Raw genomic sequence first — 111,983 nt, 5'->3', positions numbered from 1 at the left:
GTGCGTAGCGTCTGCGTCAACACTTTCTGGCTGATGCCCTCGACCCTCTCCATAAGGCGCGCGAAGCGCAGGGGTGCGCCAGCATCGGAGAGCACATGCAGGATGCGCAGCGGCCATTTCGCTGCCGCCCGCTCGATCAGTTCGCGGGCCCGCGCATCCTGTTCGTCCGCCATGCTGCAGAAATCGAACATGTCGCTGCTCACGTCAGTTACCTCAAGGTGTGTATAGATCGTCTGGGTACCTTCTTTCGATTGGATACAGTAGACCATACATGAGCCGGGAACCAAAGAAGGAGGGTTTCCGATGTCCAGGGTCTGGTTGATAACAGGGAGTTCGCGCGGTCTCGGCCGGGCACTGGCGGAGGCGGTTTTGGCCTCCGGCGACAATCTGGTGGCGACAGCGCGCGATCCCGGCCAGCTTGCCGATCTTTCCGAGCGGTATGGCGATCAGGTGCTGACGCTGGCGCTTGACGTGACCGACGAGGCGGCGGCAGCGGCGGCAGTCGAGGCGGGTGTGAAGCGGTCGGGCGCATCGACGTGCTTGTCAACAATGCCGGCTACGGCAATGTCGGCTCGATCGAGGATACCAGCCTCGCCGATTTTCGAGCCCAGATCGAGCCCAACCTCTTCGGCACGATCATCATGACCAAGGCGGTTATCGCCCTGATGCGCGGGCAGGGAGCTGGGCACATCATCCAGTTCTCATCCGTCGGCGGCCGGATCGGACCTGCCGGGCGCGGCGCCGATTCGGCGGCGAAATTCGGTGTCGAGGGTTTTTCCGAGGTGCTGGCGAAGGAGGTCGCGCCATTCGGGATCAAGGTGACGGTGATCGAGCCCGGCGGCTTCAGGACCGATTTCGCCGGCTCCTCGACGGTGCTTGCCGAAGGGCGGCAGGACTATGCGGAGACGGTCGGCGCCACGGTGCGCTTCCAGCGTGAATACGATGGTCGCCAGCCTGGCGATCCTGCCAAAGCGGCTGCGGTCGTCATCCACATCGCCGGTCTCAAAGAGCCGCCGTTCCGGCTGTTGCTCGGCAGCGATGCGCTACGCAATGTCGAAAAGGCGGATGCGGCGCGTATCGAAGCTGATCGGATGTGGCGCACCGTCAGCGTCTCGACCGATTTCGATGCCGAAGCCGACTCCATGCCCCAGATCAGGACGATTTTAGGCCCGATCGGCCTAAAATCTGAATCCTGATCTAAATCAAAGAAATAGAGCATGATGTCGTCCGAAAACCGCGCACACTTTTTGGCATCATGCTCTAGGAAAAGAAGGCCGGCTGACGCAGGCAAAACAAAAGCGCCGCTGAGAAGCGGCGCTTGGCGTTGAGGATAATCGGGGGATCAGCCGGCGGTGCAGAAGTGGCTGCGGCCGTCATAGCCGATATAGGTGCCGCTGCGCGGATCGAAGGAGCGGTAACGGTAGGAGCAGTAGCGCTGCCATTGCGGCGACCAGGGCTCAACCGATGTGCGAACCGGCGCGTAATATTGCGGCTGATCGACATAGACGCGGCGCGGGGCGCGATAGACCGGAGCGGGCTCGTAGTAATCCGGCTCGTAGGCCGGGTCGATGTAGCGGCGCTCTTCGTAAACCGGACCGTTGTTGGCATTGGCGATGGCAGAGCCGACGATCAGGCCGGTGGCGAGGCCAACGGCGCCGCCGACGAGTGCATCGTTGCGGCCGTGATCACGGCGCCAGTGGCGGTCGCGGGCCGACGCTTCACCGATGGCGGAAAGCGTGAGCGCGGCAGCGGTTGCTGTCAGCAGAAGGGTTTTGGCGAGCCTGTTCATAAGCATAAAATCCTAATCCCGGAACCGAACGCCGGTTCCTTTCTCGATGGTTACAGTGGTACAGATCTGTAGCTGAACGAAGGCTGAACGACAAAACCCGGCATTGCTGCCGGGCTTCAACTGGAATTCGCCAGCCTTGTTAAGGGTTCAGCCCGCAATCTGCAGATTGACGGCCTTCGGGCCCTTGCCGCGGCGATCCGGCTCCGTGTCGAAGCTTACCTTCTGGTTTTCCGTCAGACCGGCCAGGCCGGAGGCCTGAACGGCAGAAATGTGAACGAAGATATCGGCGCCGCCCCGGTCCGGCTTGATGAAGCCGAAGCCTTTGTCGGTATTGAAGAATTTTACAGTGCCAGTCTCTGCCATGCCTCAGGTCCTTTTCTCTCTGCCCGCCATCCACACGGGCAGCATCATAGCATTGCCTCCTTGCAGGAGGTGTTGGCAGGCAATTCTTGAAATTTGAGAAAAAGGTCCCCTCTACCTCGGCCTGTTCCAGGCAGGACTTTCGCCCGCCATTTTTGGAACCGGCTGACCGGAATATTAGCGTTCCCGGCGCGCAAATACTTAAGGACTTCCCATGCTCGCAAAATGCCCGAACGCGCTGAGAGTGCTGCGATTAAAGGATTTTGGCAAGCAAAAGTTTTTTAACGTGTCGTTCTGGGCACACCCCTGCCGATATCCAATTTGCGCAAAAACGCAAAATTTCCTTCGCCGATAGGGAATGATTAACGTTTTATATCGTCTGCAATATAAGTTCCGAGCAGATTTTCCCAAAAATGCAACGTGAACGCGTCTCCCGCATCCGATAAATTTTTTTTCCGATGGGTGACTCACCCATATTTGGACGCGTGTTCACGTGGCTGGCTGGCGTCGGCGGGTCAATCCCGGCACGAGTTCGACCACAAGCATAGCGATAAACATTAGCGCGCAACCTGCATAACCTGTTACCGGCATCGTTTCGCCGAGCAGCAGGGCTGCAAGCGAGGCGCCGAAGAGCGCTTCGGAAGAAAGAAAGATCGCGGCCTGCGAGGGCGTCGTGTAGCGCTGGCCGATCACCTGCAGCACGAAAGCCACGCCCGAGGAGAAGATGCCGACATAAAGGATCTCCGGCGCCGCGGCCTGTATTGCCGAAAGGCTGACTGGTTCGACGGCTGCGGCAACGGCCAGCGCACAGACTGCGGTGACGGCAAATTGCGTGGCGGAGAGTGCGAGCGGTCTTCCGGTCTCGGAAACGGTCGTGCCGGCAAGGGTGATCTGAATCGCCCAGAAGACGGCACAGACGACGGTCAGCAGATCGCCAGGTGTCAGCGCCGAGAGATGGCCGCCGGAGAGGAGATAGATGCCGGTGACCGCCATCAGCGCCCCCGGCCAGATGATCCAATGCGGGGCACGGCGCAGGAAGAACACGGCGATCAGCGGCACGAAAACGACGTAGAGGCCGGTGATGAAGCTGGAATTCGTCACCGTCGTCGTCTGCAGTCCGACCTGCTGCGTGGCTGCGCCGCCGAAAAGGGCCAGGCCGATCAGGATGTAGAGCTTCGCATGGCGCGCGCTGGTCTTCTCCTTTGCCTTGCGCGCTTCAAAAAGGACAAAAGGCAGCACGGCCAGGGTGGCGACGGCAAAACGCAGGCCGATGAACCAGAAGGGGCCGATCGCCTTCATCGCCGTCGACTGCGCGACGAAGCCGCCGCCCCAGATGGCAGCTGCAAGCAATAGGAGGAGGTTCGCCTGAACGCGCGTCATGTCGTCCTCGATGGGAAGGAGCTGTGCCCGAGCGGTTAGCAGTTGCGTTTGCTTTCGGCAAGGGTGAAGACTTCGTGCCGGTTGACGGAGGTGAAGACGTGCGACGCGAGGAACGGAAGCCGGCCGGCGATGCGGCGGTAGCTGGGACAGCAGGCTATTCCGGCACGCCGCTCGTCAGGAAACTCGGCCTCGCACAGGGGCAGGCAGCCGCTCTTCTCGGCATTCCCGAATCGATCGGCGACATCAATGGTTTCGACGGTTTTGCTTCGGTCGTCCACACGCTTCCCGAGACGCCTCAACGTGCATTCGACTATGTGCATCTGTTTACGACGGAACGTGCGGCGCTGGAGGCCATCGCGCCCGCGCTATTTTGTGTCCTGAGACCGGACGGTATGGTTTGGATCTCCTGGCCGAAGAAGAGTTCACGGGTTTCGACCGATATCACCGAGGACGTGCTGCGGGATGTTCTGCTCCCAACCGGTCTGGTCGACGTCAAGGTCTGCGCCGTCGACGAGATCTGGTCCGGGTTGAAATTCGTCATCCGCAAGGAACTGCGCGGCGCGTTGTGACGTCTCAGCCGTTACGGGCTTGGGCTCTCGAGATCCTGAGCAATGCGCCGTTGTCCTCGTCCGTCACCATCAGCAGCGCGCCGTCGGGGGCGACGACGACGTCGCGGATGCGGCCGTATTCGCCTTTGAACAGGCGCTCCTCGGCGACGAAGGCGCCGGTTTCGTCACGCTGCATGCGCGAGAGCAACTGGAACTTCAGCGCCGCGACGAGGAAATTGCCGTCCCATTCCGGGAACATGGCGCCGCGATAGACGATGAGGGCGCCAGGCGCGATCGAAGGATCCCAATAATGCAGCGGCTGTTCCAGCCCTTTCTTGGCCGTCCCTTCGCCGATCTCAGAGCCTGAATAATTGCGGCCATAACTGATGATCGGCCAGCCGTAATTCTTGCCGGCCTCGGGCTGGTTGATCTCGTCGCCGCCGCGTGCGCCGTGTTCGACGGTATAGAGCTTGCCATCCTTGGCGTCGAAGGTGATGCCCTGCGGGTTGCGGTGGCCTTTCGACCAGATTTCCGGCAGCGCCTTGCCGCCGTCCTTGAACGGATTGCCGGCAGGGATGCTGCCATCGGCATTGATGTGGATGATCGAGCCGGCATCGTCCTGCCAGTTCTGCGAGCGGTCGCGGTTGCCGCGATCGCCGACGCTGATGAACAGGGTACCGTCACCTGATATCGCGATGCGCGAGCCGTACTGGATATTGCCTGACGTGAAGCGCCGCATGCTGAAGATAGGCGTCACGGCGTCGAGTGTCTTCTCGTCAGTGGAAAGCGTGGCGCTGAAGGCTTCGGTGCCGGAGCCCTGGCTGTTGGCGATGGCGGCGGTGAAATAGAGCTTGCGAGATGTCGCAAAGTCCGGAGCGAGCGCCACGTCCATCAGGCCGCCCTGGCCGCGGGCGCTGACTTTGGGCACGCCGCCGATCGGCTCGGAGACTTTGCCGTCGCGGACGATGCGTATGCGGCCAGGCCGCTCGGTGATGAGATAGGCGCCATCGGGCAACACCTCGACCGCCCAGGGATGTTCGAGGCCGTCGGCGAGCTTGTCGACACGGACGGCGAGATCCTGCGTGTTGATGGTATCGGCTGCATCCGCCGATACGGTGCCGAGCAGGACCAGCGCTGCGGCGAAATGGAAGGCGGACATTCTCTTCATCTTGCATCCCCGTCGTCTATCCAGGCTGAACGTGGAGCGGGCAGGGGAGAGCTTCAACCTTATTCGGTCTGCAATAACGGCTTTGTGTTCGGCGGCTGAACCGAGCCCGTTGCCTGGTCGTCGACCAATTCTGCCTCAAGGATGTAGCGCAGTGGCCCGCGTTCGGTGGCATTGAAGGGCCAGCAGGTGGTCAGAACCAGGCGGTGGCCCTCGGAGGAGGGATCGATGCCGTTGGCATCCCACGGGGCGATGCGGCCCTCGCCGGCCTTGAAGGTCAATAGTTTGCCGTCGCGGCGAGTGACCTCGATCGTATCGCCGGGCCTTATATATTGCAGCCAGCGGAAATGCGTGTCGCGATGGGCGGCGATGACGGAGGTGCCTTCCTCGCCCGGTTGCGGCGTGTTGGCGAGCCAGGCCGGACCGAAGGCCAGAGCCTCGCCAGAGGCGCCGGAAAGCACGATAGCCTCCTTGCCGAGGCGCGGGGCGCGCACCTTGGCCTCCGTGGTGAAATCCGCCCAGGGCCAGGGTTTTGTCTCTTTCCCCTGCAGCTCCGCGGCGAAGGCGCGTTTCAGCAGGATTTGGGAGAGCTCCGCTTTCGCCTTCAGCAGGAAACCGTCGCCGATCAGCGCCAAGCCATAAAAGGCAAGGCCGGCGATGGCAAAGGCGATTGCCTTTTCGATTGAGGAAAGACGCCAGAGGAAGAAACCCTTCCGCTGGCGCGGCTTCGGCATGTCGTGGGCCGTGGCGGCGGCCATGGCGAGTTCCAGATAGGTCGGAAGCGGCTCGAATTCGGCCGCTTCCTCGTTCGGGCTTGCAGAGAGCCTAGATGTTTAGTCCCGGCATTTGATGGATAGGATCGATGATGAATCGATCTGGCTCGGAAGTCCACCTTTTGCAGATGAACTCGTAGGGGGTGAGGCCCTTTAGTGTCTTGAGCCTGCGCCCAAAATTGTAGGCGTCGATGAAGTCGGCGAGATGCTTTTTCAGTTGTGCGTGATCGTCGTAGTGGAAGCGCTTGACAGTCGCTTCCTTGATCGTCCGGTTCATCCGCTCGACCTGCCCATTGGTCCATGGGTGCTTAACCTTTGTCAGGCGATGCTCGATCTCGTATTCCTCACAGACTCGGTCGAAGATGTGCTGGAAGGCATTTTGGTCACAGGCCCGGTTGGTGAACTGGATGCCATTATCGGTCAGGATAGTATGGATGGTGTAGGGCACCGCCGCGATCAGGTTGCGCAGGAACTGGGCGGCATTCATCTTGCCAGCTTTGGCATAGAGCTCAGCGAAGGCGAACTTGGACGTGCGATCAATCGCCACGAAGAGATAGAGCTTGCCCTCAGCCGTCTGCACCTCGGCAATATCGACGTGGAAGTAGCCGATCGGGTAGCTTTTGAACTTTTTCTTCGGTTCTTTGTCGCCTTTCACTTCCGGCAGGCGTGAAATGCCGTGGCGCTGCAGACACCTGTGCAGGGACGAACGTGTCAGATGCGGGATCGTCGGTTGAAGGGCATAGAGGCAGTCATCAAGAGGCAGCAATGTATGCCTGCGAAAGGCGACGATGACGGCTTCTTCTTCAAGGGAGAGGATTGTCGAATGCGGGTCCTTCGGGCCTGTCGGAAGATCGGCCAATGATGTCCGTCTCTTCCATTTGGCTATTGTCTTCTGATTGACCCCATACCGCTTTGAAAGCGCTCTCAGGCTCTCTTCACTATTTTGTATTGCTCGACGGATTGCCTCTGTCGTTGTGGCGCTCCCGTGTAGAACCTGGCCCATAGTGCCTCCCTCCATTCTAAGGAAAATAATGCACCATCAAATGCCGGGACTAAACACCTAGAGACCATTGCGCTTGGCTCCGACCGCAATAATGCGCTTGAGGCGCCGCCGCCAGACGGCCAGCCCGCTTGCCGCCGTCAGCGCCAGGAACAGCATGGTCAGCCCGCGGATGATCTGCTCGTCAGCACGCGTCGCCGTCTGCGGCAGGTTCACGGTCGAGCTCTTCTGCGCGATCATGGTGGCCGCCTTGGCAGTCGGGGCTGCGGCCATCATGTTTGCGATCTCAGGCGATGCGGCGAGATCCTGTGTTTCGGCTGCAGCCTGCTCCGGTCCGGCGTTTTCTGCCGGCGCAGCCGAGCCATGGCGTTCTGCGCCGCCAAGAGGGGCAGCGTTTTCGCCGAAGACTTTATCGAAATCCCAGCCATCCGGCAGGTTGAGCGGCAGCTTGGCCGAGCCGAGCGGCTGATCGGCCGGGCGCGACGGGGTGACATCGACGGCAACCAAGCTGGTGAGGCGGGAGACGAGATGGTGGGCGAGCGCCACCGTCTCGATATCCTTGTCGAGCGCGGCCGGATCCTGACGCTCATAGGCACGGGCCTCGAAATCGTCGATCTTGCGGCGTGCCCAGAGCTTGGAAATGCCGCTGCCGTCGGCGGCATTGGCGATATCCATCTCGACGCGCCAGGGCTGGTCGCCTGTCTTGCCGATGATCTGCAGCTTGCCGGCGGGCTTCGCCTCAGGCAGCTCCGCGGTCAGCACGACGGGCTCGCCGCTGTAGAGGTCCGGCATCGGGTTCGGCGTGATATTCTCGGCTTCGATGCCTTCGAATGTCGCGGCGATATCGGTCATGGCTGGGTTCTGCAGCTTGGCGAAAAGCTCGCCCATGCGGCTTGCCACCTGGTCGGTCGAGCCGATCGCCGTGAAGGTGCCGCGGCCGATCTCGGCGGCCTTGGTCATGAAATAGGTGTTCGGCGCCGAGCCGATGCCGACGGTAAAGACACGGGCATCGCCGCGGTTTGTGGTGATTTCCTGGAAGAGCTGCCGTTCGTTGCCGATCGCGCCATCCGTCAGGAACACGACCTGGCGCAATGCGCCGCTTGCGACCGGTCCCTGGTTGCGCAGCGCAGCCTGCAAGGCAGGCAGCATTTCCGTGCCGCCGTCAGCGGTCAGTCCTCTGACATAGGCGATCGCCTTTTCGCGATTGTCAGGGGTCGCAGCAACGAGACCCTTGAAATAGTCGGTCATCGTATCGTCGAAACGGATGACGTTGAAGCGGTCGTCGGGGTTCAGCTTGGAGATGGCAAGCGCCAGGCTCTGCCTCGCCTGCTCGATCGACGGGCCGGACATGGAGCCGGAATTGTCGATGACAAAGACCACCTCGCGTTTTGCCGGCGGCGTTACCGCGTCCGGGGCCGTGGGCGGGGTGACGAAGGCGAGCACGTAGGTCTTACCATCAATCACTTCGCGGAAGAGGCCGGCACTCGGCATCTTTCCGGGAGCGGCCTTCCAGGTGAGCTCGAAATCCTTGTCGGCGGGAACGGTGTCCGCCTTCAGGCTGATCGTCCTCGCCTGGTCGCCGTCCTGGCTGATATCGACCGCGTGGAAGGACGATTTGACGTCGCCGAGCGGGAAACCGGCCTTGAGGTCGACAGTCAGCGAAACCGGATTGATCCTGGCGTTCTCACGCGGATCGAGCACGGGGGCTTCGATCTTGTCGCGGTTTTCCACCGGGTCACGCGGCGTGGCGAAACCGGCACCATTGTTGAACTCGACAGTCTGGACGATCGGCGCCGGATTGTAGCGCGGAGCGACGACCATCGGGAAGCGCAGCGAGAACTCGTCGCCCGACTGGTGGATGGTCTGCTGGTATTCGATCTGGACGACGATGGTTTCGCCGGGACCGATATTGGCGACCTGGTTGGTGAAGATGTTCGGCCGCTGCTGCTCGAGCAACGCCGTCTTCTTGCCCTCGGCCTTGGCCTGCTCGTAGATCTCGCGGGCTTCCTGGCGCGGCTTGATCAGGCCTTCGATGAAGCGTTCGCCGATCTGCATTTTCAGCGCGTCGACGGCGGAATTGTCCGGCAGCGGAAAGACGTAGGTGCCTTCGACCCAACCCTGGCTCGGATTCTGGAAGCGCTGCGTCACCTTCACCCTGGCGATCGGGCCGGAGACATCGATGGCGACATCGGTTTTCAGCCGCGGCGCTTCGACATAGAAGCCCGGCTCCTTCGAAGGAAAGAGCAGCGAGCCGCTATTGACGTCGTTCGGCCGGACAAGCGCTGCGAGCTGGGCGGATGCCTGCGGCGTCTCGGCAGCGCGGGCGGCAGAGGCAAGCCCCAGGATCGCGGCGATGCAGGCGGCAAAGGCGGTGACGGCAACAAGGACTGAAACGGATATTCGGCGCGCACGAATGCGCCCTATGGCAAACTCATCTTCCAGAAACATTGGCATACCCTCAATAACCAATTTCGGATGCCGGATGATGCGGCTTCGATCTCGGCGCGCTCGCGACCGAATTGCGGCGTGGCGCAGCATTTGTTGCGGCTTATTCGTGGCAATGGCCGAATTCGACGATGCCACTGATTTCAGGGGATAAATCCGGGTGACTTCAGAGATTGATTCAAGATCTTCGCATGGCGTTTCGACCGCGTGACGCAAGCCTCTCCGAGGGGATGGCGTGCCGGGCGGGTGGCGCGGCGAACCGATCAATAAGAATCATGCCACCATGACGCCTTTCCGCTTGAAATGCCGTCATACATTGGACATAGAGCTAACCGCAGAACTCCGGTCCCGGCTTTCTGCCCGTTTCAACCATTAGGACCGTTATCATGGCTTTCCTTGCCGATGCTCTTTCCCGTGTGAAGCCTTCAGCCACCATCGCCGTCTCCCAGAAAGCGCGCGAGCTGAAAGCAAAAGGACGTGACGTCATCGGCCTCGGCGCGGGTGAACCGGATTTCGATACGCCTGATAATATCAAGACGGCCGCCATCGACGCGATCAACCGCGGCGAGACGAAATACACGCCGGTTTCCGGTATCCCGGAACTGCGCAAGGCGATCGCTGCCAAGTTCAAGCGCGAGAACGGCCTCGACTATTCCTGGGAGCAGACGATCGTCGGCACCGGCGGCAAGCAGATCCTTTTCAACGCCTTCATGGCGACGCTGAACCCCGGCGACGAAGTCGTCATCCCGGCGCCTTACTGGGTTTCCTATCCTGAGATGGTGGCGCTGTGCGGCGGCACGCCGGTTTTCGTTTCTGCCACCCAGGAGCATAACTTCAAGCTCCAGGCCGCCGATCTCGAAAAGGCGATCACGCCGAAGACCAAGTGGTTCATCTTCAACTCGCCGTCCAACCCGACGGGGGCGGCCTATACGCAGGACGAACTGAAGGCGCTGACGGATGTGCTGATGAAGCATCCGCAGGTCTGGGTGCTGACCGACGACATGTACGAGCACCTGACCTATGGCGACTTCAAGTTCGTCACGCCTGTCGAGGTCGAGCCGAAGCTCTACGACCGCACGCTGACGATGAACGGCGTCTCCAAGGCCTATGCGATGACCGGCTGGCGTATCGGCTATGCGGCCGGTCCGATCCAGCTCATCAAGGCCATGGACATGATCCAGGGTCAGCAGACCTCGGGTGCGACGTCGATCGCCCAGTGGGCGGCTGTCGAAGCGCTGAACGGCACGCAGGACTTCATCCCTGCAAACAAGAAGATTTTCGAAGGCCGTCGCGATCTCGTTGTTTCCATGCTGAACCAGGCCAAGGGCATTTTCTGCCCGGTGCCGGAAGGCGCCTTCTATGTCTATCCGTCCTGCGCCGGCCTAATCGGCAAGACGGCTCCGTCGGGCAAGGTGATCGAGACGGACGAGGATTTCGTTTCCGAGCTCCTGGAAACGGAAGGCGTTGCCGTCGTTCACGGTTCGGCCTTCGGTCTCGGCCCGAACTTCCGCATCTCCTACGCGACATCGGAAGAGCTGCTCGAGGAAGCCTGCCGCCGTATCCAGCGCTTCTGCGGCGCCTGCAAGTAAGCGGGTTTTCAAAAACACCGATCGAAGGCCTGCTGGCAACGGCGGGCCTTTTTTGTTGGCGGCGTTGACGATGTGGCTGCATGTGGCTACATTTAGCTGCATGAAGACCGTTTCGATCCGCGATGCGAAGAACCGCCTGACCGAGCTTGCCCGCGAGGTCGAGGAAGGCGAGACCATTGTCGTGACGCGCAACGGCCGGCCGGTGTTCGATCTCGTGCCTCATCAAAAACGCGGCGGTTTGAACCTGGAGGCCGGCGAAGCCTATCTTCGTTCCAAGGGTATCACGCGCACGGAGATGTATATCGCCGACGACTTCGACGATCCTTTGCCGGAAGATTTTCTTCTCAAGCCGCTGCCGTGATCATGCGTCTGCTGCTTGACACGCACATGGTGATTGCAATTGCCCAGAAGAAACTGGCGGAGCGTTTTCCGCGTGTCGAGCAGGTGCTTTCGGACGGTGCCGCCATCGGATTCGTCAGCGTCGCCAGCCTCTGGGAAATTGCCATCAAGACAAGGCTTGGAAAATTGCAGCCCGGATTGCCCCTCGAGACCATTCCCGTTTATCTCGGGGAGACCGGGCTGACGATCCTGCCCATCGATATCGCGCACGTCATCACCGCCGCCGACCCCGAGCCGGAGACGCGCGATCCCTTCGATCGCTTGCTGCTTGCGCAATGCAAGGTCGAGGGGCTGCAGCTTGCGACAGTCGACCGGCTGCTCGTTGATCATCCATTGGCGCTGCGGCTCTAAGTTCACGTTCCGATTCAATGTGCTCCTCATCTGAATCCGCTTTACCTCGCGTCGTTGAATTCCGATTCAAAACGTGACGCAGAGAGACTGTCAGGCGGGTGATCTGCGGTTGCGGGTTGGCATCAAACCAACTAGATATCCGGCATCAGTTTAAGTCGCCGCTTCGGGAGGCCGGGATTTTGCAGCAGAGTGCCGTGATCGTCTGTTCGGATGTCAACATGCTGCCGGCGGCCTGCTGCACCCTGCTTTCCGTCAAGCGCAAGCTCTCAGATTCCACCGTGGAGTTCCTGCTTCTCGGCATCGACCTCGAGCCGAACGAGATCGCCGAGGTCGGAAATTTCGCGCGGCTGCACGGCATGGCAATCAAGGTGCTACCCTACAATACGCCGGATACGCTGCAGGCGCGCGGCCGCTGGTCGGGCGCGACGCTGGCGCGGCTCTACATGGATCTGCACATTCCCGATCATGTCGAGCGGCTGCTTTATCTCGATGCCGATGTGCTTGCGGTTGCGCCGGTCGACGACCTCTTCGACATGGATTTGCAGGGCAAGGTGCTTGCCGCCATAGACGATTATGTTATGGCCTTTCCCGAGAAGGCCGGCGCACGGCAGCGAAAGATCGGCATGCGCGAGGGCGGCCACTATTTCAATGCCGGCGTTCTGCTGTTCGACTGGTCGGCCTGCCGGGCGAGGGGGCTTTTTGCCAGGACACGGGAGATATTCGAGGAGCGATCGCATCTTTTCGAGAATAACGACCAGGATGCGCTGAACGTCACTTTCGATGGCGACTGGCTGGTGCTCGATCCTCGCTGGAACACGCAGACCGGCCTCCTGCCTTTCGTCGGCCAGCCGGCGATCATCCATTTCACCGGCCGGAAAAAGCCGTGGCAGGCGACTGTGCCGTGGGTGCATCGCCGGATGGCGAAGCGTTATGCAGAGGATCTCGCCAATACGCCGTGGGCTTCCTTCTGCAGGCAGCCATCGATGACGGGCCGGATCGCGGGGTTCGTTTCGCATTTGGGAAAGCGGATCGGCGGGCTGGCGCGGCTGGCACGGACACGCGCTTATTTCAGCAACAGCTAGTGGGACGGCAGAGCGCATCGTCCTTGGAAAGTGCATGTGAGCCGATATGGAAGCAATCCCCAGCGACACGCAGACCATGCCCGCCCCGGATAGCGGCTTCAATTTTCTGACGCCGGATGCGTGGAAAGCGCTGTTGTCGCACTATTCCCACGTCGTGCTGGTGGCAAACAGCGAGGCCGTCGATTTCAAACGGCTGCGAAGCGAATTGCCGGAGACGGCGCTCTACGTCTTCTTCAACAATGTCTATAAGGTGCTCGACGAGCCCTTCGCCGGCCATGCGGTGCTATTTGCCCGCAGCGGCGTAATGGGAGCCAATATCGTCCACCGGCGCGAGGCGGCGGATGTCCTGCGCTTCTTTGCCGGCGACGATTTTTTGGGCGTCGTCAACATTCGCGTCTCCCCGGAGGAAAACTTCAGCGAGGAGGGCAGCTTCGAAGGCGCTGAAACCCGCCATCTTGATCTGACGAAAATGCTCGTCGACGTCTATCCGGTGGGCAAGATCGCGACGAGTGGTTTTGCGGTGGCGCTGTGGCTCGCCGAGCTGCAACTGCCGGGCAAGATCCTGCTTGCCGGTTTTTCGGCGAAGAGGAGCGAGAAGTGGAAGGTCTTTGACGTGCACGACTGGACGTTCGAGCAGATTTTCCTGCGTCTCTTTGCACGGATGGGTACGATCTCGATGATGGGCGGCGTGGATGCCAGCCCCTATGCTGCACTTGCCAGACGGTTTCCACAGGTGCCGCCGATCGAAATCGCGATGACGGCGGCCGAAGTCCTGTCGGAGCGGCTCCACAACGCAAACAGCCAGATCGACAGGCTCATGTCCGTCACCAAATCCATCCGCGCCATCGAGGGTTTCTTCCGGCGCTTCAAGCCGAAAACCCGCAAGCAGCGTTTTCTCGAAAAGTCGAAGGAATGACTGTCGAAAGCTCTCCTCAAAAGGCGGGCTGTCAGGCTGCTCTATGATTTGACGTTACGCGTGCGGATCACTGCTGTTCGTTCCCCTGTTAGAAAGACGAAGCCATCAAAGGCCCAGCGCCGTCAGCATGACGAAGGTGGCGAAGAGGATGAAATGCGTCATGCCCTCGATCGCGTTGGTCTCGCCGTCGTTGAGGTTGATCGCGGCGGCAATCAGCGTGATCGCCACCATCACCGTCTGTACGGGGGTCATCGCCATGATGAAGGGCTGGCCGGTATAGAGCGCGATCGCCTCCATGACGGGCACCGTCAGGATGACCGTCGACAGCGAGGCGCCCATGGCGATGTTGACCGTCGCCTGCATGCGGTTCCTCAGCGCCGCCCTCAACGCGGTCAGGATCTCGGGGGCGGCCGAAATCGCCGCGACGACGACGGCGGTCACGGCGATCGGCGCGCCGCTGTCGCGCAGGCCTTCCGCCATGAAGGTCGCCATGAATTCCGCGAGCAGGCCGATAATGACGACGCCGGCGAGAATGGTGGCGATCGAGATCGCGGCCGGTGCGTCGTGGTCATCCTCATGCGGACTTTCTTTCTTCCGTTCGGAGCGCGGATAGCTGTAGCTGAAGAAATAGCTGTGCTGGCCAACCTGCATTCGCAGGAAGAGGCCATAAAGCGCGATCATCGCGACGATGGTGAAGGCGGAATAATAGTGCCATTTGTCGCTCGGCACGAATTCCGGCACGATCATTGAAATGCCCATGGCGGTCAGGATCATCACGCCGTAGGTCTTGCCGGAATTGTCGTTGTAGGGCTGTTCGCCGTGCTTAAGGCCGCCGAGCAGGGCGGCTAAGCCGAGAATGCCATTGATATCGAGCATCAGGGCAGAATAGATCGTGTCGCGCACCAGCGTCGGCGAGCTTTCGCCGCTCATCATGATGGCGAGGATGATGACTTCGACGGCGACGGCCGAGAGCGTCAGGATCATCGTGCCATAGGGATCGCCGACCTTGACGGCGAGCAGCTCGGCATGATGGGCAACGCGGATGGAAGCGAGTACGATGGTGCCGACGAGGGCAGCTGCGGCAATCAGCGCGACGCCGCGCCCCATCTCGATCACTGCATGTTCGAAGAAATAGGCGATCGCTGCAACGACAAGTGCGGCGACCAGAAACTTTTCCTCTTTAAAGCGTGACGCAATCCCCAAGCCTCAGCTCCTGTCTCGATTTATGCGCTCTATCTAAGTCGCTGATTTCGCATATCAAGCAAGTCCTGGTCGAGTGCGATTTGCAGTCTTCGGCGTTTAATGGAATACTGAGCGTCATCGGGGCCGGAAAGCAGATCGCGGCGTCCTCGAATTCTCGTCAAGCGGCCGCGATGATCCGGATCTTTTCCGGAAGCGTGCGAATGCGCAACAAGAAGATGAGGAGACGGATGCATGATCAAGGTGGTCTACGAAGTCGTGCCGCATGACGGCGGCTGGGCCTACAGGCTGGGGGGTGTCTATTCCGAGGCATTCCCGACCCATGCCGAGGCGCTCGAAGCTGCGCGCATCGTCGCGGCCGAACAGCAGGTCGGCGGCGATTCCGCCGAGATCAGTTGGCAGGACGAGAACGGCAAGTGGCATGAGGAATATGCTGAGGGCGGCGACCGGCCGGAAACCGAGGTGGTGGATGGCCTGTGGAAGGATCGCAGCGCCGGGGCCTCGCAAGGCATCTGAAATTAGCGATCGTCCATCAATGCCCGCGCGACAATCGCGTCGACGAATTCGCGTTTATGTGCGGTATAACCGTCGCCGTCCATCCGGAATTCGGCCGCCAGCCTGCGTTTGAGTGCGGCATAATCGGCCGCCGCATGTGGATGCGCGATGAGATAATCCCGGAAAGCCAGCCTGTTTCGATGCGTGCCATTGCCTGCCGGGCAAAGGTAGACCCGTTCCGCCGGCACTGAAGCTCTCGATAAAAACGCTCAGACTTCGTCGTCATAGCGGTTGCCGCGCGGCTCATAGCCTTCGGCCAGAAGCACGCGTGTGGCGTCCTCGATATGCCCGAGGCCGGGAAGAACGATGTCGATATCGATAAGCGGTTTGGCGATCATGCCTGGTAGGGACGTGCTGCCGATGTGATCGATGGAGAGCGCCTGCGGCAGCAAGGCCAGAAGCCTGCCGCGGATGCGCTGGAAGGCTTCTGGCCATTGCGGATCATAGGGCACGAGCTCAACCGGATTGTGCGTTGCCATCTCGTTCCCGCCAGGTCGAATATCGATGATAGTCCTGCAGCCCCTTGACCAGCGCGTCGAAGGTGGCACGGCAGCGCGGCGAAGTCTTCAGGCTCTCATGCATCGCCACCCAGGTGCCGAGCGGTATAGCGAAGGCATCAGGCAGGACGTGCACCAGATCAGGGTCCTCGCGGGCAAGTCCGATCTGGCAGAGACCGATGCCGACGCCAGCGCGGATCGCCGAAAGCTGGGCAAGATTGCTGTCGGTTCTGTAGGAGAATCTGATGTCGGGCACCGCATAACGTTTCATCGCGATGCGGACATAGGCCGTCTGTCGGTCGAAGCCAATGAGCCGGTGGTTTGCGAGGTCAGACAGGGTTTGTGGTATGCCGTGTCGTTCGAGATAGCGGCGATGGGCATGAAAGCCGAGCGGGATATCGCCGATGCGGCGCACGACGAGCGCGGCTTGCTGCGGCTCTGCCATGCGCACGGCAATATCGGCCTCGCGGTTCACCAGGTCCTCGATCATATCGGATGCCGAGAGCTCGATCTGCAGTTCGGGATAGGTCTCCTGCAGCGGTCCGAGAATCCCCGGCAGCACTTCGACGGCGATGACCTCGCTGGCGCTAACCCTGACCGTTCCCGCCACGCGCTCGCGCTGGCCGGATGCGGTGCGCAAAAGGGCGGCGGTAGTTGCCGCCAGCGTCTCGGCATAGGGCTTCAAGGCCAGTGCGGCATCGGTCGGCAGCAGGCCGTTCGGCGAGCGGGTGAAAAGTTCGGCGCCGATCGCCAGTTCCAGAGCGTCGACGTGGCGGCCTATGGTTGGCTGGGTTAGCCCCAGTTCGCGGGCGGCCGCCGAAAGCGACCCCTGCTGAAGCACGGTAAGAAAACTGCGGTAGAAATCCCAACTCGGCTCCATGTTCATACATTTTTGTATAACAGATGTATTTCTTTCGTCAATTTCGTTTATGCCATGCTGATGGCATGATCCTCTCATCCGATGGAAGGAGATGATTGTCATGAGCAGCGAAATGAAGATGACGGCCCTTATTCTCGGCGCGACAGGCGGTATCGGCGGCGCGGTTGCCCGCAAGCTGGTTGCGCGCGGCTGGCGTGTCCGGGCGCTGAACCGTGACGCCGCCAAGGCGTCGAGGAGCGAGCCGGCTTTCGAATGGGTGCAGGGCGATGCGATGAATGCGGGCGACGTCCTGAGGGCGGCCGAAGGTGTCGGCCTGATCGTCCATGCCGTCAATCCGCCCGGCTATCGCGACTGGGAAACGCTGGTGCTGCCCATGCTCGACAATACCATCGCCGCTGCTCGCGCTGTCGGCGTGCGCATCGTGCTGCCGGGCAACGTCTATAATTTCGGTCCCGACGCCCTACCGGCGCCGACGGAAGAAAGCCCGCAGCATCCGGTGACTAAGAAGGGGACGATCCGGGTCGAAATGGAGAGGCGGCTGAAGGCCGCGTCGCAGTCCGGCGCCGGCGTCATCATCGTCAGGGCGGGGGATTTCTTCGGCCCAGGCACGACGGCCAATAGCTGGTTTTCGTCTGGTCTCGTAACCCCAGGCAAGCCGGTCGGCACGATCAGGAACCCGGGTCGGCGCGGTGTCGGTCATCAATGGACCTACCTGCCAGACATGGCGGAAACCATCGCCCAGCTCATCGAGCGGGCCGATCGGCTGCCGGCCTTCACCGTCTATCATATGGAGGGCTTCTGGGATGCTGATGGCATGCAGATGGCCGAAGCGATCAAGCGCGTTGCCGGCGGTAAGGCAAAGATCGGCAACTTCCCCTGGTGGATCGTGCCGCTTGCTGCACTCTTCGTGCCCGTGATGCGGGAAATCAAGGAGATGCGCTATCTCTGGAAGGTGCCGGTGCGGATGAGGAACGACAAGCTTACGGCCGAACTTGGCAAAGAGCCGCAGACACCGATCGACGAGGCGGTAAGGGCTTCGCTCGTGGCACTCGGCTGCCTGCCCGAACCGCATCGTGACACGGCGGACGCCCTGATCGGGCACTTGTCGCAGAACGCGGGTTAGCTCTCGAGTTCGGCCAGCGCGATCCGGGCGACCGTCAGGGCCGTTTCTGCCTGCTGAATATTCGGATCGCCGAGGAACCAGGCGGCGGAAAGACCGGAATAGGCTACGATCCACTGCAGCAGCCGCTTCGGCTCCAGCTTCGCCTCCGCGGAGACGATGGCCAACTGGCGGCGGAAACGGGCGGGATCGGTGATGACAGGCAGTTCTTCGTTGGCGAAGATATTGGCGAAATCGAAGCCGCGCTCGCCGTACAGCCGCTTCGGATCGATGGCCAGCCAGCCGCGCGCCTCGAAATCGAGGATATTGTCGTGGTGGATGTCGCCATGGAGGATGGTGACATCACGCTGATCGGCAACGAGAACGTTTGCGATCGCCGAGCAATCGGCAAGCGTGCCGCCATGCTTGCCTGCCGCCGGCTCCAGATCACGGAACCAGCGGGTAAGGGAGATGGGATCGGGAAGCGGTTTATCGCGCGGCGCATGCAGCCGGGCCGCGGTGCGGCAGAGGATGCGGCTTGCCTCATCGTCCTCGCCGTTCATGGCCATGGCAAGCAGCGAGCGTTTTCCCGTCGCCCTTTCGAGCAGCACGGCATCGCCCTCATGAGCATACACATAGGCTGCCCCGTCCCCCTCCCACCACTGCATCAGAAGCGCGCCGTATCGTTCGTCGATATCGGCCGCCACTTTCAGCATGGCAGGCCTGTCCTGCCAGAGGACCGGCAGCAGGCGGCTGGAGTGGGTGATGATGGGCTCGCCGTCTGCTATGAGCGACCAGCGATCAAGATAGGGAGCAAACATGGCGGCACCCTACAAAAACCCGCCGAAGATGGAAATCCCGCCTTTCGGCGGGATTCGCATTCGCGTGTGAAGGGTCAGGCGACCTTTTCGAGAATGGGATAGTCGATATAGCCCTTGCCGGTGCCACCATAGAAGGTCGACTGGTCGGGCGTGTTGAGTGGCAGGTTGTGTTCCAGGCGCTCGACGAGATCGGGATTGGCGATGAAGGGCTTGCCGAAGGCGACGAGATCGGCGCGGCCGCTTTCGACAGCGTCGATCGCCAGACCGCGATCGTAACCATTGTTGACCATCCAGTCGGCCTTGCCGCCGGCCTTTTCATAAGTCTGGCACAGCGCCTTGTAATCGAAGGAGGGGTTGTTGCCCTGCTTGTAGTCGCGGTCGCCGCCGGTCTGGCCTTCGATGATATGGATATAGGCGAGCTCGTATTTGGCCAGTCCTTCGACGACATGGGTGAAGGTCGCCTGCGGATTGGAATCGTAGCTTTCGCCTGATGGCGTCACTGGCGAGATGCGGATCGCCGTGCGGCCGGCGCCAATTTCCTTCACCACGGCATCGACGACTTCGAAGGTCAGACGGGTGCGGTTTTCGATCGAGCCGCCATATGCATCAGTACGGTCATTGACGCCGTCGCGGATGAACTGGTCGAGCAGGTAACCGTTGGCGCCGTGGATCTCGACACCGTCGAAGCCGGCGTCGATCGCCGCCCGGGCAGCCTTGCGGTAATCCTCGATGATGCCGGGGATTTCGGCGGTTTCGAGCGCGCGTGGTTCGGAGGTGTCGGCAAAGCTGCCGGTGCCGTCGGCATTGACCAGATAGGTCTTGGCCTTGGCGATGCGGTTGGTCGAGGAAACCGGCTTGCCGTCGTTCGGCTGCAGCGTCGTGTGCGAGATGCGGCCGACATGCCACATCTGGACAACGATCTTGCCGCCGGCTGCGTGAACGGCGTCGGTGACGCGCTTCCAGCCGCCGAGAGCCTCTTTGCTGTAGAGACCAGGCACATTGGCATAACCCTGGCCTTGATGGGTGATCGCGGTTGCTTCGGTGATGATCAGGCCAGCGGTAGCGCGCTGGCGGTAGTATTCGACGTTGAGGTCGTTGGGGATTGCGCCCGGCGAGCGGTTACGGGTGAGCGGCGCCATGACGATTCGGTTCTTGACTGATATGTCGCCGACTTTGGTGGGTTCGAAAAGCTTGGCCATGATGGTCCTTTCTTTGCGGGAGGATCACTCGGCAGGGGCGAGGGCGGCCCGGCCCCTGGCGGAGAGATAGGTGAGCGCCGTCGCGCCGAGGCCGATCAGGGCCATCAAGGCCGCGGCGAGCGGAACGCGGGTGAGATCGAAGCCGGCGTCGATGACCAGGCCGCCCACCCAGGCACCGAGCGCATTGCCGGTGTTGAAGGCGCCGATGTTGATCGTCGAGACGAGGTTCGGTGCGTTCTTGCCGAAGCCGACGACGCCGACCTGAAGCGCCGGCACGGCGGCAAAGCTTGCCATTGCCCAAAGGAAGAGGGTGATTTCAGCCGGGATGAAGAAGCGGCTCGTATAGCTGAAGGCGATCGAAGTGATGGCGATCGCGGCGAAGACGCCGGCAAGCGTCGCGCCGAGCCGCCAATCGGCAAGCGTGCCGCCGACGAGGTTGCCGATGGTCAGCCCGAGGCCGATCAGGAACAGCGTCCAGGTGACACCTTCCGGCGACACGCCGGTGACGTCGCGCAGTAGCGGCGCGATATAGGTGAAGAGGGCGAACATCGAGGCGGCGAAGAAGACGGTGGTGGAGAGCGCCAGCCACAGGCCGCCATTCCTGAGGGCTGCGATCTCGCGCAGGATGCTGCCGCTTTCTTGCTGCTTGTCCCTGGGCAGGATGGCGATCAGGCCGAGAATGGTGACGATACCGATGACGGTGACGACGCCGAAGGTGGCGCGCCAGCCATAGGCCTGGCCGATCGCCGTGCCGAGCGGCACGCCGAGAACATTGGCGAGCGTCAGGCCGGTGAACATCAGCGCGACGGCGCGGGCCTTGCGGTCTTCGGCAACGAGGCCGGCGGCGACCACCGAGCCGATGCCGAAGAAGGCGCCGTGGCAGAGTGCTGTCACGACACGGGCGATCATCAGCACCCAGTAGTCGCTCGCCAGAGCGCAAAGCAGGTTGCCGGCGATGAAGAAGGCCATCAGCGCAATCAGGGCGGTGCGGCGCTTCAGCTTCGCAGTCGAAATCGCCATCAAAGGCGCGCCGACCGCGACCGCCAGGGCATAACCGGTCACCAGCCACCCGGCCTGCGGGATGCTGACCGAGAGATCGGCTGCGACCTCCGGCAACAGACCCATGATGACGAATTCGGCGGTGCCTATCGCAAGCGAGCTCAAGGCAAGAACGAGGAGAGCGAGGGGCATTCTAAAGGTCCTGCGTCAGTTGCTTGAGGAAGGCAGCGATGGTTTCTTCGTTGCGCTTGTAAAAGATCCACTGGCCGACGCGTTTGGTGGTGACAAGACCGGCACGATGTAGCGTGCCGAGATGGGCCGAGACCGTCGACTGCGACAGGCCGCAGCGCTCGAACTGGCTGGCGCAGACGCCCATTTCGAAAGGATGCTCCTGTGAGGGGAAATGCTCCTCGGGGTTTTTCAGCCAGTTCAGAATGTCCATCCGGGTGGGATGGGCGAGCGCCTTGATAATTTCGTCTTTGTCCATCGTCGTTCGCCGAATTATAAATCGTGCCTGACCGATATATCGATCGTCGAACTTCGATATGCAAATCACGGAGCCGCGAGGCGATGGGTCTTGTTGAATGAGTAAATTTTAGGCAAAAAAAGAGGGCCACCGGAAAACCAGGGCCCTTATAATTGTGAAGGTCAAAAAACCTCCAGAGGGGAACAGCTAATGCGGTGGTACTGGGAGAGAAACCACAAGATGCATCAGCTGAGAAGGATATGGTGCTTCCTTGAGCAGGTTTCAATGCTTTTTTGTGCATGTCTGCTATGCGTCGCACAATTTTTTTGCGGTGCGGCATTTCGCTGAGGAAGAAAGGCAAAAAAAGAGGGCCACTGGAAAACCAGGGCCCTTATAAGTGTGAAGGTCAAAAACCTCCAGAGGGGAACAGCTAATGCGGTGGAACTGGGAGGAAAAGCCACCATGTGCATCAGCTATGAGCGATATGGTGGTTTAATGTGCAAACGGCAACCCTCATTTGTGCATGCCAGTCATGCGTGTACTGCATAGTAACCGATTTATCAATAAAACCAGGCTCAAAAGTTCCAGTTTCTGGCTTTGCTGACGATGAAATCGCGGAAGGCTTTCAGCTTGGCGGCGTTCTTGATCTCGTCGGGATAGCAGAAATAGGTGTCGAAGGAAGGGACGTCGGCATTGATTGCCAGCTGAATCAGGCCTGGGTCGCGGCCGACGATGTAATCCGGCAGGCAGGCGACGCCGATGCCGAGCAGGGCGGCGCGCTTGATCGAGGTCTGGCTGTTGATCTGCAGATGCGGAATACGCTTGTTGTCGGACGAGCGGCCGGCGACCTCAAGCCAGTTGACATCGAGCAGGTAACTCGGTGCCGGCTCGCCGAAGGTGATGATGCGGTGATTGTCGAGATCCTCGACCTTCTGCGGCTCGCCGTGGCGATTGATGTAGGACGGGGCCGCATAGACGTGCATGTGCACGGTGAAGAGTTTGCGCTGGATGAGGTCGGATTGCTGCGGCTGGCGCAGGCGGATCGCGCAGTCGGCATGACGCATGTTCACATCCACTTCCTCATTGTCGAGGATCAGCTGGATCTGCACATCGGGATAGAGCTGCAGGAATTCCTGGATCTTGTCGGTCAGCCAGCCCTGGCCGAGGCCGACTGTCGTCGTGACGCGCAGCTTGCCGGATGGCGTCTCGGTCGTTTCGGTGAGCTGCATCTTCACGGTTTCGAGCTTCAGCAGCACGTCATGGGCGGTGCGGTAAAGCAGCTCGCCCTGTTCCGTCAGAATCAGGCCACGCGCATGGCGGTGAAACAGCTTGGTGCCGACATCCTGCTCCAGCGCGCTGACCTGGCGGCTGATGGCGGATTGGGACAGATGCAGTTTATCCGCCGCATGCGTGAACGAACCCGCCTCGGCAGCTGCGTGAAAAATACGCAGCTTGTCCCAATCCAATGGCATTCCCCCACCCCTCATGCCGATCTTACTCCGCGGCCACGGCGACGGGCATGTGGCCCGTCAGATATCGCTCGGCTTCAAGTGCAGCCATGCACCCCAGGCCGGCGGCAGTGATCGCCTGGCGGAACGTATCATCCGTCACGTCGCCCGCGGCATAGACGCCGTCCAGGCTGGTCGCAGTCGAATCCGGCGCGGTCCAGAGATAACCATTGTCCTTCAGCTTCAGCTTGTCCTTGAAGAGCTCGGTTGCCGGCGCATGGCCGATAGCGACGAAGACGCCATCGATCACCATCTCCGTGATCGTGCCGGTTCTGACGTCGCGCAGGCGCGCTCCGGATACGGATTGCGGCATCGGCGGCTTGGCCGGCGTGCCGGTAATCTCAGCCACTTCGGTATTCCACAGAACCTTGATATTGTCCTTGGAGAACAGGCGTTCCTGCAGGATTTTCTCGGCGCGGAAGAAGTCGCGGCGATGCACTAATGTGACCGACTTGGCGATGTTGGAGAGATAGAGCGCCTCCTCGACGGCGCTGTTGCCGCCGCCAACCACGATCACATCCTTGTTGCGATAGAAGAAACCGTCGCAAGTGGCGCATGCCGAAACGCCGAAGCCCTGGAAATGCTGCTCGCTCTCGATGCCGAGCCACTTGGCCTTGGCGCCGGTGGCAATGATCAGCGTATCGGCGGTCCAGACCTGGCCGCTGTCGGTGCGGGCGACGAAAGGACGCTGATTCATGTCGACTTCGGTGACGAGGTCGTTGACGATCTCAGCGCCGACATGTTTTGCCTGCTGCAGCATCTGTTCCATCAACCAGGGACCCTGGATCGGATCGGCAAAGCCCGGATAGTTCTCGACATCGGTGGTGATCATCAACTGGCCGCCCTGTTCGAGACCGGCGATCAAAACCGGTTTCAGCATGGCGCGCGCGGCATAGACCGCGGCGGTATAGCCTGCGGGTCCGGAACCGATGATGAGCACCTTGGTATGGCGGGCGGGCATGTCATTTCCTTTCGACTGGCAGGAGGGCGGCGGCTAGATAGCGATTGCGGCCGTTTCGCGTCCCTGCGCCATTTATGAACGTCCAATGCTTTTATTCAAGGGCAGCCTTGCGTTACCAACAAGGCAAATCGGCCGGATGTGCAAGAATCCGTCATCGGCGTGAAACTTTCTTGCGTATTCCGCGGCTTTATATAGAAGCTCCCCGCGGAGAATTAAAGAAAGGCAATGATGTGGGTCGTGCGGAACTCGACGTCATCGATATAAAGATACTCCGGGAGCTGCAGGCCGACGGCCGCATGACCAATGTGGAGCTCGCCGATCGGGTCGGCATCTCGGCGCCGCCTTGCCTGCGCCGGGTGCGCAAGCTCGAGGAAGCCGGCATCATCGAGGGCTATCACGCGATGCTGAACAGCCCGAAGCTCGGATTCGACCTCGTCGCTTTCTGCATGGTCGGCCTCAAGCATCAGTCGGAAGGCAATCTCAAAGCCTTCGCCGCCGCCACGGCCGAATGGCCGCTGGTGCGCCAGGCTTGGATGGTTTCCGGCGACAGCGATTTCCTGCTGCACTGCGTGGCGGAGAACCTCACACGTTTCCAGGATTTCGTCATCGAGGTGCTGACGGCGAACGAACATGTCGATACCGTGCGCACCATGCTGACGATCCGGCAGGTGAAGAAGCTGGGACTGGTGGAGGTCTAACGCCACCTCGGCAGAGCAAACATCATCGCCAACTACTTGCGCGAGATGTAGCCGCCCCGATTGATTCCGTGGCGCTGGAGTTTGTCGTAAAACGTCTTTCTCGGAATGCCGAGCGCCTCGATGGTGCGGCGGACGTCGCCGTCATTGGCCGACAGCGCATCGCGGATGATCTCCGCCTCGTAGCGCTCCAGCCGTTCGGGAAGCGTCGCATCCGTCGGCTGCGGAGCGACTGCTGCCGTTCCTCCGCCTTCCACGCCAAGCACCACGCGTTCGGCATAATGCGAGAGTTCGCGGACATTGCCCGGCCATGGGTGCGAGGCGAGATACTGTCGCACATCCGGTGAAAGCGGCGGGACATCGCGACGGAAGCGCTCGGCGGCGCGAGCGGCGAAGTGGGAAAACAGCAGCGGAATATCGTCGCGGCGTTCTCTCAGCGGCGGAATGGAGATCGTCACGACATTCAGCCTGTAATAGAGATCCTCACGAAAATCGCCGCGCACCGAGGGATCCCCAAGGTCGATCTTGGCCGCCGCGACGACGCGAAGATCAACCGGGCGCACCTCATTGGTGCCAAGCGGCGTGATCTCGCGCATCTCCAGCACCCTCAGCATCTTGACCTGGGTGGCGGCCGGCATGCTTTCGATCTCGTCGAGGAAAAGCGTACCGCCGCTTGCATGTTCGATGCGGCCCGTGCGGCGCTTCTGGGCGCCGGTAAAGGCGCCGGCCTCGTGGCCGAACAGCTCGCTTTCGATGACAGTTTCGGGCAGGGCGCCACAGTTCAGCGCGACGAAATTGCCTCTCCGGCGGTGGCTCCACTGATGCAGGAGCTGGGCAACCACTTCCTTGCCGCTGCCCGTTTCGCCGGCGACGAGCACGTCCACATCGGTATCGGCGATGTGGCGAAGAATGTTTCTGAGGTTTTCCATGACAGGCGTCTGACCGATCAGCGGCAAATTCTCCTGCGCATCTTCGGCTGCCTTTCGCAGCATGCGGTTCTCCAGAACAAGCCGCCGCTTCTCGCTTGCGCGACGCACGCTCTGGACGAGCCGATCGGCTGCAAAGGGCTTGGCGATGAAATCATAGGCGCCATCCTGGATCGCCTGAACGGCCATGGGAATATCGCCGTGGCCGGTCATCAATATCACCGGCAGGTCGACATCCATCCCTTGCAGCGTGGCGAAGAGCTGCAGTCCGTCGATCTCCGGCATGCGGATATCGGTGACGACGGGGCCGGCAAAGTCCGCCGGCAGTTCCGCCAGCGCGGCTTTCGCGCCGTCATAGGCGGAAACGGAAAATCCGGCGAGTTCGAGCGTCTGGGCGGTGGCGCGGCGCAGGTCCTTGTCGTCGTCGATCAGTGCAACAGGCATCAGTGTGTCCATGACCTTAAGCCTTCCTCAGCTGAACGATGAACCTGGTTCCGCCACTGTCGCTTGCAACCTCCATCCGGCCGCCGTAGTCGCCGACGATTTCCTTGGAGATCACCAGGCCGAGGCCGAGGCCGCTTTCCTTCGAAGTATTGAACGGCGTGAACAAGCCTTTGCGGATCTCCGGCGGGATGCCGGGACCGTTGTCGGCGACCGTCACCGTTACCATCCCTGCATCGGTGGATGTTCTGACCTCGACGCGACCCTCTCCGGCCTTCGGCGCCACCGCCTCAAGGGCGTTTTGAAGCAGGTTGATGAGCACCTGCTCGAGACGAATCCGGTTTCCCATCACCTGCAGTTCGGCGGGCGGCAGGTCGATGTCGAGCGTATCCATGCGGCCGGCAAACCGGCTGCGCAACAGCATCACCGCGCCCTCGATGACGTCCTTCAATCCGGTTGGTTCGGCGCTGCCTCGGCCTTTGCGGGCAAAGGTCTTCAGTTCCTCGGTGATCGAACCTATGCGTTCCGTCAGCGCCGCGATGCTTTCGAGGTTTTCGCCGGCAGGCGCCGTCTGGCCGCGATCGAGGAAGGTGCGGGCGTTATCCGCATAGGCTCGAATGGTTGCCACCGGCTGGTTGATTTCATGGGCGACGCCGGCTGCCACCTGACCCAGGATGGCCAGCCGGTTGGCCTGCACCAGGTCCTGCTGCACCGCCTGCAATTTCTGCTCCGTGCTCTTGTGGCCGATGATTTCAGCCTGCAGCCGGTCCCGCGCTTGGCTGAGATCCAGCGTCCGCTCGGCGACGCGCCGTTCCAGTTCCTCCCGCGCCCGCTGTTCGCTGGAGATTCGCAGGGTGATCACATGGCGACGGCGCAACAGGAAGGCTGTTCCAGCCAGCAGCGGCAGGAGTATCAGCAATGCCAGCATGCGGGCTTCGCGAATCCCCGCATCGACGGATGGTCCGAGTGCGACGAGATGCTGCAAATGCCAACCGGTCGCCGGCACCGACGTTGCGACATCGAGAAACCTGGTTTTCCCGGCATCGCCGGGCATGACGATCCCGACGACATCGAGCCCGTCACCGAGGTTTCGAACCATGTCGAGCGGCAGGGGTTGAAGCGGCGCATCGCCGAATTGAAGGCTTTCGCGGATCGCCGTCAGCCGGTCCTCGGCGATCCGGCCGATCGTCATGAACCGCCACGACGGAATACTGGTGATGAGGACAATGCCGCGCTCGTCAACGACGTAGGACGGGGTGTTCGAGGCATTCCAATCCGCCTCGACGTCGTCGAATTCGACCTTGACCACGACGACGCCCAGCAGGCCATTGCCGCCCGAAATCCGCTGGGAGATATAGAGGCCCGGCTTCTTGCTGACCGTGCCGAGCGCGAAGTGCTCGGCCTGTCCTCGTTCGACCGCCCCCTGAAAATACTCGCGGAAACGATAGTCATTGCCGACGAAACTCGTCGGTTCGCGCCAGTTGCTGGCCGAAACCGCCATGCCGTCCTTGTCGATGACATAGATGACGGCAGCCTTCGTGCCCGCCGCCAAATTTTCCAGCTTCTGACTGAGGCGCTCGAACGCGCCGGCATCGTTTCCCGCCAGTGCGGCGGCGAGTGCCGCGTCCTGCGACAGCACGAAGGGAAGCGCCCGGTATTTTTCGAGAACCGTGCGCAGCAAAGCCGCATTCAGCCTCGAATCCATGCGGGCCTGTTCCTCGAGGGCAACCTCCGCACGGTGCCGACCGATCTCGCCGCTGGCCCATAGGCTTGCCACGACAGCGAGGAGGGCGAGCACGGCGTAGACCCACCACATCCGGCGGATGCGGTGTTGCAGGGGCAGCGAAGGCCACAATTTCTGCGACACGGACATGGCAGATTTGTGCATCTTTCTGCACGAAACGCAAATGGATTTGTGCGGATTTCCGCATTGTTTAATGAGCCATTAGAAGCCCCGTAAATTTTTCCTTAATAAATTCAATCTGTTGGATGGTCGGCGCAAAACTGGCACGGCGATTGCGAAGAACCTGGGCAACAACGGCTGAGCTGTTGGACTTGAAGCGAACGGCTCGGGAGGCCGGAGTTCGTTCCGGACGAGCCATTAGGAGGACATCATGATCGCAGCACCACTCGATGCAGTCGCAGACAGCAAGGGCAAGAAGCCCTTTTATACCCATCTTTACGTTCAGGTTCTCGCCGCCATCGCCGCGGGTATCCTTCTCGGCCATTTCTATCCCGAATTCGGCACCCAGCTGAAGCCGCTCGGCGATGCCTTCATCAAGCTCGTCAAGATGATCATTGCCCCCGTCATCTTCCTGACGGTTGCGACCGGCATTGCCGGCATGAGCGACCTGCAGAAGGTCGGCCGCGTCGCCGGCAAGGCGATGCTCTACTTCCTGACATTCTCGACATTGGCGCTCATCATTGGCCTGATCGTCGCCAATGTCGTCCAGCCCGGCGCCGGCATGAACATCGATCCTGCCTCGCTGGATCCGGCCGCCGTCGCCGGCTACGCCGCAAAGGCGCATGAGCAGAGCATCGTCGGTTTCCTGACCAACATCATCCCGACGACGATCGTCGGCGCTTTTGCCGATGGCGACATTCTGCAGGTGCTGTTCTTCTCGGTGCTCTTCGGCATCGCGCTCGCCATGGTCGGCGAAAAGAGCGAACCGGTCGTCAACTTCCTCAATGCCCTGACGGCGCCCGTGTTCAAGCTCGTCGCCATCCTCATGAAGGCTGCTCCGATCGGCGCCTTCGGCGCCATGGCGTTCACCATCGGCAAGTACGGCGTCGGATCGATCGCCAACCTCGCCATGCTGATCGGCACCTTCTACATCACCTCTCTGCTCTTCGTCCTCGTCGTTCTCGGCGCTGTCGCCCGCTACAATGGCTTCTCGATCGTGGCGCTGCTGCGCTACATCAAGGAAGAACTGCTGCTGGTCCTCGGCACCTCGTCTTCGGAGGCCGCCCTTCCGGGGCTGATGAACAAGATGGAAAAGGCCGGCTGCAAGCGCTCGGTCGTCGGCCTCGTCATCCCCACAGGCTATTCCTTCAATCTTGACGGCACCAACATCTACATGACGCTGGCTGCCTTGTTCATTGCTCAGGCAACCGGCATCCAGCTCTCCTGGGGTGATCAGATCCTGCTGCTGCTGGTGGCGATGCTGAGCTCGAAGGGTGCCGCAGGCATCACCGGCGCCGGTTTCATCACGCTTGCTGCAACGCTCTCCGTCGTGCCCTCCGTGCCGGTTGCCGGCATGGCGCTCATCCTCGGCATCGACCGCTTCATGTCGGAATGCCGGGCGCTGACCAACCTCGTCGGCAATGCGGTCGCGACGATCGTCGTCGCACGTTGGGAAAACGAACTGGATACGGCGCAGCTCGCCGCGGCACTGGGCGGCCAGACCGGAGAGGATATTTCGGCTGCCGGGCTCCAGCCGGCCGAATAGTCAGCCGCTATTCCTTATCCTTAGAATCCCTGCAGCGGCCCGTTATCCAACGGGCCGTTTCTCTTTTCTGCTTCAGCCGCGATTGTCGCCGAGAAGGCTGTTATAAACGGCGCCGATCGCGCTCGCTTCCTTCTCCAGCGCAAAATTCGTCCTGACATGCCGTAGCGCATTCTCGCCATGGGCAATCGCCAGAGCGGGATCTGCAATATAGGGCGCAATTGCCCGCGTCAGCGCCTCGCCATCGCCGGCGACGACGACCGAGCCCGTCTCGCCCGTGACGATGAGCTCGGCATAGGCGCCGGCGTCCGATGCCACCACCGCGGTGCGCGAGGCCATGGCTTCGAGCGGCGTCAGGCCGAAACCCTCGTTGCGGGAAGGGGCGACGTAAAGCGTCAGGCGGCGATACCAGACCTTGATGTCAGGCACTTCGCCGAGGAAGAGGATACGGTCGCTGAGCCCGGCGGCGGCAACATCCGCCTTGAGTTTGTCGCCAAATGCCGCGTGTTCGGCCGTCACCCGGCCGGAGACGACCGCCGTCCACTCGGGGTGCTGCGGCAGCAGTTCGATCATCGCCTGGACGAAAAGATCAGTGCCCTTCTGATGGCGCACACGGCCGAAGCAGCCGATGAGATAGCGGCCCGGCAGGCCGGTGGCGGCGATGCCGTCCTCCGCCGTTTCCGGCGGATGGAACAGAGCAAGGTCGACGCCGTGCTGTATCACCGTATGCGGCACCTCGAGGAACGAGCCGGATCGATCGCTGGTCGCGACGACGGCGTCCATGCGACGGATCAGCCATTTCGTATAGGCGGTGTGCCGGCGTTGCGCGGCCGAGGTGAAGAGAAGCTTCAGTGGCATGCGCAACAGATGGCGCAGCAGGATGCCGACCGCCATCTCGTTGTTGCGGCGCGCGTGCCAGACGCGCTGGCGCCGGTGCGCCGGCGGGCGCCAGAGGCCGAGGAGCTGCCGCCCCTTAAGTTTCGGCAGGTCCTCCGGCAGGCCGGGGCCGAGTGTCGCGATCTTGATGCCGAGCCGGATCTGGCACGGGATGAGCTGGACGATAGTCGACGTGACGCCGGAGAGCCGGCGCTTGAAATTGGGCGCAATGATCTCGACGTCACGAATATCAGGCAAGGGGATGGGTCTCGCGGCTGGCGGGCGATCAGCCCCAGGAAACCTGGAGGATTTCGTAGGCCTTGGAGCCGCCCGGCGCATTGACCTCGATGGAATCGCCGACTTCCTTGCCGATCAGCGCGCGGGCGATCGGCGAGGAGATGGAGATGCGGCCGGCCTTGACGTCGGCTTCCTGGTCGCCAACGATCTGGTAGGTCTTTTCTTCCTCGGTGTCCTCGTCGATGAGCTTCACCTTGGCGCCGAACTTGATCTTGTCGCCCGACATCTTGGTGAGGTCGATGACCTCGGCGCGCGCCGTCAGGTCTTCCAGCTCGCTGATGCGGCCTTCATTATGGCTCTGAGCTTCCTTGGCGGCGTGGTATTCGGCGTTTTCGGAAAGGTCGCCATGGGCACGGGCTTCGGCGATCGCCTCGATGATTCGGGGGCGCTCCTCCTGCTGACGCCAGCGCAGTTCTTCCTGCAGCTTGACGAAACCGCCTGGTGTCATCGGTACCTTTTCAACCATTTTTCTGTCCTTCAATCCTCGTATCCGCACAATCAGCGGCGAACACAAAAGAAAACAGGTCCCGAAGGGGAGCTTCGGAACCGTGCCACAATCTTAGTCGGACGCTTATAGCAGATCGCCAAGGCCGATTTCCAGAAAATTCGCATAAAAGAAACGCGGCTTGCCCCGATATTGGGTGGTGCGACTTGAAAATGGGCAGAAATCGGACCGTCCTGATTGACTCTGCACATAAGAACATATAGTGAACATACTAATGAAGAAGTCGCTCACAGAACGCTTGGCCATTCTTTCCGATGCCGCGAAATATGACGCTTCCTGCGCTTCCAGCGGCACGGTGAAACGTGATTCCCGGGCAAGTGGCGGGCTCGGTTCGACCGAGGGATTCGGCATCTGTCATGCCTATGCCCCGGACGGACGGTGCATTTCGCTTTTGAAAATACTGCTGACCAATTTCTGCATTTACGACTGCGCCTATTGCGTCAATCGCTCGTCGAGCAATGTCGAACGGGCGCGCTTTACGCCCGAGGAGGTCATCTGGCTGACGCTGGAATTTTACCGACGCAACTATATCGAAGGCCTGTTCCTTTCCTCCGGCATCATTCGTTCGTCCGATTACACGATGGAAGAGATGGTCCGCATCGTCCGCGAACTGCGCGTGACGCATAATTTCCGCGGCTATATTCACCTGAAGTCGATCCCTGAGGCGTCGCCGCGTCTGATCGAAGAGGCGGGGCTTCATGCCGACAGGCTGTCGCTCAATATCGAGTTGCCGACGGATAACGGCATTACCCGCTTTGCGCCGGAAAAGAAGCCTGCCAATATTCGGCGATCGATGGGGATCTGAGGCTGAAGATCGAGGCCGCCGGCGAACCGACGCTCAGGACGAAGAAGCGTCAGCGTTTCGTGCCGGCCGGCCAGAGCACGCAGATGATCGTCGGCGCCGACGGCGCGAACGATGCGACGATCCTTGCGACCAGCGGCCGGCTTTACAGCAGCTACGGGCTGAAGCGCGTCTATTATTCCGCCTTCAGCCCGATCCCGGACTCGTCGAAAAACCTGCCGCTGATCAAGCCGCCGTTGATGCGCGAGCATCGGCTCTATCAGGCCGACTGGCTCTATCGATTCTACGGTTTCGGCATCGACGAGATCACCGCGAACCAGGCGGGCGGCATGCTCGATCTCACCCTCGACCCCAAGCTTGCCTGGGCGCTCGCCAACCGGGCCGAATTTCCCGTCGATATCAACAGGGCCGAGCGCGAGCGGTTGCTGCGTGTGCCCGGTCTCGGCACCAAGACAGTCAAAGCGATCGTTTCGGCCCGCCGTTTTCGCCGGTTGCGGCTCGATGATCTCCAGCGGCTCGGCATTTCGATCAAGAAGGTCCAGTCCTTCATCTCGGCGGAAGGCTGGTCGCCGCGCCGATTGATCGAGCGCCCCGACCTTCGCGCCATGTTCGAACCACAACCCGAACAATTGTCGTTGCTGTGATGCGCCGGGTCGTGCTGGCAGGACGCGGGGAGCTTGCCGAATGGCGTGACGCCGCGCGCGCTTTCGCGGTCGCCGGCATCCTGCCGGAGGAGATCGAGTGGCGCGAAAAACGCGCTGAGCCGGGTTTAGCGTTTCAACACGACGCCATGCCGCCTACGTCTGCCGCAGCACGCAAGCCGATGACAGTGCCGCCCGCCTTCATCGAGTTGGCGGAGACAGTGCTCTGCCATTCCGACCCGGCTCGTTTTTCCCTGCTTTACCATCTGCTCTGGCGGCTGCAGTTGGACCGGCAGCTGCTTGAAGTGGCCTCCGACGAGGACGTCGCCCGTGCAAGGCTGATGGCGAAAAACGTTCGGCGCGACGCGCATAAGATGACGGCCTTCGTCCGCTTCAAGGAGGTTGGTGCGGTGTCGGCGGACCGTCGAAAATTCCTCGCTTGGTTCGAGCCGGATCATCATATCGTCAGGCGCACAGCGCCCTTCTTCCAACGGCGCTTCACCGACATGGACTGGCTGATCGCCACACCCAGGGGATCGGCCGCCTGGGACGGCGAGCGGCTGACGATGAGCGACGAACCGTGTGAAAAACCCAATCTTACCGATGCTACCGATGACCTCTGGCGCACCTACTATGCCAGCATTTTCAATCCGGCGCGGTTGAAGCTGAAGGCGATGCAGGCTGAGATGCCGAAAAAATACTGGAAGAACCTGCCGGAAGCCGATCTCATCCCTGGGCTGATCGCATCGGCGGAGAGCAAGGTGCGGGCCATGGCTGCAAGGGAGGCGACCCAGTCGTTGCCCTTTCACGATCGCCTGCAGGAAGCCGCGCGCAGCATTCCTGCTGAACCCGAAGCGCCGGCGGGCACGCTGGAAGCACTGCGCGCGGAAGCTGCCGCTTGCACCCGTTGTCCGCTTCATGCGAAGGCGACGCAAACCGTATTCGGGGACGGGCCGCGCGATGCAGAGGTGATGTTCGTCGGCGAGCAGCCAGGCGACCAGGAGGATATATCAGGGCGCCCCTTCGTCGGGCCCGCCGGTAGGCTGCTGGACCAGGTGATCATTGAAGCCGGCATCGACCGCTCAATGCTTTACGTCACCAATGCCGTCAAGCATTTCAAATATGAGCCGCGCGGCAAGCGTCGAATCCATCAGAAGCCCAATATGGGCGAGGTGAAGCATTGCCGCTGGTGGCTCAATCTGGAGATGGCGCTGATCAAGCCAAAGCTGGTCGTTGCCATGGGGGCGACGGCGCTTGCGGCGCTGACCGATGCAAAACAGCGGCTGCAGGATGTCAGGGGAAAAGCGATCGCGATCGACGAGAAGCAAACGCTCTTCGTGACGGTGCATCCGTCCTATCTGCTACGTATTCCCGACGAGCGGCTGAAGGCGGAAGAGCTGGCGCGATTTCGCGAAGATATGCTGAAAATCCAGCGGCTTATGACGGCGACCAGATAAATTGATTCCGATGAGTGAACGGCGGGTAGCGTCACCGCTCATCGAGCAATGACGCTACATTATTTCAGGCGAAGTAACTCTGCAGCGGCCGCACTTCCAGATTGCCGGCCTTCAGCGCCTTGATCGCCTGGGCGGCTGCCTCGGCGCCTGCCATCGTCGTGTAATAGGGCACCTTCTGCATCAGCGTCGCACGGCGCAGCGACTTGGAGTCCGAGATCGCCTTGTTGCCATCGGTGGTGTTGATGACGAGCTGGACCTGGCGGTTGCGGATCGCGTCCTCGATGTGCGGGCGGCCTTCCAGCACCTTGTTGATCTTGGTGGCGGTGATACCGTTTTCGGCGAGGAAGCGGGCGGTGCCGCCGGTCGCCAGCACTTTGAAGCCCTGCTCGACGAGGATGCGGATCGCCGGCAGCACGCGTGGCTTGTCCGCGTCGCGGACGGAAACGAAGACCGTCCCATCCCGCGGCAGCTCGACGCCGGCGCCGAGCTGCGACTTGGCAAAGGCCAGCGCGAAATCGGTATCGAGGCCGATGACTTCACCCGTCGAGCGCATTTCCGGGCCGAGCAGCGTGTCGACGCCGGGGAAACGGGCGAAGGGGAAGACGGCTTCCTTGACGGCGATGTGCTTCAGCTTGCGCGGATCGGGCTTTTGCCCGTAGGCGGCGAAGGTCGCGTCGAGTTTTTCGCCGGCCATGACGCGGGCGGCGATCTTGGCAATCGGCGCGCCAATGGTCTTTGCGACGAAGGGCACGGTGCGCGAGGCGCGCGGATTGACTTCGAGAACGTAGACGACATCGTCCTTGATGGCGAACTGGACGTTCATCAGGCCGCCGACATTGAGGGCCTTGGCCATCGCCTTGGCCTGGCGTTCCAACTCGTCGAGCATTTCGTTGGAGAGCGTGCGCGGCGGCAGCGAGCAGGCGCTGTCACCGGAATGGATGCCGGCTTCCTCGATATGCTCCATGATGCCGGCGACATAGACGTCGGTGCCGTCGGAGAGGCAGTCGACATCGACTTCGATGGCGTGGCTGAGATAGCTGTCGAAGAGCAGCGGATTCTTGCCGAGCAGGGTGTTGATCTGGCCGGTCTTGTCGTTGGGATAGCGCTGCTTGATATCCTCAGGCACCAGTTCCGGCACGGTATCGAGCAGGTAGCTCTGCAACTGGCCTTCCGAATGCAGGATCTGCATGGCGCGGCCGCCAAGCACGTAAGAGGGACGCACGACCAGCGGGAAGCCGATTTCGGTGGCGACCATGCGGGCCTGCTCGACCGAATAGGCGATACCGTTGTTCGGCTGGTTGAGGTCGAGCTTCATCAACAGCTTCTGGAAGCGGTCGCGGTCTTCGGCAAGGTCGATCATGTCAGGCGCGGTGCCGAGAATCGGGATGCCGTTCTTTTCCAGCGCCTCGGCAAGCTTCAGCGGCGTCTGGCCGCCGAACTGGACGATGACGCCGACGACTTCGCCCTTTTCCTGTTCTGCCCGCAGGATCTCGATCACGTCCTCGGCCGTCAGCGGCTCGAAATAGAGGCGGTCCGAGGTATCGTAGTCGGTCGAGACAGTTTCCGGGTTGCAGTTGATCATGATCGCTTCATAACCCGCATCCTTCAACGCGAAGGCAGCGTGGCAGCAGCAATAGTCGAACTCGATGCCCTGACCGATGCGGTTCGGACCGCCGCCGAGGATGACGACCTTCTTGCGGTCGGAGACTTCAGCCTCGGAGCGGGCGGCGCCGACGAAGGGCGTCTCATAGGTCGAATACATGTAGGCGGTCGGCGAGGCGAATTCGGCCGCGCAGGTGTCGATGCGCTTGAAGACGGGGCGGACGTTCAGGCTGTTGCGGAATTCGGCGACTTCCTTCGGGCGCTTGCCGGTCAGCGTCGCCAGGCGCGCGTCGGAAAAGCCCATCGCCTTCAACATGCGCAAGTTAGCGGCATCATCAGGCAGGCCGTGCTCGCGGATCCGGGCCTCCATCTCGACGATCGCCTTCAGCTCGGCGATGAACCAGGGATCGATCTTGCAGCCTTCGTGGACTTCGGCTTCGCTCATGCCCTGGCGCAGCGCCTGGGCGACCATGCGCAGGCGATCGGGCGTCGGCGTGCCGATTGCGGCGCGGATGGCGTTCTGGCTGGATTCACCCTCTTCAAAACCGGGAATCTCGATCTCGTCGAGGCCGGTCAGGCCGGTTTCGAGGCCGCGCAGTGCCTTCTGCAGCGATTCGGCGAAGGTGCGGCCGATCGCCATGACTTCGCCGACCGATTTCATGGCGGTCGTCAGCACCGGTGAGGCGCCGGGGAATTTCTCGAAGGCGAAACGTGGGATCTTGGTGACGACGTAGTCGATCGACGGTTCGAAGGAGGCAGGCGTTGCGCCGCCGGTGATGTCGTTATCCAGTTCGTCGAGCGTATAGCCGATCGCGAGCTTGGCGGCGATCTTGGCGATCGGGAAGCCGGTGGCCTTGGAGGCGAGCGCCGACGAGCGCGAGACGCGCGGGTTCATTTCGATGACGACGAGGCGGCCGTCTTTCGGATTAACAGCGAACTGGACGTTCGAGCCGCCGGTCTCGACCCCGATCTCGCGCAGCACCGCGATCGAGGCGTTGCGCATGATCTGGTATTCCTTGTCCGTCAGCGTCAGCGCCGGCGCGACGGTGATCGAATCGCCGGTGTGGACGCCCATCGGGTCGATGTTCTCGATCGAGCAGATGATGATGCAGTTGTCCGCCTTGTCGCGGACGACCTCCATTTCATATTCCTTCCAGCCGAGCACCGATTCTTCGACCAGCACTTCGGTGGTCGGCGAGGCGTCGAGGCCGCCGCCGACGATCTCGAAAAATTCCGAGCGGTTGTAGGCGATGCCGCCGCCGGTGCCGCCGAGCGTGAAGGAAGGACGGATGATGGCGGGAAGGCCGACATGGTCGATCGCCTGGGCGGCAATCGCCATGGCATGGCTCATGTAACGCTGCTTGCGGTCGCTCTCGCCGAGGTTCCACTGGTTTTCCAGCTCGTCCAGCGCCTTGTCGAGGTCGGATCCCGAGAGGCTTTCACGCAGCTTGACGCGCTCGGCCTCGTGCGTCTTGCGGTCGAGGTCCTTGATGTCGGTGGCATTCGCCAGCATCGAGCGCGGAGTTTCCAGCCCGATACGGGCCATTGCTTCGCGGAACAGCGCGCGATCCTCGGCCATGTCGATGGCGGCGGGCTTGGCGCCGATCATCTCCACATTGTAGCGGTCGAGCACGCCCATGCGCTTCAGCGAAAGCGCGGTGTTTAGCGCCGTCTGGCCGCCCATGGTCGGCAGCAGCGCATCTGGGCGTTCCTTGGCGATGATCTTAGCGACGACCTCGGGGGTGATCGGCTCGACATAGGTGGCGTCGGCAAGGCCCGGATCGGTCATGATCGTCGCCGGGTTGGAGTTGACGAGGATGACGCGGTAGCCTTCCTCCTTCAGCGCCTTGCAGGCCTGGGTACCGGAATAATCGAACTCGCAAGCCTGGCCGATGACGATCGGTCCCGCGCCGATGATAAGGATCGATTTGATGTCTTGGCGCTTCGGCATGAGTGCTTCCGTTTTCTGGCTGCGCAGAAAACCGGCCAGGGTGGGTGATCACCGGGTCGGGTCGCGCATGCTGGGTCTTTTCAGGCTAGAAGCGGCTTATAGGCAAATGTATTTGCAAACGGAACCCCATAAATCGCGGAATCGACAGGAATCCAACACGGCGCGGAAGACTATTTCCCAACAGACACGACCGCCACCCGGATTTCGCCGCCGCCCTGCTTCCGGAAGAGCGAAAGCAGGAGTCCCGTCAAGCGTTTGGCGCGTCTTCTTTACGTGAAGCGGCGGCGCACTTCCTCGGCATAGCTGCGGCTGACTGGAATTTCCGTGCCGTCGCGGGTGAGGATCAGCAGCCTGCCATTGTCGCGTTTCAGGCTTTCGACATGGGCGTCGGCCACCCAGTGCGAGCGATGGACGCGAAGGCCCGGCGTTGCGGTGGTTTCCCTCAGCGCATCGGCGAAACGCAAGAGCACCAGTTCGCGCCCGCGGTTGGTCACCACCTCGGTATAGTGGTCCTGGACGGAAAGGCGCAGCAGCGAGCCACGATTCTCAGGCTTCAGCCGGTCGAGGATCGAGGCTGCGGAGCCGGTTTCCAGAGGTGCTGCGGCTTCGGCGATTTTCTGGCTCATCGCCATGTAGGTCAAAAGGCAGAAGAGGGCGCAGAGCGGCACCGCAAAAAGCGCGCGCTGCAGGCCGCTTTCGAGTGTGGTCGCTTCGCCGGTGAAGACATGGTCGACGAGGCCGATGGCAAAACCGATTGGCAGGGCGGCTATGAGCGAGCCCGCCATCATGCGGGCGAACATCGAAACGATCACTCCCTGCAGTAGTCTTTCGGCCGTGACTGCGCAGAAAATGGCGATCGTCCAGGCAAGGGCATGCAGCGTCAGCCAGTAGGCGAGGCGTTCGCCGAAGGCCATGCTCTCCATCGTGCCGTAGGGACCGGTAACGGCAAAGAGCAGGACGATCGCGGCAAAGGTTACCCAGAAGCGCCAGGAGTGGAGAAAGACCTGCAATTCGCGAAGCGTGGATTGCAAGAAGAGGTGAATCACGAAGTTTTCCTGCCGTTCGCGCGGTTCGGATTGAGGCGGATGAAGTCTTGGCGGAAACAGGGATCGAATTCAACCGGATGTCGCTCATGATCCTCGAACCGCTCCTCGGCGCCCCGCTCGCCGTTCAGATCCATGTCACTGCTGTTACGCCGGCGGCACTTCTCGGCGCCTATATCCTGTTGCGCCCCAAGGGCACGCCGCTGCACCGTCTGCTCGGCAGGATCTGGATGGCGCTGATGATTGTCACGGCGATTTCGAGCTTCTTCATTCATGAGCTCGATCTCTTCTACGGGTTCAGCCCGATCCATCTTCTGTCGATCGCAACATTGTTCGGCAGCTGGAATGCGATCGCGGCGGCTCGCCGCGGCGATATCCGTCTGCACAAGCGCATCGTCGCCGGCCTTTATTTCGGCGGCATCGTGCTTGCCGGCCTGTTCACTTTCCTGCCCGGCCGGATCATGCATGCGGTTGTCTTCACCGGCGCGGAACGGCCGGCTGCCCTTGCCGCGGCGGTGATCGGCTCGATCCTGGTCGCGATCGTGCTGCGCCGCCGACGCGCGCGCCTGATTGCCCGATGAAGTCGCTGGAATTCCGGCCGCCGACGGATATATAGATGCTTGAGTGCAAGCACAGGCATTGCCCGGGGAGAGCGAAAATGGAATGGAGAGGCCGGCGTCAGTCAGACAATGTCGAGGATCGCCGCGGCGGTCCGTCCGGCGGCGGTTTCGGCCGCGGCGGTGGCTTTAATTTTCCCTCCGGCGGCGGCGTTCGCCGAGCCGGCGGCGGACTCAGCATCGGTACGATCATCTTCCTCGTCGTCATCTATTTCATCTTCAAGATGATGGGCATCGATCTGCTGCAGGTGCTCGATACCGGGGGCACGACGAGCGGCCCCGGCTACGAGCAGAGCCAGTCCGGCGGAACACGCACACCCGCCAATGACGAGATGACCGCCTTCATGCGCACCGTTCTTGCCGAGACCGAGGATACCTGGCAGGGCATCTTCCAGGCACAGGGCCAAAATTACGAGGAGCCACGCCTCGTGCTGTTCTCGGGCTCGACGGCATCGGCCTGCGGCTCCGCATCATCGGCAACAGGTCCGTTCTACTGCCCGAGCGACCACAAGGTCTATCTCGATACCGAATTCTTCCAGCAGCTTTCCGACCGGTTTGGTGCGTCGGGCGATTTCGCCGAGGCCTATGTCGTTGCCCATGAGGTCGGCCATCACGTGCAGAACCTGCTCGGCATCCTGCCGAAGTTCAACCAGGCCCGCCAGCGCATGAGCGAGGCTGACGCCAACAAGATGTCGGTGCGCGTCGAGCTGCAGGCCGATTGCTTTGCCGGCATCTGGGGCAAATATACCCAGCAGAAGGGCCTGCTTGAGTCAGGCGACTTGGAGGAGGCGCTGAACGCCGCCCAGCAGATCGGCGATGATTCGCTGCAGAAGCGGTCACAGGGTTACGTCGTCCCGGAAAGCTTCAATCACGGTACCTCGGAGCAGCGGGTCAGATGGTTCAAGCGCGGCTTCGACAGCGGCCAGCTGTCGGCCTGCGATACGTTCTCGGGACCGGTTTGAGGGCTGGAGATGAAGGGGCGCATGGCACAAAGAACATCGCAGCCCCTTCGATCCCTTGCTTACTTCTCGCTGTCCATATGCTGCAGCATATGCTCGGGATAACGCCCGCCCGCGGCCGCGTCTTTCGGCACCGCGCGTTCGATGACGGCGAAATCGTCCGGCGACAGGTTGACCGCGCGTGAGCCGAGCGCCTCGGTCAACCGGTCGCGGCGGCGAGCGCCGATGATCGGGACGATATCCGTGCCCTTGGCGGCGACCCAGGCGATGGCGATCTGGGCGACAGAGACGCTCTTTGCCTCGGCGATCTCGCGCAATTTCTCCACCAGAGCGAGGTTCTGCTCGATATTGCCTTCCTGGAAGCGCGGGCTGTAGGCGCGGAAATCGCCGGCCGTCGCACCCCGGCCCTTCTGCCAATGGCCGCTGATCAGGCCGCGCGAGAGCACGCCGTAGGCAGTGATCGAGATGCCGAGTTCGCGGGTTGTCGGCAGGATCTTTTCCTCGATGCCGCGCGAGATCAGCGAATATTCGATCTGCAGGTCGACGATCGGGGCCACACTGGCCGCGCGGCGGATCGTGTCGGCGCCTACTTCCGACAGGCCGATATGCCTGACATAACCCGCCTTGACCATGTCGGCGATGGCACCGACCGTGTCCTCGATCGGTACGTTCGGATCGAGGCGGGCGGGACGATAGATGTCGATATAGTCGACGCCGAGGCGCTGCAGCGTATAGCTGAGGAAGTTCTTCACCGCGACCGGGCGGCCGTCGAAGCCGTTCCAGCCGCCGACGGGATCGCGCAGGCCGCCGAACTTGACGCTGACGACGGCGCTCTCGCGCCTGCGGCCCTTCAACGCCTCGCCGATCAGCATTTCGTTATGGCCCATGCCGTAGAAATCGCCGGTGTCGAGCAGGTTGATGCCGGCATCGAGCGCGGCATGGATCGTCGCGATGCTTTCTGCGCGATCTGAGGGGCCGTACATGCCCGACATGCCCATGCAGCCGAGGCCGATGGCCGAGACCTCGGGTCCGGTCTTTCCCAAACGATAAGTCTGCATAGTTTTCTCCTATTTCTGCTCCGCGCGGTGCGATCGAGCATCCGCGCCGGGCGGCGTTGCCGGACGCCGTTTTACCGCTTTCGCATTCGGGCGATAATCGGACGACATCGAACAGGCTGTGCGGGGAAATGCACAAGGACCGGTCTTCTGTTGGACCGGTCTTCTCTGGTGATCTGGATGCCGGCGCGGCGATTGCAAGGGAACGCATCGTCGGCGATCCGCTGGGCGGCTCTCGATCTTCTGGAGCCGGAATGGCGGCAAGCGCCCACCGGTTGAGGCCTCTTATAAATTTCCCGTTGAACATTATCAAAAACTTTGAAATGTTCACGGATTGTTTCGGTTTCTTTTCTGAGCTATGTCACTTTCTCGGCGACGAGATCGTCTTTTCAGAACCAACCGCTGTAGAGATGCCTCATGCTTGACCCGAAATTCGTTCGCCGCGGCCTTTTCCTGGTCTTCATTATCCTTTTCCTCGACATTATCGGCATCGCCATCATCATGCCGGTGCTGCCCGCCTATCTGGAGCAGCTGACCGGCGGCAGCGTCAGCGACGCGGCGATCGACGGCGGCTGGCTGATGCTGGTCTATGCCGGCATGCAATTCCTGTTCGCGCCGCTGCTCGGAAACCTGTCCGACCGTTTCGGCCGCCGGCCGATCCTTTTGCTTTCGGTGCTGACCTTCGCGATCGACAATTTCATCTGCGGCATCGCCACCAGCTTCAGGATGCTGTTCGTCGGCCGCGTGCTTGCTGGTATCAGTGGCGGCAGTTTCGCCACCTGCTCGGCCTATATCGCCGATATCAGCACGGAGGAGAACCGGGCGAAAAATTTCGGGCTGATCGGCATCGCCTTCGGCGTCGGCTTCACCATCGGCCCCGTCGTCGGCGGTGTCCTCGGCGAATTCGGCCCGCGTGTGCCGTTCCTCGGCGCGGCTGCGCTGTCGCTTCTGAATTTCATCGCCGCCTGTTTCCTTTTGCCCGAGACGCTGGAGGCGAAGAACCGCCGCCGGTTCGAGTGGAAACGCGCCAATCCACTCGGCGCGTTGCGCCAGATGCGCCATTATCCCGGCATCGGCTGGGTCAGCCTCGTCATGTTCCTGTTTTTCCTGGCGCATGCCGTCTATCCCTCGGTCTGGTCGTTCGTCTCGACCTATCGCTACGGCTGGAGCGAGGGACAGATCGGCCTGTCGCTCGGCATTTACGGCATCGGCGCCGTGATCGTCATGGGCCTGGTTCTGCCGCGGATCGTGCCGGTGCTCGGCGAGTGGAAGACCGCTCTTCTCGGCCTGTGCTTCTCGGCCGTCGGTCTCACCGGCTATGCCTTCGCCTGGGAGGGCTGGGTCGTCTATGTCATCATCGTTGCGACTGTCATGGAAAACGTCGCCGATCCGCCGCTGCGCAGCATCGCCGCCGGCATGGTGCCGCCTTCGGCGCAGGGTGAGCTGCAGGGCGCGCTTACCAGCCTCAGCAGCGTCACCACCATCGCCGGACCGTTGATCTTCACGCAGATGTTCGGTTACTTCACGCGGCCCGAGGCGCCGGTCACTTTTGCCGGCGCGCCGTATCTCACGGCCGCCGTGCTCATCCTTCTGGCCGCCGGGGTATTCCTCACAAGGGTTCGAGTGAGGGAGCCGGCCGAGGCGCTGGAAGCCACGGGCTGATCGATCAGAAATGGTGATGCGATGATGAATTTTTCATCATCTGCCTCATTTGGGGTAGTTCTTTGCAGGGCTTTGATCTAAGCCCGGATGATATTTCGCCGCAAGCTGCGGCGACGCATATTTCAATCACAGGACTAGTGTCATGGACACGCCGATCGACGCGCGCAGGCTTGCGCCGACAACCGATAATCGTTGGGGTGCACATTTCCGTGCCACGCTGGCGCTCGGCATTCCGCTGATCGGCGCCCAGCTCGCTCAGCTCGGCATCCACACCACCGATGTGATGATCGTCGGACGTCTCGGCGCCGAGCAGCTGGCGGCGATGGTGCTGTCGGCCCAGTTCCTCTTCACGATCCTCATCTTCGGTTCGGGCTTTGCCATCGCCGTCATTCCGCTGGTAGCGCAGGCCTATGGCCGCGGCGACCTCGTCTCGGTGCGCCGGTCGCTGCGCATGGGCCTGTGGGTGGTGATCGCATACTGGGTCATCATGCAGCCGGCCTTCTTCAATGCGGAACAGATCCTGCTTTTTGCGCAGCAGAAGCCCGAGGTGGCCAAGCTCGCCCACGGCTATATCATGATCGGTCAGTTCGGCGTACTGCCGGCGCTGCTCTTCAACGTCATGCGCTCGCTTGTCAGTGCCATCGGCAAGGCAGGCGTCATCCTCAACGTCACCATCGTCACGCTGGTGATGAATGCGATCTTCGCCTATGCCCTGGTGCTAGGTCATTTCGGCTTTCCAGCAATGGGGCTCGAAGGGGCGGCGATCGTTTCGGTCGTCGTGCAGACAGCCGGCTTCCTCTTCATCCTGGCTTTCGTGCAGCGGCGGGAAGAGACGCGGCGCTACGAGATCTTCGTGCGATTCTGGAAACCCGACTGGCACGCGCTGCTGGAGGTCATCCGGCTCGGTTTCCCGATCAGCGTCACCATCCTCGCCGAGGTCAGTCTGTTCACGGTGGCCTCGCTGCTGATGGGCTATATCGGCACCATCGAGCTCGCCGCCCACGGCATAGCCCTGCAATGGGCCTCGATCGCCTTCATGATCCCACTCGGCCTCAGCCAGGCGGCAACGGTGCGCGTCGGTGTCGCGCATGGGCAGGGCGATTATCAGGGGCTGGTGCGCGCTTCGATCACCGTGCTCGTCCTCGCCTGCGCCATTTCGGCGGTGGGCAGCGTGCTTTTTGCCTCCATGCCGCAATTCCTCGGCAGCTGGTTCCTCGACGTCAACTCGCCCGAGGCGCCGGAGGTGCTTGCCTATGCCGGACCGCTGATCGTCGTTGCCGGGCTTTTCCAGCTCGTCGACGGGCTGCAGGTGATTGCCAATGGATTGCTGCGCGGCCTCAAGGACGCACGCGTGCCGATGATCATGGCGTTGATCGCCTACTGGCCGATCGGCTTCTTCCTCGCCTGGGCCTTTGCCTTGCCGCTCGGTTTCGGCGGCATCGGCATCTGGTTCGGCTTCCTCGTCGGGCTGGCGACGGCCGCCGTCATGCTCTGCGCACGCTTCTACCTTCTCCTTCGCCGCGAAGGAGTGACGGCCGGCGCCTAGAACGGGATGATTTTAGGCCGAGTCGCTTAAAATCATCCCGTTCTAAACCAAATAGTTAGAGCATGATGTCGTCCGAAAACCGCTGACACTTTTCGGCATCATGCTCTAGCCGGCCGTCTTTATCCTCAAGCCGCGACAGGTTTGTAGCTGGCAATATCGGCACGAATGCCGAGACGCGAAAACATTTCCTGCGGATCGAAATTTGCGGCCTTATGAGCGGCCGCCACGGCTGCCCGCGCGCGCTCGACGACTTCGGTATTTTCCCATTCGGCAATCGTGACGAAATTGAATTCGCCCGGACCAGCGACCTGCTCCAGCACCCTGTGATCGATGAAACCGTCCTGCGCTTCCAACACTTTGTGAGTCATCATCACTTTGACGAGAAATTCCTCGCGTGCCGCCGCCGGCACGATGAACTTGTCTACTCGAAAGAAAGCTCCGCTCATCCAGTTTTCTCCTGCATCTGATGTCTGCAGGCAGATCTGTAATTCCTCAAGTTAAGCTGAGGTCAATAGGCGGATAAAGAAAAAGGCCCGCCTGGGCGAACCTTTGGACTACTAACAAAGCGGGCCAACTCCTCTTTCGTCATGCTCGGGCTTGTCCCGAGCATCTGCCTTCGGTCGATATGTAGCAGATCCTCGGCACAGGGCCGAGGATGACGAAGAGTGAGGTTTGTCAACAAGTTCAAGGCCGACCTAGGCGGTCGGAAATCGCTAAGGCTTGAAATCAGCGTTCGGCGAGCGCCGGTTCGCCCTTCTTCTCGCGCACCATGTTGATGAAGCGGCGGAAGAGATAGTGGCTGTCCTGCGGGCCGGGAGAGGCTTCCGGATGATGCTGGACCGAGAAGACCTGCTTGCCGAGGACGCGCAGGCCGCAATTGGTGCCGTCGAAAAGCGAAATATGAGTCTCTTCAACACCATCCGGCAGCGACTTCGAGTCGACCGCGAAGCCGTGGTTCATCGAGACGATCTCGACCTTGCCTGTGGTATGGTCTTTGACGGGGTGGTTGGCACCATGATGGCCTTGATGCATCTTCTCGGTCTTCGCGCCGAGTGCCAGGCCCAGCATCTGGTGGCCGAGGCAGATGCCGAAGACCGGGATATCGGTCTTGATCAGCGTCTTGATCACAGGCACGGCATAGTCGCCGGTTGCCGCCGGATCGCCCGGACCGTTCGACAGGAAGATGCCGTCCGGCTGCATGGCGAGCACGTCTTCGGCGCTCGTTGCGGCCGGCACGACAGTCACCTTGCAGTCGAGGCCGGCAAACAGGCGCAGGATGTTGCGCTTGACGCCGTAATCCAGGCAGACGACGTGGTATTTCGCGTCCGCCGCCTTGAGCTCACCGTAACCTTCGTTCCAGACCCACGGCGTCTGAGACCATTGGGAGGACTGGCCCGACGAGGCGATCTTGGCGAGGTCGAGACCTTCGAGGCCGCTCCAGGCTTTGGCTTCGGCCTTCAGCGTCTCGATGTCGAAGACGCCGTTCGGATCGTGGGCGATCACCGCGTTTGGAGCGCCGTTCTCACGGATCCAGGCGGTCAGCGCGCGCGTGTCGATACCGCAGAGACCGATGACGCCGCGGGCCTTCAGCCATTGGTCGAGGTGCTTGGCGGCGCGGTAGTTCGAGGGCTCAGTGATGTCGGCCTTGAAGATGACGCCGACAGCGCCATGGCGGGCGGCAGGCGTCAGATCCTCGATGTCTTCATCATTGGTGCCGATATTGCCGACATGCGGGAAGGTGAAGGTGACGATCTGGCCGAGATAGGAGGGGTCCGTCAGGATCTCCTCATAGCCAGTGAGCGCTGTGTTGAAGACCACTTCGGCCGGCACCTTGCCGGTGGCGCCGATGCCCTTGCCTTCGATGACCGTGCCGTCGGCAAGAACGAGCAGGGCGGTCGGCTTTTCGATTGTCCAGGGTGCTGTCGCGGTCATCTTCATCCCGTTTCCGGCGATCGGTGCGCGCGTTGCCGCGGCTGGCCGCCTTTTGATCTCGCAGGCGTATGGACGCGGCAATGCCGCGAGCTCCAGGCCTGATCAAGAATTTTGGTGCAGGTGGCGGTAAATAGCCACGCAATCGCTTGCGGTCAATCTTTGTAGCCGAGATCGCGGCCGTTTTCCTGCGCTTTATCGCACTGACCGCGCAATTTATTTGATCCCCCGCATCAGCGTGGTTTATGAAGCGGCATCAAAACAGGAGTGAAGACCATGCTGCGCGATCAACTCGCCACCCAGCTGAAAGAGGCGATGAAGGCCAAGAATGCGGAGCGGCTTTCCACCGTCCGGCTGATTCAGGCCGCGGTCAAGGACCGCGATATCGCCAATCGCGGCATTGGCAAGGAGCAGGCGAGCGACGACGAGATCCTGCAGATTCTCGCCAAGATGGTGAAGCAGCGCGACGAATCGGCCAAGATCTACGAGGAGAATTCCCGACCGGAGCTTGCCGCCAAGGAGCGTGCCGAAATCACCGTCATCCAGGATTTCATGCCGAAGCAGCTGTCGGACAGTGAAGTGCGCGCCAACGTCTCGGCGATCATCACTGAAACGGGTGCCGCGGGCGCCAAGGACATGGGCAAGGTGATGGCGGCGCTCAAGGAGCGTTATGCCGGCCAGATGGATTTCGCCAAGGCGTCGGCGACCGTCAAGGAACTGTTGAACGGATAAGCCTCAGATGACGCGTCTTGCCTGCGGTTCGTCACGGACCGCAGGCCCGAGCACCGCTTCGGTGGCGGCATCGATGATGGCGAATTTCGCCGCTTGATAATTCCAGTATTCGCGGATGAATTGGCCCGACAGCCAGAAGTCGCCCTTGCGGGAGGGTTCGGTCCAGCCAATGCTCTCCATGGTCGCTGCCTGCATCAGAAGCCGCTTCAGGTGGGTATTGGAGATCATGAACTGTTCGCGGATTTCCCGGAGCGACAGAGGGCCGAGAACGACGCGGTCGGCTGTCCTTGGAAATTCCGGAAGGCGCGAGATCAGGTAGTCCATCACCAGCCCGCCGGAATTTGCCCAGTTGAAGAGGTTGAAGGTGGCGCCCGGATTGCGCACTGCTTCGCTTCCGATGATCGCCTTTGCGATCAGCGGCTGGATCGCCGCCATCATCGCCGGAGGATCGGCGGTGATCCTTTCGGCGCGCCCACCGCCGTCGAGGCTGTCGAGGATCATCATATGGGTGACGAGCCATCGGGTGAAATGCTGCTCGGCGATTTCGGTGGGTTCCAGGTAACGTGTGCGCTTATCGGGGCCGGGGACCGGCCGCAGGAAGCGATAGGCCAGCATTTCCTGCATGAAGGCCGCGGCTGTGTTGCGGCTGGCGATGTTGTTCCTGACCGCAAAATCGATGAAGCGGCCGGAATAGAGGCCGCCGCTCTTCCCGTCGTCGGAATAACCGTAGTGAAGCGCGAAGCCGGCATGGGCCATCAGCCAGCGCTGCTGCGCGGCGAAGATCGAGGCGATGCGCGGGCTCTCGCGATAGATGGCGAGCATCTGATCGGCGCAATGCAGGATCGCAGCGAGAAAGCGATCGTCTGCTGCAAGATTGTCCGCGGTAAAAGCCATTTGGAGAGGTCCAGGGAGTTCGGCGCATACATCTTTCATGCAGGCGCCGCCTGTCAACGGCTTTGTCAATAAGCGGTTAATTTCAAAGGGAGAGTTGTCGCAAAGAGAGCCAAAATTTAAGAAGGCAGGAGCTGGGGGCGCTCCTGCCTTCTTGCTCTTTGCTTCCACCGGCACGCAGGGTCGAAGCCCAAGCCGGAGGGTATTTGCAAAGGCACCCTTGCGAAGCGGCGCCGGGGGTAGGGATGGTGCTTCGCTCGGGGATCGCTTTGTTGAGATCGAACGTATTGCGGTGCGGCGGCTTATTCAAATTACAAAAAAATAATAATTGCCGGAATCGGCGGTTTGGAAGGCGTCGAAGCCGATTCTTGGGAGGCGGTGTGGAGGATGATGAAGCGCAATCACGAGAGGTAGTAATCCTTTGTTTACAAAAGAATTTCCTCAGTTCTATCAAGGGCCGCCGCTCTTGTTGAAGCGTTTATGACGGTGGAATTCCGGCCCCTGTGAGGACAATAATGTCGCACCCTGTCGCAGGGGGCGATAACGCGTTGTTGATTGGATAACCGGAGCCGCCGATGACGGCCGCATAGCCTGTGAATAGCGGGTTTTCATGACAAGTTTCGTGGCATGGAGCGGCAAAGCAGCTTATATGGAGATTGGCCAAGAGGTATAAATGCGCTTTTCCAACACCTTTCTCGATGATATTCGCGACCGCGTTCCGATTTCGAACGTGATTGCGCGCCGCGTGAGCTGGGACAAGCGCAAGACCAATGTGTCGCGCGGCGACTACTGGGCCTGCTGCCCGTTCCACGGCGAGAAATCGCCGAGCTTCCATTGCGAGGACCGAAAGGGACGCTACCACTGCTTCGGCTGTGGGGTGACAGGAGACCATTTCCGCTTCCTGACAGAACTTGAAGGTCTGAGTTTTCCCGAGGCGGTACAGCAGATCGCCGATATGGCCGGCGTGCCGATGCCGCTTGCCGATCCTGTGATAGAGAAGCGCGAGAAGGAGCGCGGCTCGCTGATCGACGTCATGGAAATGGCGACCCAATTTTTCCAGGATCAGCTGCAGACGGCGAATGGGGCGAGGGCGCGCGCTTATCTGCGCGACCGCGGATTGACAGGGCGCACTATCGAGACCTTCCGTCTCGGCTATGCGCCCGACAGCCGCAATGCGCTCAAGGAATTCCTCGCCGGCAAGGGTGTCTCCAAGGAGCAGATTGAGGCCTGCGGTCTGGTCGTCCATGAAAATGTGCCGGTTTCCTACGATCGTTTCCGCGACCGCATCATGTTCCCGATCCTGTCGTCGCGGGAAAAGGTGATCGCCTTCGGCGGCCGCGCCATGTCGGCCGATGCGCCGGCGAAATATCTGAACTCCAACGAGACGGAACTCTTTCACAAGGGCAATGTCCTTTACAATTTCGCCCGCGCGCGCCGCGCGATCCAGGGGCCGGGCCGCGGCGATCCTCAGGACGACAATGCGACCGGCACCATCATCGCCGTCGAAGGCTATATGGACGTGATCGCGCTGCATCAGGCGGGCATCGAGAATGCCGTTGCGCCGCTCGGCACGGCGCTCACCGAAAACCAGCTCGAGCTGCTCTGGAAGATGGTGCCGCAGCCGGTGCTCTGCTTCGACGGCGACGGCGCCGGCATCCGCGCCGCCAATCGCGCCGCCGAACTGGCGCTGCCGCATCTGAAGCCCGGCCGTTCCGTTCGCTTCGCGCTTCTGCCCGACGGCAAGGATCCCGACGATCTCGTGCGCGATGACGGGCGGGCGCCTTTCGACAAGGTGATGAGCCAGGCAAAGCCGCTCTCCGAGATGCTGTGGAGCCGGGAGGTCAACACCGGCAAGTTCGACACGCCCGAGGCGCGCGCCGAACTCGAGGCGCGGCTGAAGCAGCTGGTCGCCGTCATCGCCGACGAGAATGTCCGCCGTCACTACCAGCAGGATATTCGCGATCGGCTGAACGCCTTCTTCCAGCCGCAGTTCCAGAACCGCAACAATGGCGATCGCCGCGGCGGCTTCAACGGCAACGGCAATTACCGGACGGGCCGCGACAATGCCGGCAAGGCCGGGCCGAAAAGCCCCAGCGTCATTTCAGAAAGGCTCGCCCGCTCGGGTCCCGTGCGCGGCCACCAGAACAATACGGCGCTGCGCGAATGCGTGCTGGCGCTGACCGTCGTCAATCACCCCTCGCTGATGATCGACGATTATGACGAGATCGCCGCGATCGAATATGACAGCCGCGAGCTGCAGCGGCTCTGGTCGGCGATGCTGGGAGCAGCGGCTTCCGTCGCCGGCCCGCATCTGACGCGCGAATACCTGACTGAAAGGCTGGAATTCGAAGGCTTCGGTCCGCTCATCAAGAGCCTCGACCAGCAGGTGCGCAATGCCCGGCTGTGGATCGCGACCGAGCAGGCGGCGATGGAGGATGCGCGTGAGGGATACCGCCAGGCACTGGCCTCCCACAAGCGGGCGAAGGCGCTGCGCCGGCAGAAGATCGAACTCGAGCGTGAGATCGCGCTGGCGACCGAAGCCGGCGACGGCGAGGCGATCGTTCAGCTGATGCGAGCGCAGCAAGAAGTGCATTTCGAAGGGGTGCGCCTTGAGAACCAGGAGGCGATCATCGATGGCTTCGGCGTGCTTTCCGGCCGCGTCAAAGGGGCGGCGAACCACTGATGTCGCTGACCGAACGAAACGAACCGGGCTTTTCCGCTTCCGGCGCGCTGTTTTCTTCCGGCCGCTCGCCGCTCGATATCCTCAAGCAGGTCTACGGCTATTCCTCCTTCCGCGGCAAGCAGCAGCAAGTGATCGAGCATGTGGTTTCCGGCGGCGATGCGGTCGTGCTCTTTCCCACAGGCGCCGGTAAGTCGCTGTGCTTCCAGATCCCGGCGCTCTGCCGCGATGGCGTCGGCATCGTCGTTTCGCCGCTGATCGCGCTGATGCGCGATCAGGTGGAGGCGATGAAGCAGCTCGGCATCCGCGCCGCAGCACTCAACTCGTCGCTGTCGCGCGAGGAGTTCGTCGAGGTTCGCCGCGCGCTTTCGGCGGGCCAGCTCGACCTTCTCTACGTGACGCCCGAGCGCATTTTGACCGATGGGTTCCGCGAGCTGATCGCCAACGAGAAGATCGCGCTATTTGCGATTGACGAGGCCCATTGCGTCTCGCAATGGGGCCATGATTTCCGGCCGGAATATCGCGAACTCGGCCGGCTCGGCGAGCAATATCCCGGTGTGCCCAGGGTGGCGCTGACGGCGACGGCCGATCCGCATACGCGCGACGACATGATCGAGCGGCTGGGTTTGGACACAGCCCGGATCTTCACCACCAGTTTCGACCGCCCGAACATTGCCTACGAGATCGTCGAGCGCGACCAGCCGCGCCAGCAGCTGCTGCGGTTCCTGTCCGGCCACAAGGGCGACAGCGGCATCGTCTATTGCCTTTCGCGCGCCAAGGTCGAGGATACGGCCGAATGGCTGAACGGGCAGGGCATTCGCGCCCGTGCCTATCATGCCGGCATGGACAGGGCGGTTCGCGACGCCAATCAGGATGCCTTCCTGAAGGAAGAAAACCTCTGCCTGGTCGCGACCGTCGCCTTCGGCATGGGCATCGACAAACCGAACGTGCGTTATGTCGCCCATCTCGATCTGCCGGGTTCGGTGGAAGCCTATTATCAGGAGACAGGGCGCGCCGGGCGCGACGGACTGCCGTCCGATGTCTGGATGGCCTATGGTATGGCCGACGTCATCCAGCGCGGCCGGATGATCGACGAGGGCAATGCCGCCGCGGAGATCAAACGGGTCGAACGCGCCAAGCTCAACGCATTGCTGGCGATCTGCGAGACCGCCTCCTGCCGCCGCCAGGCAATCCTTGCCCATTTCGGCGAGGCGCATGCCGGCCAATGCGGCAATTGCGACACCTGCCTGAAGCCGGTCGAGACCTGGGAGGGCACGGAGGCGGCGATCAAGGCGCTGGCGGCGGTCTACCGCACCGGCGAGCGTTTCGGCGCTGGCCATGTCGTCGATGTCCTCCTCGGCAACATCAACGAAAAGACCGAACGTTTCGGCCACGCCGAAATGCCGGTCTTCGGCGCCGGCACGGATATTCCGGCGCGCGTCTGGCAGTCGGTCTTCCGCCAGTTGCTCGCCATGGGATTGATCCGCGTCGACCACGAGGCCTTCGGGGCGCTGAAGCTCGAGCCGGAGGCGCGCGCCGTCTTCAAACACGAGCGGCAGGTGTTCTTCCGCAAGGACCGGCCTGCCTCGGAACGGCGCACCAAGAAGGCCGAGCGAAGCGAGCGCAAATCGGGACTATCAGGCGCCGACGGCAGTCTCTTCGAGGCGCTCAGGGCCGAGCGCATGGCGATCGCCAAATCGCTCGGCGTACCGCCCTATGTCGTCTTTCCCGATACGACGCTGATTGCCTTCGCCACGGAGCGGCCTCGCAGCCGCAAGGAATTGCTCGCCATATCAGGCGTCGGGCAGGCGAAGCTCGAGCGTTACGGCGATGCTTTTCTGGAGATCATCCTGGCGCAGGACAACGGCTAGGCTGACTGGCGGCACCGTGTTTGCGCCTGCAAATCCCGGTTTTTCGAGGCCGACAGGCATGTTATGGTTCCATTGGGTTTGGGGGAACTCCGATGACAGCTTTCAGCAAAGCAGTAGTATCGCTGCCTGGCAGCGAGCGGATTGCCAGACATCCTCATGGCGGGCGAGTTATCATCTATTCGCTAGCGGAGGAAACCGGCGGCGCACTCGGCATGTGGGAGACCTTCTCTGCGCCCGGCACCGGTCCAACGCGACACACGCATACACGCGAAACCGAGGTGTTCCGGGTGATCGTTGGCACTTATCGTTTCTGGTGTGGCGACGAGCAGATTGACGCGCCTGTCGGCACCACGATCGTGCTGCCGCCCAATATTCCCCACCAGTGGAGGAACGTCGGGGACGTCCCAGGCCGGATGATGGGCATAGTCATCCCTGGCGGTTTCGAGCGCTTCTTCATGGAGCTGGAGCGTCTTGGCGCCGACACGCCGGAAAAGATCATCGCGATCCAGGAGGGTTTCGGGCTCATCGAAGGCTGATCCTTGAGATCGGCGGAGAGGGCATGATAGTGCTGCCTCGAAGAGGAGCGCCGATGGCCCAGAATATCTACGACCGACCGGAATTCTTCGCCGGATATAGCGGCATGAGACGATCCTTGCACGGGCTCGACGGAGCATCGGAGTGGCCGGCGGTGCGCGCGTTGCTGCCCGATCTTGCCGGCAAGCGTGTTGTCGATCTCGGCTGCGGCTTCGGCTGGTTTTCGCGTTTTGCCGTGAGCCAGGGTGCTGCAAGCGTGCTTGCGCTGGACATCTCGGAAAAGATGATCGCCAGAGCAAGGGCCGATACGGCGGATGCGGCGATCAGCTACGAGATCGCCGATCTCGAGCATCTCATGCTTGCTCAAGCTTCTTTCGATTTCGCCTATAGCTCGCTGGCGCTGCATTATATCGAGGATTTCGCCGGCCTCGCCGCGACGGTCTATCGCGCGCTTTTGCCGGGATCGCAATTCGTCTTCACCATCGAGCATCCGATCTTCATGGCGCCGACCAATCCCGCCTGGGCAGCCGACGCCGAGGGGCGGCGCATCTGGCCGCTCGACCGTTATTCCGTCGAAGGTCCGCGCACCACCGACTGGCTTGCCAAGGGTGTGGTCAAGCAGCACCGCAAGCTCGGCACGACGCTCAACACCTTGATCGCGGCCGGTTTTGCCATTCGCCATGTCGAGGAGTGGAGCCCGAACGAAGATGAGCTCCACGACAATCCAGATTGGGCGGAGGAGATGGACCGGCCGATGTTCCTGCTGATCTCGGTCCAGCGCTGAGAAGACAAGCCGGCGGCAATATGCTAACCCGGCGGGCAAACCGAAATCTCTGGGAAAGGCCGTCCATGACCTCGCAATTTCTCTCCCATCTCAGCAACGAGATCTCAGCGCTGAAGGATGCCGGCCTCTACAAATCCGAGCGCGTCATCAGCTCCAAGCAGGCGGGCGAGATCGCGATTTCCACCGGTGAGCGGGTGCTGAATTTCTGCGCCAACAACTATCTCGGCCTTGCCGACAACGAGGAACTGGCCGAGGCCGGCAAGCAGGCGCTCGACCGATACGGCTACGGCATGGCTTCGGTGCGCTTCATCTGCGGCACGCAGGAAGAGCATAAGCAGCTCGAAGCGCGCATCTCCTCTTTCCTCGGCATGGAAGACACGATCCTCTATTCCTCCTGCTTCGACGCCAATGGCGGCCTGTTCGAAACGCTGCTGTCGGAAGAGGACGCGATCATCTCGGACGCGCTGAACCATGCCTCGATCATCGACGGTGTGAGGCTTTCGAAGGCCAAGCGCTTCCGCTACGCCAACAACGATATGGCAGCGCTGGAAGAGGAACTGAAAAAGGCCGAAGGCAGCTGCTACAAGCTTGTCGCGACCGACGGTGTCTTCTCGATGGACGGGATCATCGCCAATTTGGGCGGCGTCTGCGATCTCGCCGAGAAATACGGCGCGATGGTCATGGTCGATGACAGCCATGCCGTCGGCTTCGTCGGCAAGAATGGCCGCGGTTCGCCGGAATATTGCGGTGTCGAGGGCCGGATCGACATCATCACCGGTACGCTCGGCAAGGCGCTTGGCGGCGCCTCGGGCGGCTATACCTCCGCCAAGGCAGAGGTCGTCGAATGGCTGCGGCAGCGCTCGCGGCCCTATCTGTTTTCGAACACGCTGGCGCCCGTCATCGCCGCCGCCTCGCTCAAGGTGTTCGACCTCATCGAAAACGGCGATGCCTTGCGCAAGCGCCTTTCCGACAATGCCGATCTGTTCCGCACAGAGATGACCAAGCTCGGCTTCACGCTTGCCGGCGAAGGCCATCCGATCATCCCCGTCATGCTTGGCGATGCCAAACTCGCCCAGGATATGGCAAGCTTGATGCTCAATAAGGGGATCTATGTGATCGGCTTCTCCTTCCCCGTCGTGCCGAAGGGCCAGGCCCGCATCCGCACGCAGATGTCGGCGGCGCATTCGCGGGCGGATGTGGAGCGGGCGATTGCGTCCTTTGCCGAGGCAGGGCGGGAACTGGGTGTGATTTGAGAAAGGCTTCCCCCTTCTCCCCAGCGGGGAGAAGATGTCCGTCAGGACAGATGAGCATCTGTGTTTGGTGTCAAGGTGGATTTGGTGTCCAGATGCGGTTTTTGGTGATGAGGGTATTTGCGAGCACGATGAGCTTTCGCATGACGGCGACGAGGACGACCTTATTGGGTTTTCCGGCCTTCTTCAGTCTTTCGGCGAAGTGTGCGAGGTCCGGGTTGTGACGGGAGGCGGACAGGGCGGCCATGTAGATGGCGTTCCTGGGTGCGGGGCGTCCGCCCCTGATGGCGCGATGTCCGGCCCGCTCGCCGCTTTCGCAGGCGAGCGGCGCAAGGCCAGCCAGCATGGCGGCCTGCTTGCCGGAGCAGGCGCCAAGTTCGCAAAGGCCAGCGATCAGGCTTGCGGCGGTGACGGCTCCGATGCCGGGAATGGAGATGAGGATGTCGAGGCGGCGGCGCATCTCGGGCTCGGCGCCGATGCTCCGCTGGATTTCGGCATCCAGTCTTGCGATATGGGTGTCGAGCGCGGCAAGCCGGCGCGTCAGTTCCTTGCGCAGGAAGGCGGTCACGGCCGTCTTCATCCGGTTGGACAGGGCGGTGCGTTCACCGTTGGCCGCAGATCGGGCATTGACCAGTTCCTGCAGGGCTTCCAGGGCTTGGTCCTGCGGTGGGGTCTGTGCGGGCTTGAGGGCTTCTCCCATGATGGCCAAAAGCCGCGCATCGAGCCGATCGGTCTTGGCGAGAAAGCCGCAAGCTTTGGCAAACAGCCGGGCGCGCAGCGGATCGACGACCGACACGTAAAAGCCATCGGCATGCAGCGAGCGCTGGACGGCGCGATGCCACTTGCCGGTCGCCTCCATGACAATATGCAGCGCCGAGCGCGGCATCTGACCAAGCGCATCGAGCTCCCGCTTGAGGCGGCGCAGGCCGGCCGTGTCGTTGGCCACCCGAAAACTGCGGCCGAGAGGATGCAGATGAATGTCCAGCCACTCTTTACAGACATCGATACCGACATAAACTGTCGCTATCGCGGTGCGTTCGGACGATACCTTGCCTTGCATACGGGACCTGCTCCCCACTATCTGTTCAGGACAAACGCGAAGGACGGGCGGACCAGGCTCATCCCCGGTTCAAGCCAAGGGGGTTACGGTCCCGCCCGTCCGACCTCTGGGGGATGGCCATCCCCCAGAGGTCGCACCCATCATCAATGGATGCAGTTTGAACATGCAAGGGGGCGGAGCGAAGCGACACCGTGAGCGTGAGCGAAGGGTAATTGATCTGGACGGCGTGCCGTGCCGCCCCCTCATCCGCCCTACGGGCACCTTCTCCCCGCTGGGGAGAAGAGGGGATAGCAAAGTCGGGCGCCAAGTAAGGGTGGATATTGTCGATGTCGAACATGATGAAGGCGCTGGTCAAAGCGAAACCGGAGGTTGGGCTCTGGATGGAGAATGTGCCGGTGCCCGAGGTCGGGCCGAACGATGTGCTGATCCGGGTGAAGAAATCGGCGATCTGCGGCACCGACGTCCATATCTGGAACTGGGATCAGTGGGCGCAGAAGACCATTCCGGTGCCGATGGTGGTCGGCCATGAATTCTCCGGCGAGATCGCCGAGATCGGCTCGGCTGTCACCCGCTATCATATCGGCGAGCGGGTCTCCGGCGAGGGGCATATCGTCTGCGGCAAATGCCGCAACTGCCGGGCGGGCAGGGGGCATCTTTGCCGAAATACGCTCGGTGTCGGCGTCAACCGCCCAGGTTCCTTCGGCGAGTTCGTCTGCATTCCCGAAAGCAATGTCGTGCCGATCCCGGACGATATATCAGACGAGATTGCCGCGATCTTCGATCCGTTCGGCAATGCCGTGCATACCGCGCTTTCCTTCGATCTCGTCGGCGAGGACGTGCTCGTCACTGGCGCCGGGCCGATCGGCATCATGGGCGCGCTCGTCGCCAAGCGCTCCGGCGCCCGCAAAGTCGTCATCACCGATATCAATCCACACCGTCTGGAGCTGGCGCGCAAGCTCGGCATCGACCACGTCGTCGATGCATCGAAGGAAAATCTCGCCGACGTGATGAAGGCGATCGGCATGACGGAAGGATTCGATGTCGGGCTGGAAATGTCGGGGGCCGCACCTGCCTTCCGCGACATGATCGACAAGATGAACAATGGCGGGAAGATCGCCATCCTCGGCATCGCGCCGGCCGGCTTCGAAATCGACTGGAACAAGGTGATCTTCAAGATGCTCAATCTCAAGGGCATCTACGGCCGCGAGATGTTCGAGACCTGGTACAAGATGATCGCTTTCGTCCAGGGCGGCCTCGATCTCGCGCCCATCATCACCCACCGGATCGGCATCGACGATTTCCGCGACGGCTTCGAGGCGATGCGGTCGGGCAATTCCGGCAAGGTTGTGATGGATTGGATGTAAGGAGACGACATGCTCTATGAAGGAAGCTGCCATTGCGGCAATGTGGCTTTCGAGGTCGAAGGCGAATTCACCGAGGCGCTCGACTGCAATTGTTCGCTTTGCCGCAGGCGCGGCGGGCTTCTCGCCTTCGTGCCGCGCGAGAAGCTGGTGCTGAAAACGCCGGAGGACAATCTCTCGACCTATACTTTCAACCGGCATGTCATTCGGCATCACTTCTGCGCCAATTGCGGCATCGCGCCGTTCGGCGAGGCCGTGGGTCCGAACGGCGCGGCCATGGCTTCGATCAATCTGCGCTGCATTCCCGCGGTCGATATCGGCGCTCTGACGGTGAAGGCGTATGACGGCGCGGCGCGCTAGCCAGCATTCCTCAAAGGCGAATATACCGTCGGCACAACTGCGAAAATGGCAGAAATGACTGGCACGATGGGCAAAATATTTGCTGCCCTTGTCTTTTGTTCGCAGCATCTTAAATAAGGGTTCGCAATCGATGCCGCGGTTCAAAGCCTGTGGATAAGGCTTTTTCCGAATTTTTGTGGGCTTTTTTTCTGGAAAAGCTTGACGAGAACAAAAAATGTGGGAATCACCGTTCGACTTGTTGAATGGTGAACTGGGTCAAGGCGGATCGCGCAACCATGGCCGGAAATCCAAAAGCAAGAAAGCTTTGCTGTCCGGTGCCGGTAATCGTGGTTAATCAGGCTTTAAATGTCATCCCGTTAGGTGGGCAAAGGTGATTCGAGGCGGCGCGTGCGGCGCGTCAGGCCCTGAGAAAGCCCGTTCACCGTAGCGAGATTGGATAGCGTCAGGAAGGCGACGATATAAATGGCAACCAAGGTCAAAGAGAACGAAGACGCGGAAGTCGAACGCGACAGCGCAAGCGACGGCCCTCTTCTCGATCTTTCCGACGACGCGGTCAAGAAGATGATCAAGGCCGCCAAGAAGCGCGGCTATGTGACCATGGACGAGCTCAACGCGGTCCTGCCGTCCGAAGAAGTGACGTCCGAGCAGATCGAAGACACGATGTCGATGCTGTCCGACATGGGCATCAACGTCATCGAAGACGAGGAAGCCGAGGAAGCCGGTGCTTCCGGCGGCAGCGATGACGACGACGCCGGCGGCGACGAGGAGAGCGAAGGCGGCGAACTCGCGCCTTCGAGCGGCACGGCGCTGGCGACCGCCAAGAAAAAAGAACCGACCGACCGTACCGACGATCCGGTTCGCATGTACCTGCGTGAGATGGGCTCGGTGGAGCTTCTTTCCCGCGAGGGCGAAATCGCGATCGCCAAGCGTATCGAGGCCGGCCGCGAGACGATGATCGCGGGTCTCTGTGAGAGCCCGCTGACCTTCCAGGCGCTGATCATCTGGCGCGACGAACTCAACGAGGGCACGACGCTGCTGCGCGAGATCATCGATCTCGAAACCACCTATTCCGGCCCTGAAGCCAAGGCTGCGCCGCAGTTCCAGAGCCCGGAGAAGATCGAAGCCGATCGCAAGCTGGCAGAGGAGAAGGAAAAGACCCGTCGCGCCCGCTCCGGCGACGACGACATCACCGATGTCGGCGGCGAAGGCCTGCCTCCCGAGGAGGAGGAAGAGGACGAGGACGAATCCAACCTTTCGCTGGCGGCGATGGAAGCCGAGCTTCGCCCGCAGGTGATGGAGACGCTTGATACGATCGCCGAGACCTACAAGAAGCTGCGCAAGCTGCAGGACCAGCAGGTCGAGCAGCGGCTGTCGGCTTCCGGCACGCTGTCCACCGCCCAGGAGCGCCGCTACAAGGAACTCAAAGATGAGCTCATCAAGGCCGTCAAATCTCTGTCCTTGAACCAGAACCGCATCGACGCCCTCGTCGAGCAGCTCTACGACATCAACAAGCGCCTCGTTTCCAACGAGGGCCGCCTGCTGCGTCTGGCCGAATCCTATGGCGTCAAGCGTGACTCCTTCCTGGAACAGTATCAGGGCGCCGAGCTCGATCCGAACTGGATGAAGTCGATCGGCAATCTGGCCGCCCGCGGCTGGAAGGAATTCGCCAGGGGCGAAAACACGACGATCCGCGACATTCGCCAGGAAATCCAGAATCTGGCGACCGAGACCGGTATCTCGATCTCGGAATTCCGCCGCATCGTTCATATGGTGCAGAAGGGCGAGCGCGAAGCGCGTATCGCCAAGAAGGAAATGGTCGAAGCGAACCTTCGCCTCGTCATCTCCATCGCCAAAAAGTATACGAACCGCGGCCTGCAGTTCCTCGACCTCATTCAGGAAGGCAATATCGGCCTGATGAAAGCGGTCGACAAGTTCGAATACCGCCGCGGCTACAAGTTCTCGACCTATGCGACATGGTGGATCCGTCAGGCGATCACCCGTTCGATCGCCGACCAGGCCCGCACGATCCGCATTCCGGTGCACATGATCGAGACGATCAACAAGATCGTCCGCACGTCGCGCCAGATGCTGCATGAGATCGGCCGCGAGCCGACGCCGGAAGAACTGGCCGAAAAGCTCGCCATGCCGCTCGAAAAGGTCCGCAAGGTCCTGAAGATCGCCAAGGAGCCGATCTCGCTCGAAACCCCGGTGGGCGACGAAGAGGATTCGCATCTCGGCGATTTCATCGAGGACAAGAACGCGCTGCTGCCGATCGACGCCGCCATCCAGGCGAACCTGCGCGAGACGACGACCCGTGTTCTCGCCTCGCTGACGCCGCGCGAGGAACGTGTTCTGCGCATGCGCTTCGGCATCGGCATGAACACCGACCACACGCTTGAAGAAGTCGGCCAGCAGTTCTCGGTCACCCGCGAACGTATCCGCCAGATCGAGGCGAAGGCGCTGCGCAAGCTGAAGCATCCGAGCCGCTCCAGGAAGCTGAGAAGCTTCCTCGACAGCTAGGGTTTCGGCCACGCCGTTCTGACTATTGGAAAAGCCGGGCTTCATGCCCGGCTTTTGCTTTTCATGATTAATACCAATGATCCCGCCGCCTTTCTTGTCCCTCCACGGTGACAAGCCTATAATCCGGCCACGGGGGAAGGCATCGATCGCCGCGCGCGAGCGAGGGCCGACGTGTGCCTGTGTGAACTAATCCTCCGCTAGATCCGGATAATTTCAGGCCTGACGGGCCTGAAATCTGAATCCGGATCCACATCAAAGAAATAGGGCATGACACCGTCCGAAAACCGCTGAGACTTTTCGGCATCATGCTCTGGGAGGTGCGACATGACCACTTACATTCTTTTGATCAATTGGACGGATCAGGGCATCCGCAATGTCCGCGACTCGGCAAAACGACTCGATGCCGCGAAGAAATTGCTCACCAGCGTCGGCGGCTCCTTCAACCAGTTCTATCTGACGATGGGCGGGCACGACATGGTCGCCGTCTGCGAGGCGCCCGATGACGCCGTCATGGCGCATTTTACCCTCTCGCTGGCGATGGGCGGCAATGTTCGGACTGAGACGCTGAAGGCATTCCCGGAAGCCGCCTACCGGGATCTCATCGGCTCACTCGGGTAGCCGAAGGCCAGAGATCGTCGGTCTTGAAGGTTGCGGAGCGTTAGCTGCGCTGGCAGTGTCGCGGCGTGCTCCAATTTCCGCGGCAGGCTCCGGCCCGACTTTTTTGGAGAAGGTCAGCGGCAACAATGTCGAGGTGAAGGGCGGCGCCTTCCGCAGCAAACGGAAATGGTACAACATTCAGTTCAAATGCGAACTCGATGCCGGCTCCGGCAAGGTCGTGTCCTTTGCCTTCCTCGTCGGCGATGCCATTCCGCGAGATGAATGGCAGAAGCACAATCTGGTGGCCGACGATGGAGTGGCCGGCCAATAACCCTCATCGCTGCTCGATCACGCGGTTTTTTTCTTTTGTGGCTTGATGCTGCCGGTTTTAGAGGCCACATCGCTGCTGTGACAGAAGAAGACGTAGAACCGGCGGAAGCGCAGCACGAAACGGGAAAACAGCGGCCTGAAATCCGCTGGGGCGTCGTCGCGTCCGTTGTCGCGCATATTCCTATCGTTGCTCTTCTCATTTTCGGGCTGCCGAAGATTGAGCCGAAACCTGCCGAAGACGAGAGTGTGAAAGTGGAGCTCGTTCCGCCGCCGGAGGAGAAGAAGCCCGAGCCCAAGCCAAAGCCACCCGAGCCGAAGCCGCCGGAAGAGGCCAAGAAGGAACCACCTCCACCGCCTCCGCCACCGCCACCACCGCCGCCGTCGGAAGCTGCAAAGCCTCAGGCAGAACCTCCAAGGTCGCGCACTTTTCGTCCGGTGCTTGAATTTGCCGACAAGGATTCAGCGCCGAAAGAAAAGGCACAGGGAGAGCCTCAGCGGGCGGAAGCGCCAAAGCCACCAATTGCTGATGTAAAACCGGAGGAGGCACCAGTCGAGCCGCCGCAGCCCAAAAAGCCTCAAGTTTCGGAGACAATGACTGCGGCGAATCCGGTGCCTCAGGATATTGAACTTCCACAGGTGGAGGCTGTTGAGGCTAACCCGGAAAAGAACGGGCCGGCTGCTACAGGACAGGACGAGACAAAGACGAATTTCGAGCAGGCGAAGCCACCCGAGGACACAACGATGTCAGCACCCTCGACGCTGCCGAAAGCCGAGGCAAAGGAGGCGGACGAAATGATCAAGGCGAAGACGCTGTTTTCCGAGAAGGCAATCGCCAGTCCGATGATCAAGACCGCGATCAGCAATCTGCCGCGAGGAGAGCGTATCAACCAGCTTTGCCAGACCGAACTCAGGCAGCAACTGATCCATTCGGCCCCGCAATATCAACCGCGTTGGCTACCTTCCTACTCACTTTTGAGTGGAAGTGTACTTGATGCACGGCGTGGGGCCTTCAAGAGCGGCAATGAATGGTTTGAGGTCAGATTCAGGTGCGAAGTGGATAATGATGCGACGAAGGTCATATCCTTCGAGTATGATGTCGGAAATTCGGTTCCGCGCAGCGAATGGAAAAACCGTCGCTTTCCTGAAGACTAACGATCGGGAAAGAGTTCGACCGCTGCAATAAGCCCCACGCAAGGAACCGCACCTAGCTTCTTCCTATGGCCGTGATGATTCCGGTGAAGAAGGGACAAATGATATGTCGAACGAGATTGAGCGTTTTTTTGAGCATCAGGACGAAGCCGTCAGTGCGCTGTTCCTGGAAAACAAGGGCGACGAGCTGACCGATATTCTGGTGGCTGCTCTGGAAGAGGCTTTTGAAATCCTTCTCGAAGCCGCACCCGCCGAAACCGTTCATTGAGGTCGCGGAGGCCCGTTCAGTCTGCCAATGTGCGTTGAGCGATCGCGCCGCTTGTGTTGTCCCGCCCTGTCGGGATAATGCGCCAGCATCAATGGCCTGGATATCATGTCGATTTTCCAAGAGGATCAACCGCCGTCGGCGAGCGCGCTCGATGCCCGTCTGGCTGGTTACCGGTTCGAACGCGATGCGCTCGGCCGCTCCGCCGCAAGTGTCTTCCGGCTGGAAGCTCCGGGATTGCCGACGCTTTATCTGAAGGTCGAAGAGGCTGGTGCTTTCGGCGAACTCGCTGACGAAGCCGTCAGGCTTCGCTGGGTCAAGGCTTCCGGTCTGCCCTGTCCTGGTGTCATTGCAGAGGATAGCGATGGTGCGCGCAACCGGCTGCTGATCAGCGCGCTGCCCGGGAGTGATCTCGCCAGCGCATCAGTGCTGACGCCGCTTGCGCGGGTTGAGCTGCTGGCTGCGGCGCTTCTTGACCTGCATCGCCTGCCGATCGCATCCTGCCCCTTCGATCACCGGCTGGAGAGGCGTATCGCGGTGGCGAAAGCGCGGATGCAGGCCGGTATCGTCGACGAGACCGATTTCGATGAGACGCGGCTTGGAAAGAGGGCGGAGGCTCTGTTTGCCGATCTCGAAAGCGGGAGGCCTGGCCGCGAGGATCTCGTCGTTACCCATGGTGATGCCTGTCTGCCGAATTTCATCGCTTCGGAAGACGGGTTCTCCGGCTACATCGACTGCAGTCGTCTCGGCGTCGCCGACCGCTATCAGGATATCGCACTCGCCTGCCGCAGCATCGCCCACAATTTCGGCGAGGCGCTGGTGCAGGCCTTCCTTGATCGCTACGGCATGCCGGCCACGGATCCGGCGAGACTCGATTATTATCAGCTGCTCGACGAGTTCTTCTAGGCAGGCATCCTAGCCGCCATGATTGCGTCATCTCACCGTGGCTGGCAGAGTGTCCGGCGATCGGACCTGCGGACAGAGAATGGCGAAAAACCAGTTCAGGATGTTGCGCTCGGCGCTATCAGGTGTCGAAGCGGTGGAGGCGGAAACGCATCACAGCTTTGCGCGCCATACGCATGAGCAGTTCGGCATCGGCCTGATGTCCGCCGGTGCGCAGTCGTCGCTCAGTGGCCGAGGCGTGGTGGAGGCCGAGGCCGGTGACATCATCACGGTCAATCCGAACGAGGTGCATGACGGCGCGCCGATCGGCGAGGGGCGATCGTGGCGCATCCTCTATTTCGATCCCGCCATCGTCAGCGGTCTGTCACGAGAGATCACCGAAAGCGGGGTAGCACGATCGGAAATCCCGCATCCCGTCATCCGCAATGCGGCGATCGCTGCCCGCTTCGAAACGCTGTTTGGCGCGGTGACCGGCGGCGGGGCGACGGCGGAGCTGCTTCGCGAGGAACTGCTTCTGCAACTCGTCGCCGATGTCATGCGGGAGTGTTCTGGTACCGAAGAGCGGCCACTGGTACCGGCGTCGATCCGCGCGGCCCGAGACCTGATCGATGATGATCCGCTTGCCGCCGTCTCGCTCGCCGACCTCTCCAGGGAAAGCGGGCTCAGCCGCTTCCAGGTGCTGCGCGGTTTTGCCAAGGCGACCGGATTGACCCCGCATGCCTATCTCGTCCAGGCCCGAATCCATATCGCCCGACGGCTGATCGCTCAGGGCATGCCGCTTGCGGAAGCGGCCTTTGCCAGCGGCTTTGCCGACCAGAGCCACATGACGCGCGTCTTCGTGCGCAAATACGGTCTGTCGCCGCGCCTCTATGCCGGCGCCTTTCTCTGAGCAGCTTGCTTTGCAGCTGCAATTTCGTTCAAGACCCCGACCGGCTCCTGCTGTTTTCTCGGCGCATCCAACAGGAGACGCTGAATGTCGAGGCAGGTTAAAGGTTATGTTTATCTGGCGCTGGCGATGCTGACGGTCGGAAGCACGGTCGTCGCCAGCAAACTCATCGCTTCGGGTCTGCCGCCGTTCAGCGCCACCGCATTGCGCTTCGCCGTCGCCTTTCCTGTCCTTCTCCTGCTGATGTGGGCGACCAGCGCGCGGCTGCCGACACTCTCCAGGCATGACCGCCTCATCCTCATCATTCAGGCCGGGGCCGGCAGCGTCGGTTATACGACGCTGCTGATCTCCGGCCTCAGCCTGACCTCGGCGGCCGATGCCGGCGTCATCATCGGCACGCTGCCGGTGGTGTCGGCCGCAATCTCCATAATGCTGCTTCGCGAACGGCCGCAGCGTGCCCTGCTTCTGGCCGTGGCGCTTGCGACGGCGGGCGGGCTGTCGATCGCCTTCACGCCGGATGCGGCCGGAGGGGCGCTCTCCGGCAATGCGCTGATCTTCCTGGCCGTCGTCTGCGAGGGGCTGTTCATCCTGCTGAACAAAAGACTGAAGACGGACGTTGCGCCGCTTGCCCTGTCGACGCTGATGGCCGGCATCGGCTTCATCGTTGCCGCCATCCCGGCTGTTTTTGAAGCGCCTTTCGCACATGGTATTTCCACAAGCGCTTTGGGTGCCGTCGTCTATTATGCGCTGGTGCCGACCGTCGGCGGATTTCTGCTGTGGTATGCGGGGGCAGAAAGGGTAAGCGGCACGGAGGCCGCGCTCTTCACCGCGCTGGCGCCGGTTTCCGCCGTCATGCTTGCCTTCATCATCCTTGGCGAGCCGGTCGGGCTCAGCCAGATCGCCGGCATCGGCTGCGTGCTTGCGGCCGTGCTCGGGCTTGCCTTTGCCGGGAGCCGTACCGTGAAACTTGCCGGAGGGAGATAGACCATGCAGTTCAGCCATTCCGACGCCATGTGGCAGGCCTTTCCGGAGCTTCGCGCCGGCGCGCTCCATGCGGGAGGGATCCATGCGGATGCCGATGTCGAGGCGGCGATCGCAAGCTTCAACGCGATCGCCGAGACCCGGCTGGCCAAAGCGCAGGAAGGCGAATTCCCCGAAATCCAGGCCTGGCGGCGCGGCTTTTCCCGTATGGGGCTGAAGCCGACGCAATATCGCTGCGCTTCCGAGGCGCTGCTGCGCCGCTTCCGCCAGGAACATGCGCTGCCGCGCCTGCATCCGCTCATCGATCTCTGCAATGCGATTTCGCTCGCTTTCGCCATCCCGATCGCGGTCTTCGACACTGAAAAGATCGCTGGCGATCTCGAAGTCCGGCGAGCCAAGGGTGACGAGACCTATCTGACTTTCGCCGGCGAAATCGAGCATCCGGAGGCGAACGAGGTGATCTTCGCAGACGCGGAGGGCAGGGCACATGCGCGGCGCTGGACGAACCGGCAGAGCGGGCTTTCGGCGGTGCGTGAGACGACGCGCTCGGTGCTGATCGTTGCCGAGGCCCTGCACGTCTCTGCCGGCGACGACATCGCCCGCCTGATTGAAACAGCTGCTGATGCGCTCGTACGTCACTGGCCGGTGGTGGCGAAAACGGTGATACTCAGTCCGGTGTCACCGCGTTTCGAATTCTGAGGTTGACCCCAGGTGTCGTCAGATCAAAAGGTTCGAGGCCTTGGGCCGGGGGCATGTCCGCCCTATCTCCATGGGACCGATACCTTCCGGAGAAAAACCCCCATGTCAGAAAAAATGTCAAACAAGCCGATCAAGATTCCGGGGCCGGACCATCCGATCACCGTCGAATACAATCCCTCTCGCGTCGTCGTCACGCTTGGCGGCAAGGCGATCGCCGATACTCGTGATGCGCTGACGTTGCGCGAAGCCTCCTATCCGCCGGTGCAGTATATTCCGCGCCGAGATGTGGACATGTCGCTGCTTCAGCGGACCGACCATAGCAGCCATTGCCCCTATAAGGGCGATGCCTCCTATTACAGCATCATTGCGGGCGGCGATCGCTCGAAGAATGCCGTCTGGACCTACGAGGCACCGAATGCCGCGGTCAGCAACATCAAGGACCATCTCGCCTTTTACCCCGACCGTGTCGATGGCATCGAGGAAATGGCCTCTCCGGAAGCTGGCACCTTCTGATGGTGGGCGGAACATGTTGCCCGCCGGATCGTTAGGATCATCTAGCGGGGGATGTGTCGTGCCGAAATTCTACTTTCAGCTCTTCGATCGTGATGGTGCCGGGGCGACCGAGACGGGATATGATTTCGACTCCGTGGAGGCTGCGAAAGCGGAGGCGCGACGTGTTCTTGCGGAGATGGCAGCCGAAGGCTTGCCGACTGCACCATTGAATATGATGTCGGTGGAACTGTTCGATGAAAGCCGGCGGCCGCTGGCGGAAATCCGGCTGATTCTCGAAGAAATTTCGAAATAGCCGCGACCGACGTGCCTGCCTTGCATAGCTGTCGGTCGAGCTGAAGCAATCGAAAGACTATGTCAAATTTAATTGCCGGCCACGAGGGCGGCTCTTAGCGTCGCGTCACGATCGACCGAGTCGGATTGATGCGTAGGAGTGACCGCGGCAGCCACTAAACGGCGGCCGCTATTGTAAGACGTCGAGCCATTCATTGTTGAAGACGAGGCTGGCAACCGTGACCGGATCGCCGCTCTCGTTGCGAACGGTGATCGCGATCGTCATGCGATCACCTGCGGGCAGTTCGTCGCGGGCCACATCCAGCAGGATGCGGGTCAGCTCTTTCGGAATGTCTTCACGAGATTTGAGCTCGGTACCGTGCTCGTCGCGCGTGGGACCTTCGCCGTTGTGTAGATCGAAATAATAGCGAGCCATGTTTTTTCCTGCGGGTCACAGGAGAAATCACAGATGAAGACAATTGTTCCCGAGGCTAGGCATTGATTCTTATAGAAAATACAGGTCGCATCGAAATGATCAGGAACTCTTGCGATATCGGCGGGCAAGCCCGTGATTGAATCCCTGCTGCTGAATCTTGGCAGCCGCGATGTGCTGTCGGCCGAAGAGGAAAGCCATCTCAGAGCGATCATCGTCAAAGACAGGTATTTTGCTGCCGGCGAGGATCTCGTCTCCGAAGGGAGCCGGCCGGGCTACAGCACACTGTTGATCGATGGTTTTGCGGCGCGCTACAAGGTGATGGCGGATGGCAGCCGCCAGATCACCGCACTGCACGTCGGCGGCGACTTCGTCGATCTGCATGCTTTCCCGATCAAGAAGATGGATCACGGCATCGTTGCGCTGTCGTCCTGCCATGTTGCATTCGCCGATCATGCCGATCTCAAGGCGATCACCGAGCGCATGCCGCACCTAACCCGGCTGCTCTGGCTCGACACGCTGGTCGACGGCGCCATCCACCGCGAGTGGATCGTCGCCATGGGCCGGCGCTCCAAGCGCGCCCATATCGCCCATCTCGTCTGCGAACTCTTCGTGCGGCTGCAGGTAGTGAAGCGGACGCGGGGCGCAAGCTTCCAGTTTCCGTTGACGCAGATCGAGATGGCCGACGTTCTCGGCGTCTCGGTCGTCCACCTCAACAAGACCCTGCAGGCGCTGAGGCGCGAGGGCGTGTTCACCTGGGAGAACCGGACGATCACCATCGTCGACTGGGAGCGCCTGCAGGAAATCGCCGAATTCGATCCCGGCTATCTCAGCATCTTCAGGGAGCCGCGCTAAAGGCTGTGCGAGGCGGGCCGAGGCATCGCACAATCCGGTGACGGCGCTTCATTGCGATTGACAATTCGCCCATTCGGGCAGAACACCGCTCCGACCTTGAAAACTCTCATAAAGGCCGGCGCAGCCGCCGGCCGGTGACATCGCAATGGACATATCCCAAGGACCGGGGAGCGCTCTTCGCCACCCCGGCTATCTGAACTTCGCTGCCTCCCGCGTTTTTTCCTCGCTCTCCTTCCAGTCCATTGGCATCGCCATGGGGTGGATGATCTACGACCAGACACATAGTGCCTTTGCGCTCGGCCTCGTTGGCTTGTGCCAGTTTCTGCCGATGGCGATGCTGACCTTCGTCGTCGGCCATGTCGCCGACCGGTTCGACCGGCGGCGCATCGGGCTTGTCTGCCAGTTGATCGAGGCGGTGACGGCGCTGGTGCTGGCGGTTGCCACCTGGCAGCAATGGCTGACACCGGCCGGCATCCTTGCTGCCGTCACGGTGCTCGGCGCCGTCGTCGCCTTCGAGCGGCCGACCATGGCGGCGCTGCTGCCGAACATCGTGCCGGCCTCGATGTTGCAGAAGGCGGTTGCAACCTCGACCTCGATGATGCAGACGGCGCTGATCATCGGCCCCTCGCTCGGCGGCCTGCTTTACGGCCTCCACCCCGTCGCGCCTTTTGCTATATCCGCGCTGCTTTTTGCCGTTGCAAGCTTCAACGTCATCTCGATCCGCATGCAATGGAGCCCTGCCAAACGGGAGCCGGTGACGCTCGCTTCGGTCTTTGCCGGCGTCTCCTTCATCCGCAGCCGGCCTGTCATGCTCGGCACGATCTCGCTCGATCTCTTCGCGGTGCTGCTCGGCGGCGCGACGGCGCTGCTGCCGATGTTCGCCAGCGATATCCTGCATGCCGGTCCCTGGGGCCTCGGTTTTCTCCGCGCGGCCCCGGCGGTCGGCGCGCTCGCCATGTCGATCGTGCTCGCCCGCCGGCCACTGAGCAGTAATGTCGGGCGCAAGATGCTTGCCGCCGTCGCCGTGTTCGGCGTCGCCACCATCGTCTTCTCGCTTTCGACCAATATCGCGCTTTCCGTGGTCGCGCTGTTCGTGGTCGGCGCGTCCGATACGGTGAGCGTCGTCGTGCGCAGCTCGCTGGTGCAACTTCTGACGCCGGATGAGATGCGTGGCCGCGTCAGCGCCGTCAACTCGCTGTTCATCGGCACGTCCAACCAGCTCGGCGAATTCGAATCCGGCATGATGGCGGCAGCCCTCGGCCCCGTCGCCACTGGCGTTGTCGGCGGACTCGGCACGATCGTCGTAGTGCTCCTGTGGATGCGGCTCTTCCCCGAACTTGCCAAGGTCAAGACGCTGCAGGGCTAGCATATGCATGATGCGTTGAAAGCGGCGACCGCTCCCGTTAGGTTCGGCCCGAAACATCATTCGGCGGAGCCGCGCGTGACGACAAATTTTCTATCCTATATGATTGCGGCAGTTTTCACCTCGGTACCGGCCGTGGTCCTGGCCGATTGGCAGGCGGTCGAAGAGGTACGGCCCTATTCGATATCAGGCACGTCGGGGGCCGGGCTCTATGCATCGATCGGCGAGCGTGGGCCGAAGGCCAGTGGCTTCGGCCGGGCGATCGCGCATACGACGTTCAAGCTGACCTGGACCAGGAAATACGAAGCGCAGGGAAATGCCTGCGTTATCGTGACCAACCGGCCTAAGCTCATCATCAGCTATACGCTGCCGAAACCATCTGCTGCGCTGCCGGCCGCCGTGAAGAGCAGCTGGGAGGCCTTCATATCAGGGGTGCAGGCGCATGAGCGGGTGCATGGCGAGACCATCAAGGAGATGGTCAAGGAAATCGAGGCGATGAGCATCGGCCTCACCGTTGACGACGATCCTGATTGCAAGAAGATCAGGATCGAGCTGACCCGCCGGCTCGGCGAGATCTCCCAAAGACAGCGCCAGCGCGGCCGCGACTTCGACAAGATCGAAATGGGTGACGGCGGCAATATCCAGCAGCTCATCCTCAAGCTGGTGAATGGCCCCTGAGGGGGCCGAAGCGGATAACGGGCGACCTTCTCCGGGCGGGGCCTAGCAAGCCTCGGGTTGCGGCTATCAGGCCGCAGCCAAATGCATGGGGCTCACCTTAGGCGCGGGCGCTTCGTCGCTATCAAGCCTCGGTGAGTGTGTTCAGATCGTGGACAAGGGCTATCAGCTGCGGCAGCAACTCTATTCGATACCGCGGCGAGGGCAGCGAAGCGGGCCAAGTGCCTTTTGGGCCAAAATAGACGGCATGCATGCCGGCGTTGTCTGCTCCAAGAATATCGGCCTCGGGATTGTCGCCAACGAAGAGACAGTTGTCGACGGGTAGGTCGAGACGGCCAGCAGCCAGCTCGAAAATTTCCCGTGCCGGTTTACGAAGGCCGATATCTCCTGAAATGACCACCAGGTCGAGCCCTTCGTTCAGTCCCGTCGCCGCGATTTTCGGTCGCTGAACATTGCCTTCGCCATTGCTGACGACGCCGATTAGAACGCCGTATTGCTTCAGCGTGGAAATGGTCTGTTTTGCCCCTGACATGGGAACAGCCATGCCGGGATACACTGCCTCGAAGTCGTGGAAGAGGGCTGCAGCAAGGTCGCCTGGAAGACCGAATGTCTCCGCCAGGCGCGGATAAAGATCGCGCTTTCTAACCAGGCCGGCCTTCTCCAGCTGCAGGAATTCAGCAATGTAGCGCTGTTCGTCGACGCCGTGCTCGCCAAGACGAAATCGCTGGTATTGGAGCGGCAGGAAGGTGAGGACGGTAGCGGTCTTGTCGATGAGGGTCTCGTCAAGATCAAAAAGGACCGCTCTAATCATGGTGTCCCGCCCGATGCTCACTCGAAGGTTTGTTCTGCAAAGCCGGTAAAGCGGAAAACCGGATCGGGGTCAAACCTCACGAATCGAATACGATCGACAGCAGCGCAAATCAGAGATGAAAGGTGGTTGAGCGCTTCGTCCCTGGACCTGCTTGGCCGCCGTCCTATCTCCTCTGCCATAAGAAGGCGCAGACATGCAGAGGAGGAGTGCAATGTCTATGTCGATGGTTTCATCGTGGCGGTTCCGAAGGGGAATATCGAGGCCTACAAGGAATTCTCGACCTTCGCCGGCTCGATCTGGAAGGAATATGGCGCGCTCGAATATGTCGAATGTATCGGCGACGACGTGCCCTATGGGGAGTTGACCTCCTTTCCCCGCGCCGTGCAGGCGAAGGAGGACGAAGTCGTGGTGTTTTCCTGGATCGTCTATGGCTCGCGCCAGGAGCGCGACGATATCAATGCCAAGGTGATGGCCGATCCCAGGCTCAAGGGCGACCAGTGGCAGATGCCGTTCGACGGCAAGCGGATGATCTACGGCGGCTTCGAGACGCTGCTCAGGCTCTGATTGCCCGCGCGAGCTTGACTTGCGCCGAGCAGCGCGCCAACTCGCGAGAGATGTCATCTCGAAGCGGGAGAGCGCCTTGCCCCAGACGATGCTTACCTTGTCCACACGCGGACAGGGCCTTTACGAATTCACCCACCAGGCGGAGACCTTCGTCAGCGCCTCCGGGCGGGAGGAGGGGCTTCTCACGGTCTTCGTGCGCCACACCTCCTGTTCGCTGCTGATCCAGGAAAATGCCGATCCCGATGTGCGGACCGATCTTCTCGCCTTCTTCCGCCGCCTCGTGCCGCCGGCCTCCGATCCTGACATGGGCTGGGTCGTGCACAGAGCCGAGGGGCCGGACGACATGCCGGCGCATATAAAGGCGGCGCTGACCCAGGTCTCGATCGGCATTCCCGTTGCCGATGGGCGGTTGATGCTCGGCACCTGGCAGGGCCTTTATCTTTTCGAACATCGCGACCGGCCGCACCGGCGCGAAATCGTGCTTCATCTCAGCGCGTGAAACCGAATTAATTCCAGATCCGGATGATCATCCGGATCTAAATCGAAGAAGGAGAGCATGATGTCGTCCGAAAACCGCTGACACTTTTCGGCATCATGCTTGTGAATGCAAACTGAATGCCCGGTTCGAACACCATTCATTTTACAACGTTTACTGTCGAGACAATCCCTGAAGGGAGAGCTTAGGTAATACCAATCGACGGAGACACCCCATGACGCATTTCCTGACCAAGGCTTCGCTTGCCGCTCTGCTCGCCCTCTGCACTATTCCGGCCACTGTTTCCACGGCGGCTGCCGCCGGACCGCAGACGAACTTCGTCGTCGAGGCGCAATATCATCGTCCGATCCGCGGCTGCTCGCCGATGCACGCGGTGCGCAAGGCGCGTGATTTCGGCCTGCGGAGAGCCCATATCACCCGCATGTCGCCGCGCGTTGTCGTCGTCGCAGGACGCGACCGCCGCGGCTGGGACAGGATCACCTTCGCGAATGTCCGCGGCTGCCCGCTGATCCGGCGCTGAGGACTGCGGCCGGAGGCGCCGAACCGGCGCTTCCGGTTCGCTTTTGCCTTGACGGTGACACTTTCAGCCGTCTCTTCTCTGACCTGTATGAGTGATTCCCAAATGACGCTTCGGCGCAATGCGGATTAATGGGGAGGGCGGCTTGACCGGCCCGACTTTCAAAGGAAAAGGTTTTTCGATGATGCAGTTTCTGGCAAAGGCGGGTCTTGCCGTCATGCTGACAGCCGGCACCCTGGCCGGTACGGTGGCCCCGGCCGCCGCCCAGTTGAATATCATTATTGGCGAGCCGGACCGTGGTCCGCCGCAGGATTACCGCCGTCCGCCTCCGCCGCGAGGCTACGGCCGCCCGTCGCGCGGCTGCAATCCGCAGCTTGCCGAAAACCTCGCCCGGGATTACGGCTTCCGTCGCGCCCGCGTCGTCGACATCACCCCGCGCCGCGTGATCGTCCAGGGCTGGACGCGTCGCGGCCCCGATGAAATGAGCTTCGGCAATGTGCGCGGTTGCCCCGCCCTGCGCCGCCGCTAATCGTTGGAAGAATACGCCGCCCCGTCTCCCCGAGGCGGCGGCCACAACCGCCTTTGCCAGTCTCCCCGGATCGGCAAGGGCGGTTTTCTTTGTAAGATCTTTCTTACAGCGCCGCGCGTCTGAAAAGACGCGCGGCGCTGTAATGCTTATTGTTCGATGGCGAAGGTCACGGTGACGCTGACATTGTAATTGTTCTCGCCGCCCTGGACGGGAACGGCAGCGTCGGAGGCCTCTTTCATCATCGTGGCGCGATAGGCCGGCTGCGGCATTGCGCGCGGCACATTCTCGTTGATCTCGAGAATGCGGCCGAGCTTGACGCCGGCGGCTTCGCTCAGCGTCTTCGCCCTCTTGACGGCATCGGCGACCGCATTCTTGCGTGCCTCTTCGATCGCTGCGTCCGGCTTGTCGTTGGTGAACTGGATTTCGCCGCCCTGGTTGATGCCGAGGCTGACGGACTGGTCGATCACCGCGCCTAGCTTGGCGAGATCGCGCAGCCTGACAGTGACCGAATTGATGGTCTGGTAGCCGATCAGCTGCGGCTGCTGCTGCTGGCCGTCGACCGGCTGCGGATAGTTGTATTGCGGCTGAATGGAAAAGCCGGAGGTCTGCAGATCGCGCTCGGCAATACCGCCGCTCTTCAGCGCGGCAAGCACGTCGTTCATCGCCTTGTTATTCTCGTCGAGCGCTTCGCGGGCGGTTTTCGCCTGTTTGACGACGGCGAGATTGACGACGGCCATATCGGGAGCGATGGACGATTCGCCATCGCCGGTCACCGAAATCACCGGCTCGCGCGGCTTTGCCTCCTGCGCGAACACGGGCGCGGCGAGCGGCAGCGCCAGAAGGGCGGTCATCAGGACAGTTCTGGTATAGATCGGCGCCATGTTTTCATTCCTTGGTTGTCGTTTCCCGGAACAGCTTTCTGTCGGTTGATTGTGAAGCTATTACGGCGGAAAAGACAGGCGCATGCGTAGCGAGAAAAAAATCTAAGGGGCGCACGCGTTGGAGCTGAAACCGGAGGACGTCGGCCGACCTTAAAAGCCGAAACGGCTGGAACGGAACCGACGGCTCGCTATCATATGGCGACCATCAACGACGAGGAAGCAATGTTCGAAACGCTCGATCCCGTCCCGTCCGAGATCGCCACCGCGATTTCCGATGGCCTGAACGCCTTCAACGAAAGCGCTGAGATCAGACGCGGGGCCTTCGCCATCGTCTGGCGGGAAAACGAAAGGCTTATCGCCGGAATAACGGCGTCCGTTTCCTTCTCGGTTCTCTTCATCGGCAATCTGTGGGTCGAAAAATCGCTGCGCCTGAGCGGCATCGGCAGAAAGCTGATGGCGGCGGCGGAAGAAGAAGGGCGACGCCGCGCCGCCGTCACGGCCTGTGTCGACACACTCTCGACCCAGGCCCCGGACTTTTACCCGAGGCTCGGATATGTCGAATTCGGCAGGATCAGCGGACATGCCGGAGGCCGGCCCGTTGACCGGATCTGGTTCCGGAAGGAATTTTCCGCCGCAACTTGATCAGAAGCCGCTGGCGGCTTCCCATCAGATATCAACTGGAATGACATTGGAGGACGTAATCGCAGGAGCAGACGAGTCTGTTGCCTCGCCAATCGTCCGACTAGGCGCCGAAATCGTCCATGAAGGATGGATGGATAGCGGGCTTGCGCTCTTCGCGTGCGTTCCGAATACGCTGAGGAACCGCACCGAGACCAGCGACGAAGCGGGTCAGGAGATTGCGGTTGAAAAGTTTATGTATGGCACTCATGGCAGTTCACTCATTCTTTTTTTTGTTAGCCGGCAGCATATATTTTGCCCAGGCTGCCATAACAATGGGCAATTTTGCATGACAGTTATGTGACGGTGCATGGCTTGAGGGTGGCTGGCCTAAAAGGTGATCACATTGGCGTTAGAAACGCTCGTCGAGGGCGGTCGGCTGCTATAAATCCTCGTCGGTATTCGCCGTGGATGGTAGATTGCCCGCTTGGGGTAAAACCATACCCCTCCGAAGGAGAAGCTCAGATGAACCGATTTTTCGCATTTATCGCGACCGGAACGCTGATCAGCCTTGCCACGATCATTTCGGGCTGCACATCGTCCGGGAGCGTCGACCAGACGTCGTCGATCGGCGGCGGTTATTATGAGCGTCAGCCGCTTAACCCGGCATGTGGGGGTGGGTTCAGGCCGAGCGATGGGCGTTCTTGTAGCTATTAGGAATGGGCGCCGATCGGGCATGATGCCGTGCTAATAGCTGCACGGACGATCAGGAAACGCCCGCCGCCGAGATAGTCGGTTACCCGTTTGGGCCGTGCCGCAGTTAACATCACCACCTTGAACTCCTGCTTGGGGTCCAAGGTCATCATTCAGTGAAGCCCTTGCAGTCTGTTTCGCCGCTCTGCCAGCAGTTCATTTTGAACCAAATTCCTGGCATTGTCCGAAAGACCATTCGGCCCGAGCAGACCAAGTTCGGTAAACCGCGCTTCAATTTCCTTAGGAATGCTATCCGCTTCGTGTTGGCAAAGGCGCACAAGCCACTTCCATTCGTCGCTAGTCATATCCCTGTGCACGACCATGAATTGCTACTCCTCCCGAGAACAATGACATCCATCAATAAGTACCACAACTTCCATCGAAAGGCAGGTGGCTCGACGATCAGGCTGCTCATACGCGTATCAATCCGCAAAGCGCTGCACGAACGAGAAGTTTCCGATCATTCTCGGTAAGTCTCTACCAGTCGTTTGCGAACCGTGGCGCATACTCCTTGTTGCAGTCTCACCCGACGATCACATGCGCTGTCGACCCGATCAGGATGATCTCGAGTGCTCCTGCTTTGCAAAGAAACGAGTACACCCTTTGTAGACCACCCCTTGGCGACAGGAGTTGAAAATCGCAGAGAGATTTGTACTCGTTGATCGTTCTGTTGAGACAGAGCCTAGGGCCTGTCTCACTCAGACAAGGCCGAGAAACAATTCACCACCCACCAGTCAGCAAGCGTGCTTGCGGTCTTAATGCGATGCAAATCTCGATAGACGTACCCTTTCGCCCATTGTTGAAAGGGGCGGCCAAACGCGATAGCAATATATACAGGTGGCGGGGATCAGAATGACGAAAAAATCTGAGTGGGCAAGCTTCGAAGATCAAGTGCGCGGCGTAGCGGGACACATCTGGGGAAGACCATGCAAACCGAACAGGGTCGGTGGGGTTAATCTTGATGGTGTCGTTGTATTAAGCAATGAAATACATGTATTTATCGAGATAACCGAGGATAGAACGCTCGGAAAGGTACGCACAGATGTACAGAAATTGCAAACCGCCAGAAGTTCTGCATTCATAGCAGGCGTCATGGCGCGTTGTTTCTGCGTCATAAACGGACCCGTGACCACCGCAATGAAGGAAGCGGGCGCTCCACACCACGTCAATGTGCTTTCGTACACCGAGTACAGCAAACTCTTTTTCGATTTCGATCAGTATTCAGTGGCGCGAAGTGCAGCACCGTTTGGCAGCGCTATCCATCCTCTTACCGGTGAGACCGACGATACGAAGTACGTGCCAGTGAGGTACACGGTCGATGGCAGGAGAGGCGACATCTCCTCTTCGGACGTGGCTGATTTCCTTCGGCAGGGCCGAGACATCATTTTGCTTGGTGAATACGGCAGCGGTAAAAGTCGTTGCTTACGGGAAGTCTTTCGGCAGCTCACCGCCTCTGCGGAAAAAGACTTTTGCTACCCTGTAGCAATCGACCTGCGGAAATCGTGGGGATTGCGGCAAAGTGGTGAGTTGATAAGGAGGCACTTCAACGATCTTGGGCTTGACGATCTAGAGGCGAGCGCAATTCGTGCATTCCGAGCACGGTCACTTGTCATGCTGGTGGACGGGTTCGACGAAATTGGTTCGCAAGCGTGGAGCAACGACCTTGGTAAGCTTAGGGCGATCCGCGCCAAATCCCTCGAAGGCGTGAAAGACCTGGTCAAAAATAATGGCGGCGGGACCTTAGTTGCTGGAAGAGAACATTATTTTGCTACCAACGAGGAGATGTATAGCTCGCTTGGAATGGACGCTCGGGAGACAATAATTATTCGTTCAAAGAACGAATTTAGCGATAGCGAACTTCTAGAGTACTTCCAGAACAGAGACCTAGACGTAGACATACCATCATGGCTTCCGCGCCGCCCCTTGATTTGCCAAACAATTGGTGAACTGGCATCGGACGATTTCGATGCGATGTTTGGCGAAGAAGGCAATGAGATAGCTTTCTGGAACCACTTTATTAAGGTATTATGCCAAAGAGATGCTAATATTCACATCTCGTTTGACACCGAGACCATCTTCAAGATTTTCGTACAACTTGCGCGTCTGACCCGCGCTAGGGCGTCAAATGTTGGACCTTTGAGTTTGCCGGATTTGCAGACTGCCTTTGAGGCTGTAACTGGTACTGCTCCCGTTGAAGAGGCGTCAATTCTTCTCCAACGTCTTCCAAGTCTCGGGAGGGTCGGTCAAGAGACGGCTGATCTCCAATTTGTCGACGTGTACATCCTGGATGGGCTTCGAGCTAAGGACGTGGCGTCGATTGCCCACGCTGATGAAATTGAATTTGGGAAGGTGTCCGGTCAAAAGTGGCTTAATCCGCTCGGCGATTTGGGGCAAAGGGTACTCGCAAACGAAAATTCGCTGTCGGAAAGAACTAAACTCAATCTCCTAGCCCGCGCCGAGGCTGGCGGTAATATGGTGCTTGCGAGCGACGTGTTCGCCGCCCTTCTCCGAGAGAACACTAAAGCGATTGATTTTGAAGGCATTGAACTGAAAGGAGCGGAGTTTCTTTACCTTCCACTAGATGAGCGTGAGTTTTCGAATTTTACTTTACGACAAAGCTATTTTGGTGAGCTTGCGTTACCTGCTAAAATGAACAGCGGCGCTCGGCTGATTGACTGTGTAACGCCCAAAGTCACTGGCATTTCATCTCCCGCCGCGCTCCCAAATTGGATAACTGATTTAGATGCAGAAGCATTTGATAGCGTTGCCAACGTCGCTAAAATCCGAAAGATTGGCCTCAACCCAGCACAGGAAATCTTGGTAACAGTAGTCCGAAAAACATTCTTTCAAAAGGGGGCCGGTCGAAAAGAAGAAGCTTTGTTGAGAGGGCTCGGAAAGGTAGCAGCGAAAAGCCTGTCTACGCGTATACTCAATCTGATGCTGAAGGAAGGTTTGCTAACGAGTTTTAAGGGAGACGAAGGTCCAGTTTACAGCCCTGTTAGAAGTAATACTGCGAGGATGCAGAAATTGCTCGATGAATTGGGGTCAAGCACAGACCCCCTGTGGGTTCAGGTATCGGTTATGTAAGTCATTACTCGTCGGCATGAGGCTCGGCTGCTTCTCAACCAAAGGCGACGGTACTTAATCACTCTTGGGCGAGGGTATTTGAAGCGCCGGACATTCAATCGCTTGATGATCGACGCACCCGGTAAGGGAACTACGACCCCACTGAACGGTGAGTATTGATCGCGCCTCTGGAATGCTCACCCAGCGCTTATGGCGTGCAATGAGCTTGTGCACGAACCTGTGGCATCCGGCACATAGTAAGACCATGTCTGCCACGCGGGTGGAAACGTCTCGCACGGCATCCGCCAGTGGTACAATGTGATGCGCGTCAAAGAAACTCTCGCGCAGCGCTCTATCTAATTGGGGCGGAGAAAATTCGCAAATCTGGCATATGAGGCTGTTATGCCCGAACTTCTCAAGGAGCTTGCGGCGAAGGCGGCTATCACGACGCCGATGGGAAGCAGTTATTACTTGCCCCTCAATAAACACTTCATCGTCGGGTACTTCGAGGGGCCGCGCCTCGATTAATAACTCATGTAAGAGGCTGCCGCGATGTGGGCTAATTCATCTCGCCTTGACTGCGGAAACTCTGCAACTGCTTCTCTATCCCGTCTTGAAGAGGAGAGGCGGCGGGTGGGATCGACCGCCGATTGCAAGTTTTGCAATTTCAGCGCAACACCATCAGGATTGCGAAAATTATCTTTACGTCCGGTCTTCGGATAAATTTCCGCGCCACGGCATCCAGCCTCGCTTTGACGCCAGCGTTTTCGCTGCACATCTTTCACGTGGCCGCGGGCAGAAGCGAGACAATTGCAAGATGCACAAGTGTTAGGTATCTTTCCCACCAAATCGAGTGGATAGTCAGAGTTAACCGCGCTGCCACGAGGTGCATATGTATCAAGAAAATCCAGAACTCAAAAATACTGTCAAGAATACCGTCAAAAAAATAGTATCTTTGTGGCCGGCCATAGGAAGCGACAAGTGGATAAGAATTTTAAAATTACTTAATATAGTATATCTCTTGGCAGAGATATCAATGTACGTTCTTGGTACCAGCGAAACGTGGGCTTCCAAGGTTGTATACTACATGTGGCGACTTAACCCGTTTGGCGCACTTTTTAAAAACATACCATACAGTTGTTCTTACAGGGATAGCATGTGCGAACTGGAGCGGGGAACAGAAAGCATAAGGGATCAAGTGTTTCACGTTCATCCGAGTGTTTTTTTGTTTCTAGCGGGGGACTAGTCACCCTTCACTTGACTGTGGTCTGCCTTGACCGTCTGGAAAGCGCATTGGGCGTGGACTTCCTCTCACGTGCGATCGATAAGCTTCTTCCAGGACCGAAGCCTCCTGCACCGCCCTCAAACCCGTCTACGCCCCCGCCGGCTGTATGACAAAAAAGTCCAGGCTTGCACCGAAGTATCTGTGCATCTGCCCAATTATGCCGGAAAGAATGAAACGACGTCTTGTCCTCTTTCGCTCCCTGCTTCTCTAGGAAGCGGGAAAACCACTTTTGAAATCCGTCGGAGTAGTAGCCCCGGCTATCCTTCTTCAGGTCCGGAAATAGTCGATCCCTGCCGGCGTCCTGTTGTTTTCTGACAAATCCAGAAAGCCAAGCTCTTTCAGTCTTGGATGCACCGGCACTCGGCGACGGCTGGATGCGGTCTTCGTCCGACGACCGCCGTCCTCTACTTTCCTAGGCTGCGTCTGAGACCTCTCGCGCGCAGTGTCCGGCCTAATATCGAAGAAATCGATTTCGGTTTCGCGCTTAATGTCTTCGAGGCGAAGCTGACAGATTTCGTTGAGGCGCATGCCCTGATAAAGGCCGATAAGGGGCACCCAGAACTTCGTGCCCTTTGGCCGGAGATCCCCGGATTTCGCCCAATTTCGTTCGTCGTCCTGACATCCGGTGTAGATCGGAGCCGAGAAAATCTTCTCCAACTGTTCCGAGGTAAACGGATTGCGGTCCTCTTCCGAATGCTCGTGATTTTCTAGCCCTAGCTTCCGAGCCGGATTTTTGTCCATGCGCTCCTCAACCAGGCCGTAGTTGAAGAGGGCACTCATCTTGTGAACGTAACTGTTGACAGTAACGGGACTTAACGTACCGCGGCCGTCTTTTGCTCCTTGCTCAGCGGCATCTGTAAAAGTCATGCCTCGATAGAGTTTCGTGGAGTTAGCAGGTAGTCGAAGCAGCAGATCGCGGACCGCCTTACAATCATCTCTTTCGATTTCGCGGAGGCGGCGATCATATCCAATCACTTCGTCCATGACGCGGAACAAGAGCGCATAATCCATCTCCACCTTTTTCCGCATGTCCGTGCGATTTGGATCGTTTTTGAACTGCTCAATCAACTCAGCGAGCGAAATCGTTCGCTTGCTTCGCCGTGCCGGCGACTGGATCACCTCCTGCAATTCAAGGTCGCCAATGTTTAATGGCTGAGCTGCAATGTTGCCAATCTCCTGCCGCATCAATTCAACTACACCACGGCGAATAAGGTCATAAAACATACGATATCGCGAACCAGTGCGGTCAGCGATGATCTCGGTTCGAAACTCCATCGGACCAATTTTGACACGGCGAAATGCTATGCCGTTCGACTGTGCCAGACGGAGCACAATTTCACCCAGCAACCGCTCGTGCATGGGGCTATCCGGGATGGACAAGATTTGAACGTGTCGAGTGAGTTGCTGTCTTCGTTGAAGCAAGTCGTCCGGACTATCCACCTCGCTTGGCTCGGGCATGTACAAGTCTTCACCGGCAAGTGAGATTGCAGCCGCCCGGTATGTAAGCGAAAACCAATCTGTCACGATTTTTTCCAACTCGTGCGCATTCAGATCATCAAACTTGCGGCTGTTTTCCTTTGGATGAAGGCGTCCAGCCGCCTCATCTAACCGTTTCTGGTGCTCTGCATTGACATACGCAGCCAGGCGCAATGCTTCTTTGACACTGGAAGTCTTCAGGCTGGTGATCAAAAATTCCTTTCCAACAGCGCTCCTAAGGTCACTTGGAACCCTCCTGCGGACGTAAAAGCGGTCCTCGCGACTATAGAGATAGAGGTCAGAAGAAATTGATCTCCAACTCATATGTGTAACATTCGTGTGTAACAGTTGATGTCGAAAAAACAACATAAACTCAAAAAGTTAGAAAATCAAACCGTGAAGTGAAAGATGGTGGGCCCGGAGGGACTCGAACCCCCAACCAAGCGGTTATGAGCCGCTAAAATGTAGCCCACATGTGCCCATAAGTGCCTGTTGTCACCTGTCAACAACCCGTTGATTTTGTTGCCACCTGTCAACTTTCTCGTCACATACGGTCATATTGCATTCCCACGAAACACCTCATATGTTGTAGCCCACATGTAGCGCAACGTAGCCCAGGGGGACTCGGCGAGTGGCAAAGAAGAAACTGACGGACTTGGGCGTTGAAGCTTTGAAAAAGAGCGGCGCGCGTTATGACGTGATGGATGCCCACACGCCGGGGTTTGGTGTTCGGGTCGGCACCAGCGGGAAGAAGACGTTCATTCTCTACACCCGTTATCCCGGCTCTTCAGCGCCCACGCGTCGTGAACTCGGTGAATACCCGGTGATGTCGCTCGCTGAAGCTCGCGATAAGGCGCACGAGTGGTACAAGCTCATAAAGAAAGGCATTGACCCGCGCGACGCGGAAGAGCGTGAGCGAGCCGAACAAGCGCGAAAGCGGGTCAACACCTTTGAGGCAGTAGGGGAAGACTACATCGCCTATCTGCCGAGCCGCGACCGCAACCGTCATTCGGAACAGGACGAACGTGAAATCCGGCGCGAATTGCTCGACCCGAGCCGGAACCGATGGGTGAAGAAGCCGGTTTCGGAAATCACCGATACTGAGATTGGCGAGTTGATCGCAGCGATCCGCGATCGTCCCGCGCCGGGCCAAGCTTACAACGCGCTAGGTCACGTGAAGTCGATATTCAGCTGGGCGATGTGGCCGGAACGTCGGGCAGGCTACGGCCTGAAGGAAAATCCGACTCGCGATATGGCACCGAAGCACTTTGGGTTGGCAAAGACAGTTCGGACGCGTGTCTTTACCGATGACGAAATCGTCGCCTACTGGAGCGCCACCTATCGCATGAAAGGCCCGCTAGGACCGTACTTCCGCGCACTGATGCTCACAGGGCAACGAAAGGACGAAGTGTCCGGCGCGCGGCGGCGCGAGTTTGACTTCGGCGGCGCGATTTGGACGGTGCCCGAGGAACGATTCAAATCCGGCGTAGATCATCTGGTCCCAATGACCCAAGTCTTTGCGAAGCTGATTGAAGCGATGCCGAAGCATAACAAAGGCGATTTCGTCTTCTCGTTTTCGGCGGGTGAAAAGGCGATCAATGGCTTTAGTCGCGCCAAGCAGGCGCTACACGATGCGATGATTGCCGAACTTCAACGCACCGATGATCGGGCCGAGCTGCCGGCGTGGACGCTTCACGACGTTCGCCGAACGGTTCGAACGCGACTTTCCGGACTTCGAGTTAATGCGGATGTCGCGGAAATGGTCATCGGTCACGGCAAGAAGGGGCTCGAACGAGTCTATAATCAGCACACCTATGCCGACGAAATGCGTGACGCGCTCATGAAGTGGGAAGCTGCATTGCGGCGACTTCGAATTCTTCCGAAACTTGATCGGTTTAGGGCGAAACGAATGCCATTAGAACAGGACGAACCCGCTTCCAATGTGGTCGTGCTCCGGGCGTCCTAATCGGTCGATAAAGCTTCATATAGCCCGCCGTTATGAAAACGGCGGGTTTTTCTTTGCCAGTTGACAGGTGGCAACAAATGGCAACGAAAACATAGATTTAGGGTGCGCTTCTCAATCCCTGAGTCTGCATGATAGTCAGTAAATGTGAGCGGAAGTGACCGCATAACTCTGGAGATGAAAAGAAATGAGATTGCTTTCTTTCAACGAACTGAAAGCCGCGAAGGGCGTACCCTACGCGAAACAGCACATCTACCGCCTTATGGCGAGCGGTGAATTTCCACGCTCGGTTCAGTTAAGCGCTAACCGCGTCGCTTGGCTGGAGTCGGAAATCGATTCGTGGATCAACGAACGTATCGACGCCCGCAACCGGGTGGCGGCATGAACTCAAATGAAAACCCGAAGGGCGTTGGCGCGCCGATCGGGTTGAAACTGGAAAGGAATAACTTCTCAATGAGTATTACTGAAAATGTAGCCTCACGTCAACTGACGGTAGGGCTTGCTGTCGGCCAAACCGCCGTTGCTGCCGACAAGATCGTTAGGCATCTGAAGGCGTGCGGCTCCCCCATCGTGCGATCTTGGCGCGGCTTTTTGTATGTTCCCAACCGTCATCCCGCGCGCGTCAATGCTGCCGAACTAGCAAGCGTTGTCGAGTCCCATTGCACGGTCACCAAGAACGGCGAAGCTATCGACATTCCCGACAAACTGGTTCGTGCGCTTGCCGCGTCATCGGTTTGGGAGGTTATTCGATGAGCGACCACACCGCATTCATTCGTGACTATCTTGCAGCGACCGGGTCAATTCATCTGACCGCCATGACAAACGATCCCATCGAAGGTTCCGGCGTGTCCGGCCATCACTTCGGCACGGATTGGCAAGCCGCCGCGAAATGGGCGGCAACCGAGAATTCTAAGCAGAGAAATATTTACTTCTCCGTGGCGCATATCCGCCCTGATTTGCATAACAAGGCGAAGAAGGTCGATATCACCGGAATTCGATGGGCTCATGTGGACATTGACCCGCCGAAGGACAACCCGGCATGGGACAAGCAAGGCGCGCTTGCCGATCTGATCGCGCGCGGTGCGCCGTCCGTGGCTATCGACAGCGGTAACGGCATTCACGGTTTCTGGATTCTATCCGAACCGACCGACATCGCGACGATCGAACAGATCAATCGCGGTATCATTGAACGGTTCAATGCCGATAGGACGACTTGGAACGCCGACAGGGTGATGCGTTTACCGGGTACGGTGAACTATCCGAACGCCAAGAAACAGGCCCTAGGTGTTTAGTCCCGGCATTTGATGGATAGGATCGATGATGAATCGATCTGGCTCGGAAGTCCACCTTTTGCAGATGAACTCGTAGGGGGTGAGGCCCTTTAGTGTCTTGAGCCTGCGCCCAAAATTGTAGGCGTCGATGAAGTCGGCGAGATGCTTTTTCAGTTGTGCGTGATCGTCGTAGTGGAAGCGCTTGACAGTCGCTTCCTTGATCGTCCGGTTCATCCGCTCGACCTGCCCATTGGTCCATGGGTGCTTAACCTTTGTCAGGCGATGCTCGATCTCGTATTCCTCACAGACTCGGTCGAAGATGTGCTGGAAGGCATTTTGGTCACAGGCCCGGTTGGTGAACTGGATGCCATTATCGGTCAGGATAGTATGGATGGTGTAGGGCACCGCCGCGATCAGGTTGCGCAGGAACTGGGCGGCATTCATCTTGCCAGCTTTGGCATAGAGCTCAGCGAAGGCGAACTTGGACGTGCGATCAATCGCCACGAAGAGATAGAGCTTGCCCTCAGCCGTCTGCACCTCGGCAATATCGACGTGGAAGTAGCCGATCGGGTAGCTTTTGAACTTTTTCTTCGGTTCTTTGTCGCCTTTCACTTCCGGCAGGCGTGAAATGCCGTGGCGCTGCAGACACCTGTGCAGGGACGAACGTGTCAGATGCGGGATCGTCGGTTGAAGGGCATAGAGGCAGTCATCAAGAGGCAGCAATGTATGCCTGCGAAAGGCGACGATGACGGCTTCTTCTTCAAGGGAGAGGATTGTCGAATGCGGGTCCTTCGGGCCTGTCGGAAGATCGGCCAATGATGTCCGTCTCTTCCATTTGGCTATTGTCTTCTGATTGACCCCATACCGCTTTGAAAGCGCTCTCAGGCTCTCTTCACTATTTTGTATTGCTCGACGGATTGCCTCTGTCGTTGTGGCGCTCCCGTGTAGAACCTGGCCCATAGTGCCTCCCTCCATTCTAAGGAAAATAATGCACCATCAAATGCCGGGACTAAACACCTAGGGCGCGTTCCGGCACCCGCCAAGCTAGTCCAACCGTTCACCGGCGCGACTTACGCGCCGGTGGCGCTCCTAACCGCGTTCCCATCCAACGCGGTTATTGAGGAACATGTTGAAGAATTGCCGGATGGCCCGTGCGATGGATACACCGGCCCCGCTGACGATCCATCACTGATCCGACTCATGCTTTCCAGTCGCGGCAGCAATGACGTCATGTTCGGTAATAAAGCATCATTTGCCGATCTGTGGCACGGCAACGTCGAAGCGCTGAACAAATTTTTCCCGTCCGACTCTGACGAATTTGGTCAGTCCGAAGCTGACCTCGCGTTGCTTGCGCACTTGGCCTTTTATACTGGGCATCATCGATCACGCATGGAACGCCTGTTCGGAATGTCAGCGCTCGGTAAACGTGAAAAATGGCTTACCCGGCCTGATTATCGAGCGATCACCATCGGCAAGGCGTTGAAGGGTTCGGGTTCGTTTTACAACGTCGTGAAGACGCCGCCGGCCGTGATGGTGCAGCCGCAAGGTCTGCCGGGCATGGGACTTCCCGATCTCCCCGGTATGACAAGCGTCAGCTTGCAAGCTGACGAGGTTGGGGCTTCGGAAGATCAAATTTCGCAATTCTTCATTCGGACCCACTCGAATCAAATCAGATACTGCCCCCAAACGGGCGAGTGGTTGCGGTTCGACGGGTCCGTGTGGCGTCATGATTATACGGTTCGCGATGATATCCGTAAGACCTGCGCCGACTTAGTTGAACGCCTTCCTGAAATCAGCGTAGCGCAGCGCAACAAAATTCGGTCCCTGCCAACGATCCGCAACACACAGGCATTGGCCGAAGCGAACCCGCAAATGCATGTCCAACTGACGGAGTTCGATCGCGACCCTTGGTCATTGAATACACCGTCGGGAGTGATTGACCTCCGAACGGGGATCGTCCGCAAAGCCACGCCCGAGGATCGCTTCAGGCAAATGACCGCCGTTGCGCCGTCCGATGAAGAGGATTGCCCGACGTGGCTCCGCTTCCTCCACACGACCACCGGAGGCGACAGCGCGATGATTTCCTATCTGAAGCGCGTCGTGGGTTACAGCCTGACCGGCGTATCAGCGGAGCATGCTGTCTTCGTTCTTCACGGTCATGGGGGCAACGGTAAGGGCGTGTTCATGTCAACGATCGGCAGCTTACTTGCAAGCTATGCGACGACCGCTGCAACCGAAACGTTCGTCAACACGCGGAACTCTCAGCACCTCACGTTCATTGCGTCATTGAAGGGCAAACGGCTTGTTTCCGTCCCGGAAATGCCCGATCAGGTCACTTGGAATCTTGGCCGCATCAAGCAGATTTCGGCGGGCGATCCCATCCAAGCGAATTCCATGCGCGGCGATCCCTTCGAATTTACCCCGTCTTGCAAACTGCTGTTTGCGTGTAACGAACCGCCAAGTCTCACCAGCGCCGGGAACGACGTTCGTCGCCGTTTCAATTTCCTGCCATTCACGACCACGGTCACACCGGAGCAACGCGACAAGCATCTTGTCGAAAAACTTCGCGCGGAATGGCCGGGGATTCTTCGGTGGGCATTGAATGGCTGTGTCGAATGGCAATCGCTCGGGCTTCAAGCCCCTGATGCTGTCTTGCGCGCCACCGCTGAATACATCGACTCCGAAGATGTGGTTGGTCAGTGGCTGGAGGACGTATCGACTCTTGATTCAACGGCTGTGGCTTCGAACTCCGAAATCTTCGGTTCCTGGACGTTTTGGGCAAGCTCTAACGGTCATGAGGTAGGCAACATGCGAAGGCTCGGGAAGCAGTTGCGCAAACGTGGGCTGATGGAATCAAGGTCAGGCGCAACGCGCGGCTGGAAAGGTCGTTCGTTCAGACCGTTGCCGCCACCGGGTGATACAAGTCGATCATTCGCAGCGGCCTAAAGCAACAGTAGCCCCGGTTAAAACGCCGGGGCTTTTTCTTTGTGACATTTGATCGATGGGTGTGACGTTTGGGAATGGGAAACGTCATTTAGCAATGGTTTGAAATATCAACGGAAATGACGTTTGTGACGTTTGTGACGTATTATTCGACATATAAAACGAAATAGAATCCAAGCATCAGCGTTCGTTACATCATTCAGATTCATCCTATAGCGGCTTAACCAGCAAGCACGTCACAAACGTCACAAACGTCACTGTCGGTGATCGTCTGTCATATTGAACATCCGGTTCATGAGCGTCCGCAATCCTGTGATCATGGGCAGCTTGGTCCGATAGCCGCGTTTTAGCCGTAGGAACGCAAACCCGGAGACAGACCGGAGCGACGGCTTTTTCTTATGTTGCCTAACCAAGCGGTCATCAACCATCTGGCTTGCCTATTCAATCCACTGAATCGCTTGATACGCTTGGCCCTCTGATGAACCGGTGAACTACGCCGGGGCTACAAAATGAGGAAACAATGCAGAATCTACCCGGCGTTAGCGCGGCGATACCAAACGACAAGCCGTCGAAAACCCCTTCGAATGGCGCGGCCTTACGGCTCGTTACCATCGACTCGCTCGACGGCAGAACACAAGCCGCTAAGGAAGCCCGCCAACTTCGATCGGCCATCATCCGCGATCTCACAGGCGGTGACGACGAAACGGCGCTGTCAGCGCTCAAGCTTGCCCTTGTCGATGCGGTGGCTATTGCAACTGTGATGATCAACGACGGCAACGTTCGGTGGCTGAAAGGCGAACCTATCTCCCTGTCTGAGATCACCACGCTATCAAACGCCCGTCGTCGCGACGCTCAACTGTTGGGGCTTGAACGTGTCGCGCGGGACATTACCGACCTCGACTCCTATCTCGCGTCGAAGGTGATCACCGTATGAACATTCTGGACACGTTCGAAGACCCAAAGCTGTTTCGTCCATGGTTCAAGGATCGTGCGACCTATGAAGCATGGTTTGCCTTCACCGCCGCGATGTTCGCGATCGACATGACGCCCGAACAGCTAGCCATCTATCGCAAGCATACTGGACGGATCGCACCGCCCTCACAGGCCGCGACGGAAGCTGCATTGATCATCGGAAGGCGAGGGGGCAAATCGTTGTTCCTTGCCCTTTGGTCGGTCTATCTCGCATGCTTCCGCAAGTACGACGCCTATCTTCAACCCGGCGAACGCGCGACGATCATGATCCTTGCCGCCGACCGTCGTCAGGCTCGTGTGATCTTCCGCTACATTTCCGGGATGTTGAACGACATCCCGTTGCTGAAGCGCATGGTGGAGCGCGAGACGGCGGAATCGTTTGACCTGTCTAACCGGACCACGATCGAAGTCGGAACGGCGTCCAGCAAATCGACACGCGGTTATGCTTTCGCGGCAGTCTGTGCGGATGAAATTGCCTTTTGGCCCACCAATGAAGACGCCGCCGAAGTCGATGAAAGCATCCTTGCCGCTATTCGCCCTGGCATGGCGTCTATTCCCGGTTCGCTTCTGTTGCTGGCGTCCAGTCCCTACGCTCGCAAGGGTGCGCTGTTCCGCACTTATGACCGCTGGTACGGCAAGGAAGGCGGTCCGCTGGTCTGGCAAGCCGCCACGCGCGAAATGAACCCAACGATTCCGCAATTGGTTATAGACCAAGCGATGGAACGGGACGCTTCGAGCGCGTCGGCTGAATTCATGGCTCGGTTTCGAACGGACATCGAAACGCTGTTCACCCGCGAAAGCGTGCTTGCTTGTGTCGATAGCGGAGTCGCTGAACGTCCGTATATTCCCGGCGTCCAACATTGGGGATTCGCCGACCCTTCAGGCGGCAGTGCGGACAGCTACACGGCGGCAGTAGCAAGCCGTGACGGCGATCAGATCATCATCAACGCCGTCCGCGAAATCAAACCGCCGTTCTCGCCTGATGCTGCCACGAAGGAACTTGCCGACTTCTTCAAGAGCTATGGCCTTCGCACGATCACCGGGGACAGATACGCCGGTGAATACCCGCGCGAACTGTTTCGGAAAAACGGCATCGAATATATGACCAGTTCGGCCGTCCGCTCCGAATTGTACTTATCCGCGCTCTTGCCGCTGACGAATGCGAAACGCCTCACCCTTCTGGATAACGATCGGGTCATCAATCAGATGATCGGACTTGAGCGCCGGACCGGGCGGGGACGCGATGTCGTGGACCATGCGCCCGGACAGCACGACGACGTGGCAAATGCGGTCGCTGGTGCGGCATGGCTGGCGAACCGTCGTGCTTCGAACATCAAGCCGATGCTCGCCGCGCCGCAACTGATCCCGCTGGTTGATTGCCACAATCCGGCGACTGACTGGTAACTGTTGCCACCTGTCAACTATAGACACAGTAAAGCTGCCGGAGACCATGATAGGCAATGGTTCATCCAGCAGCTATTATTCATTGTCAGCGAAACAATGAATGAAGAGATACATGAGCAAATCCGAAAAGCCTAGCCCCGATCCGCGAACCGAGCTTGAAGAGCTTCGAAAGTTCGTTAGAGAACGGGAAGCTGCCATCCTTCCCAAAGTTGCAGAACTTGAAGCCGCCGAGCAGGCCAAGGCCAATGCGGCCGAAGCCGAAAAGCTTGATGCGCTTCGTTCAGAGGCATCCCAGGGTGCCGAATACCTTGTTAAACTCGCAGCACGAATTGACGCCACGATGAAGTCGCTTGCCGATCTGCTTCAGGAGCGCGACGAAGCCGGGGCAGAATTCGCCCGCCAATACGATCGTAAGGTTGCATGGGTCGGACATACCTTCTCTCATCCCGGTCTTGTTGACTCAGCGCTGCATCATGCCGGTATCGGCAGGTTCGCCCACATTCGGAGCCGAGGCGCGCTATCCATGGAATTTGTCGATCGCCAACGGCTCAACGGTCTGCTGAAGGCGGGGGCGTGATATGGCAACGCCGGAACGGAAGGTCATTCGCGAACTTCGGCTGGACGAAATCAGCGCCGTTCATCGCGGCGCTGTCGAAGGGGCAGTTGTGACGATCATGAAAGTCGCCGATGGTCACGATCGCACCAAGCCTGTAACCGCGCTGAAGAATATCAAGCTTGATGAAGTTTCCCTTGTCGAGCGTGGCGCAAATCAATTCGCCAACGTGGCATTGATTAAAACCGCCGATCCCGTTCCGGTCGCCGGCCCTGTGGCTTTCAGCGCAAACGATATTACTCCGGAAGGCCAGGTGATGCTGGCAAAGATGCTCGCCGCGATCCGCAGCGAAACTTTCACCAAATCCGCAACTCACCACGAGGAAGTTCCTACCATGAGCCACTACGAATCCCTTTTGAAGAGCTTTTCCGACAGGCACGGCGTCTCCCGGCAGAAGGCGCACGAACGCCTGATGGAGTCCGATCCGGAGAAGATCAGCGACAGTTACGCACTCGACGAAGCCCAGGCTGCGAAACGTCTTCGCGACGCACAGAACGCCACAAGTTACTAATCTCGGTAGTGGTCGGCGTGGGCGGGTACAGGCCGTTTTGCGATGAGCCCGATTGCCCCGCGCCGAGACCGGTCAGATCAACTAGGCCCGGTTGATTCGACACTTGGCGGCGGGGTCCGTCCCTTGGCTCCGCCGCCACCAATCATCGCCGCGATCTGAGCGTTTCGACCGTCGCCGCGATTGATCCGCCCGAAGATGAACCTACAGCGTCTTCGGGCGGTGCCGTTTTCAATCAATGAAAGTCAAGAATGCCGAAGAAGCAGCGTGCGGAAGACCAGATTTCCCAAGTGCAACGGGCAAAGCTTGTTGAGCTTTGGACCAAGGGTTATGAACTGGTCGGCCTTTGCGAGCGTTACGGGATAAGCATCGACAGCGCAGGTTTGATCATCTCCGAAGCGAATGCGCAACGGCGCGGTGCGGCGAAAGTACGCGATACGATCGCGGAATCGTATCGCGCTTGGGTTAGGCAAGAAGTCGTCAGGCAGATCGGCTAGAGTAGGCCTTTAATACCGGTCGCTGTGGTTCCGGTCGTGTTGATCCGGAGAATCTTGCCCATGTACTGCGTACCCGCCACGCAACCGGGATAGATACCCGAAGAACCGTCATTCATGAGAACCGAGACGTTGCCCGGCGCGGTGACCATGAACGCACGAATCGGCTTCACAAGCTTGGTCGTGTCGGAAGTCGTGATCGTGTCGATGATCCCTTGCGGAACCTGCGCTTCCTTTTGGTTCTTCAACTGTTCGGCAAGAATGCCCATGTCCATGAGTCCTCGTTGGTTGAGGCAATTATACTCACCATCATGGGGATTGAATACGATGCGGTCCGATCTGGGAACTAAAGCCCAAGTTCACGCCATGAACGCTTTGAAAATCATCATGAAAGAGCCGACATTTATTGAAGTGTTTTCAGCCATGTAATAGCACGCGTTTTCGAGGAAGTCTGAATTGTACACGCGCGGGTTTTCTTCGTATACCGCACAGCATCGAAATGCGAGATCGAACGACATAGCAAAATTCGCATAGGTTTCGAACCAAACGCAATAATTATCCCAGTGCTCCGCATCAGCATAGCTGACGCCGACATTATTGAAGTCGCGGTAGTATTCAGCGTTGGAGTCCAACACAGTTTTCACTATCGGCTTCGTCTTGTATAGCGAGTGGAGGAGAGCGCCGGCTCGCTTGTAGTGGTCCGGGTTCTGGGACTTCAGCGCAATGGTGTATTGGTTGATACTGAGCTGGTACGTATCATGTGCGAGGCTGACGAGGTTTTCGTCTAAGCTGATCTCCGTTCCAGAGTATCCAAATGCCCTCGGCCAACCCTTAAGGAAATGGTCTTTCACGATGCCCACAAATATTTCTTTATCGTCTAGGTCAGTAAAATTCTGAAATGCGGGCATTTCGATTCCCTGTCACAATGTAAAGTAGTCGCCATAGAAAAAGCCCTTGCGATTTGCAAGGGCTTTCTGTGTTCAGCTAACGATTTGATCAGTTCTTTTTGAAGAACTTCTCAAGCACCACTTCTTCGGCGCTGAATGTGTCTTCAAATTTGCGAACCGGCTCTCTCAGGCTGTTGTTCGGGCATGCGCGGACAAGCTTCTCGCCCGAGCTGTGCACGACGGATGTCTCTGTTCTCTGCATGTCGATTTCCTCTGTTCGTCCCCAACCCAACGCTTATGCGACGGACATGTTCCAATTGATTTCAGTGTTGTCTGCACTGAAATTTCGCGAACTTCAAGACCAATTTCGTCTGCTTCGGAGATTTTCATTAATATGGATATCACATCGCATCTGAACAAGACATTAATAATTGATTAGTGGAAGCGAATTTCGCGCGTCCATTACGCGGATATCATTTGTCAAATTACCTTGAAGGTAACGCTGATCGGCGAGTGCAGCCATAATGTGACGCACATTATAAAGAAGGAATTATTTCCTCAACTGTGTGTCTTCAACCAAGTCGAACAGCGCCGACTCTGAAAAAGCGGCTTCCGGTTCGGGTTGTCCGGTCCAGTGGACGCGGATCACATCACCGTAAGCAGGAATATCGGCTGTTTCCACGACCTTTCCCACTTTTTTGAAATGATCAGGGAATTTTAACTCTGCTCCCTCACGCACCTTTATTCGGTCGCCCACTACAAACTTGGTCATGAGATGCCCCCTATGTCGGCGTTCTTAGTCTCGTAAAAGATATGCTGGTGCACATGAAAGTCGGTCACAAACTATCAAGCCGGCAAAACATGGCAAGAGACTCGCCGCGATCCGGAAAAAGACCATTTGTAGCCCGGATTGTAGCCCGGACCGGTGAGCTACAAGCAGAAATTCGCTAAGTCATTGAAAAGATGGTGGGCCCGGAGGGACTCGAACCCCCAACCAAGCGGTTATGAGCCGCCGGCTCTAACCATTGAGCTACAGGCCCTGGCGTCGGGTGTCCGGCGCTTGGGTGCCGGGGCAATGGTTCCCGCAGCACGGTTTCCGCTCTAACGCAAATCCGGGGGAGCCACAAGCGGGCAGCGCAAGCATCTGTGGACGATGCATATTTCGTGGGCAGCAACTGGAACCTTCTCGCGCGGGCTACACTTATCCAAGTCACATTCCGCATGAAGAGGGCGATCGCAGATGGTGGCTTCGAACAGTGCCGTGGTGCTCATCGTGGAGGATGAACCGCTGATCCGGTTCAACATCCTCGATGTGCTGGAGGAGGTCGGCCATGTGGCGCTGGAGGCGGCGAATGCCGACGAGGCTCTGGTGGTGCTGAAGGGCAGGCAGGATGTCGATATCCTGTTCACCGACGTCAACATGGCCGGTTCGATGGACGGTCTCCAGCTTGCCAATCGGGTGCGGGCGATGCGGCCGAATATCGGCATCATCATCACCTCGGGCATGGTGCGGCTCGATCCGATGGCGCTGCCCGCCAATACCGCCTTCCTGCCGAAGCCCTACATGCACGACACGCTGATTTCAACGATCGACACCCTGATGACGTAAACACGCCGCGCAGCCGCAAAACGGGGACTGTTTTTGCGGCTGCGCGCGAGGCGCCGGGAGACATGCTCGTCTTCAGGCGGGGCGGAGGGGAACCACACCCTCAGCTGAAGCTGCTCTTCAGCGCCTCGTTCTCGTGATGGGCCTTCTTCTCGTAGATCGTGAACAGCGCCATCGAAAGGAGATAGGAGAGGAAGGGATCCCCTATCTGCGTGGCGATGTCGCGGGATGCGAGAACATGGCGCTCGAGAGCGCCGATATCCTTCTGTATTGCGGTCTGCGTGGTGGTTTCAGCGAGGCGATTCATGCTGCCATCTCCAGGAATTGGGTCACGACCGAGCGGGCCGGCACGTGCCTGACATAAAGGGGTAGGGTGAGGCCGAGGGCGGCGCGCATCTTGCGCAGCACCCGGTCCGAGACTTCGAAGGCGCCGCAGCAGACGGGGTATTTGCCGTAGCCGTCTGCACGGCCGAGTTCTTCCACTTCGGCGCCGGCGCGCTTGTAGACGCGCTTGAGGTAGGGCTCATAGTTGGAAATCATCGTATGGATGCCGTGATCGAGCGCGCATTCACAAAGCGCAAGCAGCATCATGGAGAAGGCGCGGCCGGCGTCGATATCGGGGAAATCCTTGCCGATCGCCTCCTCGTCGATGCACATGCGCGTGCCTTCCCAGATGCCGGGGGCAATCAGATTAGCGGCATCGGGAAACGTCTCGCGGAAGACGTCGTAGAGAAGGGTCGGGCCTGTCGTCGGCATCAGGCGCATCCCGCCATAAAGGCGGGTGCGGCTATCGTTGCACCAGACAAGGTAAGCTGGGGCGAGCGAATCGTAGCTGTCGCGTTCGTAAGGGCCGATGACGGGAACGTCCCAGCCGAGCGTATCGGCGAAGACCTTCTTGCGCAGGCGAAACATCTGGTCGAGTACGGCAGCGTATTTCTGATACTCATGTGCCTGAATGATAACGAACATTTTGCCCTCCAGCGTTTTCAAGTTCGTGGAGAGCACAATGGTTCATGCGGGCCGGATCGGAAATTCCCTCAGATGGGCCCCCTCAGATGAGGGGGGCGCATGTCGCGCAAAAGTGTGCAGCGGTTTTGCGACAACGACATGCGCTAGGGATTGATGATGCGCAATTGCACGGCCCGCGAAGCGGCGGCCGAGATCGTGGCGCAGCCGAGCTTGAAGCGGGCGGTCTTCAGATAATCGCGCGTGGTGTGCTCCGATATGCCGAGGATCACCGAAATATCCTTGTAATCCTTGCCCAGCGCCGTCCAGTGCAGACATTCGATCTCGCGCGGCGACAATGCCGGCACCGGATCGTTTTCACCATGCAGCTCGTAGACGGCCTTGCGGTGGATGAGATGGGCGATCTCGATCCATTCGTTGCGGCAGCGGCGGACGAGTTCGGCCCATTCCTCCGCCGGTATGCGGGCATTCAGCGACAAGAGCGCACGGCGCTGCGCCTTGTCGGCGACGGGAATGGAGTAGCCGTTGCCGCCGATACCGTGCTTCTGGGCATCGACCAGCATGGCATAGGCCTCCGGCGTCGGCTCGACCTCGCTCCAATCGAAGGGCAGCTGGCGTTCGAAGCCCTGCTTGACGATCGGATCGACCTTCACATAGCTGTTCAAGAGGTAGCGGGAGACCCAGGCATCCGGATAGGTGGTGCGCACGAAGGGTGAATCGATCTTGCTCGCGATCGTCTGGGCGAGATGGTAGGTGACGAAATCGAGGCCATATTCCGCCTGGAGAATGCGGATGGCGGCATCCACATTGGCCGCAGCCTTGATCTGTTCGAAAGCGGACTCGAACTTTTCGCTGTAGGTATTCTCAATCATTTCCACTGCCCCAATCCCCTCAATCCTACCGCGAGCGCTGTCATAAATACAAGGCATCCCCACATATGCGGGGAATGACAATCCGGGTCCCATCTGCTAGCGCCTTTCATGAGGAGACCTCATATGGACAGCAAGAGACCATTCGCGATTGCCGAATGCCAACAGGCCGCCAAGGGCCTGAAATCCAGCTGGCAGGACATGGCAGGCTCCGAAGCGCTGATTCGCGCGCTCGTTGCCGAACGCAACGGCGACACGCCGCTGGCGCTGTTCTGGACCGAGGTTCACCGGGCGCTCTGCCAGGAAACCAGCCCCTTCTGATGATCAACCCGTCGGGGCACGCCAGCGCAGGTTTTTCTCCTCGGCTACGATGAACACGTCTTCACTCTTGTCGCGATTCGACTTTAGGACGAAAGCGTCGAGTGACGACATTCCGGATCTATGGTTAAGAAAGCCGGATTATTTCATCAATTTGTGCCAAAACGGTTGACGCAGCGTTTGCGGCAGGGGCAATGGTGTTTGTGGAAACGGTTACACTCAGTCTGACCCTTGCAGGGCTGGCTGCAGAGTGTCTCGACTGTCATCACCGATGTAGTGGAATGGAATGACTGAAAAGCGCGTGCATCTGGTTTTCAAGACCCATCTCGATATCGGCTTTACCGATCATGCCGAGAAAGTCCGCCGGCAATATCACGAGCGCTTCATTCCGCAGGCGATCGAAACGGCCAAGCATTTTCATGCCGAAAATCCCGACGAGCCAAACTTCATCTGGACGACGGGCGCCTGGCTGATCTGGGACCATCTGAATTCGCGCTCGGCGGGAGAGGTGGCAGCGCTCGAACAGGCGATCGAGCGCGGGCTGATCCGCTGGCACGGCCTGCCGTTCACCACGCATACGGAGCTGATGTCGCCTGACCTTTTCCGGGCGGGGCTTTCCTATTCGCAGGAGCTCGACCGGCGCTTCGGCAAGACGACGATCGCGGCGAAGATGACCGATGTGCCCGGCCATACGCTCGGCATGGTGCCGCTGCTTTCCGAGGCGGGCATCCGCTTCCTGCATCTCGGCGTCAATACGGCCTCACCGCCGCCCGATGTGCCCGACATCTTCCGCTGGCGGGCGCCCGGCGGCGAGGAAGTGGTCGTCATGTACCAGCGCTCCTATGGCGAGACCTGTTTCCCCGACGGTTTCGAGGACGGGCTGAGCTTTGCCCATACCAACGACAATATGGGGCCGCAGAGTGTGCCCCAGACGGCCGAGGCCTATCGCGAATTACGCGCGCGCGCGCCGGATGCGATCATCCGCGCGGCGACGCTGGAGGATTACGGCGCCATTCTCTGGAGCGAGCGCGAGCGTTTCCCCGTTGTCGAGCTGGAACTCGGCGACAGTTGGATCCATGGCAGCGGCAGCGATCCGGTGAAGACGGCGCGGTTTCTAGCGCTGCAGCGGCTCTACGACCGTTTCGCGGCAGATGGGCTCGACGCACGGCGTCTCGCCTTTGGGCGCGGACTGGCGATGGTGGCCGAGCATACCTGCGGCGTCGATATCAAATCCTATCTGCGCGATGACAAGGCGTGGTCGCGGGCCGATTTCGAGGCCGCACGCCGGTCCGATTATCGCTTCGCCTATACCGAAGCCTCATGGGACGAGCAGCGCGCCTATCTCGACCAGGCGATTTCGGAGCTCGACAAGACGGACCGGAAGGCAGCCCAGGCCGTGCTTGCCGAATTCGCTACGCCTGCCGTCGTCGAGGGCGGTGGGCGGGAGCTCCGTCTGCAGACCGGTGGCTGGTCGATCGCGCTCGACGGTGCGAGCGGGGATGTCGCCGAAATCACCTCTCCCGCCGGGCGGACGATCTCCGGCCGCGACGGCTCGCTGATCGCCTATCGATATGAGAGTTACGATGCCGGCGACGTTATCAGGCACATGGAGACCTATCTGACCCATCGCCAGGAATGGGCGGTGCTCGATCACGACAAGCCGGGGCTTGCCCGGTCGGGGGCAGCACTTTCGAAGGTCTTTCTGCCGGCGCTGGAAACAGCACAAGGGGCGGGCATTCTTCTGTCGATGCCGGCTGAGGCCGTGCAGAAATATGGCGCGCCGCCGCATCTGATGCTGCATTTCACCGCCGAGGGCGATCGCCTGAACCTCAGCCTGACATTGCACGACAAGCCGGCCAACCGTATGCCGGAGGCAAGCTTCCTTTCCTTCACGCCTGATGGTGCCGGGGACTGGAATTTCCGCAAGATGGGCCTCTGGCACCGATCGGGGAACATTGCGACGAGCGGCGGCGGACAATTGCAGGCGGTGACATCAGCACGCGGTGATCTCGCCGATGGTCCGCTGACCATAGAAACTTTTGATGCGCCGCTCGTTGCGCCGCAAGGCTCTGATTTCATGGCGTTTTGCAGGACGCTTCCGGATTTTACCGCCGGCATCCGCTTCAATCTGCACAACAATAAATGGGGAACCAATTTCCCGATGTGGTGGCAGGGAGATTTTCAGGCGCGCTTCCGGCTTAGCCTCGACTGAACCGCTCGATCTGGCATCGAGCCGCTCGATCCCACAGGGATTGACTCACCGGATTCCGCCGCGACCGGGCCGCTTCATCCTGTACGGATTAAGCGGCCCGGTCCGATGTGAGAAAGGGTTCAGCCGATGCTAGCGGTTCGGCTGAACCAGCCGGTGCATGGCGCTTCGGGCCGCTGCGGTTTCGGGCGAAACTTCACCAGCACCTCGCGGCCATCGGAAGAGGCTTGCGTGCGCTCCAGCGCGTCGCGTTCGGCAACTGCCTGGCGCCAGTGCTCGTCGTCGCGGCCACCAGGCCGGCCCTGTTCTTCCCAAATCGCGTAAGCTCTCTTGCTGATCCATTCGTGGCGTCTGTCGCTCATATCTATCCGCTCATCAAAACTGTTATTCGACAATTCTATCCTGCAGAACCGGCGGCCGGCGCTTGGCTGCCATCAGCAGGTCGAGTTCGATCGAAGAGGGCCCGAAACGGGTGAACAGGCTTTCTGCCTGCTCGCCTCGCAGGCCATATTTGGAGGCGAATTCATCAAGGCTATAGGGGCGGCCGCGCAGGATTCTGCTTCGGCGCTCCGGTTCACGGATTTGCGTCATTGGTGATAACCCCAGACTGTTTTGCGAATCTGGGAACAAAACAAATTACAGAGACAAAAGTTCCGTGAATTTTCAGGGTTTTTTCGCCTCGCCGTGCCATTTCGGAGCGATCTCAGGCCGGTGGCATAAATTTTTAAGACTGGTGTGGGCGGAGAAAATTTCGTCTAAAACATGCAGGAATATCAGCGTGTTATGGAATTCGCTTCCGCGGCGGCGGATAAATGGGCTTTACCCCGGCGCGTTACTCTATAGAATCAATAGTGTTATTCGGTTCGCAGGGGCAGCAAAACGTTCCGTTCCCCGCGTTGGCGCGACCGATACCGGAGGACTTTGGCTTCAACCCATCAAGAGGAGACAGACATGATGAATGCACTGCCGCCACTTCATGACGGCCACGCGCCGTTCAACCTCCAGCAACTGTTTCGCGAAGCTCTTTATGCCTTCGAGGAATGGGACAGCGAATTGACCGAACCGATTGTGACCCACGAAGGACGGGTCATCCCCATCAGCTTCGTTTTCGAAGCCATGCGCGAATGCACCGACATCGTGCCGATGAACATCGTCGGCGCCGTCACCGAACGGCTGACCAAGCCGTGGGAGGGCGAAGGCCCGCTCGATCAGATGACTTTCTCGACGGCGGCGCGTGTCATGCGCGTTCTGGTGCGCAAGCGCCTTCACGTCACTGGGGCTGCGGATCTCGTCGCCGTTTCAGCCCACGCGTCCGAAGACCAGGGCCGCGACTGACAAAGTGAGGATCGCGGCCATGGCTGCGATCCTTTCCCGCTTTTTGGCGGAACCTCGCTTATTCCCAGCCGTTTAATTCGGCAGGCACAGCCCGCCACTACAGCGCCGCGCGTCTTTTCGGGACGCGAAAAGGACCCTGTAGAACTAAATTGCTGCGGGCGAGGAATGAGACCATGCTAAAATCCATCGTTCATGAAATCATCGGCACACCTCGACGTGAGCCGGACCTTCCGCAATCGCTCGAGCAGTTTCGCGATAGGAAACGGGTGCTGATCATCTTCGCCGATGCGCAAGATGACCGCGCGCTCATCCAGGACGAATGGCTGCGCAAGGCGCACATGCGCTTGATCGAGGAAGACGTCGAGGTGTTCAGCATTGCCGGCGGCGGCGCGTTTGCGCTGTTCGACGATGACTGGGAACTCGATGCCGACGATATTCGCGATCGGCTGCAGGGACCGCCGTCCGGCGAGTTCGGGCTGATCCTGATCGGACGCGACGGAACCGTTAAGCTGCGCTCGAGCGAGCCGATGAGCGCCGAGGATATCTTCGCTGCCTTTGAGATGTTGCCGAAGAAGACGCCTTGGTAGCGTTTCGAGAGTTCGTTTGAAGCGGGCGCGGTGAAGCATCCGCGTCCCGCGTCTTTTGCATGTTCAGAGTTCGAAGGCTTCCTTGAGGCCCAGGCTCTTGCGTTCTCGCAGGTCGAGATCTGCCTCGATATGGGCGATGTGATGCAGCATCAGCTGGCAGGCGCGGTCGAGTTCGTCGGCTTCGATCGCCGAGATGATGTCACCATGTTCGGAATGGCCGCAGCTCGATGCGGTCGACTGCCCGTAGAGCGCAATCACCAGAGACGAGCGGGCGACAAGCTCTTCCATGAAGCGCTGCATGATCGAGTTTCCCGATATGGCCGCCAGCATCAGATGAAAATCGCCCGATGCCTTGATTTCGGCGCGGCGCGCCGTCTGGCCACGCTCGCTCATCAGGCGGCCTTCTTCCAGCAGAAGCTGTCGCAGATGGGTAATGTCATCAGGCGTGATCCGCGCCGCTGCCTCGCGTAATATGCCCGGCTCGACCAAGCGGCGGGCGGAAAAGATCTGGCGAGCCTCTTCGGGCGAGGGATAGGCGACGAAGGCGCCACGGTTCTTCTCGACGCTGACAAGGCCCTCATAGGAGAGCGCCTGCAGGGCGGCGCGGGCAAGCGTGCGGCTGACGTTGAAGAGATTGCCGACATCGCTTTCCGAAAGCTTGGTGCCGGGCGAGAGCCTGCGCTCGACAATCGCTTCGCGAATGGCATCGCGGATCTGTTGCGCGCCTGTTTCGGCGGAGTCTTCGGCCTGCTGAGCCTTAGCGGCGGATTTCATGAAATTTATTTCCCGATGGTCGGCAAAGCATATCCGTGTTCGCAGCAAAAGTTAAACAGAATTTGTGCCCGAAATGGTGGTTAGATTGTATACGATGTTTTGCACAAATTGCGCACGATAGCCTAAATCATGTGCAGATAGCGCTGCGCCTATAATTTGCTCTCTCAATGGCGGTTTTGATAAAATCCTTATTTTGCAATGGCTTGCTTCAAGAAACGGAGTCTGGCACGGCAGATGCATCGTCTTTTCCGAACAGGGGAAGGCAGATGTCGAAAGCGGCAGAGATCGATATAGTATCCGTTTCGAAGGTCTATGGCGCGACGACGGCGGTCCATGCGATCAGCCTGAAGATTCCGGCCGGCTCCTATTGCTGCTTCCTCGGCCCGTCGGGCTGCGGCAAGACTTCGACGCTGCGCATGATCGCCGGCCATGAGAGCATCTCGTCGGGCGACATCAGGCTCGGCAATGTCGTCGTCACCGATTTTCCGCCGGCCAGGCGCGGCACGGCGATGATGTTCCAGTCCTACGCGCTGTTCCCGCATCTCGATTTGATCGACAACGTCGCTTTCAGCCTGAAGATGAAGGGCGTCGACAAGCAAGAGCGGCAGGCCAAGGCGCTCGAGATGCTGAAGCTGATGCAGATGGAGGCCTATGCCGCCAGGCGTCCGGCCCAGCTTTCGGGCGGCCAGCAGCAGCGCGTGGCGCTGGCGCGCGCGCTGATCACCGATCCGGAAGCGCTGCTGCTCGACGAGCCGCTGTCGGCGCTCGATCCGTTCCTGAAGATCCGCATGCGTGCCGAACTCAAGAAACTCCAGAAGTCGCTCGGCATCACCTTCGTGCACGTCACCCACAGCCAGGAAGAGGCAATGGCGCTCGCCGACGTCATCGTCATCATGAATGACGGCCGGATCGAGCAGGCGGCAGCCCCGCGCGAGGTCTTCGAGCGGCCGGCGACGGCCTTCGTCGCGCGGTTCATGGGCGACCACAACGTGCTGTCCGGCCGGGTGACCTCGAGCGAGAACGGCGTGCTCGTCATGACCGTGCCGGAAGGCCAGAGCTTTTCCGTGCGCGGGACGGGCAGGGAAGTCGGAGAGCCCGTCGATATCGGTATCCGCACCGACCGCGTGCGCCTGCAGGTGGCGACCGAATGGACGCTCGGCTTCGACGGCATCGTCTCCAACATCGAATATCGCGGCTCTTCCGTGAAGATCACCGTTATCGGCGCCGGCAGCGACGACTTCACCGTCATTGCCGACGACGGCGAATATTTCGCCCGACCGGTCGCCGTCGGCGACAGCGTCTCGCTCAGCTGGGCGCTCGAGGATGCCGTGCTTCTCGGCCGCTCTTCCGCATGAGCCATCACCATCAAGAACACTGAACCTTCCATATCCAAGAAAAGGGGAACTGACATGACGACTGAAACGACATCGACCAAGGCGGAGAAGGGGCTTTCCCGCCGCGCGCTGCTGAAGACGGGTGCTGCCGCCGTCGGCGCCATCGCCGGCTCCGGCGCCATCACCGGCTTTCCCACCATCTGGGCGCAGACGAACATCACGCTTCGCCAGTTCGGCACCGGCGTTTCGAACATCAATGCCATCGCCGAGAAGTGCAAGGCCGATCTCGGCATCACGCTGGAGATGACGGCGACCGATTCCGACGCCGCCGCCCAGCGCGCCGTCACCCAGCCCGACAGCTACGACATCGCCGACATCGAATACTGGATCGCCAAGAAGGTGTTCCCGACCGGCGTCATGCAGCCGATGGACGTCAAGAAGCTGAAATATTACGACAAGATCGTGCCGCTGTTCATCAACGGCAAGCTGAAGGCAGACAGCGTCATCGCCCAAGGCACGGCGCCGCACACGGTCGGCTTCGTCGAAGCGCAGGATTCCAAGAAGTTCGCCAAGGAGGCGACGCAGTGGATGACGATGGTTCCGACCATCTACAATGCCGACACGCTCGGTATTCGCCCCGATCTCGTGGGCCGCGACATCACCAGCTGGGCCGACATCATGGATCCGAAGTTCAAGGGCAAGACCTCGATCCTCAACATTCCATCGATCGGCATCATGGATGCCGCGATGATCATGGAAGCCATGGGCAACATCAAATATGCCGACAAGGGCAACATGACCAAGGAAGAGATCGACAAGACGATCGAATTCCTGATCAAGGCCAAGGGCGACGGCCAGTTCCGCGCCTTCTGGAAGAGCTTTGACGAGTCGGTGAACCTGATGGCGTCGGGCGAAGTCGTCATCCAGTCGATGTGGTCGCCGGCCGTTGCCGCCGTCCGCTCCAAGGGCATCGCCTGCAAGTATCAGCCGCTCAAGGAAGGCTATCGCGCCTGGGGCGGTGGTCTCGGCCTTGCTTCGCACCTCAAGGGCGCGCAGCTCGACGCCGCCTATGAATACATCAACTGGTACACATCGGGCTGGGTCGGCGGCTATCTCAACCGCCAGGGTTACTATTCCGCCTGCATGGACACCGCCAAGAACTTCATGACGGCGGACGAGTGGGGCTACTGGATCGAGGGCAAGGCTGCAACCGGCGACATCATGTCGCCTGAGGGCAAGGTCATGGAGAAGGCCGGCGCCGTTCGCGACGGCGGCTCCTTCGAAGCCCGCATGGGTGCTGTCGCCTGCTGGAACTCGGTGATGGACGAAGACCGCTACATGGTCCGCCGCTGGAACGAGTTCATCGCGGCCTAAGCGATTGTCGTTTTCCCCTCCCCAACCCTCCCCACAAGGGGGAGGGAGCCTGGAGAGGCGGTGCGGCAAGGACACTCCTTCCTCCTGTGGGGAGGAGGTTCGGAGGCGGCGCGGCAAAGATACTCCCTCCCCCTTGTGGGGAGGGTTGGGGAGGGGACTTCTCGAGCCCTCTCTTTAACGACCGGATGAATGACGAGCTTCCGAAAGGGTAAGGGATGGCGACCATCGCAGCGGAAACGGAGGAGGATGGCCAGGGCGCGCGCGGCGGGCGCGGACTGAAGCTTTCCCCATCGGCGATCTCCTATCTCCAGGCGACGCCGCTGTTCGTCGTTCTCGGCTTGTTCTTCCTGTTGCCGATCGCCATGATCGCCGTCGTCAGCTTCTGGGACTACGACTTTGCCGGTCTCTATCCCGATTTCCTGACGATGAACTACACCGACACGCTCGGTTCGTGGGTGACGTGGAAGATCTATCTCAACACGTTGAAATTCACCGCGATCGTCTGGGCGCTGACGCTCGTCATCGGCTTCTGGGTCGCCTATTTCCTGGCCTTCCACATCCGCAAGACATCGACGCAGATGATCCTCTTCCTTGTCTGCACCGTGCCGTTCATGACGTCGAACATCATCCGCATGATCTCGTGGATCCCGGTGCTCGGGCGCAACGGCCTCGTCAATTCGACGCTGATCAAGATGGGCATCATCCCGCAGCCGATCGAATGGCTGCTCTATTCCGATTTCGCCGTCGTGCTCGCCATGGTGCATCTCTATACGCTGTTCATGGTGACGCCGATCTTCAACACGCTGATGCGCATCGACCGGTCGCTGTTCGAGGCGGCGCGCGATGCCGGCGCGTCGGGCTGGCAGGTGCTGTGGAATGTCGTCATCCCGCTCGCCAAACCCGGCATGGCGATAGGCACGATCTTCGTCGTCACGCTCGTCATGGCTGACTTTTCTACGGTGCAGGTGATGTCCGGCGGCCAGAGCGCCTCGGTGGCGCTGATGATGAAGAACCAGATGTCGCTGCTGCAATATCCGGCCGCTGCCGCCAATGCGGTGGTGCTGCTCGCCGTCGTGCTCTTGATGGTCGCGGCCATCCTGCGTGTCGTCGACATCCGAAAGGAGCTTTGAGATGAGCCACGAAAAACGCGGCCTGGAATTCTACCTGCTGGCGCTCTTCTTCATTGTCTTCGTGCTGTTCCTCTACGGCCCGCTCTCGGCGATTCTGATCCTCTCCTTCCAGGGGCCGGACGGCGGCCTGACCTTCCCGATGAATGGCGTTTCCACGCACTGGTTCTTCAACCTGTTCGAGAAGCAGGCGGTCGGCGATTTCGGCGCATCATTCCGCCGCTCCTTCACCCTCGGGCTGATGGTGATGGCCGTGACCGTTGTCGTGTCGCTGCTCGCCGGCCTTGCCTTCCGACGCCGATTCCGCGGTTCGACGGCGCTGTTCTATGCCACGGTCGCCAGCCTTGTGGTGCCGTCGATCATCATCTCGCTCGGCATCGGTGTCGTCTTCCAGCAGGGAGGGCTGAAACCCGCCTGGTATTCGTCGGCCTTCGGTGCACATCTGACCTGGACGCTGCCCTTTGGCGTGTTGATCATGTTTGCGGTCTTCAACCGCTTCTCGCCGGCCTATGAAGAGGCGGCGCGCGACCTCGGCGCCAGCTCCTGGCAGACGTTCCGCCATGTCGTGCTGCCGATGATCGCCCCGAGCCTCGTCGGCGTCGGACTGTTCGGCTTCACGCTCTCCTATGACGAATTCGCCCGCACGCTGATGACATCAGGCACCTACAACACGCTGCCGCTCGAAATCTACGGCATGACGACCAACGTCACGACGCCTGTGCTCTATGCGCTCGGCACGGTGACGACGTTGTTTTCCTTCACCATCATTCTCATCGCACTCGGCATCATGACGATGCTCAGCCGGCGGCAGGCAAAGATAAACTGACATGCGCATCCTCATCGTCAATCCGAACACCACGGCCTCCATGACCGAGAAGGCCGCCACCGCCGCGCGTGCTGTGGCGGCATCCGGCACGGAGATCATCGCGGCCACCTCGCGCATGGGGCCGGTTTCCATCGAGGGGCATTACGACGGGGCCTTAGCGATCCCCGGCCTGCTCGCCGAACTCAAGGAGCGGCAGGGTGTGGGTTATGACGCGGCTGTTATCGCCTGCTTCGACGATACCGGGCTCGAAGCGGCACGAACCTTCGCCGATGTGCCGATCCTCGGGCTTTGCGAATCCGCGGTGGTGACGGCGGGCTTCCTGGCGCAGCGCTTCACCGTGGTGACGACGCTGGAGCGCTCGCGGGTGCTGATCGACAATCTGGTGCGCCGCTACGGCATGGGCGACCGCGCCAAGGTGCGCGCCTCCGACATCCCGGTGCTGGAGCTGGAAGATCAGGCCTCCGGCGCGATCGGCAAACTGAGGGCCGAGATCGAGCGGGCGCTTTTGGAAGACGGCGCCGAGGCGATCGTGCTCGGTTGTGCCGGCATGACCGATCTGGCGCGCGAGCTGCAGGAGATCTACGGCGTGCCTGTCGTCGATGGCGTTGCCGCCGCCGTCAAGCAGGCCGAAGCGCTGGTGTCGCTCGGACTTTCCACCAGCAAGCGCGGCTCCTATGCTTCGCCGTTGCCGAAACCTTTTACCGGGCGATGAGCGGTTTCTCCCCGATCCGGGCGGCCGGCTGAACCGATGTCCGTTTCCTTCGATTTCAAGCAGCTCACCGAGCGCGAACGCTACAAGCTGATGATCGGCACGATCATTCCGCGGCCGATTGCGCTGGTGACGACGGTTGACGAGAGCGGCCGGATCAACGCGGCGCCCTTCAGCTTCTTCAACTGCCTTTCGGCCGATCCGCCGATTCTTGCGATCGGGGTCGAGAACAATGCCGACATGTCGTTCAAGGACACCGGCCACAATATCCGCATGACCGAGGTGTTCACGGTCAATATCGTCTCCTTCGCGATTGCCGAGGCGATGCATGTCTGCGGCGCCAGATATCCGCGCGGTGTCGACGAGTTGAAGCAAGCAGGCCTGACGGCGATGCCGGGCGAGAAGGTGGCTTCGCCCTTCATCGCCGAGGCGCCGGCCGCCTTCGAATGCAGACGGCATGTAACGCTGGAGCTCGGCCGCTCGCGGCAGATCGTCATGGGCGAGATCGTCTATGCACATTACCGTGACGGTGTCGTCGATCCCCAAAGGCTGCATGTCGATCCGGCCGCGGTCGATGCCATCGCGAGGCTCGGCGGCGATACCTGCGCCACCATCCGCGACCGTTTCGAGATGCTGACGCCGAAGCTCTGACGCAGAGCGTTTCCGTTTTCTTCGAGTGACGAAAATGCTCTATCTCTTTGTCTTCGCGCAATTCCTGACGCAAAATCGCTGCGCAGTTTTGCTGGAATTGCTCCAGGGGTAGGCCCAAGTTTTTGCTTTACTTTTTTGCTCCCCGCGAGAATGGTCTGCACGGATCATCGCGGCAGAGGAGCGCTTTACCCATGACAATCGAGGACGATCTCAGCCGGATCGCGGAGCAGGAGAAAGTGCTGAGCTTCGACGCCTTCGACCTGACGACAGCATGGCAGCTCGGCAAGCTCCTGCAGGAACTCGCCACCGAGCGCGGCCTCGGCATCGCGATCGACGTGACCCTGCATTCGATGCCCGTTTTCTATGCGGCACTCCCGGGTGTGACGCCCGACAACGTCAATTGGGTCCGCCGCAAGCGCAACATGGTGCTGCGTTATTTCCGCAGCAGCTATGCCTCCGGTCTGAAGCTGCAGAAAGATGGCAAGACGGTCGAGGATAACGGGCTTTCCGGCGCCGACTATGCGCCGCATGGCGGCAGTTTCCCGATCAATGTCAAGGGCAGCGGCTGCATCGGCGCCGTCACCGTCTCGGGACTGCCGCAGCGTGACGACCACAATCTCGCGGTCGAGGCGCTGGCGCTGATGCTCGCCAAGGATCTGGATACGCTGCGGCTCGCCCCACCGCTTTGATGCGGCCTCTTTCGCCGTAATTTTGACAGAAAAAAGCCATGAAAACTGCAAATTCGCGTCGCCGTGCCGGTGACGCGGACTTGTCCTGCGGCTAAGCTGCGGCATCGCACTCCTCATTTACCCCGGGACGCCATGATCCGCTTGTTCCTTGCGCTTGCCGCTACCATCGGCTTCGGCCTTTTCCTTGTCTCCTGCAACACGCTGTCCAAGGAGGAATGCGTCGCCGCTGACTGGCGGGTGATCGGCGAAAGCGACGGGGCGGCGGGCCACGAGCCGCAACAGCGCTTCGCTGCACATGCGAAATCCTGCGAGCGGGTCAAGATCGTGCCCGATCAGACGATCTGGTTTCAGGGGTATCAGGCCGGTCTCGTGCGCTATTGCACGCCGCTCAGCGGGCTTGCGCGCGGCCAGGCGGGCAGCGGCTACGCCAATGTCTGCCCACCCCAGACCGCGCCCGGTTTCCTGCGTGGCTTCGGTCTCGGCAGCAAGCAGCACGAGCTGCAGGCGCGCCTCAGCTCGATGCAGAACGACTACAGTTTCAAGGAGACCAGCATCGACGAGCTCTCCGACAAGCTGAGGGATGCCAAGGAAGGTGACCGGTCGGAACTGCGCCGGCGGATCGAAGATCTGGAAGACGACCTGCACGACATCCGCCGCGACCAGCGCGACGTGCAGGACGAACTCGACCGCGTCAACGAGGATGTCGAATGGTTCCAGCGGAACCCGAACGCCGAACTGCCGGCGCCGGGCTACTGATCTTCGGCCTCAGATCTTGCCGCCGGCCTCAGTGATGCCCTTTGTCAGGCTGCCCGTTGCAGGGTAGAGCGGGATGAGGCAGGCCTGCAGCGCGTGGTAGATATCGCCCTTGCCGGGGAAGAGCGAGTGAGAGGGGAGGAGATCTTCCGTCAGTTCCTCATGCCAACCGCCGTTCTTATGGTCGATGAAGGCGCGCTCGATCACGTTCCAGATCTTGCGGTAGCTCTCTTCATGGAAATCGCTCGGTAGGTGCTCGTTGAGGAAATGTGCAGCAGCCGCGCCTTCGCAGGCTGGCCACCAGAGCTTGTTGCGCTTGGCGGGCTTGTCGTCCCAATCGAGCGTATAGAAGAAGCCGCTCTTGTCATTGTCCCAGCCGAGCGCCATGGATTGGGCGAAGAGCGCCTTGGCCGCATCCGGCATCCACTCGATGCGTTTGCCGCCGAGCGCCCAGAGCTGCAGGATGAGCCGGGCCCATTCCAGCCAGTGGCCGGGCGTCGTGCCGGCCGGGCGGAACATTTCATTCGGATGGTAGTAAGCCTTGTCGAGATTCCATTCGGCGTCGAAATGCTCGGCGACGCGCCAATCGACCGAGCCGGCGACGCGGCGGATGACGAGATCGGCGATGCTTTCGGCCTTGGTGAGGTACTGCCTGTCGCCGGTGGCTTCGAAGGCGGCCATCAGCGCTTCGGTCAGGTGCATGTTGGAGTTCTGGCCGCGATAGGCGCCGCCATCGAGCGGTTGCCAGTCGGCGGTGAATTCCTCGGCAATCGCGCCGTGTTTCGCCTCCCAGAACTTCGTGTTGAGGATCTCGGTGATATCGGCGAGCATGCCGTCGGCAAGCGGATGGCCGATCGTCTTTGCCGATGAGGCGGCGAGCAGCACGAAAGCATGGCCATAGCCCTGCTTGTTGGAATCGACGGGACCGTCATTGTTGAGCGACCATAAATAGCCGCCGTTTTTCCGGTCGCGGTGGTGGTTCCAGATATAGTCCATGCCGTGGTCGACGACATCGGCAGCACCGGGGCGGCCGAGCAGGGCGCCGATCGAGAAGCAATGCACGGCGCGCGCCGCGATATGGATGTCGCGGACCTGGCCCTCGGCGTCGAGAGGCCTGCCTTCGTCGTCGAGATCGTAGAAGCCGCCCTTGGGGTTGACCGAATTGTGCTGGAAGAAATCGAAGAGACCGTTCGCCTGGGTCAGCAGCCAGCCGCGGTGATAGGCGCGGGTCGTCCAGTTTTCAAGCACGGCGTTGCCGGTTGCGGGTGCCATGATGCTCCTCCGATTTCGTGCACAAAGCGTTGTAAACGCCTATATAGGCGTCATGCGAGTCTGTCATCCGGCGAGATTTGCAAAGCACGAAATCGACAGACATATATTGACATAAAGATATCTTTATGTGATTTGGAAGTCTGGTCTTACGACGTCAAGGAGCCCTCCCGTGTTTGACAATCTCTTTGGTCCGGAAACGGGCAAACGTGACGGCAGTGAAGTTTTCGCAGCTTTGAAACAAGCCGCGAGCGAACGCATCCTTGTTCTGGACGGCGCCATGGGCACGCAGATCCAGGGGCTCGGCTATGACGAAGACCAGTTTCGCGGAACGCGCTTCATCGGCTGCGCCTGTCACCAGAAGGGCAATAACGACCTTCTGATCCTGACCCAGCCGGACGCGATCGAAGAGATCCACTATAGATACGCCAAGGCCGGCGCCGATATTCTCGAGACCAACACCTTCTCCTCGACCCGCATCGCGCAGGCCGATTACGAGATGGAAGGTGCTGTCTACGACCTCAACAAGGAAGGTGCCGAGATCGTGCGCCGGGCAGCACAGCGCGCCGAGCGTGAGGATGGCCGCCGCCGCTTCGTCGCCGGCGCCATCGGGCCGACCAACCGCACCGCCTCGATCTCGCCCGACGTCAACAATCCCGGCTTCCGCGCCGTCACCTTCGACGATCTGCGTTCCGCCTATGGCGAGCAGATCGACGGGCTGATCGACGGTGGCGCCGACATCATCCTCATCGAGACGATCTTCGACACGCTGAACGCCAAGGCTGCGATCTTTGCCTGCGAGGAGCGCTTCGAGGCCAAGGGCGTGCGCCTGCCGGTGATGATCTCGGGCACGATTACCGATCTTTCCGGCCGCACGCTGTCCGGCCAGACGCCATCGGCCTTCTGGAATTCGGTGCGCCATGCCAATCCCTTCACGATCGGGCTCAACTGCGCGCTTGGCGCCAATGCGATGCGCCCGCACCTGCAGGAGCTTTCGGGTGTTGCCGATACCTTCATCTGCGCCTATCCGAATGCCGGCCTGCCGAACGAGTTCGGCCAGTATGACGAAACGCCGGAGCTGATGGCGGCGCAGATCGACGGCTTTGCTCGCGAGGGCCTCGTCAACATCGTCGGCGGCTGCTGCGGCTCGACGCCGGAGCATATCAAGGCGATCGCCGAGACCGTTGCCAAATACAAGCCACGGCCGATTCCCGAGCATCGCCCCTTCATGTCGCTGTCGGGCCTCGAACCCTTCGAACTGACGAAGGACATTCCCTTCGTCAGTGTCGGCGAGCGCACCAACGTCACCGGCTCGGCCCGCTTCCGCAAGCTGATCACCAATGCCGATTTCACCGCAGCGCTCGATGTCGCCCGCGACCAGGTCGAGAACGGCGCGCAGGTGATCGACATCAACATGGACGAAGGCCTGATCGATTCCGAAAAGGCGATGGTCGAATTCCTCAACCTGATCGGCGCCGAGCCTGACATCGCCCGTGTGCCTGTCATGATCGACTCGTCGAAATTCTCGATCATCGAATCCGGCCTGAAGCGCGTCCAGGGCAAGCCGATCGTCAACTCGATCTCGCTGAAGGAAGGCGAGGAGAATTTCCTCGCCCAGGCTCGGCTGTTGCACAATTATGGTGCGGCCGTCGTCGTTATGGCCTTCGACGAAACGGGGCAGGCGGACAGCTATGAGCGCAAGGTTGATATCTGCACACGCGCCTACAAGCTGCTGACCGAAAAGATCGGCTATCCGCCCGAGGATATCATTTTCGACCCGAACATCTTCGCGGTCGCGACCGGCATCGAAGAGCACAACAACTACGGCGTCGACTTCATCGAGGCGACGCGGACGATCCGCGAGCGCATGCCGCTGGTACACATTTCGGGCGGTGTTTCGAACCTGTCCTTCTCGTTCCGCGGCAACGAGCCGGTGCGCGAGGCAATGCATGCCGTGTTCCTCTACCACGCCATCCAGGCGGGCATGGACATGGGCATCGTCAATGCCGGCCAGCTTGCCGTCTACGACAATATCGATCCCGAGCTGCGTGAGGCCTGCGAGGACGTGGTGCTGAACCGCCGTCCTGATGGTACCGAGCGGCTGCTCGAAGTGGCGGAGAAATTCCGTGGCGGCGCCGCACG

General features: G+C 60.0%; 115 protein-coding genes, 2 tRNA genes and 5 pseudogenes (2 of these 122 only partly in view). 72 read left to right on the top strand and 50 right to left on the bottom strand.

The features are described 5' to 3' along the window. Positions 1-269, bottom strand: partial view of a winged helix-turn-helix transcriptional regulator gene (locus BA011_RS13220; RefSeq protein WP_186806433.1) — the 5' portion only. Its footprint begins 187 nt before the window's first position; 269 of the gene's 456 nt are visible here — the first part of the coding sequence; the start codon lies at positions 267-269; the stop codon falls past the left edge of the window. A gap of 34 nt (positions 270-303) precedes the next feature. Here BA011_RS13220 and BA011_RS13215 point away from each other — a divergent pair. Beyond that, positions 304-1,196 (top strand): annotated as a pseudogene (locus BA011_RS13215) (oxidoreductase). A gap of 146 nt (positions 1,197-1,342) precedes the next feature. On the opposite strand, the gene BA011_RS13210 reads toward BA011_RS13215, so the two are convergent. The 3 genes from BA011_RS13210 to BA011_RS13200 all read right to left on the bottom strand — a co-directional run bounded on the left by BA011_RS13210 (position 1,343) and on the right by BA011_RS13200 (position 3,529). Then, positions 1,343-1,795, bottom strand: coding sequence for a BA14K family protein (locus BA011_RS13210; protein ID WP_186806432.1), 453 nt, complete (start codon positions 1,793-1,795; stop codon positions 1,343-1,345). 141 nt (positions 1,796-1,936) lie between these two features. Then, positions 1,937-2,152, bottom strand: a complete 216-nt coding sequence (locus tag BA011_RS13205; RefSeq protein WP_003561293.1) for a cold-shock protein — start codon at positions 2,150-2,152, stop codon at positions 1,937-1,939. A 486-nt stretch (positions 2,153-2,638) separates the two neighbouring features. Next, positions 2,639-3,529 (bottom strand): DMT family transporter, encoded by an 891-nt coding sequence (locus BA011_RS13200; RefSeq protein WP_065280801.1) that lies wholly within the window; start codon positions 3,527-3,529, stop codon positions 2,639-2,641. Positions 3,530-3,627: 98 nt separating this feature from the next. On the opposite strand from BA011_RS13200, the gene BA011_RS13195 reads away from it, so the two are divergent. Continuing rightward, a complete protein-coding gene (locus BA011_RS13195; RefSeq protein ID WP_065282528.1) occupies positions 3,628-4,098 on the top strand; it encodes a DUF3052 domain-containing protein in 471 nt (156 codons plus the stop codon). A gap of 4 nt (positions 4,099-4,102) precedes the next feature. On the opposite strand, the gene BA011_RS13190 is transcribed toward BA011_RS13195, so the two are convergent. The 4 genes from BA011_RS13190 to BA011_RS13175 all read right to left on the bottom strand — a co-directional run bounded on the left by BA011_RS13190 (position 4,103) and on the right by BA011_RS13175 (position 9,463). After that, positions 4,103-5,245, bottom strand: coding sequence for a PQQ-dependent sugar dehydrogenase (locus tag BA011_RS13190; RefSeq protein ID WP_065280800.1), 1,143 nt, complete (start codon positions 5,243-5,245; stop codon positions 4,103-4,105). A 59-nt stretch (positions 5,246-5,304) separates the two neighbouring features. Further along, positions 5,305-6,000: a class GN sortase gene (locus tag BA011_RS13185; RefSeq protein WP_065280799.1), complete on the bottom strand. Its 696-nt coding sequence runs from the start codon at positions 5,998-6,000 to the stop codon at positions 5,305-5,307. A 67-nt stretch (positions 6,001-6,067) separates the two neighbouring features. Next, positions 6,068-7,018 (bottom strand): IS481 family transposase, encoded by a 951-nt coding sequence (locus BA011_RS13180; RefSeq protein ID WP_072637808.1) that lies wholly within the window; start codon positions 7,016-7,018, stop codon positions 6,068-6,070. Between the two features lie 57 nt (positions 7,019-7,075). After that, entirely contained in the window at positions 7,076-9,463 is a 2,388-nt protein-coding gene (locus BA011_RS13175; protein WP_065280798.1) for a marine proteobacterial sortase target protein, read from the bottom strand. 383 nt (positions 9,464-9,846) lie between these two features. Here BA011_RS13175 and BA011_RS13170 point away from each other — a divergent pair, with 383 nt between their 5' ends. The 5 genes from BA011_RS13170 to BA011_RS13150 all read left to right on the top strand — a co-directional run bounded on the left by BA011_RS13170 (position 9,847) and on the right by BA011_RS13150 (position 13,797). Further along, positions 9,847-11,049 carry a pyridoxal phosphate-dependent aminotransferase gene (locus BA011_RS13170; protein ID WP_065280797.1) on the top strand — a complete coding sequence of 401 codons (1,203 nt, stop codon included), beginning with the start codon at positions 9,847-9,849 and terminating at the stop codon, positions 11,047-11,049. 100 nt (positions 11,050-11,149) lie between these two features. Beyond that, complete coding sequence (locus BA011_RS13165; RefSeq protein WP_011652922.1) at positions 11,150-11,410, top strand: type II toxin-antitoxin system Phd/YefM family antitoxin; 261 nt, start codon at positions 11,150-11,152, stop codon at positions 11,408-11,410. Positions 11,411-11,412: 2 nt separating this feature from the next. Beyond that, on the top strand, positions 11,413-11,799 hold the full coding sequence (locus BA011_RS13160; protein WP_064247780.1) for a type II toxin-antitoxin system VapC family toxin: 387 nt from the start codon (positions 11,413-11,415) through the stop codon (positions 11,797-11,799). A gap of 98 nt (positions 11,800-11,897) precedes the next feature. Further along, positions 11,898-12,881 (top strand): glycosyltransferase family 8 protein, encoded by a 984-nt coding sequence (locus tag BA011_RS13155; protein WP_065280796.1) that lies wholly within the window; start codon positions 11,898-11,900, stop codon positions 12,879-12,881. Positions 12,882-12,927: 46 nt separating this feature from the next. Then, positions 12,928-13,797 (top strand): 3-deoxy-manno-octulosonate cytidylyltransferase, encoded by an 870-nt coding sequence (locus tag BA011_RS13150; RefSeq protein ID WP_065280795.1) that lies wholly within the window; start codon positions 12,928-12,930, stop codon positions 13,795-13,797. 105 nt (positions 13,798-13,902) lie between these two features. Here the strand turns inward: BA011_RS13150 and BA011_RS13145 are convergent, their stop codons facing one another. Beyond that, the gene (locus BA011_RS13145; RefSeq protein WP_065280794.1) at positions 13,903-15,000 is read right to left on the bottom strand and encodes a calcium:proton antiporter; all 1,098 of its coding nucleotides are present in this window, start codon (positions 14,998-15,000) and stop codon (positions 13,903-13,905) included. Positions 15,001-15,231: 231 nt separating this feature from the next. Here BA011_RS13145 and BA011_RS13140 point away from each other — a divergent pair, with 231 nt between their 5' ends. Then, a complete protein-coding gene (locus BA011_RS13140; RefSeq protein ID WP_065280793.1) occupies positions 15,232-15,513 on the top strand; it encodes a DUF2188 domain-containing protein in 282 nt (93 codons plus the stop codon). A gap of 2 nt (positions 15,514-15,515) precedes the next feature. Here BA011_RS13140 and BA011_RS13135 read toward each other — a convergent pair. Both BA011_RS13135 and BA011_RS13130 read right to left on the bottom strand, forming a co-directional pair. After that, a pseudogene (locus BA011_RS13135) lies at positions 15,516-16,031 on the bottom strand (GrpB family protein). After that, positions 16,009-16,935 carry a LysR family transcriptional regulator gene (locus BA011_RS13130; RefSeq protein ID WP_065280792.1) on the bottom strand — a complete coding sequence of 309 codons (927 nt, stop codon included), beginning with the start codon at positions 16,933-16,935 and terminating at the stop codon, positions 16,009-16,011. The pseudogene BA011_RS13135 and the gene BA011_RS13130 overlap by 23 nt, the downstream one beginning before the upstream one ends. 94 nt (positions 16,936-17,029) lie before the next feature. Between BA011_RS13130 and BA011_RS13125 the strand changes: the two genes are divergently transcribed. Beyond that, complete coding sequence (locus tag BA011_RS13125) at positions 17,030-18,052, top strand: NAD(P)H-binding protein (RefSeq protein WP_065282527.1); 1,023 nt, start codon at positions 17,030-17,032, stop codon at positions 18,050-18,052. On the opposite strand, the gene BA011_RS13120 is transcribed toward BA011_RS13125, so the two are convergent. From BA011_RS13120 to trxB, 6 genes are all read right to left on the bottom strand, one after another. Next, positions 18,049-18,849, bottom strand: a complete 801-nt coding sequence (locus BA011_RS13120; RefSeq protein ID WP_065280791.1) for an aminoglycoside phosphotransferase family protein — start codon at positions 18,847-18,849, stop codon at positions 18,049-18,051. The genes BA011_RS13125 and BA011_RS13120 overlap by 4 nt on opposite strands. 74 nt (positions 18,850-18,923) lie before the next feature. Beyond that, a complete protein-coding gene (locus BA011_RS13115; RefSeq protein ID WP_065280790.1) occupies positions 18,924-20,048 on the bottom strand; it encodes an alkene reductase in 1,125 nt (374 codons plus the stop codon). A gap of 24 nt (positions 20,049-20,072) precedes the next feature. After that, positions 20,073-21,239, bottom strand: a complete 1,167-nt coding sequence (locus BA011_RS13110; RefSeq protein ID WP_065280789.1) for an MFS transporter — start codon at positions 21,237-21,239, stop codon at positions 20,073-20,075. Position 21,240: 1 nt separating this feature from the next. Then, positions 21,241-21,534 (bottom strand): ArsR/SmtB family transcription factor, encoded by a 294-nt coding sequence (locus BA011_RS13105; RefSeq protein WP_011652911.1) that lies wholly within the window; start codon positions 21,532-21,534, stop codon positions 21,241-21,243. A gap of 554 nt (positions 21,535-22,088) precedes the next feature. Continuing rightward, on the bottom strand, positions 22,089-22,985 hold the full coding sequence (locus BA011_RS13100; RefSeq protein WP_018446649.1) for a LysR family transcriptional regulator VtlR: 897 nt from the start codon (positions 22,983-22,985) through the stop codon (positions 22,089-22,091). 22 nt (positions 22,986-23,007) lie between these two features. Further along, complete coding sequence (gene trxB / locus BA011_RS13095; RefSeq protein ID WP_065280788.1) at positions 23,008-23,982, bottom strand: thioredoxin-disulfide reductase; 975 nt, start codon at positions 23,980-23,982, stop codon at positions 23,008-23,010. Between the two features lie 230 nt (positions 23,983-24,212). On the opposite strand from trxB, the gene BA011_RS13090 reads away from it, so the two are divergent. Next, entirely contained in the window at positions 24,213-24,680 is a 468-nt protein-coding gene (locus tag BA011_RS13090; RefSeq protein WP_003541645.1) for an Lrp/AsnC family transcriptional regulator, read from the top strand. 32 nt (positions 24,681-24,712) lie between these two features. Here the strand turns inward: BA011_RS13090 and BA011_RS13085 are convergent, their stop codons facing one another. Both BA011_RS13085 and BA011_RS13080 read right to left on the bottom strand, forming a co-directional pair. Next, positions 24,713-26,059 (bottom strand): sigma-54-dependent transcriptional regulator, encoded by a 1,347-nt coding sequence (locus tag BA011_RS13085; RefSeq protein ID WP_065280787.1) that lies wholly within the window; start codon positions 26,057-26,059, stop codon positions 24,713-24,715. Between the two features lie 4 nt (positions 26,060-26,063). Next, complete coding sequence (locus BA011_RS13080; RefSeq protein ID WP_065280786.1) at positions 26,064-27,932, bottom strand: ATP-binding protein; 1,869 nt, start codon at positions 27,930-27,932, stop codon at positions 26,064-26,066. A gap of 226 nt (positions 27,933-28,158) precedes the next feature. Between BA011_RS13080 and BA011_RS13075 the strand changes: the two genes are divergently transcribed. Then, a complete protein-coding gene (locus BA011_RS13075) occupies positions 28,159-29,493 on the top strand; it encodes a dicarboxylate/amino acid:cation symporter (RefSeq protein ID WP_029873324.1) in 1,335 nt (444 codons plus the stop codon). Between the two features lie 72 nt (positions 29,494-29,565). Here BA011_RS13075 and BA011_RS13070 read toward each other — a convergent pair whose 3' ends face one another. Both BA011_RS13070 and greA read right to left on the bottom strand, forming a co-directional pair. Beyond that, on the bottom strand, positions 29,566-30,624 hold the full coding sequence (locus BA011_RS13070) for a glycosyltransferase family 4 protein (RefSeq protein ID WP_065280785.1): 1,059 nt from the start codon (positions 30,622-30,624) through the stop codon (positions 29,566-29,568). A gap of 28 nt (positions 30,625-30,652) precedes the next feature. Then, positions 30,653-31,129 (bottom strand): transcription elongation factor GreA, encoded by a 477-nt coding sequence (gene greA, locus BA011_RS13065; RefSeq protein WP_003541639.1) that lies wholly within the window; start codon positions 31,127-31,129, stop codon positions 30,653-30,655. Between the two features lie 253 nt (positions 31,130-31,382). Here greA and BA011_RS13060 point away from each other — a divergent pair. Both BA011_RS13060 and BA011_RS13055 read left to right on the top strand, forming a co-directional pair. Then, positions 31,383-32,614: pseudogene (locus BA011_RS13060) on the top strand (putative DNA modification/repair radical SAM protein). Further along, on the top strand, positions 32,614-34,068 hold the full coding sequence (locus BA011_RS13055; RefSeq protein ID WP_065280784.1) for a UdgX family uracil-DNA binding protein: 1,455 nt from the start codon (positions 32,614-32,616) through the stop codon (positions 34,066-34,068). Before BA011_RS13060 ends, BA011_RS13055 begins: the two are co-directional and overlap by 1 nt. Positions 34,069-34,132: 64 nt before the next feature. Here the strand turns inward: BA011_RS13055 and carB are convergent, their stop codons facing one another. Continuing rightward, on the bottom strand, positions 34,133-37,621 hold the full coding sequence (gene carB, locus BA011_RS13050; RefSeq protein ID WP_065280783.1) for a carbamoyl-phosphate synthase large subunit: 3,489 nt from the start codon (positions 37,619-37,621) through the stop codon (positions 34,133-34,135). 269 nt (positions 37,622-37,890) lie between these two features. Continuing rightward, a complete protein-coding gene (locus BA011_RS13045) occupies positions 37,891-38,667 on the bottom strand; it encodes a LytTR family DNA-binding domain-containing protein (RefSeq protein WP_065280782.1) in 777 nt (258 codons plus the stop codon). Positions 38,668-38,714: 47 nt separating this feature from the next. Here BA011_RS13045 and BA011_RS13040 point away from each other — a divergent pair, with 47 nt between their 5' ends. Continuing rightward, positions 38,715-39,245 carry a DUF2306 domain-containing protein gene (locus BA011_RS13040; protein WP_065280781.1) on the top strand — a complete coding sequence of 177 codons (531 nt, stop codon included), beginning with the start codon at positions 38,715-38,717 and terminating at the stop codon, positions 39,243-39,245. A 77-nt stretch (positions 39,246-39,322) separates the two neighbouring features. Beyond that, on the top strand, positions 39,323-40,243 hold the full coding sequence (locus BA011_RS13035) for a neutral zinc metallopeptidase (RefSeq protein WP_065280780.1): 921 nt from the start codon (positions 39,323-39,325) through the stop codon (positions 40,241-40,243). A 59-nt stretch (positions 40,244-40,302) separates the two neighbouring features. On the opposite strand, the gene BA011_RS13030 is transcribed toward BA011_RS13035, so the two are convergent. Next, positions 40,303-41,298, bottom strand: coding sequence for an aldo/keto reductase (locus tag BA011_RS13030; RefSeq protein ID WP_065280779.1), 996 nt, complete (start codon positions 41,296-41,298; stop codon positions 40,303-40,305). 128 nt (positions 41,299-41,426) lie between these two features. Here BA011_RS13030 and BA011_RS41570 point away from each other — a divergent pair, with 128 nt between their 5' ends. The 3 genes from BA011_RS41570 (at position 41,427) to BA011_RS13020 (ending at position 44,503) form a co-directional block, all read left to right on the top strand. After that, the gene (locus BA011_RS41570; RefSeq protein ID WP_151343468.1) at positions 41,427-41,720 is read left to right on the top strand and encodes a hypothetical protein; all 294 of its coding nucleotides are present in this window, start codon (positions 41,427-41,429) and stop codon (positions 41,718-41,720) included. Beyond that, positions 41,713-42,957, top strand: coding sequence for a TCR/Tet family MFS transporter (locus BA011_RS13025; protein ID WP_065280778.1), 1,245 nt, complete (start codon positions 41,713-41,715; stop codon positions 42,955-42,957). Before BA011_RS41570 ends, BA011_RS13025 begins: the two co-directional genes overlap by 8 nt. Before the next feature lie 142 nt (positions 42,958-43,099). Then, positions 43,100-44,503 carry an MATE family efflux transporter gene (locus tag BA011_RS13020; protein WP_065280777.1) on the top strand — a complete coding sequence of 468 codons (1,404 nt, stop codon included), beginning with the start codon at positions 43,100-43,102 and terminating at the stop codon, positions 44,501-44,503. Positions 44,504-44,628: 125 nt separating this feature from the next. Here the strand turns inward: BA011_RS13020 and BA011_RS13015 are convergent, their stop codons facing one another. Together BA011_RS13015 and carA are read right to left on the bottom strand one after the other, a co-directional pair. Then, the gene (locus BA011_RS13015) at positions 44,629-44,949 is read right to left on the bottom strand and encodes an antibiotic biosynthesis monooxygenase family protein (RefSeq protein ID WP_065280776.1); all 321 of its coding nucleotides are present in this window, start codon (positions 44,947-44,949) and stop codon (positions 44,629-44,631) included. Positions 44,950-45,229: 280 nt separating this feature from the next. Beyond that, entirely contained in the window at positions 45,230-46,435 is a 1,206-nt protein-coding gene (carA, locus tag BA011_RS13010) for a glutamine-hydrolyzing carbamoyl-phosphate synthase small subunit (RefSeq protein WP_065282526.1), read from the bottom strand. Between the two features lie 273 nt (positions 46,436-46,708). On the opposite strand from carA, the gene BA011_RS13005 reads away from it, so the two are divergent. Further along, entirely contained in the window at positions 46,709-47,164 is a 456-nt protein-coding gene (locus tag BA011_RS13005; protein WP_065280775.1) for a GatB/YqeY domain-containing protein, read from the top strand. 3 nt (positions 47,165-47,167) lie between these two features. On the opposite strand, the gene BA011_RS13000 is transcribed toward BA011_RS13005, so the two are convergent. Beyond that, positions 47,168-48,058 carry a hypothetical protein gene (locus BA011_RS13000; protein ID WP_065280774.1) on the bottom strand — a complete coding sequence of 297 codons (891 nt, stop codon included), beginning with the start codon at positions 48,056-48,058 and terminating at the stop codon, positions 47,168-47,170. Between the two features lie 670 nt (positions 48,059-48,728). On the opposite strand from BA011_RS13000, the gene dnaG reads away from it, so the two are divergent. The 5 genes from dnaG to BA011_RS12975 all read left to right on the top strand — a co-directional run bounded on the left by dnaG (position 48,729) and on the right by BA011_RS12975 (position 55,177). Beyond that, positions 48,729-50,738: a DNA primase gene (gene dnaG / locus BA011_RS12995; protein WP_065280773.1), complete on the top strand. Its 2,010-nt coding sequence runs from the start codon at positions 48,729-48,731 to the stop codon at positions 50,736-50,738. After that, positions 50,738-52,606 (top strand): DNA helicase RecQ, encoded by a 1,869-nt coding sequence (recQ, locus tag BA011_RS12990; protein ID WP_065280772.1) that lies wholly within the window; start codon positions 50,738-50,740, stop codon positions 52,604-52,606. The genes dnaG and recQ overlap by 1 nt, the downstream gene beginning before the upstream one ends. Before the next feature lie 92 nt (positions 52,607-52,698). After that, positions 52,699-53,142 carry a cupin domain-containing protein gene (locus BA011_RS12985; protein ID WP_065280771.1) on the top strand — a complete coding sequence of 148 codons (444 nt, stop codon included), beginning with the start codon at positions 52,699-52,701 and terminating at the stop codon, positions 53,140-53,142. A 53-nt stretch (positions 53,143-53,195) separates the two neighbouring features. Further along, positions 53,196-53,924, top strand: coding sequence for a class I SAM-dependent methyltransferase (locus BA011_RS12980; RefSeq protein ID WP_065280770.1), 729 nt, complete (start codon positions 53,196-53,198; stop codon positions 53,922-53,924). A 65-nt stretch (positions 53,925-53,989) separates the two neighbouring features. Further along, complete coding sequence (locus BA011_RS12975) at positions 53,990-55,177, top strand: glycine C-acetyltransferase (RefSeq protein ID WP_065280769.1); 1,188 nt, start codon at positions 53,990-53,992, stop codon at positions 55,175-55,177. Positions 55,178-55,247: 70 nt separating this feature from the next. Here the strand turns inward: BA011_RS12975 and BA011_RS12970 are convergent, their stop codons facing one another. Beyond that, entirely contained in the window at positions 55,248-56,234 is a 987-nt protein-coding gene (locus BA011_RS12970; protein WP_065280768.1) for an IS110 family transposase, read from the bottom strand. 326 nt (positions 56,235-56,560) lie between these two features. Here BA011_RS12970 and tdh point away from each other — a divergent pair, with 326 nt between their 5' ends. The 13 genes and pseudogenes from tdh to BA011_RS12910 all read left to right on the top strand — a co-directional run bounded on the left by tdh (position 56,561) and on the right by BA011_RS12910 (position 67,090). Next, entirely contained in the window at positions 56,561-57,598 is a 1,038-nt protein-coding gene (gene tdh / locus BA011_RS12965) for an L-threonine 3-dehydrogenase (RefSeq protein ID WP_003541611.1), read from the top strand. Positions 57,599-57,607: 9 nt separating this feature from the next. Then, entirely contained in the window at positions 57,608-57,955 is a 348-nt protein-coding gene (locus BA011_RS12960) for a GFA family protein (RefSeq protein WP_065280767.1), read from the top strand. A 462-nt stretch (positions 57,956-58,417) separates the two neighbouring features. After that, positions 58,418-60,475, top strand: coding sequence for an RNA polymerase sigma factor RpoD (gene rpoD / locus BA011_RS12955; RefSeq protein WP_017961411.1), 2,058 nt, complete (start codon positions 58,418-58,420; stop codon positions 60,473-60,475). A 324-nt stretch (positions 60,476-60,799) separates the two neighbouring features. Continuing rightward, positions 60,800-61,093, top strand: coding sequence for a GYD domain-containing protein (locus BA011_RS12950; RefSeq protein WP_064651886.1), 294 nt, complete (start codon positions 60,800-60,802; stop codon positions 61,091-61,093). A gap of 103 nt (positions 61,094-61,196) precedes the next feature. Next, positions 61,197-61,403: pseudogene (locus BA011_RS12945) on the top strand (DUF930 domain-containing protein); the annotation flags it as partial. A 35-nt stretch (positions 61,404-61,438) separates the two neighbouring features. Continuing rightward, entirely contained in the window at positions 61,439-62,554 is a 1,116-nt protein-coding gene (locus tag BA011_RS12940; protein ID WP_151343466.1) for a DUF930 domain-containing protein, read from the top strand. Positions 62,555-62,657: 103 nt separating this feature from the next. Then, positions 62,658-62,819 (top strand): hypothetical protein, encoded by a 162-nt coding sequence (locus BA011_RS44290; RefSeq protein ID WP_164986508.1) that lies wholly within the window; start codon positions 62,658-62,660, stop codon positions 62,817-62,819. Positions 62,820-62,924: 105 nt separating this feature from the next. Beyond that, complete coding sequence (locus BA011_RS12935; protein WP_065280765.1) at positions 62,925-63,722, top strand: APH(3')-II family aminoglycoside O-phosphotransferase; 798 nt, start codon at positions 62,925-62,927, stop codon at positions 63,720-63,722. Between the two features lie 79 nt (positions 63,723-63,801). Then, positions 63,802-64,608, top strand: coding sequence for a helix-turn-helix transcriptional regulator (locus tag BA011_RS12930; protein WP_065280764.1), 807 nt, complete (start codon positions 63,802-63,804; stop codon positions 64,606-64,608). An 84-nt stretch (positions 64,609-64,692) separates the two neighbouring features. Continuing rightward, a complete protein-coding gene (locus tag BA011_RS12925; RefSeq protein ID WP_065280763.1) occupies positions 64,693-65,589 on the top strand; it encodes a DMT family transporter in 897 nt (298 codons plus the stop codon). 3 nt (positions 65,590-65,592) lie between these two features. After that, complete coding sequence (locus BA011_RS12920; RefSeq protein ID WP_065280762.1) at positions 65,593-66,285, top strand: B3/4 domain-containing protein; 693 nt, start codon at positions 65,593-65,595, stop codon at positions 66,283-66,285. Positions 66,286-66,399: 114 nt separating this feature from the next. Next, the gene (locus BA011_RS12915) at positions 66,400-66,798 is read left to right on the top strand and encodes a DUF427 domain-containing protein (RefSeq protein ID WP_065282524.1); all 399 of its coding nucleotides are present in this window, start codon (positions 66,400-66,402) and stop codon (positions 66,796-66,798) included. A 58-nt stretch (positions 66,799-66,856) separates the two neighbouring features. After that, the gene (locus BA011_RS12910; protein ID WP_065280761.1) at positions 66,857-67,090 is read left to right on the top strand and encodes a DUF6894 family protein; all 234 of its coding nucleotides are present in this window, start codon (positions 66,857-66,859) and stop codon (positions 67,088-67,090) included. 168 nt (positions 67,091-67,258) lie between these two features. Here the strand turns inward: BA011_RS12910 and BA011_RS12905 are convergent, their stop codons facing one another. Further along, positions 67,259-67,504, bottom strand: coding sequence for a DUF6894 family protein (locus BA011_RS12905; protein WP_029873351.1), 246 nt, complete (start codon positions 67,502-67,504; stop codon positions 67,259-67,261). A 132-nt stretch (positions 67,505-67,636) separates the two neighbouring features. Here BA011_RS12905 and BA011_RS12900 point away from each other — a divergent pair, with 132 nt between their 5' ends. The 3 genes from BA011_RS12900 (at position 67,637) to BA011_RS12890 (ending at position 70,397) form a co-directional block, all read left to right on the top strand. After that, a complete protein-coding gene (locus BA011_RS12900) occupies positions 67,637-68,356 on the top strand; it encodes a Crp/Fnr family transcriptional regulator (protein WP_029873352.1) in 720 nt (239 codons plus the stop codon). 145 nt (positions 68,357-68,501) lie between these two features. Beyond that, on the top strand, positions 68,502-69,722 hold the full coding sequence (locus tag BA011_RS12895) for an MFS transporter (RefSeq protein ID WP_065280760.1): 1,221 nt from the start codon (positions 68,502-68,504) through the stop codon (positions 69,720-69,722). A gap of 3 nt (positions 69,723-69,725) precedes the next feature. After that, positions 69,726-70,397: a DUF922 domain-containing Zn-dependent protease gene (locus BA011_RS12890; protein WP_065280759.1), complete on the top strand. Its 672-nt coding sequence runs from the start codon at positions 69,726-69,728 to the stop codon at positions 70,395-70,397. 121 nt (positions 70,398-70,518) lie between these two features. Here BA011_RS12890 and BA011_RS12885 read toward each other — a convergent pair whose 3' ends face one another. After that, a complete protein-coding gene (locus BA011_RS12885; RefSeq protein ID WP_065280758.1) occupies positions 70,519-71,205 on the bottom strand; it encodes an HAD family hydrolase in 687 nt (228 codons plus the stop codon). 177 nt (positions 71,206-71,382) lie between these two features. Here BA011_RS12885 and BA011_RS12880 point away from each other — a divergent pair, with 177 nt between their 5' ends. The 4 genes from BA011_RS12880 to BA011_RS12865 all read left to right on the top strand — a co-directional run bounded on the left by BA011_RS12880 (position 71,383) and on the right by BA011_RS12865 (position 73,311). Further along, entirely contained in the window at positions 71,383-71,769 is a 387-nt protein-coding gene (locus BA011_RS12880; RefSeq protein WP_065282523.1) for a DUF1428 domain-containing protein, read from the top strand. A 76-nt stretch (positions 71,770-71,845) separates the two neighbouring features. Continuing rightward, complete coding sequence (locus BA011_RS12875) at positions 71,846-72,268, top strand: secondary thiamine-phosphate synthase enzyme YjbQ (RefSeq protein ID WP_065280757.1); 423 nt, start codon at positions 71,846-71,848, stop codon at positions 72,266-72,268. Between the two features lie 211 nt (positions 72,269-72,479). Beyond that, entirely contained in the window at positions 72,480-72,785 is a 306-nt protein-coding gene (locus tag BA011_RS12870; RefSeq protein WP_003541573.1) for a hypothetical protein, read from the top strand. A 178-nt stretch (positions 72,786-72,963) separates the two neighbouring features. Further along, positions 72,964-73,311 carry a hypothetical protein gene (locus BA011_RS12865; RefSeq protein ID WP_065282522.1) on the top strand — a complete coding sequence of 116 codons (348 nt, stop codon included), beginning with the start codon at positions 72,964-72,966 and terminating at the stop codon, positions 73,309-73,311. A gap of 146 nt (positions 73,312-73,457) precedes the next feature. On the opposite strand, the gene BA011_RS12860 is transcribed toward BA011_RS12865, so the two are convergent. Further along, on the bottom strand, positions 73,458-74,192 hold the full coding sequence (locus BA011_RS12860) for an SIMPL domain-containing protein (RefSeq protein ID WP_065280756.1): 735 nt from the start codon (positions 74,190-74,192) through the stop codon (positions 73,458-73,460). A gap of 195 nt (positions 74,193-74,387) precedes the next feature. Between BA011_RS12860 and BA011_RS12855 the strand changes: the two genes are divergently transcribed. Then, entirely contained in the window at positions 74,388-74,834 is a 447-nt protein-coding gene (locus BA011_RS12855; protein WP_065280755.1) for a GNAT family N-acetyltransferase, read from the top strand. A gap of 100 nt (positions 74,835-74,934) precedes the next feature. On the opposite strand, the gene BA011_RS44285 is transcribed toward BA011_RS12855, so the two are convergent. Beyond that, entirely contained in the window at positions 74,935-75,081 is a 147-nt protein-coding gene (locus BA011_RS44285; protein WP_171598428.1) for a hypothetical protein, read from the bottom strand. Positions 75,082-75,335: 254 nt separating this feature from the next. On the opposite strand from BA011_RS44285, the gene BA011_RS12850 reads away from it, so the two are divergent. Next, entirely contained in the window at positions 75,336-75,527 is a 192-nt protein-coding gene (locus BA011_RS12850; protein ID WP_020050966.1) for a hypothetical protein, read from the top strand. Here BA011_RS12850 and BA011_RS44280 read toward each other — a convergent pair. Both BA011_RS44280 and BA011_RS12845 read right to left on the bottom strand, forming a co-directional pair. Further along, the gene (locus tag BA011_RS44280) at positions 75,524-75,676 is read right to left on the bottom strand and encodes a hypothetical protein (protein ID WP_186806431.1); all 153 of its coding nucleotides are present in this window, start codon (positions 75,674-75,676) and stop codon (positions 75,524-75,526) included. The two genes, BA011_RS12850 and BA011_RS44280, sit on opposite strands and share 4 nt — an antisense overlap. Beyond that, the gene (locus BA011_RS12845; RefSeq protein WP_012558428.1) at positions 75,677-75,886 is read right to left on the bottom strand and encodes a hypothetical protein; all 210 of its coding nucleotides are present in this window, start codon (positions 75,884-75,886) and stop codon (positions 75,677-75,679) included. It abuts the gene before it with no gap. 529 nt (positions 75,887-76,415) lie between these two features. Between BA011_RS12845 and BA011_RS12840 the strand changes: the two genes are divergently transcribed. Next, entirely contained in the window at positions 76,416-78,650 is a 2,235-nt protein-coding gene (locus tag BA011_RS12840; RefSeq protein WP_151343465.1) for an NACHT domain-containing protein, read from the top strand. Positions 78,651-79,031: 381 nt separating this feature from the next. Next, the gene (locus tag BA011_RS46105) at positions 79,032-79,157 is read left to right on the top strand and encodes a hypothetical protein (protein ID WP_257785297.1); all 126 of its coding nucleotides are present in this window, start codon (positions 79,032-79,034) and stop codon (positions 79,155-79,157) included. Here BA011_RS46105 and BA011_RS41555 read toward each other — a convergent pair. The 3 genes from BA011_RS41555 to BA011_RS12830 form a co-directional block, all read right to left on the bottom strand. Then, positions 79,154-79,414, bottom strand: a complete 261-nt coding sequence (locus BA011_RS41555; protein ID WP_151343464.1) for a hypothetical protein — start codon at positions 79,412-79,414, stop codon at positions 79,154-79,156. The two genes, BA011_RS46105 and BA011_RS41555, sit on opposite strands and share 4 nt — an antisense overlap. 767 nt (positions 79,415-80,181) lie before the next feature. Next, positions 80,182-81,714, bottom strand: a complete 1,533-nt coding sequence (locus BA011_RS12835) for a DUF6538 domain-containing protein (protein WP_335727147.1) — start codon at positions 81,712-81,714, stop codon at positions 80,182-80,184. An 85-nt stretch (positions 81,715-81,799) separates the two neighbouring features. Continuing rightward, positions 81,800-81,871 (bottom strand) — tRNA-Ser (locus tag BA011_RS12830). A gap of 150 nt (positions 81,872-82,021) precedes the next feature. Between BA011_RS12830 and BA011_RS12825 the strand changes: the two genes are divergently transcribed. The 4 genes from BA011_RS12825 (at position 82,022) to BA011_RS12810 (ending at position 84,645) form a co-directional block, all read left to right on the top strand. Next, the gene (locus tag BA011_RS12825; RefSeq protein ID WP_151343463.1) at positions 82,022-83,356 is read left to right on the top strand and encodes a tyrosine-type recombinase/integrase; all 1,335 of its coding nucleotides are present in this window, start codon (positions 82,022-82,024) and stop codon (positions 83,354-83,356) included. A gap of 184 nt (positions 83,357-83,540) precedes the next feature. Beyond that, on the top strand, positions 83,541-83,738 hold the full coding sequence (locus tag BA011_RS12820; protein WP_065280751.1) for a helix-turn-helix transcriptional regulator: 198 nt from the start codon (positions 83,541-83,543) through the stop codon (positions 83,736-83,738). Then, complete coding sequence (locus BA011_RS12815) at positions 83,735-84,106, top strand: hypothetical protein (RefSeq protein ID WP_065280750.1); 372 nt, start codon at positions 83,735-83,737, stop codon at positions 84,104-84,106. Before BA011_RS12820 ends, BA011_RS12815 begins: the two co-directional genes overlap by 4 nt. Next, complete coding sequence (locus BA011_RS12810) at positions 84,103-84,645, top strand: DNA-primase RepB domain-containing protein (RefSeq protein ID WP_065280749.1); 543 nt, start codon at positions 84,103-84,105, stop codon at positions 84,643-84,645. The genes BA011_RS12815 and BA011_RS12810 overlap by 4 nt, the downstream gene beginning before the upstream one ends. Here BA011_RS12810 and BA011_RS12805 read toward each other — a convergent pair. Further along, the gene (locus BA011_RS12805; RefSeq protein WP_072638367.1) at positions 84,634-85,584 is read right to left on the bottom strand and encodes an IS481 family transposase; all 951 of its coding nucleotides are present in this window, start codon (positions 85,582-85,584) and stop codon (positions 84,634-84,636) included. The two genes, BA011_RS12810 and BA011_RS12805, sit on opposite strands and share 12 nt — an antisense overlap. A 120-nt stretch (positions 85,585-85,704) precedes the next feature. Here BA011_RS12805 and BA011_RS12800 point away from each other — a divergent pair, with 120 nt between their 5' ends. From BA011_RS12800 to BA011_RS12775, 6 genes are all read left to right on the top strand, one after another. Then, the gene (locus BA011_RS12800) at positions 85,705-87,570 is read left to right on the top strand and encodes a phage/plasmid primase, P4 family (RefSeq protein ID WP_151343462.1); all 1,866 of its coding nucleotides are present in this window, start codon (positions 85,705-85,707) and stop codon (positions 87,568-87,570) included. Between the two features lie 517 nt (positions 87,571-88,087). Next, a complete protein-coding gene (locus tag BA011_RS12795) occupies positions 88,088-88,501 on the top strand; it encodes a hypothetical protein (protein WP_065280747.1) in 414 nt (137 codons plus the stop codon). Then, entirely contained in the window at positions 88,498-89,943 is a 1,446-nt protein-coding gene (locus BA011_RS12790; RefSeq protein WP_065280746.1) for a hypothetical protein, read from the top strand. Before BA011_RS12795 ends, BA011_RS12790 begins: the two co-directional genes overlap by 4 nt. A 112-nt stretch (positions 89,944-90,055) precedes the next feature. Continuing rightward, entirely contained in the window at positions 90,056-90,520 is a 465-nt protein-coding gene (locus tag BA011_RS12785) for a hypothetical protein (protein ID WP_065280745.1), read from the top strand. Between the two features lies 1 nt (position 90,521). After that, the gene (locus BA011_RS12780) at positions 90,522-91,067 is read left to right on the top strand and encodes a hypothetical protein (protein ID WP_237352477.1); all 546 of its coding nucleotides are present in this window, start codon (positions 90,522-90,524) and stop codon (positions 91,065-91,067) included. Between the two features lie 248 nt (positions 91,068-91,315). After that, positions 91,316-91,561 (top strand): hypothetical protein, encoded by a 246-nt coding sequence (locus tag BA011_RS12775; RefSeq protein ID WP_065280744.1) that lies wholly within the window; start codon positions 91,316-91,318, stop codon positions 91,559-91,561. Here the strand turns inward: BA011_RS12775 and BA011_RS12770 are convergent. From BA011_RS12770 to BA011_RS12755, 5 genes are all read right to left on the bottom strand, one after another. Then, the gene (locus BA011_RS12770) at positions 91,558-91,833 is read right to left on the bottom strand and encodes a spike base protein, RCAP_Rcc01079 family (RefSeq protein ID WP_065280743.1); all 276 of its coding nucleotides are present in this window, start codon (positions 91,831-91,833) and stop codon (positions 91,558-91,560) included. The two genes, BA011_RS12775 and BA011_RS12770, sit on opposite strands and share 4 nt — an antisense overlap. 84 nt (positions 91,834-91,917) lie before the next feature. Continuing rightward, a complete protein-coding gene (locus tag BA011_RS12765) occupies positions 91,918-92,466 on the bottom strand; it encodes a hypothetical protein (protein ID WP_065280742.1) in 549 nt (182 codons plus the stop codon). 88 nt (positions 92,467-92,554) lie between these two features. Further along, positions 92,555-92,707, bottom strand: a complete 153-nt coding sequence (locus tag BA011_RS44275) for a hypothetical protein (RefSeq protein ID WP_186806430.1) — start codon at positions 92,705-92,707, stop codon at positions 92,555-92,557. A 288-nt stretch (positions 92,708-92,995) separates the two neighbouring features. Continuing rightward, a complete protein-coding gene (locus BA011_RS12760; RefSeq protein WP_065280741.1) occupies positions 92,996-93,217 on the bottom strand; it encodes a hypothetical protein in 222 nt (73 codons plus the stop codon). Between the two features lie 192 nt (positions 93,218-93,409). Further along, a tRNA-Ile gene (locus tag BA011_RS12755) sits at positions 93,410-93,485 on the bottom strand. Positions 93,486-93,685: 200 nt separating this feature from the next. Between BA011_RS12755 and BA011_RS12750 the strand changes: the two genes are divergently transcribed. After that, a complete protein-coding gene (locus tag BA011_RS12750; protein WP_065280740.1) occupies positions 93,686-94,054 on the top strand; it encodes a response regulator in 369 nt (122 codons plus the stop codon). 100 nt (positions 94,055-94,154) lie between these two features. Here the strand turns inward: BA011_RS12750 and BA011_RS12745 are convergent, their stop codons facing one another. From BA011_RS12745 to BA011_RS12735, 3 genes are all read right to left on the bottom strand, one after another. Then, positions 94,155-94,358: a hypothetical protein gene (locus BA011_RS12745; protein WP_017961378.1), complete on the bottom strand. Its 204-nt coding sequence runs from the start codon at positions 94,356-94,358 to the stop codon at positions 94,155-94,157. Further along, a complete protein-coding gene (locus tag BA011_RS12740) occupies positions 94,355-95,020 on the bottom strand; it encodes an acyl-homoserine-lactone synthase (RefSeq protein WP_065280739.1) in 666 nt (221 codons plus the stop codon). Before BA011_RS12740 ends, BA011_RS12745 begins: the two co-directional genes overlap by 4 nt. Positions 95,021-95,163: 143 nt before the next feature. Beyond that, complete coding sequence (locus BA011_RS12735; protein WP_065280738.1) at positions 95,164-95,889, bottom strand: LuxR family transcriptional regulator; 726 nt, start codon at positions 95,887-95,889, stop codon at positions 95,164-95,166. A 123-nt stretch (positions 95,890-96,012) separates the two neighbouring features. Between BA011_RS12735 and BA011_RS12730 the strand changes: the two genes are divergently transcribed. Both BA011_RS12730 and BA011_RS12725 read left to right on the top strand, forming a co-directional pair. Then, positions 96,013-96,207 carry a hypothetical protein gene (locus BA011_RS12730; RefSeq protein WP_065280737.1) on the top strand — a complete coding sequence of 65 codons (195 nt, stop codon included), beginning with the start codon at positions 96,013-96,015 and terminating at the stop codon, positions 96,205-96,207. Between the two features lie 283 nt (positions 96,208-96,490). After that, positions 96,491-98,416, top strand: coding sequence for a DUF5054 domain-containing protein (locus BA011_RS12725; RefSeq protein ID WP_065280736.1), 1,926 nt, complete (start codon positions 96,491-96,493; stop codon positions 98,414-98,416). Positions 98,417-98,535: 119 nt separating this feature from the next. Here the strand turns inward: BA011_RS12725 and BA011_RS12720 are convergent, their stop codons facing one another. Together BA011_RS12720 and BA011_RS12715 are read right to left on the bottom strand one after the other, a co-directional pair. Further along, positions 98,536-98,775 carry a DUF2934 domain-containing protein gene (locus BA011_RS12720; RefSeq protein WP_065280735.1) on the bottom strand — a complete coding sequence of 80 codons (240 nt, stop codon included), beginning with the start codon at positions 98,773-98,775 and terminating at the stop codon, positions 98,536-98,538. A gap of 22 nt (positions 98,776-98,797) precedes the next feature. Further along, entirely contained in the window at positions 98,798-99,004 is a 207-nt protein-coding gene (locus BA011_RS12715; protein WP_065280734.1) for a hypothetical protein, read from the bottom strand. A gap of 360 nt (positions 99,005-99,364) precedes the next feature. Here BA011_RS12715 and BA011_RS12710 point away from each other — a divergent pair, with 360 nt between their 5' ends. Both BA011_RS12710 and BA011_RS12705 read left to right on the top strand, forming a co-directional pair. After that, positions 99,365-99,748, top strand: coding sequence for a hypothetical protein (locus BA011_RS12710; protein ID WP_025395374.1), 384 nt, complete (start codon positions 99,365-99,367; stop codon positions 99,746-99,748). Positions 99,749-99,921: 173 nt separating this feature from the next. Beyond that, positions 99,922-100,335, top strand: a complete 414-nt coding sequence (locus BA011_RS12705; protein WP_065280733.1) for a DUF4174 domain-containing protein — start codon at positions 99,922-99,924, stop codon at positions 100,333-100,335. Positions 100,336-100,398: 63 nt separating this feature from the next. Here the strand turns inward: BA011_RS12705 and BA011_RS12700 are convergent, their stop codons facing one another. Beyond that, complete coding sequence (locus BA011_RS12700) at positions 100,399-101,109, bottom strand: GntR family transcriptional regulator (protein WP_065280732.1); 711 nt, start codon at positions 101,107-101,109, stop codon at positions 100,399-100,401. A gap of 266 nt (positions 101,110-101,375) precedes the next feature. Between BA011_RS12700 and BA011_RS12695 the strand changes: the two genes are divergently transcribed. The 8 genes and pseudogenes from BA011_RS12695 (at position 101,376) to BA011_RS12660 (ending at position 108,575) form a co-directional block, all read left to right on the top strand. Then, a complete protein-coding gene (locus BA011_RS12695) occupies positions 101,376-102,464 on the top strand; it encodes an ABC transporter ATP-binding protein (RefSeq protein WP_065280731.1) in 1,089 nt (362 codons plus the stop codon). Positions 102,465-102,518: 54 nt separating this feature from the next. Beyond that, entirely contained in the window at positions 102,519-103,817 is a 1,299-nt protein-coding gene (locus tag BA011_RS12690) for an ABC transporter substrate-binding protein (RefSeq protein WP_017961367.1), read from the top strand. A gap of 215 nt (positions 103,818-104,032) precedes the next feature. Then, on the top strand, positions 104,033-104,947 hold the full coding sequence (locus BA011_RS12685) for an ABC transporter permease (protein ID WP_065280730.1): 915 nt from the start codon (positions 104,033-104,035) through the stop codon (positions 104,945-104,947). A 1-nt stretch (position 104,948) separates the two neighbouring features. Further along, the gene (locus tag BA011_RS12680) at positions 104,949-105,770 is read left to right on the top strand and encodes an ABC transporter permease (RefSeq protein WP_065280729.1); all 822 of its coding nucleotides are present in this window, start codon (positions 104,949-104,951) and stop codon (positions 105,768-105,770) included. Position 105,771: 1 nt separating this feature from the next. After that, a pseudogene (locus BA011_RS12675) lies at positions 105,772-106,514 on the top strand (aspartate/glutamate racemase family protein). Between the two features lie 4 nt (positions 106,515-106,518). Further along, on the top strand, positions 106,519-107,130 hold the full coding sequence (locus BA011_RS12670) for a flavin reductase family protein (RefSeq protein ID WP_065280728.1): 612 nt from the start codon (positions 106,519-106,521) through the stop codon (positions 107,128-107,130). 191 nt (positions 107,131-107,321) lie between these two features. Further along, positions 107,322-107,819, top strand: a complete 498-nt coding sequence (locus tag BA011_RS12665; RefSeq protein WP_065280727.1) for a heme-degrading domain-containing protein — start codon at positions 107,322-107,324, stop codon at positions 107,817-107,819. Between the two features lie 132 nt (positions 107,820-107,951). After that, the gene (locus BA011_RS12660; protein WP_065280726.1) at positions 107,952-108,575 is read left to right on the top strand and encodes a DUF2799 domain-containing protein; all 624 of its coding nucleotides are present in this window, start codon (positions 107,952-107,954) and stop codon (positions 108,573-108,575) included. Positions 108,576-108,584: 9 nt separating this feature from the next. Here BA011_RS12660 and BA011_RS12655 read toward each other — a convergent pair whose 3' ends face one another. After that, positions 108,585-109,844 carry an AGE family epimerase/isomerase gene (locus BA011_RS12655; RefSeq protein ID WP_065280725.1) on the bottom strand — a complete coding sequence of 420 codons (1,260 nt, stop codon included), beginning with the start codon at positions 109,842-109,844 and terminating at the stop codon, positions 108,585-108,587. A gap of 169 nt (positions 109,845-110,013) precedes the next feature. Between BA011_RS12655 and metH the strand changes: the two genes are divergently transcribed. Continuing rightward, positions 110,014-111,983, top strand: partial view of a methionine synthase gene (gene metH / locus BA011_RS12650; protein ID WP_065280724.1) — the 5' portion only. It continues 1,804 nt past the right edge of the window; only the first 1,970 of its 3,774 coding nucleotides appear in the window; its start codon is at positions 110,014-110,016; the stop codon falls past the right edge of the window.

The organism is Rhizobium leguminosarum (genome assembly GCF_001679785.1).
Classification (GTDB): domain Bacteria; phylum Pseudomonadota; class Alphaproteobacteria; order Rhizobiales; family Rhizobiaceae; genus Rhizobium; species Rhizobium leguminosarum_R.
Note: the sequence above shows the minus strand (reverse complement) of the source record. Positions and strands in the feature narration are given on the sequence as shown.

Coding starts and splice junctions, on each gene's coding strand:
- BA011_RS13210 (WP_186806432.1), bottom strand. CDS start 1,795: ATGCTTATGAACAGGCTCGCCAAAACCCTTCTGCTGACAGCAACCGCT.
- BA011_RS13205 (WP_003561293.1), bottom strand. CDS start 2,152: ATGGCAGAGACTGGCACTGTAAAATTCTTCAATACCGACAAAGGCTTC.
- BA011_RS13200 (WP_065280801.1), bottom strand. CDS start 3,529: ATGACGCGCGTTCAGGCGAACCTCCTCCTATTGCTTGCAGCTGCCATC.
- BA011_RS13190 (WP_065280800.1), bottom strand. CDS start 5,245: ATGAAGAGAATGTCCGCCTTCCATTTCGCCGCAGCGCTGGTCCTGCTC.
- BA011_RS13185 (WP_065280799.1), bottom strand. CDS start 6,000: ATGGCCGCCGCCACGGCCCACGACATGCCGAAGCCGCGCCAGCGGAAG.
- BA011_RS13180 (WP_072637808.1), bottom strand. CDS start 7,018: ATGGGCCAGGTTCTACACGGGAGCGCCACAACGACAGAGGCAATCCGT.
- BA011_RS13175 (WP_065280798.1), bottom strand. CDS start 9,463: ATGTTTCTGGAAGATGAGTTTGCCATAGGGCGCATTCGTGCGCGCCGA.
- BA011_RS13170 (WP_065280797.1), top strand. CDS start 9,847: ATGGCTTTCCTTGCCGATGCTCTTTCCCGTGTGAAGCCTTCAGCCACC.
- BA011_RS13165 (WP_011652922.1), top strand. CDS start 11,150: ATGAAGACCGTTTCGATCCGCGATGCGAAGAACCGCCTGACCGAGCTT.
- BA011_RS13160 (WP_064247780.1), top strand. CDS start 11,413: ATGCGTCTGCTGCTTGACACGCACATGGTGATTGCAATTGCCCAGAAG.
- BA011_RS13150 (WP_065280795.1), top strand. CDS start 12,928: ATGGAAGCAATCCCCAGCGACACGCAGACCATGCCCGCCCCGGATAGC.
- BA011_RS13140 (WP_065280793.1), top strand. CDS start 15,232: ATGATCAAGGTGGTCTACGAAGTCGTGCCGCATGACGGCGGCTGGGCC.
- BA011_RS13130 (WP_065280792.1), bottom strand. CDS start 16,935: ATGAACATGGAGCCGAGTTGGGATTTCTACCGCAGTTTTCTTACCGTG.
- BA011_RS13125 (WP_065282527.1), top strand. CDS start 17,030: ATGAGCAGCGAAATGAAGATGACGGCCCTTATTCTCGGCGCGACAGGC.
- BA011_RS13120 (WP_065280791.1), bottom strand. CDS start 18,849: ATGTTTGCTCCCTATCTTGATCGCTGGTCGCTCATAGCAGACGGCGAG.
- BA011_RS13115 (WP_065280790.1), bottom strand. CDS start 20,048: ATGGCCAAGCTTTTCGAACCCACCAAAGTCGGCGACATATCAGTCAAG.
- BA011_RS13110 (WP_065280789.1), bottom strand. CDS start 21,239: ATGCCCCTCGCTCTCCTCGTTCTTGCCTTGAGCTCGCTTGCGATAGGC.
- BA011_RS13105 (WP_011652911.1), bottom strand. CDS start 21,534: ATGGACAAAGACGAAATTATCAAGGCGCTCGCCCATCCCACCCGGATG.
- BA011_RS13100 (WP_018446649.1), bottom strand. CDS start 22,985: ATGCCATTGGATTGGGACAAGCTGCGTATTTTTCACGCAGCTGCCGAG.
- trxB (WP_065280788.1), bottom strand. CDS start 23,982: ATGCCCGCCCGCCATACCAAGGTGCTCATCATCGGTTCCGGACCCGCA.
- BA011_RS13085 (WP_065280787.1), bottom strand. CDS start 26,059: ATGGACACACTGATGCCTGTTGCACTGATCGACGACGACAAGGACCTG.
- BA011_RS13080 (WP_065280786.1), bottom strand. CDS start 27,932: ATGCACAAATCTGCCATGTCCGTGTCGCAGAAATTGTGGCCTTCGCTG.
- BA011_RS13075 (WP_029873324.1), top strand. CDS start 28,159: ATGATCGCAGCACCACTCGATGCAGTCGCAGACAGCAAGGGCAAGAAG.
- greA (WP_003541639.1), bottom strand. CDS start 31,129: ATGGTTGAAAAGGTACCGATGACACCAGGCGGTTTCGTCAAGCTGCAG.
- BA011_RS13055 (WP_065280784.1), top strand. CDS start 32,614: ATGCGCCGGGTCGTGCTGGCAGGACGCGGGGAGCTTGCCGAATGGCGT.
- carB (WP_065280783.1), bottom strand. CDS start 37,621: ATGCCGAAGCGCCAAGACATCAAATCGATCCTTATCATCGGCGCGGGA.
- BA011_RS13035 (WP_065280780.1), top strand. CDS start 39,323: ATGGAATGGAGAGGCCGGCGTCAGTCAGACAATGTCGAGGATCGCCGC.
- BA011_RS13030 (WP_065280779.1), bottom strand. CDS start 41,298: ATGCAGACTTATCGTTTGGGAAAGACCGGACCCGAGGTCTCGGCCATC.
- BA011_RS41570 (WP_151343468.1), top strand. CDS start 41,427: ATGCACAAGGACCGGTCTTCTGTTGGACCGGTCTTCTCTGGTGATCTG.
- BA011_RS13025 (WP_065280778.1), top strand. CDS start 41,713: ATGCTTGACCCGAAATTCGTTCGCCGCGGCCTTTTCCTGGTCTTCATT.
- BA011_RS13020 (WP_065280777.1), top strand. CDS start 43,100: ATGGACACGCCGATCGACGCGCGCAGGCTTGCGCCGACAACCGATAAT.
- BA011_RS13015 (WP_065280776.1), bottom strand. CDS start 44,949: ATGAGCGGAGCTTTCTTTCGAGTAGACAAGTTCATCGTGCCGGCGGCG.
- carA (WP_065282526.1), bottom strand. CDS start 46,435: ATGACCGCGACAGCACCCTGGACAATCGAAAAGCCGACCGCCCTGCTC.
- BA011_RS13005 (WP_065280775.1), top strand. CDS start 46,709: ATGCTGCGCGATCAACTCGCCACCCAGCTGAAAGAGGCGATGAAGGCC.
- BA011_RS13000 (WP_065280774.1), bottom strand. CDS start 48,058: ATGGCTTTTACCGCGGACAATCTTGCAGCAGACGATCGCTTTCTCGCT.
- dnaG (WP_065280773.1), top strand. CDS start 48,729: ATGCGCTTTTCCAACACCTTTCTCGATGATATTCGCGACCGCGTTCCG.
- recQ (WP_065280772.1), top strand. CDS start 50,738: ATGTCGCTGACCGAACGAAACGAACCGGGCTTTTCCGCTTCCGGCGCG.
- BA011_RS12985 (WP_065280771.1), top strand. CDS start 52,699: ATGACAGCTTTCAGCAAAGCAGTAGTATCGCTGCCTGGCAGCGAGCGG.
- BA011_RS12980 (WP_065280770.1), top strand. CDS start 53,196: ATGGCCCAGAATATCTACGACCGACCGGAATTCTTCGCCGGATATAGC.
- BA011_RS12975 (WP_065280769.1), top strand. CDS start 53,990: ATGACCTCGCAATTTCTCTCCCATCTCAGCAACGAGATCTCAGCGCTG.
- BA011_RS12970 (WP_065280768.1), bottom strand. CDS start 56,234: ATGCAAGGCAAGGTATCGTCCGAACGCACCGCGATAGCGACAGTTTAT.
- tdh (WP_003541611.1), top strand. CDS start 56,561: ATGTCGAACATGATGAAGGCGCTGGTCAAAGCGAAACCGGAGGTTGGG.
- BA011_RS12960 (WP_065280767.1), top strand. CDS start 57,608: ATGCTCTATGAAGGAAGCTGCCATTGCGGCAATGTGGCTTTCGAGGTC.
- rpoD (WP_017961411.1), top strand. CDS start 58,418: ATGGCAACCAAGGTCAAAGAGAACGAAGACGCGGAAGTCGAACGCGAC.
- BA011_RS12950 (WP_064651886.1), top strand. CDS start 60,800: ATGACCACTTACATTCTTTTGATCAATTGGACGGATCAGGGCATCCGC.
- BA011_RS44290 (WP_164986508.1), top strand. CDS start 62,658: ATGTCGAACGAGATTGAGCGTTTTTTTGAGCATCAGGACGAAGCCGTC.
- BA011_RS12935 (WP_065280765.1), top strand. CDS start 62,925: ATGTCGATTTTCCAAGAGGATCAACCGCCGTCGGCGAGCGCGCTCGAT.
- BA011_RS12930 (WP_065280764.1), top strand. CDS start 63,802: ATGGCGAAAAACCAGTTCAGGATGTTGCGCTCGGCGCTATCAGGTGTC.
- BA011_RS12925 (WP_065280763.1), top strand. CDS start 64,693: ATGTCGAGGCAGGTTAAAGGTTATGTTTATCTGGCGCTGGCGATGCTG.
- BA011_RS12920 (WP_065280762.1), top strand. CDS start 65,593: ATGCAGTTCAGCCATTCCGACGCCATGTGGCAGGCCTTTCCGGAGCTT.
- BA011_RS12915 (WP_065282524.1), top strand. CDS start 66,400: ATGTCAAACAAGCCGATCAAGATTCCGGGGCCGGACCATCCGATCACC.
- BA011_RS12905 (WP_029873351.1), bottom strand. CDS start 67,504: ATGGCTCGCTATTATTTCGATCTACACAACGGCGAAGGTCCCACGCGC.
- BA011_RS12895 (WP_065280760.1), top strand. CDS start 68,502: ATGGACATATCCCAAGGACCGGGGAGCGCTCTTCGCCACCCCGGCTAT.
- BA011_RS12890 (WP_065280759.1), top strand. CDS start 69,726: ATGCATGATGCGTTGAAAGCGGCGACCGCTCCCGTTAGGTTCGGCCCG.
- BA011_RS12885 (WP_065280758.1), bottom strand. CDS start 71,205: ATGATTAGAGCGGTCCTTTTTGATCTTGACGAGACCCTCATCGACAAG.
- BA011_RS12870 (WP_003541573.1), top strand. CDS start 72,480: ATGACGCATTTCCTGACCAAGGCTTCGCTTGCCGCTCTGCTCGCCCTC.
- BA011_RS12865 (WP_065282522.1), top strand. CDS start 72,964: ATGATGCAGTTTCTGGCAAAGGCGGGTCTTGCCGTCATGCTGACAGCC.
- BA011_RS12860 (WP_065280756.1), bottom strand. CDS start 74,192: ATGGCGCCGATCTATACCAGAACTGTCCTGATGACCGCCCTTCTGGCG.
- BA011_RS12855 (WP_065280755.1), top strand. CDS start 74,388: ATGGCGACCATCAACGACGAGGAAGCAATGTTCGAAACGCTCGATCCC.
- BA011_RS44285 (WP_171598428.1), bottom strand. CDS start 75,081: ATGAGTGCCATACATAAACTTTTCAACCGCAATCTCCTGACCCGCTTC.
- BA011_RS12850 (WP_020050966.1), top strand. CDS start 75,336: ATGAACCGATTTTTCGCATTTATCGCGACCGGAACGCTGATCAGCCTT.
- BA011_RS44280 (WP_186806431.1), bottom strand. CDS start 75,676: ATGATGACCTTGGACCCCAAGCAGGAGTTCAAGGTGGTGATGTTAACT.
- BA011_RS12845 (WP_012558428.1), bottom strand. CDS start 75,886: ATGGTCGTGCACAGGGATATGACTAGCGACGAATGGAAGTGGCTTGTG.
- BA011_RS12840 (WP_151343465.1), top strand. CDS start 76,416: ATGACGAAAAAATCTGAGTGGGCAAGCTTCGAAGATCAAGTGCGCGGC.
- BA011_RS46105 (WP_257785297.1), top strand. CDS start 79,032: ATGCCCGAACTTCTCAAGGAGCTTGCGGCGAAGGCGGCTATCACGACG.
- BA011_RS12835 (WP_335727147.1), bottom strand. CDS start 81,714: ATGAGTTGGAGATCAATTTCTTCTGACCTCTATCTCTATAGTCGCGAG.
- BA011_RS12820 (WP_065280751.1), top strand. CDS start 83,541: ATGAGATTGCTTTCTTTCAACGAACTGAAAGCCGCGAAGGGCGTACCC.
- BA011_RS12815 (WP_065280750.1), top strand. CDS start 83,735: ATGAACTCAAATGAAAACCCGAAGGGCGTTGGCGCGCCGATCGGGTTG.
- BA011_RS12810 (WP_065280749.1), top strand. CDS start 84,103: ATGAGCGACCACACCGCATTCATTCGTGACTATCTTGCAGCGACCGGG.
- BA011_RS12805 (WP_072638367.1), bottom strand. CDS start 85,584: ATGGGCCAGGTTCTACACGGGAGCGCCACAACGACAGAGGCAATCCGT.
- BA011_RS12795 (WP_065280747.1), top strand. CDS start 88,088: ATGCAGAATCTACCCGGCGTTAGCGCGGCGATACCAAACGACAAGCCG.
- BA011_RS12790 (WP_065280746.1), top strand. CDS start 88,498: ATGAACATTCTGGACACGTTCGAAGACCCAAAGCTGTTTCGTCCATGG.
- BA011_RS12785 (WP_065280745.1), top strand. CDS start 90,056: ATGAGCAAATCCGAAAAGCCTAGCCCCGATCCGCGAACCGAGCTTGAA.
- BA011_RS12780 (WP_237352477.1), top strand. CDS start 90,522: ATGGCAACGCCGGAACGGAAGGTCATTCGCGAACTTCGGCTGGACGAA.
- BA011_RS12775 (WP_065280744.1), top strand. CDS start 91,316: ATGCCGAAGAAGCAGCGTGCGGAAGACCAGATTTCCCAAGTGCAACGG.
- BA011_RS12770 (WP_065280743.1), bottom strand. CDS start 91,833: ATGGACATGGGCATTCTTGCCGAACAGTTGAAGAACCAAAAGGAAGCG.
- BA011_RS12765 (WP_065280742.1), bottom strand. CDS start 92,466: ATGCCCGCATTTCAGAATTTTACTGACCTAGACGATAAAGAAATATTT.
- BA011_RS44275 (WP_186806430.1), bottom strand. CDS start 92,707: ATGCAGAGAACAGAGACATCCGTCGTGCACAGCTCGGGCGAGAAGCTT.
- BA011_RS12760 (WP_065280741.1), bottom strand. CDS start 93,217: ATGACCAAGTTTGTAGTGGGCGACCGAATAAAGGTGCGTGAGGGAGCA.
- BA011_RS12750 (WP_065280740.1), top strand. CDS start 93,686: ATGGTGGCTTCGAACAGTGCCGTGGTGCTCATCGTGGAGGATGAACCG.
- BA011_RS12745 (WP_017961378.1), bottom strand. CDS start 94,358: ATGAATCGCCTCGCTGAAACCACCACGCAGACCGCAATACAGAAGGAT.
- BA011_RS12740 (WP_065280739.1), bottom strand. CDS start 95,020: ATGTTCGTTATCATTCAGGCACATGAGTATCAGAAATACGCTGCCGTA.
- BA011_RS12735 (WP_065280738.1), bottom strand. CDS start 95,889: ATGATTGAGAATACCTACAGCGAAAAGTTCGAGTCCGCTTTCGAACAG.
- BA011_RS12730 (WP_065280737.1), top strand. CDS start 96,013: ATGGACAGCAAGAGACCATTCGCGATTGCCGAATGCCAACAGGCCGCC.
- BA011_RS12725 (WP_065280736.1), top strand. CDS start 96,491: ATGACTGAAAAGCGCGTGCATCTGGTTTTCAAGACCCATCTCGATATC.
- BA011_RS12720 (WP_065280735.1), bottom strand. CDS start 98,775: ATGAGCGACAGACGCCACGAATGGATCAGCAAGAGAGCTTACGCGATT.
- BA011_RS12715 (WP_065280734.1), bottom strand. CDS start 99,004: ATGACGCAAATCCGTGAACCGGAGCGCCGAAGCAGAATCCTGCGCGGC.
- BA011_RS12710 (WP_025395374.1), top strand. CDS start 99,365: ATGATGAATGCACTGCCGCCACTTCATGACGGCCACGCGCCGTTCAAC.
- BA011_RS12705 (WP_065280733.1), top strand. CDS start 99,922: ATGCTAAAATCCATCGTTCATGAAATCATCGGCACACCTCGACGTGAG.
- BA011_RS12700 (WP_065280732.1), bottom strand. CDS start 101,109: ATGAAATCCGCCGCTAAGGCTCAGCAGGCCGAAGACTCCGCCGAAACA.
- BA011_RS12695 (WP_065280731.1), top strand. CDS start 101,376: ATGTCGAAAGCGGCAGAGATCGATATAGTATCCGTTTCGAAGGTCTAT.
- BA011_RS12690 (WP_017961367.1), top strand. CDS start 102,519: ATGACGACTGAAACGACATCGACCAAGGCGGAGAAGGGGCTTTCCCGC.
- BA011_RS12685 (WP_065280730.1), top strand. CDS start 104,033: ATGGCGACCATCGCAGCGGAAACGGAGGAGGATGGCCAGGGCGCGCGC.
- BA011_RS12680 (WP_065280729.1), top strand. CDS start 104,949: ATGAGCCACGAAAAACGCGGCCTGGAATTCTACCTGCTGGCGCTCTTC.
- BA011_RS12670 (WP_065280728.1), top strand. CDS start 106,519: ATGTCCGTTTCCTTCGATTTCAAGCAGCTCACCGAGCGCGAACGCTAC.
- BA011_RS12665 (WP_065280727.1), top strand. CDS start 107,322: ATGACAATCGAGGACGATCTCAGCCGGATCGCGGAGCAGGAGAAAGTG.
- BA011_RS12660 (WP_065280726.1), top strand. CDS start 107,952: ATGATCCGCTTGTTCCTTGCGCTTGCCGCTACCATCGGCTTCGGCCTT.
- BA011_RS12655 (WP_065280725.1), bottom strand. CDS start 109,844: ATGGCACCCGCAACCGGCAACGCCGTGCTTGAAAACTGGACGACCCGC.